Origin of the sequence: Pseudomonas sp. NPDC079086 (genome assembly GCF_044542155.1) — a bacterium.
Lineage (GTDB): Bacteria > Pseudomonadota > Gammaproteobacteria > Pseudomonadales > Pseudomonadaceae > Aquipseudomonas.
Map to the genome: position 1 here is coordinate 1,533,451 of NZ_JBITTY010000001.1, position 110,551 is coordinate 1,644,001.

General features: G+C 60.0%; 108 protein-coding genes, 1 other RNA gene, 1 pseudogene and 1 riboswitch (2 of these 111 running past the window's edge). Of the genes and pseudogenes, 68 read left to right on the forward strand and 42 right to left on the reverse strand.

Features of this window, described 5'->3' with window-relative positions; genetic code table 11:
- The 4 genes from coaE to pilB form a co-directional block, all read right to left on the reverse strand.
- A protein-coding gene (gene coaE, locus ACIGEK_RS07150) for a dephospho-CoA kinase (protein WP_397492617.1) crosses the window boundary here: on the reverse strand, window positions 1-488 show its 5' portion. 127 nt of this gene lie to the left of the window's left edge; the window shows 488 of its 615 coding nt (coding positions 1-488); its start codon is at window positions 486-488; the stop codon falls past the left edge of the window.
- Window positions 489-712: 224 nt separating this feature from the next.
- Window positions 713-1,582 carry a prepilin peptidase gene (locus ACIGEK_RS07155; protein WP_397492618.1) on the reverse strand — a complete coding sequence of 290 codons (870 nt, stop codon included), beginning with the start codon at window positions 1,580-1,582 and terminating at the stop codon, window positions 713-715.
- Complete coding sequence (locus ACIGEK_RS07160; RefSeq protein WP_397492619.1) at window positions 1,582-2,805, reverse strand: type II secretion system F family protein; 1,224 nt, start codon at window positions 2,803-2,805, stop codon at window positions 1,582-1,584. Before ACIGEK_RS07160 ends, ACIGEK_RS07155 begins: the two co-directional genes overlap by 1 nt.
- Before the next feature lie 3 nt (window positions 2,806-2,808).
- Window positions 2,809-4,515, reverse strand: a complete 1,707-nt coding sequence (gene pilB / locus ACIGEK_RS07165; protein WP_397492620.1) for a type IV-A pilus assembly ATPase PilB — start codon at window positions 4,513-4,515, stop codon at window positions 2,809-2,811.
- Between the two features lie 239 nt (window positions 4,516-4,754).
- On the opposite strand from pilB, the gene ACIGEK_RS07170 reads away from it, so the two are divergent.
- The 6 genes from ACIGEK_RS07170 to ACIGEK_RS07195 all read left to right on the forward strand — a co-directional run bounded on the left by ACIGEK_RS07170 (window position 4,755) and on the right by ACIGEK_RS07195 (window position 9,020).
- On the forward strand, window positions 4,755-4,940 hold the full coding sequence (locus ACIGEK_RS07170) for a type IV pilin protein (RefSeq protein ID WP_397492621.1): 186 nt from the start codon (window positions 4,755-4,757) through the stop codon (window positions 4,938-4,940).
- Window positions 4,941-4,958: 18 nt separating this feature from the next.
- Window positions 4,959-5,387 (forward strand): hypothetical protein, encoded by a 429-nt coding sequence (locus tag ACIGEK_RS07175; RefSeq protein ID WP_397492622.1) that lies wholly within the window; start codon window positions 4,959-4,961, stop codon window positions 5,385-5,387.
- Window positions 5,388-5,456: 69 nt separating this feature from the next.
- On the forward strand, window positions 5,457-6,257 hold the full coding sequence (locus ACIGEK_RS07180) for an ABC transporter permease (protein WP_397492623.1): 801 nt from the start codon (window positions 5,457-5,459) through the stop codon (window positions 6,255-6,257).
- Between the two features lie 17 nt (window positions 6,258-6,274).
- Window positions 6,275-7,090 carry a hypothetical protein gene (locus tag ACIGEK_RS07185; protein ID WP_397492624.1) on the forward strand — a complete coding sequence of 272 codons (816 nt, stop codon included), beginning with the start codon at window positions 6,275-6,277 and terminating at the stop codon, window positions 7,088-7,090.
- Entirely contained in the window at window positions 7,087-7,968 is an 882-nt protein-coding gene (locus ACIGEK_RS07190) for an ABC transporter ATP-binding protein (protein WP_397492625.1), read from the forward strand. Before ACIGEK_RS07185 ends, ACIGEK_RS07190 begins: the two co-directional genes overlap by 4 nt.
- A gap of 2 nt (window positions 7,969-7,970) precedes the next feature.
- Window positions 7,971-9,020, forward strand: a complete 1,050-nt coding sequence (locus tag ACIGEK_RS07195; RefSeq protein ID WP_397492626.1) for an acyltransferase family protein — start codon at window positions 7,971-7,973, stop codon at window positions 9,018-9,020.
- Between the two features lie 69 nt (window positions 9,021-9,089).
- Here the strand turns inward: ACIGEK_RS07195 and nadC are convergent, their stop codons facing one another.
- Window positions 9,090-9,938, reverse strand: a complete 849-nt coding sequence (gene nadC, locus ACIGEK_RS07200) for a carboxylating nicotinate-nucleotide diphosphorylase (RefSeq protein ID WP_397492627.1) — start codon at window positions 9,936-9,938, stop codon at window positions 9,090-9,092.
- Between the two features lie 365 nt (window positions 9,939-10,303).
- Between nadC and ACIGEK_RS07205 the strand changes: the two genes are divergently transcribed.
- The 3 genes from ACIGEK_RS07205 (at window position 10,304) to ampE (ending at window position 14,157) form a co-directional block, all read left to right on the forward strand.
- Window positions 10,304-12,619: a DUF1631 domain-containing protein gene (locus ACIGEK_RS07205; protein WP_397492628.1), complete on the forward strand. Its 2,316-nt coding sequence runs from the start codon at window positions 10,304-10,306 to the stop codon at window positions 12,617-12,619.
- 141 nt (window positions 12,620-12,760) lie between these two features.
- Complete coding sequence (gene ampD / locus ACIGEK_RS07210; RefSeq protein ID WP_397492629.1) at window positions 12,761-13,324, forward strand: 1,6-anhydro-N-acetylmuramyl-L-alanine amidase AmpD; 564 nt, start codon at window positions 12,761-12,763, stop codon at window positions 13,322-13,324.
- Entirely contained in the window at window positions 13,321-14,157 is an 837-nt protein-coding gene (gene ampE, locus ACIGEK_RS07215; RefSeq protein ID WP_397492630.1) for a regulatory signaling modulator protein AmpE, read from the forward strand. The genes ampD and ampE overlap by 4 nt, the downstream gene beginning before the upstream one ends.
- A gap of 2 nt (window positions 14,158-14,159) precedes the next feature.
- Here the strand turns inward: ampE and ACIGEK_RS07220 are convergent, their stop codons facing one another.
- Complete coding sequence (locus tag ACIGEK_RS07220) at window positions 14,160-15,053, reverse strand: ROK family protein (RefSeq protein ID WP_397492631.1); 894 nt, start codon at window positions 15,051-15,053, stop codon at window positions 14,160-14,162.
- A 1,188-nt stretch (window positions 15,054-16,241) separates the two neighbouring features.
- Here ACIGEK_RS07220 and ACIGEK_RS07225 point away from each other — a divergent pair.
- Both ACIGEK_RS07225 and ACIGEK_RS07230 read left to right on the forward strand, forming a co-directional pair.
- Window positions 16,242-16,445 (forward strand): annotated as a pseudogene (locus ACIGEK_RS07225) (HAMP domain-containing protein); the annotation flags it as partial.
- Window positions 16,446-16,598: 153 nt separating this feature from the next.
- Window positions 16,599-17,303, forward strand: coding sequence for a methyl-accepting chemotaxis protein (locus ACIGEK_RS07230; protein WP_397493097.1), 705 nt, complete (start codon window positions 16,599-16,601; stop codon window positions 17,301-17,303).
- A gap of 67 nt (window positions 17,304-17,370) precedes the next feature.
- Here the strand turns inward: ACIGEK_RS07230 and ACIGEK_RS07235 are convergent, their stop codons facing one another.
- Window positions 17,371-18,069 (reverse strand): response regulator, encoded by a 699-nt coding sequence (locus ACIGEK_RS07235; RefSeq protein ID WP_397492633.1) that lies wholly within the window; start codon window positions 18,067-18,069, stop codon window positions 17,371-17,373.
- On the reverse strand, window positions 18,044-21,442 hold the full coding sequence (locus ACIGEK_RS07240; RefSeq protein ID WP_397492634.1) for an ATP-binding protein: 3,399 nt from the start codon (window positions 21,440-21,442) through the stop codon (window positions 18,044-18,046). The genes ACIGEK_RS07235 and ACIGEK_RS07240 overlap by 26 nt, the downstream gene beginning before the upstream one ends.
- 279 nt (window positions 21,443-21,721) lie before the next feature.
- Between ACIGEK_RS07240 and urtA the strand changes: the two genes are divergently transcribed.
- From urtA to ACIGEK_RS07285, 9 genes are all read left to right on the forward strand, one after another.
- Window positions 21,722-22,954 carry an urea ABC transporter substrate-binding protein gene (gene urtA, locus ACIGEK_RS07245; RefSeq protein ID WP_397492635.1) on the forward strand — a complete coding sequence of 411 codons (1,233 nt, stop codon included), beginning with the start codon at window positions 21,722-21,724 and terminating at the stop codon, window positions 22,952-22,954.
- Window positions 22,955-23,055: 101 nt separating this feature from the next.
- Complete coding sequence (urtB, locus tag ACIGEK_RS07250; protein WP_397492636.1) at window positions 23,056-23,973, forward strand: urea ABC transporter permease subunit UrtB; 918 nt, start codon at window positions 23,056-23,058, stop codon at window positions 23,971-23,973.
- An 11-nt stretch (window positions 23,974-23,984) separates the two neighbouring features.
- A complete protein-coding gene (gene urtC, locus ACIGEK_RS07255; protein WP_397492637.1) occupies window positions 23,985-25,157 on the forward strand; it encodes an urea ABC transporter permease subunit UrtC in 1,173 nt (390 codons plus the stop codon).
- Window positions 25,154-25,915, forward strand: a complete 762-nt coding sequence (gene urtD, locus ACIGEK_RS07260; protein WP_397492638.1) for an urea ABC transporter ATP-binding protein UrtD — start codon at window positions 25,154-25,156, stop codon at window positions 25,913-25,915. The genes urtC and urtD overlap by 4 nt, the downstream gene beginning before the upstream one ends.
- A 99-nt stretch (window positions 25,916-26,014) precedes the next feature.
- On the forward strand, window positions 26,015-26,704 hold the full coding sequence (gene urtE / locus ACIGEK_RS07265) for an urea ABC transporter ATP-binding subunit UrtE (RefSeq protein ID WP_397492639.1): 690 nt from the start codon (window positions 26,015-26,017) through the stop codon (window positions 26,702-26,704).
- Window positions 26,705-26,949: 245 nt separating this feature from the next.
- Window positions 26,950-28,179, forward strand: a complete 1,230-nt coding sequence (gene fmdA, locus ACIGEK_RS07270; protein WP_397492640.1) for a formamidase — start codon at window positions 26,950-26,952, stop codon at window positions 28,177-28,179.
- A gap of 66 nt (window positions 28,180-28,245) precedes the next feature.
- Entirely contained in the window at window positions 28,246-28,593 is a 348-nt protein-coding gene (locus ACIGEK_RS07275) for a zinc ribbon domain-containing protein (RefSeq protein ID WP_397492641.1), read from the forward strand.
- Window positions 28,594-28,742: 149 nt separating this feature from the next.
- Window positions 28,743-29,786: an aliphatic amidase gene (locus ACIGEK_RS07280; protein ID WP_397492642.1), complete on the forward strand. Its 1,044-nt coding sequence runs from the start codon at window positions 28,743-28,745 to the stop codon at window positions 29,784-29,786.
- Between the two features lie 3 nt (window positions 29,787-29,789).
- Window positions 29,790-30,827: an AAA family ATPase gene (locus ACIGEK_RS07285; RefSeq protein WP_397492643.1), complete on the forward strand. Its 1,038-nt coding sequence runs from the start codon at window positions 29,790-29,792 to the stop codon at window positions 30,825-30,827.
- Here ACIGEK_RS07285 and ACIGEK_RS07290 read toward each other — a convergent pair whose 3' ends face one another.
- Together ACIGEK_RS07290 and ACIGEK_RS07295 are read right to left on the reverse strand one after the other, a co-directional pair.
- Window positions 30,828-31,607 carry a TatD family hydrolase gene (locus ACIGEK_RS07290; protein ID WP_397492644.1) on the reverse strand — a complete coding sequence of 260 codons (780 nt, stop codon included), beginning with the start codon at window positions 31,605-31,607 and terminating at the stop codon, window positions 30,828-30,830.
- Window positions 31,608-31,617: 10 nt separating this feature from the next.
- The gene (locus ACIGEK_RS07295) at window positions 31,618-31,935 is read right to left on the reverse strand and encodes a hypothetical protein (RefSeq protein ID WP_397492645.1); all 318 of its coding nucleotides are present in this window, start codon (window positions 31,933-31,935) and stop codon (window positions 31,618-31,620) included.
- A 95-nt stretch (window positions 31,936-32,030) separates the two neighbouring features.
- Here ACIGEK_RS07295 and ACIGEK_RS07300 point away from each other — a divergent pair, with 95 nt between their 5' ends.
- The gene (locus ACIGEK_RS07300; protein ID WP_397492646.1) at window positions 32,031-33,281 is read left to right on the forward strand and encodes a hypothetical protein; all 1,251 of its coding nucleotides are present in this window, start codon (window positions 32,031-32,033) and stop codon (window positions 33,279-33,281) included.
- 46 nt (window positions 33,282-33,327) lie between these two features.
- Here the strand turns inward: ACIGEK_RS07300 and ACIGEK_RS07305 are convergent, their stop codons facing one another.
- On the reverse strand, window positions 33,328-34,911 hold the full coding sequence (locus ACIGEK_RS07305; protein ID WP_397492647.1) for a peptide chain release factor 3: 1,584 nt from the start codon (window positions 34,909-34,911) through the stop codon (window positions 33,328-33,330).
- A 470-nt stretch (window positions 34,912-35,381) separates the two neighbouring features.
- On the opposite strand from ACIGEK_RS07305, the gene ACIGEK_RS07310 reads away from it, so the two are divergent.
- The 8 genes from ACIGEK_RS07310 to ACIGEK_RS07345 all read left to right on the forward strand — a co-directional run bounded on the left by ACIGEK_RS07310 (window position 35,382) and on the right by ACIGEK_RS07345 (window position 45,994).
- Window positions 35,382-36,545: a type III PLP-dependent enzyme gene (locus ACIGEK_RS07310; RefSeq protein ID WP_397492648.1), complete on the forward strand. Its 1,164-nt coding sequence runs from the start codon at window positions 35,382-35,384 to the stop codon at window positions 36,543-36,545.
- A gap of 199 nt (window positions 36,546-36,744) precedes the next feature.
- Entirely contained in the window at window positions 36,745-37,425 is a 681-nt protein-coding gene (locus ACIGEK_RS07315) for a Fe2+-dependent dioxygenase (RefSeq protein WP_397492649.1), read from the forward strand.
- A gap of 5 nt (window positions 37,426-37,430) precedes the next feature.
- Window positions 37,431-38,540: an alpha-hydroxy acid oxidase gene (locus ACIGEK_RS07320; RefSeq protein ID WP_397493098.1), complete on the forward strand. Its 1,110-nt coding sequence runs from the start codon at window positions 37,431-37,433 to the stop codon at window positions 38,538-38,540.
- A 93-nt stretch (window positions 38,541-38,633) separates the two neighbouring features.
- Window positions 38,634-40,850, forward strand: a complete 2,217-nt coding sequence (locus tag ACIGEK_RS07325; protein ID WP_397492650.1) for a TonB-dependent receptor — start codon at window positions 38,634-38,636, stop codon at window positions 40,848-40,850.
- A gap of 236 nt (window positions 40,851-41,086) precedes the next feature.
- Window positions 41,087-43,612, forward strand: a complete 2,526-nt coding sequence (locus ACIGEK_RS07330; RefSeq protein WP_397492651.1) for a PepSY domain-containing protein — start codon at window positions 41,087-41,089, stop codon at window positions 43,610-43,612.
- 65 nt (window positions 43,613-43,677) lie between these two features.
- Window positions 43,678-44,421: a 5-oxoprolinase subunit PxpA gene (locus ACIGEK_RS07335; RefSeq protein ID WP_397492652.1), complete on the forward strand. Its 744-nt coding sequence runs from the start codon at window positions 43,678-43,680 to the stop codon at window positions 44,419-44,421.
- Window positions 44,418-45,095, forward strand: coding sequence for a 5-oxoprolinase subunit PxpB (gene pxpB / locus ACIGEK_RS07340; protein WP_397492653.1), 678 nt, complete (start codon window positions 44,418-44,420; stop codon window positions 45,093-45,095). Before ACIGEK_RS07335 ends, pxpB begins: the two co-directional genes overlap by 4 nt.
- On the forward strand, window positions 45,092-45,994 hold the full coding sequence (locus tag ACIGEK_RS07345) for a biotin-dependent carboxyltransferase family protein (protein WP_397492654.1): 903 nt from the start codon (window positions 45,092-45,094) through the stop codon (window positions 45,992-45,994). The genes pxpB and ACIGEK_RS07345 overlap by 4 nt, the downstream gene beginning before the upstream one ends.
- On the opposite strand, the gene lnt is transcribed toward ACIGEK_RS07345, so the two are convergent.
- The 5 genes from lnt to miaB all read right to left on the reverse strand — a co-directional run bounded on the left by lnt (window position 45,991) and on the right by miaB (window position 51,389).
- Window positions 45,991-47,511 carry an apolipoprotein N-acyltransferase gene (gene lnt / locus ACIGEK_RS07350; protein WP_397492655.1) on the reverse strand — a complete coding sequence of 507 codons (1,521 nt, stop codon included), beginning with the start codon at window positions 47,509-47,511 and terminating at the stop codon, window positions 45,991-45,993. The two genes, ACIGEK_RS07345 and lnt, sit on opposite strands and share 4 nt — an antisense overlap.
- 100 nt (window positions 47,512-47,611) lie before the next feature.
- The gene (locus ACIGEK_RS07355; protein ID WP_397492656.1) at window positions 47,612-48,451 is read right to left on the reverse strand and encodes an HlyC/CorC family transporter; all 840 of its coding nucleotides are present in this window, start codon (window positions 48,449-48,451) and stop codon (window positions 47,612-47,614) included.
- A gap of 50 nt (window positions 48,452-48,501) precedes the next feature.
- Entirely contained in the window at window positions 48,502-48,960 is a 459-nt protein-coding gene (ybeY, locus tag ACIGEK_RS07360) for an rRNA maturation RNase YbeY (RefSeq protein ID WP_397492657.1), read from the reverse strand.
- Window positions 48,953-49,957 (reverse strand): PhoH family protein, encoded by a 1,005-nt coding sequence (locus ACIGEK_RS07365; RefSeq protein ID WP_397492658.1) that lies wholly within the window; start codon window positions 49,955-49,957, stop codon window positions 48,953-48,955. The genes ybeY and ACIGEK_RS07365 overlap by 8 nt, the downstream gene beginning before the upstream one ends.
- An 88-nt stretch (window positions 49,958-50,045) precedes the next feature.
- The gene (gene miaB, locus ACIGEK_RS07370) at window positions 50,046-51,389 is read right to left on the reverse strand and encodes a tRNA (N6-isopentenyl adenosine(37)-C2)-methylthiotransferase MiaB (RefSeq protein WP_397492659.1); all 1,344 of its coding nucleotides are present in this window, start codon (window positions 51,387-51,389) and stop codon (window positions 50,046-50,048) included.
- A gap of 135 nt (window positions 51,390-51,524) precedes the next feature.
- Here miaB and ACIGEK_RS07375 point away from each other — a divergent pair, with 135 nt between their 5' ends.
- Entirely contained in the window at window positions 51,525-51,848 is a 324-nt protein-coding gene (locus ACIGEK_RS07375) for a DUF1820 family protein (RefSeq protein ID WP_090249225.1), read from the forward strand.
- Between the two features lie 243 nt (window positions 51,849-52,091).
- Here ACIGEK_RS07375 and ACIGEK_RS07380 read toward each other — a convergent pair whose 3' ends face one another.
- The 5 genes from ACIGEK_RS07380 to ACIGEK_RS07400 form a co-directional block, all read right to left on the reverse strand.
- Window positions 52,092-52,643 (reverse strand): tetratricopeptide repeat protein, encoded by a 552-nt coding sequence (locus ACIGEK_RS07380; RefSeq protein WP_397492660.1) that lies wholly within the window; start codon window positions 52,641-52,643, stop codon window positions 52,092-52,094.
- Window positions 52,644-52,735: 92 nt separating this feature from the next.
- Window positions 52,736-53,392, reverse strand: a complete 657-nt coding sequence (locus tag ACIGEK_RS07385; RefSeq protein WP_397492661.1) for a hypothetical protein — start codon at window positions 53,390-53,392, stop codon at window positions 52,736-52,738.
- Complete coding sequence (gene hemL, locus ACIGEK_RS07390) at window positions 53,392-54,681, reverse strand: glutamate-1-semialdehyde 2,1-aminomutase (protein ID WP_397492662.1); 1,290 nt, start codon at window positions 54,679-54,681, stop codon at window positions 53,392-53,394. The genes ACIGEK_RS07385 and hemL overlap by 1 nt, the downstream gene beginning before the upstream one ends.
- Before the next feature lie 54 nt (window positions 54,682-54,735).
- Window positions 54,736-55,362 (reverse strand): thiamine phosphate synthase, encoded by a 627-nt coding sequence (gene thiE, locus ACIGEK_RS07395; protein WP_397492663.1) that lies wholly within the window; start codon window positions 55,360-55,362, stop codon window positions 54,736-54,738.
- A gap of 13 nt (window positions 55,363-55,375) precedes the next feature.
- Complete coding sequence (locus tag ACIGEK_RS07400; RefSeq protein WP_397492664.1) at window positions 55,376-56,170, reverse strand: hydroxymethylpyrimidine/phosphomethylpyrimidine kinase; 795 nt, start codon at window positions 56,168-56,170, stop codon at window positions 55,376-55,378.
- Between the two features lie 247 nt (window positions 56,171-56,417).
- Between ACIGEK_RS07400 and ACIGEK_RS07405 the strand changes: the two genes are divergently transcribed.
- The 4 genes from ACIGEK_RS07405 to ACIGEK_RS07420 all read left to right on the forward strand — a co-directional run bounded on the left by ACIGEK_RS07405 (window position 56,418) and on the right by ACIGEK_RS07420 (window position 62,267).
- On the forward strand, window positions 56,418-58,799 hold the full coding sequence (locus ACIGEK_RS07405; protein ID WP_397492665.1) for a 7TM diverse intracellular signaling domain-containing protein: 2,382 nt from the start codon (window positions 56,418-56,420) through the stop codon (window positions 58,797-58,799).
- A 119-nt stretch (window positions 58,800-58,918) separates the two neighbouring features.
- Window positions 58,919-59,572 (forward strand): TetR/AcrR family transcriptional regulator, encoded by a 654-nt coding sequence (locus tag ACIGEK_RS07410; protein WP_397492666.1) that lies wholly within the window; start codon window positions 58,919-58,921, stop codon window positions 59,570-59,572.
- Entirely contained in the window at window positions 59,569-61,221 is a 1,653-nt protein-coding gene (locus ACIGEK_RS07415; protein WP_397492667.1) for an acyl-CoA dehydrogenase family protein, read from the forward strand. The genes ACIGEK_RS07410 and ACIGEK_RS07415 overlap by 4 nt, the downstream gene beginning before the upstream one ends.
- Before the next feature lie 103 nt (window positions 61,222-61,324).
- Window positions 61,325-61,533, forward strand: a riboswitch (cobalamin riboswitch).
- A 53-nt stretch (window positions 61,534-61,586) separates the two neighbouring features.
- Window positions 61,587-62,267, forward strand: coding sequence for an energy-coupling factor ABC transporter permease (locus tag ACIGEK_RS07420; RefSeq protein ID WP_397492668.1), 681 nt, complete (start codon window positions 61,587-61,589; stop codon window positions 62,265-62,267).
- Window positions 62,268-62,271: 4 nt separating this feature from the next.
- Here the strand turns inward: ACIGEK_RS07420 and ACIGEK_RS07425 are convergent, their stop codons facing one another.
- Entirely contained in the window at window positions 62,272-63,015 is a 744-nt protein-coding gene (locus tag ACIGEK_RS07425) for a hypothetical protein (RefSeq protein WP_397492669.1), read from the reverse strand.
- Window positions 63,016-63,122: 107 nt separating this feature from the next.
- Between ACIGEK_RS07425 and ACIGEK_RS07430 the strand changes: the two genes are divergently transcribed.
- The 3 genes from ACIGEK_RS07430 (at window position 63,123) to ACIGEK_RS07440 (ending at window position 65,945) form a co-directional block, all read left to right on the forward strand.
- Window positions 63,123-63,449, forward strand: coding sequence for a DUF3703 domain-containing protein (locus ACIGEK_RS07430; RefSeq protein ID WP_397492670.1), 327 nt, complete (start codon window positions 63,123-63,125; stop codon window positions 63,447-63,449).
- An 83-nt stretch (window positions 63,450-63,532) separates the two neighbouring features.
- A complete protein-coding gene (gene amn / locus ACIGEK_RS07435) occupies window positions 63,533-65,008 on the forward strand; it encodes an AMP nucleosidase (protein ID WP_397492671.1) in 1,476 nt (491 codons plus the stop codon).
- Between the two features lie 109 nt (window positions 65,009-65,117).
- A complete protein-coding gene (locus ACIGEK_RS07440; protein WP_397492672.1) occupies window positions 65,118-65,945 on the forward strand; it encodes a hypothetical protein in 828 nt (275 codons plus the stop codon).
- An 8-nt stretch (window positions 65,946-65,953) separates the two neighbouring features.
- On the opposite strand, the gene ACIGEK_RS07445 is transcribed toward ACIGEK_RS07440, so the two are convergent.
- Window positions 65,954-66,838, reverse strand: a complete 885-nt coding sequence (locus ACIGEK_RS07445) for a LysR substrate-binding domain-containing protein (RefSeq protein ID WP_397492673.1) — start codon at window positions 66,836-66,838, stop codon at window positions 65,954-65,956.
- 134 nt (window positions 66,839-66,972) lie between these two features.
- On the opposite strand from ACIGEK_RS07445, the gene ACIGEK_RS07450 reads away from it, so the two are divergent.
- From ACIGEK_RS07450 to ACIGEK_RS07465, 4 genes are read left to right on the forward strand one after another with little or no spacing between them, the layout of a single operon-like run.
- Complete coding sequence (locus ACIGEK_RS07450) at window positions 66,973-68,031, forward strand: agmatine/peptidylarginine deiminase (RefSeq protein ID WP_397492674.1); 1,059 nt, start codon at window positions 66,973-66,975, stop codon at window positions 68,029-68,031.
- Window positions 68,031-68,945 carry an N-carbamoylputrescine amidase gene (aguB, locus tag ACIGEK_RS07455; protein WP_397492675.1) on the forward strand — a complete coding sequence of 305 codons (915 nt, stop codon included), beginning with the start codon at window positions 68,031-68,033 and terminating at the stop codon, window positions 68,943-68,945. Before ACIGEK_RS07450 ends, aguB begins: the two co-directional genes overlap by 1 nt.
- Window positions 68,942-70,045 carry an extracellular solute-binding protein gene (locus ACIGEK_RS07460; protein WP_397492676.1) on the forward strand — a complete coding sequence of 368 codons (1,104 nt, stop codon included), beginning with the start codon at window positions 68,942-68,944 and terminating at the stop codon, window positions 70,043-70,045. The genes aguB and ACIGEK_RS07460 overlap by 4 nt, the downstream gene beginning before the upstream one ends.
- 26 nt (window positions 70,046-70,071) lie before the next feature.
- Window positions 70,072-71,196 (forward strand): agmatine/peptidylarginine deiminase, encoded by a 1,125-nt coding sequence (locus ACIGEK_RS07465; RefSeq protein WP_397492677.1) that lies wholly within the window; start codon window positions 70,072-70,074, stop codon window positions 71,194-71,196.
- 9 nt (window positions 71,197-71,205) lie between these two features.
- Here ACIGEK_RS07465 and ACIGEK_RS07470 read toward each other — a convergent pair whose 3' ends face one another.
- Both ACIGEK_RS07470 and ACIGEK_RS07475 read right to left on the reverse strand, forming a co-directional pair.
- On the reverse strand, window positions 71,206-71,667 hold the full coding sequence (locus ACIGEK_RS07470) for a GNAT family N-acetyltransferase (protein ID WP_397492678.1): 462 nt from the start codon (window positions 71,665-71,667) through the stop codon (window positions 71,206-71,208).
- A gap of 59 nt (window positions 71,668-71,726) precedes the next feature.
- Entirely contained in the window at window positions 71,727-72,761 is a 1,035-nt protein-coding gene (locus ACIGEK_RS07475; protein WP_397492679.1) for an NAD(P)-dependent alcohol dehydrogenase, read from the reverse strand.
- Window positions 72,762-72,966: 205 nt separating this feature from the next.
- Between ACIGEK_RS07475 and ACIGEK_RS07480 the strand changes: the two genes are divergently transcribed.
- Window positions 72,967-73,536, forward strand: a complete 570-nt coding sequence (locus ACIGEK_RS07480) for a pseudouridine synthase (protein WP_397493099.1) — start codon at window positions 72,967-72,969, stop codon at window positions 73,534-73,536.
- On the opposite strand, the gene ACIGEK_RS07485 is transcribed toward ACIGEK_RS07480, so the two are convergent.
- The 5 genes from ACIGEK_RS07485 to ACIGEK_RS07505 form a co-directional block, all read right to left on the reverse strand.
- On the reverse strand, window positions 73,537-73,929 hold the full coding sequence (locus tag ACIGEK_RS07485) for a globin (RefSeq protein WP_160013211.1): 393 nt from the start codon (window positions 73,927-73,929) through the stop codon (window positions 73,537-73,539).
- 85 nt (window positions 73,930-74,014) lie between these two features.
- Complete coding sequence (locus ACIGEK_RS07490) at window positions 74,015-74,233, reverse strand: DUF2788 domain-containing protein (RefSeq protein ID WP_090381947.1); 219 nt, start codon at window positions 74,231-74,233, stop codon at window positions 74,015-74,017.
- A gap of 139 nt (window positions 74,234-74,372) precedes the next feature.
- A complete protein-coding gene (locus ACIGEK_RS07495) occupies window positions 74,373-74,852 on the reverse strand; it encodes an Lrp/AsnC family transcriptional regulator (protein ID WP_339522983.1) in 480 nt (159 codons plus the stop codon).
- Between the two features lie 395 nt (window positions 74,853-75,247).
- Window positions 75,248-76,114: a cation diffusion facilitator family transporter gene (locus ACIGEK_RS07500; protein WP_397493100.1), complete on the reverse strand. Its 867-nt coding sequence runs from the start codon at window positions 76,112-76,114 to the stop codon at window positions 75,248-75,250.
- Between the two features lie 114 nt (window positions 76,115-76,228).
- Window positions 76,229-76,648: a polyribonucleotide nucleotidyltransferase gene (locus ACIGEK_RS07505; protein ID WP_397492680.1), complete on the reverse strand. Its 420-nt coding sequence runs from the start codon at window positions 76,646-76,648 to the stop codon at window positions 76,229-76,231.
- A gap of 167 nt (window positions 76,649-76,815) precedes the next feature.
- Here ACIGEK_RS07505 and hrpB point away from each other — a divergent pair, with 167 nt between their 5' ends.
- Complete coding sequence (gene hrpB, locus ACIGEK_RS07510) at window positions 76,816-79,350, forward strand: ATP-dependent helicase HrpB (RefSeq protein WP_397492681.1); 2,535 nt, start codon at window positions 76,816-76,818, stop codon at window positions 79,348-79,350.
- A gap of 2 nt (window positions 79,351-79,352) precedes the next feature.
- Here the strand turns inward: hrpB and ACIGEK_RS07515 are convergent, their stop codons facing one another.
- Both ACIGEK_RS07515 and ACIGEK_RS07520 read right to left on the reverse strand, forming a co-directional pair.
- Window positions 79,353-80,096, reverse strand: a complete 744-nt coding sequence (locus ACIGEK_RS07515) for a substrate-binding periplasmic protein (protein WP_397492682.1) — start codon at window positions 80,094-80,096, stop codon at window positions 79,353-79,355.
- Window positions 80,097-80,205: 109 nt separating this feature from the next.
- Complete coding sequence (locus tag ACIGEK_RS07520) at window positions 80,206-81,297, reverse strand: endonuclease/exonuclease/phosphatase family protein (RefSeq protein WP_397492683.1); 1,092 nt, start codon at window positions 81,295-81,297, stop codon at window positions 80,206-80,208.
- Between the two features lie 101 nt (window positions 81,298-81,398).
- Between ACIGEK_RS07520 and ACIGEK_RS07525 the strand changes: the two genes are divergently transcribed.
- From ACIGEK_RS07525 to ACIGEK_RS07535, 3 genes are read left to right on the forward strand one after another with little or no spacing between them, the layout of a single operon-like run.
- A complete protein-coding gene (locus ACIGEK_RS07525; protein WP_397492684.1) occupies window positions 81,399-81,638 on the forward strand; it encodes a CDGSH iron-sulfur domain-containing protein in 240 nt (79 codons plus the stop codon).
- A gap of 35 nt (window positions 81,639-81,673) precedes the next feature.
- Window positions 81,674-82,519 carry an SDR family oxidoreductase gene (locus ACIGEK_RS07530; protein ID WP_397492685.1) on the forward strand — a complete coding sequence of 282 codons (846 nt, stop codon included), beginning with the start codon at window positions 81,674-81,676 and terminating at the stop codon, window positions 82,517-82,519.
- Window positions 82,519-83,265: a substrate-binding periplasmic protein gene (locus ACIGEK_RS07535; RefSeq protein ID WP_397492686.1), complete on the forward strand. Its 747-nt coding sequence runs from the start codon at window positions 82,519-82,521 to the stop codon at window positions 83,263-83,265. Before ACIGEK_RS07530 ends, ACIGEK_RS07535 begins: the two co-directional genes overlap by 1 nt.
- Before the next feature lie 19 nt (window positions 83,266-83,284).
- On the opposite strand, the gene ACIGEK_RS07540 is transcribed toward ACIGEK_RS07535, so the two are convergent.
- Genes ACIGEK_RS07540 through ACIGEK_RS07550 form a run of 3 tightly spaced genes read right to left on the reverse strand, consistent with a single transcriptional unit; the run spans window position 83,285 to window position 85,031 of the window.
- On the reverse strand, window positions 83,285-83,719 hold the full coding sequence (locus ACIGEK_RS07540) for a VOC family protein (RefSeq protein WP_397492687.1): 435 nt from the start codon (window positions 83,717-83,719) through the stop codon (window positions 83,285-83,287).
- Window positions 83,720-83,750: 31 nt separating this feature from the next.
- Window positions 83,751-84,413, reverse strand: coding sequence for a YciC family protein (locus tag ACIGEK_RS07545; RefSeq protein ID WP_397492688.1), 663 nt, complete (start codon window positions 84,411-84,413; stop codon window positions 83,751-83,753).
- Window positions 84,414-84,446: 33 nt separating this feature from the next.
- Window positions 84,447-85,031 (reverse strand): cysteine hydrolase family protein, encoded by a 585-nt coding sequence (locus ACIGEK_RS07550; protein WP_397492689.1) that lies wholly within the window; start codon window positions 85,029-85,031, stop codon window positions 84,447-84,449.
- A gap of 90 nt (window positions 85,032-85,121) precedes the next feature.
- Between ACIGEK_RS07550 and ACIGEK_RS07555 the strand changes: the two genes are divergently transcribed.
- The 3 genes from ACIGEK_RS07555 to ACIGEK_RS07565 all read left to right on the forward strand — a co-directional run bounded on the left by ACIGEK_RS07555 (window position 85,122) and on the right by ACIGEK_RS07565 (window position 86,513).
- Window positions 85,122-85,601, forward strand: coding sequence for an NYN domain-containing protein (locus ACIGEK_RS07555; protein WP_108489414.1), 480 nt, complete (start codon window positions 85,122-85,124; stop codon window positions 85,599-85,601).
- A 3-nt stretch (window positions 85,602-85,604) separates the two neighbouring features.
- Entirely contained in the window at window positions 85,605-86,231 is a 627-nt protein-coding gene (locus ACIGEK_RS07560; RefSeq protein ID WP_397492690.1) for a PolC-type DNA polymerase III, read from the forward strand.
- Window positions 86,232-86,336: 105 nt separating this feature from the next.
- Window positions 86,337-86,513 carry a DUF6435 family protein gene (locus ACIGEK_RS07565; RefSeq protein WP_397492691.1) on the forward strand — a complete coding sequence of 59 codons (177 nt, stop codon included), beginning with the start codon at window positions 86,337-86,339 and terminating at the stop codon, window positions 86,511-86,513.
- A 62-nt stretch (window positions 86,514-86,575) separates the two neighbouring features.
- On the opposite strand, the gene ACIGEK_RS07570 is transcribed toward ACIGEK_RS07565, so the two are convergent.
- Window positions 86,576-87,541 carry a hypothetical protein gene (locus tag ACIGEK_RS07570; protein WP_397492692.1) on the reverse strand — a complete coding sequence of 322 codons (966 nt, stop codon included), beginning with the start codon at window positions 87,539-87,541 and terminating at the stop codon, window positions 86,576-86,578.
- 125 nt (window positions 87,542-87,666) lie between these two features.
- The gene (locus tag ACIGEK_RS07575; RefSeq protein ID WP_397493101.1) at window positions 87,667-88,572 is read right to left on the reverse strand and encodes a GlxA family transcriptional regulator; all 906 of its coding nucleotides are present in this window, start codon (window positions 88,570-88,572) and stop codon (window positions 87,667-87,669) included.
- Window positions 88,573-88,812: 240 nt separating this feature from the next.
- Here ACIGEK_RS07575 and ACIGEK_RS07580 point away from each other — a divergent pair, with 240 nt between their 5' ends.
- On the forward strand, window positions 88,813-89,949 hold the full coding sequence (locus ACIGEK_RS07580) for an acyl-CoA dehydrogenase family protein (protein ID WP_397492693.1): 1,137 nt from the start codon (window positions 88,813-88,815) through the stop codon (window positions 89,947-89,949).
- A gap of 59 nt (window positions 89,950-90,008) precedes the next feature.
- On the opposite strand, the gene ACIGEK_RS07585 is transcribed toward ACIGEK_RS07580, so the two are convergent.
- Entirely contained in the window at window positions 90,009-91,046 is a 1,038-nt protein-coding gene (locus ACIGEK_RS07585) for an NADP(H)-dependent aldo-keto reductase (RefSeq protein ID WP_397492694.1), read from the reverse strand.
- A gap of 248 nt (window positions 91,047-91,294) precedes the next feature.
- Between ACIGEK_RS07585 and rplM the strand changes: the two genes are divergently transcribed.
- From rplM to ACIGEK_RS07620, 7 genes are all read left to right on the forward strand, one after another.
- Window positions 91,295-91,723: a 50S ribosomal protein L13 gene (gene rplM, locus ACIGEK_RS07590; RefSeq protein ID WP_090249152.1), complete on the forward strand. Its 429-nt coding sequence runs from the start codon at window positions 91,295-91,297 to the stop codon at window positions 91,721-91,723.
- 14 nt (window positions 91,724-91,737) lie between these two features.
- A complete protein-coding gene (rpsI, locus tag ACIGEK_RS07595; RefSeq protein ID WP_090249150.1) occupies window positions 91,738-92,130 on the forward strand; it encodes a 30S ribosomal protein S9 in 393 nt (130 codons plus the stop codon).
- A 256-nt stretch (window positions 92,131-92,386) separates the two neighbouring features.
- Window positions 92,387-92,980, forward strand: coding sequence for a ubiquinol-cytochrome c reductase iron-sulfur subunit (petA, locus tag ACIGEK_RS07600; RefSeq protein ID WP_397492695.1), 594 nt, complete (start codon window positions 92,387-92,389; stop codon window positions 92,978-92,980).
- Window positions 92,980-94,191, forward strand: a complete 1,212-nt coding sequence (locus ACIGEK_RS07605) for a cytochrome bc complex cytochrome b subunit (RefSeq protein WP_397493103.1) — start codon at window positions 92,980-92,982, stop codon at window positions 94,189-94,191. The genes petA and ACIGEK_RS07605 overlap by 1 nt, the downstream gene beginning before the upstream one ends.
- On the forward strand, window positions 94,191-94,973 hold the full coding sequence (locus tag ACIGEK_RS07610) for a cytochrome c1 (protein WP_397492696.1): 783 nt from the start codon (window positions 94,191-94,193) through the stop codon (window positions 94,971-94,973). The genes ACIGEK_RS07605 and ACIGEK_RS07610 overlap by 1 nt, the downstream gene beginning before the upstream one ends.
- A gap of 89 nt (window positions 94,974-95,062) precedes the next feature.
- Window positions 95,063-95,680 carry a glutathione S-transferase N-terminal domain-containing protein gene (locus tag ACIGEK_RS07615; protein WP_397492697.1) on the forward strand — a complete coding sequence of 206 codons (618 nt, stop codon included), beginning with the start codon at window positions 95,063-95,065 and terminating at the stop codon, window positions 95,678-95,680.
- A gap of 15 nt (window positions 95,681-95,695) precedes the next feature.
- Window positions 95,696-96,109, forward strand: a complete 414-nt coding sequence (locus ACIGEK_RS07620) for a ClpXP protease specificity-enhancing factor (protein WP_397492698.1) — start codon at window positions 95,696-95,698, stop codon at window positions 96,107-96,109.
- 56 nt (window positions 96,110-96,165) lie between these two features.
- Here the strand turns inward: ACIGEK_RS07620 and ACIGEK_RS07625 are convergent, their stop codons facing one another.
- The 4 genes from ACIGEK_RS07625 to ACIGEK_RS07640 are packed head-to-tail and all read right to left on the reverse strand — an operon-like array spanning window position 96,166 to window position 99,502.
- Window positions 96,166-96,699 (reverse strand): BON domain-containing protein, encoded by a 534-nt coding sequence (locus tag ACIGEK_RS07625; RefSeq protein ID WP_397492699.1) that lies wholly within the window; start codon window positions 96,697-96,699, stop codon window positions 96,166-96,168.
- Window positions 96,696-97,289, reverse strand: coding sequence for a phosphoheptose isomerase (locus tag ACIGEK_RS07630; RefSeq protein ID WP_397492700.1), 594 nt, complete (start codon window positions 97,287-97,289; stop codon window positions 96,696-96,698). The genes ACIGEK_RS07625 and ACIGEK_RS07630 overlap by 4 nt, the downstream gene beginning before the upstream one ends.
- A 30-nt stretch (window positions 97,290-97,319) precedes the next feature.
- On the reverse strand, window positions 97,320-97,694 hold the full coding sequence (locus tag ACIGEK_RS07635; RefSeq protein ID WP_397492701.1) for a YraN family protein: 375 nt from the start codon (window positions 97,692-97,694) through the stop codon (window positions 97,320-97,322).
- Complete coding sequence (locus ACIGEK_RS07640; protein WP_397492702.1) at window positions 97,691-99,502, reverse strand: penicillin-binding protein activator; 1,812 nt, start codon at window positions 99,500-99,502, stop codon at window positions 97,691-97,693. Before ACIGEK_RS07640 ends, ACIGEK_RS07635 begins: the two co-directional genes overlap by 4 nt.
- Before the next feature lie 155 nt (window positions 99,503-99,657).
- On the opposite strand from ACIGEK_RS07640, the gene rsmI reads away from it, so the two are divergent.
- The 11 genes from rsmI to ftsW form a co-directional block, all read left to right on the forward strand.
- The gene (gene rsmI / locus ACIGEK_RS07645) at window positions 99,658-100,500 is read left to right on the forward strand and encodes a 16S rRNA (cytidine(1402)-2'-O)-methyltransferase (RefSeq protein ID WP_397493104.1); all 843 of its coding nucleotides are present in this window, start codon (window positions 99,658-99,660) and stop codon (window positions 100,498-100,500) included.
- A 41-nt stretch (window positions 100,501-100,541) separates the two neighbouring features.
- Window positions 100,542-100,900, forward strand: an RNA gene (gene rnpB / locus ACIGEK_RS07650) — RNase P RNA component class A.
- A gap of 308 nt (window positions 100,901-101,208) precedes the next feature.
- A complete protein-coding gene (gene mraZ / locus ACIGEK_RS07655; RefSeq protein WP_274087513.1) occupies window positions 101,209-101,664 on the forward strand; it encodes a division/cell wall cluster transcriptional repressor MraZ in 456 nt (151 codons plus the stop codon).
- 2 nt (window positions 101,665-101,666) lie between these two features.
- On the forward strand, window positions 101,667-102,608 hold the full coding sequence (gene rsmH, locus ACIGEK_RS07660) for a 16S rRNA (cytosine(1402)-N(4))-methyltransferase RsmH (protein ID WP_397492703.1): 942 nt from the start codon (window positions 101,667-101,669) through the stop codon (window positions 102,606-102,608).
- Window positions 102,605-102,898 (forward strand): cell division protein FtsL, encoded by a 294-nt coding sequence (ftsL, locus tag ACIGEK_RS07665; RefSeq protein WP_397492704.1) that lies wholly within the window; start codon window positions 102,605-102,607, stop codon window positions 102,896-102,898. The genes rsmH and ftsL overlap by 4 nt, the downstream gene beginning before the upstream one ends.
- On the forward strand, window positions 102,895-104,634 hold the full coding sequence (locus tag ACIGEK_RS07670) for a peptidoglycan D,D-transpeptidase FtsI family protein (RefSeq protein ID WP_397492705.1): 1,740 nt from the start codon (window positions 102,895-102,897) through the stop codon (window positions 104,632-104,634). The genes ftsL and ACIGEK_RS07670 overlap by 4 nt, the downstream gene beginning before the upstream one ends.
- Window positions 104,634-106,112 carry a UDP-N-acetylmuramoyl-L-alanyl-D-glutamate--2,6-diaminopimelate ligase gene (locus ACIGEK_RS07675; protein WP_397492706.1) on the forward strand — a complete coding sequence of 493 codons (1,479 nt, stop codon included), beginning with the start codon at window positions 104,634-104,636 and terminating at the stop codon, window positions 106,110-106,112. The genes ACIGEK_RS07670 and ACIGEK_RS07675 overlap by 1 nt, the downstream gene beginning before the upstream one ends.
- Entirely contained in the window at window positions 106,105-107,475 is a 1,371-nt protein-coding gene (gene murF / locus ACIGEK_RS07680; protein WP_397492707.1) for a UDP-N-acetylmuramoyl-tripeptide--D-alanyl-D-alanine ligase, read from the forward strand. Before ACIGEK_RS07675 ends, murF begins: the two co-directional genes overlap by 8 nt.
- The gene (mraY, locus tag ACIGEK_RS07685) at window positions 107,475-108,557 is read left to right on the forward strand and encodes a phospho-N-acetylmuramoyl-pentapeptide-transferase (RefSeq protein WP_397492708.1); all 1,083 of its coding nucleotides are present in this window, start codon (window positions 107,475-107,477) and stop codon (window positions 108,555-108,557) included. Before murF ends, mraY begins: the two co-directional genes overlap by 1 nt.
- Window positions 108,558-108,564: 7 nt before the next feature.
- Window positions 108,565-109,911 (forward strand): UDP-N-acetylmuramoyl-L-alanine--D-glutamate ligase, encoded by a 1,347-nt coding sequence (gene murD / locus ACIGEK_RS07690; RefSeq protein ID WP_397492709.1) that lies wholly within the window; start codon window positions 108,565-108,567, stop codon window positions 109,909-109,911.
- Window positions 109,911-110,551, forward strand: partial view of a putative lipid II flippase FtsW gene (ftsW, locus tag ACIGEK_RS07695; RefSeq protein ID WP_397493105.1) — the 5' portion only. Its footprint extends 586 nt past the window's final position; 641 of the gene's 1,227 nt are visible here — the first part of the coding sequence; the start codon lies at window positions 109,911-109,913; its stop codon lies beyond the right edge, outside the window. Before murD ends, ftsW begins: the two co-directional genes overlap by 1 nt.

The following is a 110,551-nucleotide window of genomic DNA, read 5'->3' on the forward strand; positions in this document are numbered from 1 at the left end:
GCCTGGGCCTTGAGAATAGCCTGCACCTGCTCGCTAGAACTCTGATCGCGAGCCATGGTGCGCTGCACTTGCAGCTGCTCGGGGGCGTCCACCACCAGTATGCGCTGGGTTAGCTTGTGCTGGCCTGACTCGACCAGCAATGGCGAAACCAGAATTGCATAGGGTGATTCTGCACGCGCCAGGTACTGGATGATTTCCTGGCCGATCAGCGGATGCAGCAGGGCTTCAAGCCAGCGCCGCTCATTGGCGTCGGCAAAAACCAGGCTGCGCAATGCTGCGCGATTAAGCTGGCCGTCGGCCTGCAACACATCGCTGCCGAAGTGCTCGGCTATCTTGGTCAGCGCCGGCTTGCCAGGCTCAACCACCCAGCGTGCCGCATGATCAGCGTCGACCAGATGCACGCCAAGATCGATAAAGTGCTGGGCCACAGCGCTCTTGCCGCTGCCAATGCCGCCGGTAAGGCCGAGAATCCAGGGTTTTGTCGTCAAGGTGCGCGCTCGTGTCGGTCATCCAGGGGCGCGATTGTAGTGCAGCTGCTTGGGTGCTGGCGAACGGTAGGAGCTAGCCATGCCTGCGAAAGATATGGGCGATTCTGCAGGCTAGCTGTATGGCCACGAAAACCGCAGCCCGGGTGCAATCCGGGCTGCGTAACAGGTGTGTGAGGGGGCTTTAGCCGCGACGGCTTGTGAGCCATTTGCTGCCGGCGGCTTGATTAAAACCCGGCAATCTGCAGGTAGCAGGTGGTGATTTGCTCACCCCAAAGCAAGGCAATCCAGCCGGCAATCGCTAGATAGGGGCCGAAGGGGATCGGCGTGCTGGTTTCAGCATTACGCAAGCGCAGCATGATCAAGCCCAGTACCGCGCCCACCAGAGATGACAGCAATATCGTCAGCGGCAAGACCTGCCAACCACCCCAGGCGCCGAGCATAGCCAGCAGCTTGAAGTCGCCATAGCCCATGCCTTCCTTACCGGTTACCAGCTTAAACAGCCAGTACACTGACCATAGGCTCAAGTAACCGGCAATCGCACCCCAGAGCGCATCTTCCAAGCTGATAAACAGACCAAAGCTATTGGCAATCAAACCAAGCCACAGCAGCGGTAACACTAACGAGTCCGGCAGCAGCTGGTGATCAACATCAATCAGGCTCATAGCCAGCAGGCCCCAGGTCAACAGCAACATGCCGCCAGCCTGCCAGGTAAAACCGAAGTGCCAGGCAATAAAAGCCGATAACAAGCCGCAAGCCAACTCAACCAGCGGGTAGCGCATGCTGATCGGGGCTTTACAGCTTGAGCATTTCCCCCGCAGAAACAGGTAGCTGATAACCGGAATATTTTCCCAAGGCTTTATTTCATGGGAGCAGTGCGGGCAGCTTGAGTTGGGCAGCAAAAGATTGAATGCTGGTGTACTGGTGTCGGCAGGCACAAGCAAAATTTCTTTTGCTTGTGCCTGCCACTCGCGTTGCATCATCACCGGGAGTCGATACACCACTACATTCAGAAAACTACCAATTAGTAACCCTAGCAGTAGCGCTGCTGCGGTAAGAAGAACGGTGTTGGTGGCTATGACATATAAGTTGAGCATTAACCTATCACGCCGCCCAGACTGAAAATTGGCAGGTACATGGCAATGATCAGACCGCCAACCAGAATGCCGAGAACAGCCATGATTAATGGTTCGAGCAGTGTGGTGAGGTTATCCACCGCGTTATCGACTTCAGCCTCATAGTAGGTGGCAACCTTGTCCAGCATAGCGTCAAGGGAGCCAGACTCCTCGCCAATTGCGGCCATCTGCACTGCCATCGCAGGGAAAATCCCAGTGTTGCGCATAGCGAAGTTTAGTTGCATGCCGCTCGATACATCTTGTTTGATTTTATTTACCGCTGTGCGGAACACTACGTTGCCAGTTGCACCGGCTACGGAGTCTAGTGCCTCTACAAGGGGTACGCCGGCCGAGAAGGTTGTCGCTAGGGTGCGGCCAAAGCGTGCGACTGTGGCTTTGAAAAGAATACTGCCGATAATTGGTAGTTTCAGTTTTAGTTTGTCAGTTGCATCACGGAATTTTTCGCTTTTGCGGTGGGCTGTTTTTAATAAGAATGCAGCACCAAAAGATGCGCCGAGTATCAGAAACCACCATGCCTGGAGAAACTCAGACATGTTAATTACCATCATGGTGAACGCCGGTAGTTCTGCCCCAAAACCAGCAAACACACCCTGAAATGTCGGTACCACCTTGATGAGAAGAATGGCTGTAACGATCAAGGCGACAAGAATTACCGCGATAGGGTAAGTCATTGCTTTTTTGATTTTAGCCTTGAGTGCCTCGGTTTTTTCTTTGTAGGTTGCTACGCGGTCAAGCAGCATTTCCAAAGCGCCGGATTGCTCGCCTGCATCCACTAAGTTGCAATACAGGTCGTCAAAGTGGTCGGGGAATTTGCGCAATGAGTTGGCAAGGCTGTTGCCTCCGGACACTTCTTGCTTCACGTTGCCGATTAGTGTGCGCATATTGGGGTTTTCAAACCCCTCGCCAATAATGTCAAACGACTGCAGCAATGGTACGCCAGCACCCATCATCGTGGCCATTTGCCGCGTGAATAGCGCGATGTCCATCGGCTTGATTTTTTTGCCGGCACCACCAAACAGTGATTTTGGTTTCTTTTTTACTTTATTGGCTGCAATGCCTTGTGCCCGCAGCTGAGATTTCACCAATGCAGCCGAGGTGCTATTCACTTCCCCTTTGAGCGTATTGCCTTTCTTGTCTTTGCCTTCCCACTGAAAAGTGCTGGGCTGCGTAGCTTTGGTCGCCATGGGTTAGTCCTTAGTGACGCGGTTCACTTCTTCAAGGCTAGTGACGCCCTGCATGGCCTTCAGCAGGGCTGAGGTGCGAAGGTCATTAAAGCCGTCTTTACGCATCTGGATAGAGATATCAATCGAGTTGCCTTCTTCCATGATAATCCGTTGCAGTGAAGGCGTGTTTTTAACTACTTCATAAATACCGACACGGCCTTTGTAACCACCGTTGCAACTGTCGCAGCCTACGGGGCTGTAAATCTTGAATTTTCCAATTTGGTCTTCCGGGAAGCCTTCCTCTATCAAGGTTTCCCGCGGGACCTGTACTTCCTTCTTACAATGACTGCACAGCTTGCGCGCCAGACGCTGGGCAATGATCAGGTTGACCGACGTGGCAATGTTGAAGGACGGCACCCCCATGTTGCGCAGGCGGGTCAGGGTTTCGGCGGCGCTGTTGGTGTGCAATGTTGACATCACCATGTGGCCGGTCTGGGCGGCCTTGACGGCAATCGAGGCGGTATCTAGGTCGCGAATCTCGCCGACCATGATGATGTCAGGGTCTTGGCGTAGGAATGACTTCAGTGCAGCGGTAAAGTCCATGCCTTGCTTGGGGTTAACGTTGACCTGGTTGATGCCCTCCAGATTGATCTCAACCGGGTCTTCAGCTGTAGAGATATTAACGTCGACGGTATTGAGGATGTTCAGGCCTGTGTACAGGGATACGGTTTTGCCGGAGCCGGTAGGGCCGGTTACCAGGATCATGCCCTGCGGTTGCTTGAGTGCGGCCATATAGAGTTCTTTCTGGGCTTCTTCGTACCCGAGTGCGTCGATGCCCATTTGTGCGCTGGCGGAGTCAAGAATCCGCATTACGATCTTCTCGCCCCACAGGGTTGGGCATGTACTAACGCGAAAGTCGATGGATTTGGTTTTTGAAATGCGCATCTTGATCCGCCCATCCTGCGGCTTGCGGCGCTCGGAAATATCCAGGCCTGCCATTACCTTGAGGCGGGCTGAGATGCGTGGTGCGAGCTGGATAGGCGGGCGAGCAATTTCCTGGAGGATGCCGTCTGTACGAAAGCGTACACGGTAGGTTTTCTCATACGGTTCAAAGTGCAGGTCAGATGAGCCGCTTTTGATGGCATCCAGCAGCATCTTATTGACAAAGCGAACCACGGGGGCGTCGTCGCCATCGCCTCCTGCGGCATTGTCATCCTTGCCTTCCGCTTCAGTCTCGAACTCCAGCCCTTCGTCGAGGTCGATGTCGCCCATGCCGGTTATGGCTTTGCTGCCATTGTCGAAGTACTGATCGATTGCGGCGTCTAGGCGGTCGTCTTCGACCATGATCATCTCGGTGTTCAAGCCCGTGCTGAACTGAATATCGGTGATCGCTTGTTGTTGGGTGGGGTCCGAGATGCCAATAAATAGCTTGTTGCCGCGTTTCCATAGGGGCACGACGCGGTGCTTGCGGGCGAGTTTTTCGCTGATCAGCTCTTTAGGTTGGGCTTCGCGGTCAAGTGAGGCGAGGTCCAAATGCGGTACGCCAAACTGTTCTGCCGCCTGTGCGGCGATTTGCCGGCTATTGGCCAGCTTGTTCTGTACCAAGTAGGTGACCAAAGGGATGTTATTGCGCTGGGCTTGCTGTGAGGCTTTGACGGCGGTGGGTTCGTCGATAATTTCAGCAAGTACCAGCTGGCGAATCAGGCCGGTCAGAACGGGGGCGTCAGTCATAAAGGTCACATCGAGAGCGGTAAAGTATCCACAACTTATAAACGAGAAGCGGCGGCCCTGCCACTGCGTGCGAATGGAGTGACAAAAAACGTCGCTTTTTACCGTAAATTCTTGCGGGTTGTCAGCGGGCTTTGTCTAAGGTGCCGTGGCTTGCGCTGGTGTGGAGTTGGCACGCTATTTGATGTGTTTCATGCACGAGCCAACAGGCTACGTTAACTGTGCATTTCTAGGAGATCACCATGAAGTCGAACAAGAGCCAAAAGGGTTTTACCCTGATCGAGCTGATGATCGTTATCGCGATCATCGGTATTCTCGCTGCTGTTGCCATCCCTCAGTTTCAGGATTATCAAGCCAAGGGCTATGACAAGTCGGCTCAGTCCGATGCGCGCAACATCCTGACCGGCGCCATCGCCAATTCCAACTAAGTCAAGGGGACTGAGATCATGAAAAAAATTATTGCTGCTTCCTTGTTCGCAGGTGCGTTTGTCTCTGTTGGTGCTTTTGCAGCTGCAACGGACGTTCAGTTGACAGCCGATGCTTATGTAAGCGTAGGTAGTACGTCTACTGATATTAACCTGGCTCGTCAGTTCAATATTTTGGCAGTTGATTCCCGTCAGGGCTTTGTCAAAAACGACTTTGAGTCTACGTTGTCTGCCAACGTAGTTGCGGGCGCGCTTGATAATGCGGCTAACAACCGTTTTGGTGTTGAGGCTGGCTCCAATAAAGGCTATGTCGCATTCACGGGCTCTTCTGTTGGTGGCAGCGTTAGTCAGTGCGGCGACCCTGTTAAAAAAGGTACAACTGACTTAGCTGCGTCTTTAATAGACGGAAGCAAGATGGATCTGAACGAGCCAAACGGTTGCAAGCCTTAAGTCGTTGCTATAGGTGTTTTGTTTAACGGCCCCCCATATATTTGGGGGGTTTTTTATGGGTAATTGAAGATGCTTGAATTAACAGCCTTGGGCGTGCGGGCTGGTGTGCGGGGGCAGGGATTTCGCATCCTGCTGCTGATCACGTTGGCACTTTTGGGTGTTGCATTCCTGGCCGGCAACTTTTCCGGTAGGCAACCCTTGACGGTAGCCTTGGATGTAGGGCTAAGCGGGTTGCGTTTTGTATTGTTACTAATGGCGTTGCTCTGGGTGCAAGACTTGCTGGCACGGGATATAGAACGAAAGACTATTTATTTTTTGCTGGCCTACCCGATTACCCGCAGTCAGTTTTTATTTTCGCGTTTTTTTGCCATCGCTTTTTTAAGCGCAGGCGCACTGTTTTTTGTGGGATATGCGTTATGGATGGTGTTGTTTTTCTTCGGCTCTAACCATCCGCAATTACAACCACCGGCCTTAGGTATGCCCTATTTGGCGGCGCTGCTGGGGATATTGCTTGACTTGCTGGTGGTGGTCGCAGTTGCCATTTTTCTGGCCAGTATTTCCACTACGCCGTATTTGCCATTACTGCTGGGATTTGCTTTCGCGCTGGCTGCTCGCGGTCTTGGACCGACCATTAGCCACTTGCGGAGTGCACGTTCTGATCCCTTGCATGAGGCTCTGTTCAGTCCAGTGTTGGAGCATGCGTATGCATGGTTGCCTGATTTGTCGCGGTTGGACTGGCGGGCTCTAACTCTGTACGGCTTGACACCGGACTTCACTGCTATGGCGCTGGCTGCGCTTAATGCCGCTGCTTACGTCGCGTTATTGTTGGCACTGGCGGCGGTGGTCTTTCAGCGGCGCAACTTCACATGAGGCTATGGCGCCCATTAATGGCTGCAGTTTTATGTTGGGGGGTTTTTGCCTATAGCGGTCTGCGCTTACATGACCATCAACGCTTGGATCAGCGCCTGGAGGTGCTGCGCGTGCGTCTGCCGTTGTTGGTGCAGTTGCTGTATTCGGGTGGTGACTCGTATCTGGCGGCAAATCTTAATGTGTTTCGCAGTGTGGTGGTGGATACGGCTGTAACAGAGCGCGAGACCTACCGTATTCAGGGGCAGTTGCAGGCGGATGCTGCGCGTTTTAACCCCCTGCATGAGGATAATTATTATCTGGCTGCGGCAATTCTGCCGTGGAACGGTCAGGTTGAAGCCGGTCAGGAGGTTCTGCTCAAGGCTGCCCAGGCGCGCACTTGGGATATGTGGCCGGCTTTTTATTACGCTTTTAATGCCATGTATTTTGAGCGGGATATGCTAACGGCTGGGGAGTGGGCGGAGATTGCCGCGCAGCGGGACGCGAAGAACGCGCCGGCACTACGCAGCATGGCGGCAGCCTGGTATGAGCGGCAGAATGACTCGGCGGTGGCGTTGGATGTATTGCGCAATATGTATGCGCAAAGCACCGACAAGGACTTTCGCCTGCTGCTTCAGGCGCGTATTGCGCGCCTGGAGGGTTTGCTGGCACTGCGCGTGGCCTTGGCGGATTACCGGCAACAACATCAAGGCAAACTGCCTACTGCCTGGGAGCAGCTGATTGGCTATGGTGGGCTTAAGGTTTTCCCTGAAGACCCGCTGGGTAAGGGTTATACGCTGGACGCCAGCGGCGAGTTGCAGGTGGCCGACCATATCGACATACGGAAGCAAGAATGAATCTGGTTGAAGTAGCGGGCTTGATCAAGCGATTCAAGCTAAAGGGGCGGGAAGTCAAAGCCCTTGATGATGTGAGCTTTACGGTAGCGCCTGGCGAGTCTGTGGGGTTTATCGGCCAGAACGGTGCGGGTAAGAGTACGACGATCAAGATCCTATTCGGCGCTATTCGTGCCGATGCGGGCAATGCCTTGTTGATGGGGCGTGCGGCTGAGGATCCGCGCTCGCGCGCAGGTGTGGGTTATGTGCCAGAAAACCCTTATCTATATGAGCAGCTGACGCCGCGTGAAGTCCTGTCGGCAGGTTTGCGTCTGCACGGCATTCGTGGGGTGGAGAACACGCGTCGTACTGCCCTCTGGCTGGATAAGCTGGGTATCGCCTATGCGGCGGATAAGCGTATTCGCAATCTGTCCAAGGGCATGACTCAGCGCACTGCGCTGGCTCACGCGTTCGCCATTCAGCCAGAACTGTTGGTGCTGGATGAGCCGATGTCCGGGCTTGACCCCGTGGGGCGTCGGCAGGTTGCGGATTTGATGCAGGAGTATCGCCAGCAAGGTGGCACTCTGTTTTTCTCCACACATATCCTGCATGACGTAGAGCGTCTGGCGGATCGTTTTGTGATGATCCATAAGGGTGAAATTGTCGCTCAGCAGTCGATGGCGGAAATGTTGGCCAGTCAGAGCATGCTGGTAGTGCGTTATCACGGAGAGGCAGCGCTTGAGGGCTTCCGACCGGACGCTCAGCAGATATGGAAAGGGTTGTGCCCACGCGCGGATCTGCCCGCGTTGCTGCAGCGCTTACAGGATAGCAGTGCGGTGCTGATCGATGCTCAGCCGCAAAGTACCCTGGAAAATGTTTTCGAAGGCTTGGTGCTCAAATAAGCGTGCAAGCTCCCGCTGCTGAGATCCAGATTGTCGTCGCTCCGCGGCTTGATTACGTGCCTGCACTTGATGGTCTGCGTGCCTTAGCGATTGCATTGGTGATGTTGTTTCACGCAGGGGTGCCGCTTCTGCCTGGGGCAAACCTGGGTGTAGACATTTTTATCGTATTAAGCGGCTATCTGATTGGCCGGCTATTGTTGGCTGAGTTCAGAGCTCATGCTGCTATCGACTTGCGTCGTTTCTACCGCCGTCGCCTATGGCGGTTGATGCCGCCGTTGTTATTGTTACTGGCGCTCTATGCAGTGTTGGCTCCTCATATCTGGCCGGACTATTACTTTCATCTGCGCGATGGGGGCGAGCTGTTGCTTTATCTGGCGGATATTGCGCTGGTATTCGGTGATGGCCCGCAATACTTGTTGCACGCATGGTCGCTGGGTATTGAAGAGCGCTTTTATCTGCTGTTCCCAGTGCTGCTTTTATTCCTATTACGCATTAGCAATTACAATCGCCTCTGGTTGTTTTTTCTGCTGCTGGCGTCGTTGGTTACCTTATGGCGTTTTTACTGGGTTCAGTCGAATAGCTACGAGGTAGCAATGTACTTCCGCTTCGATATGCGACTCAGTGGTTTATTGTTGGGGGTTATGGTGGCTTGGTTGCCAGCCGCTTGGTTGCCGGGCATGGGGCGTGTTGGGCGTTTAATGCTGCCACTCATGTTTGGGGTTCTATTGTTGCTGGTGCTGCCGGAACATGGGCAGCAGTGGCGTTTGGCGTATGGCTTGACGGTTGTGGAGTTGCTAACAGCGCTGGCTATTATCTGGGTGGTGCAACAGCCGGGCTCGCTGCTGGCCAAACTGTTGAGTACTCCGGCCTTGGTTTATGTTGGCAAGATTTCTTACGGTCTCTACCTGTTCCATTACCCGATCATGCAGTACCTCAAAGCCCTCTATTCGTGGCCTGCAGTTGCGGTGGGCGGAATAATTCTAGCTGGGGTTTTGGCTGTTCTCAGTTGGCATCTGCTGGAGATGCCGCTGAGTCGCTGGCGTAAACGGTAGGTTGCTCTGAGTAGGTTCTTTTAGTCGCGCGCTTTAGCAGGGGTATGGCTTATGCGGCAAATTCGGGAGTTATAAAGCTAGCCGCATCGATAAATCTACCGCCTTAATATCCTTTGTCAGTGTGCCAATCGACACATAATCCACTCCGGTCTCGGCAATCGCTCGCAAGGTGTTTTCGTTTATCCCGCCGGATGCCTCGAGTTTTGCGCGGCCTGCGGTGAGGCTTACAGCTTCGCGCATTTCATCCAGGCTTAGCTCATCAAGCATGATGATGTCGGCGCATGCATCCAGTGCCTGGCGCAGCTCTTCCAAACTCTCCACTTCAACCTCCACCGGCTTGCCAGGGGCTATCTTGTGCGCGGCTGCTACGGCCTGGGCGATGCCGCCGCAGGCGGCGATATGGTTTTCCTTAATAAGGAATGCGTCATACAGGCCGATGCGGTGGTTGTGGCAGCCGCCTTGGGTCACGGCGTATTTCTGTGCCAGGCGCAGGCCAGGTAAGGTTTTGCGGGTGTCGAGCAGTTTGACGGCAGTGCCTTGCACCAGGTCGGCATAGTGCTGGCAGCGGGTGGCTACGGCGGAGAGCGTCTGCAGAAAGTTCAGGGCGCTGCGCTCGCCGCTGAGCAGGGCGCGGGCGGGGCCCTCCAGTTCAAACAGTACGTGATTGGGTTCGGCGCGCTGGCCGTCTTGGACATGCCAGTGCACGGCCACCCGTGGGTCGAGTTGGCGAAATACTGCGTCGACCCACGCGGTGCCGCAGATGACTGCGGACTCGCGGGTGATGACCGTGGCGTGTGCCAGGCGTTCGGCGGGGATTAGTTGGGCGGTGATGTCGCCGCTGCCGATATCCTCTGCCAGTGCGCGGCGCACGTTGGCCTCGATTTCGTTGGCGAGGTCGGCGAGGATAAGGTTGGGCATGATGGGCTCCAGTCAGCAGAATGCGCCGATTATAGGGATTGATGGCTGTTTGCGCAGTGTTTGCGGCTGTTCTCTGGCGGCGGTGGGGCTATGCTGATGGAGGTTCTTCGTTAGCTGTGAGCAGCCGCTATGCCTACAAGCGTTGCGTTGATCGCGCGCAGGTAACCGTTGGGAAGCTGCTGCGCTGCATCTGTGACGCGGGTCATGTCTGAAGGAAAAGTCCGCTTGGTATGCGCGCGCGCATCCCTATAATGGCTTTACTTTTTAGAATTGTTGACGCCAGGCCTTTGACGTTACGGATGACGCTCAGTTGATCGCTGTGCAGATCGGTTCGCCCAAGAGGGGCAGTCTGCAGGAGACTCGCAATGAAGACTGATGCGAATGTGGTTCACCTGAGCAAGGTGGTCCCTGAGCAATCGCCCACTTCGCCGGTAGGAAGACTGCCTGTGGCGCTGACAAATGTGCGTGACAAAGCGGCGCAACAGCTGAAAACGGCGTTGCAGGCGCTGTTCGACAATGCGGACGATACGCTGTTCGAGATGGCCGACCGTGCCACTAGCAACGCCGAGCAGAATGCGTTCTTCGAGGCGATGCGCGATCTGCGCTTGAAGCGTAAAAATATTGAGCGTGGCTTTTTGCAGAAGGTCTTCGAGGCCTTCGCCACCCTGAATCAATATGAAATCGGCAAGCCTGCGCCCTTGGATGCGGTGTCGTTTGACACTCTGTCGCTAGTGCAAAACGACGCGCTAGAAGAGTCGGTGGCGCTGGATTCGATGGTTGCCAAGGTCATGAGCCGAGATGCCACTGCCCTTGGTCACCTGACTACGCGCTTCAACGCCATGGTCAGCAAGAAGCTGGATGACAAGACCAACCCAGTCGGTCCTGCCAGTCTTTGCGAATTCTTCCTCGATGCTTGCAGCAACCTGGGCGTCGAGATCCGGGTCAAGCTGATCATCCTCAAGTTGTTTGAGAAGTACGTACTCAGTGACCTCGACCAACTGTATGCCGAGGCTAATCAGGCATTGATTGCGGCAGGGGTTTTGCCGGAGCTTAAATCTGCGCCAGCGCGGCGTAATCCTTCGCGCGCCAGTGCGCCGGCTGGCGGGGGCCGTCAGGACGCATCACCTGAGCTGTCGGCGGAGTTTGCCGATGAGGGCGTGCAGGAAGTGTTCGGCGCGCTGCAGGAGCTGCTTTCCCAGGCTCGTGGCACGCTGGCGCCACGGCGTAATCGCCCGGCTGATGCCATGCCGATCTCCAGCAATGACCTGATGCGCTTGCTCTCGCACATGCAGCAGCGCGCTCCGGCGCAGGTCAGTGATGATTTTGACCTGCGTGAGCAGCTTGAAGGCTTGCTGACCCGCGCCAGTGCCAAAGCCGGCAAGGCGCGGGTGGTCGGTGAGGTTGATGAGGACGTCATCAACCTAGTGTCGATGCTGTTCGAATTTATTCTCGACGACCGCACCTTGCCGGATTCGCTTAAAGCGTTGATTGGCCGCCTGCAGATCCCGATGCTGAAAGTAGCGGTGATCGACAAGACCTTCTTCAGTCGTGGCAGCCATCCGGCTCGCCGCTTGCTCAATGAAATTGCCTCTGCCGCCTTGGGTTGGGGGGAGCAGGACGATGCGCAGCGCGACAGCCTGTATCAGAAGATCGAGCAGGTTGTGCAACGCCTGCTCAATGACTTTGTCGATGACCCGGTTATTTTCTCCGAGCTGTTGGCAGAGTTCCTGGCCTTTACCGGCGATGAGCGTCGGCGCAGTGAGTTGCTTGAGCAACGTACCCGTGATGCCGAAGAGGGCAGTGCCAAGGCTGCATTGGCGCGGCGTGAAGTCGAGCAGGCGCTGAATGAGCGGTTGCTCGGCAAGACCCTGCCGGAAGTGGTTGTACGCTTGCTGCAGGAAGCCTGGAGCAAGGTATTGATGCTGACCTGTTTAAAGCACGGCGTTGAGTCGGCTGAATGGCAGGCGGCGCTGGTGACCATGGATGATCTGGTTTGGAGTGTAGAGCTGCACGAAGAGCCGGAAGCGCGCATGCGTCTGCTTGAGATGGTGCCTGGATTGCTCAAGGCGCTGCGTGAAGGCATGGCCGGTGCTGCGTTTGATCCGTTCTCCACCGGTGAGTTTTTCAGCCAGCTGGAAGCGTTGCATGTGCAGGCCTTCCAGCGCTTCAAGCGCAGCCTGCCGGAAGAAAATCCACAGAGTGGTGTACCACCGCTTGCTGAAATCGATGAAGAGCAGCGCGCGGCTCTGGCTGAAGCCGGTATCGAGTTGCCATTGCTGGATCTGCCGGCGGCGGAGGCGGTTGAAGAGCCGGCGATGGTCGAGGTAGTCGAAGAAATCATTCTATTGGCGCCTGGCGAACTGCGTGCCGCCGAGCCGGAAGCCAGCCTGCCGGATGACGATGAGTCGCTACTGCAGGTCGATAACCTGAGGGTCGGTAGCTGGGTCGAGTTTCAGGAAGATGAAGAGCACAAGCTGCGTTGCAAGTTGGCGGCGGTGATCAAGCCAACCGGCAAGTACATCTTCGTCAATCGTACCGGTATGAAGGTGCTTGAGAAAACCCGTATGGGCCTGGCCGTAGAGTTCCGCCGCAGTGCCATTCGCCTGCTCGATGACGCGCTACTGTTTGATCGGGCGCTGGAGTCGGTGATCGGCAACCTGCGCAAGCTCAAGGGTACATGATCGACTTGCTTTGATGCGTTATCACAACGCCGCCGGGGTATTGCCCAGGCGGCGTTTTTGCATCTGCGTCTGTGCCCGGCTATTCGCCCTTGGCCTTGAGCAAGTGCTGCACTAGAGTGGTGGCTTGTTCAAGGAGCCTTTATGCAGCTGGACCCTTCCAGTGGCTGGTGCGATGGCATCCAGCACTGCCCATCGCCGAACTTCAATCAGCGGCCGCTGGGCGAAATTTCTCTGCTGGTGATCCATAACATCAGCTTGCCGCCCGGACAGTTCGGCACGGGTAAGGTGCAGACGTTTTTTCAGAATCGTCTGGATGCGAGCGAACATCCTTATTTCGCCAGCATTGCCAGCCTGCAGGTGTCCGCTCATTTCTTTATCGAACGTGATGGCGCCGTTACGCAATTCGTCTCCTGTAATGAGCGCGCCTGGCATGCCGGGGTGTCGCGGTTTGCCGAGCGGGAAAACTGTAATGATTTTTCCTTAGGTATCGAGCTTGAAGGCACGGATGATTTGCCGTTCACGGCAGCGCAGTATGCTGCGCTGATTGAGTTGACCCGGCAGCTGCAGGCGGTTTACCCGGTTATCACCCAGGAGCGCATCTGCGGGCATAGTGATATTGCGCCGGGCCGGAAGACCGATCCCGGCCCGGCATTTGACTGGCAGCGTGTGCGCATGGCATTGCAGCAAGACAAGGAGCTGACATGAATTTTCTGGTGCTACTGCTGGTGTTGTGGGTCGAGAAGTTCTCGTCCTGGCGTAAGCCCATTCAACACGATGGCCCATGGTTGCGGTTATTGACGGCAACTGAGGGCAAACCGCAGTGGGTTCAGCGGCCTTGGCTGGTGCTGGCTGTGCTGGTGCTGCTGCCGTTGTTCGCTTTGGGTTTGATTCTGCTGGTGCTGAAGCCAGTGGCTTATGGTTGGCTGGCGTTGCCGGTGCATCTGTTGGTGGTGATCTACAGCCTGGGGCGTGGAGATTTGCTGGCGGCGCTTGGGCCGTTTCGCGACAGCTGGCGCCGTGAAGATGCCGAGGCGGCGTATCTGGTGGCGCGGCGTGATCTGGCACTGGAGGCGGATGAAGAGGGCGAGTTGCTACAGCGCGTGCAGGGTCATCTGGTTTGGCAGGCCTACCAGAGCTTCTTTGCGGTGATCTTCTGGTATGCGCTGCTGGGGCCATTGGCGGCGCTGGCGTATCGACTCGTTGCCCTGGCCAGCGAGCATGCCACTGTGCCGGCCATACGTGAGGCTGCCGTTCAGGTGCGTCATGGCTTCGACTGGTTACCGGTGCGTGTACTGGCCGCCAGTTTTGCCTTGGTCGGCAACTTTGCCGGTGTCAGTCGGACCTTGCTGCATGAGCTGCTCAGCTGGGATATCAGCGCGGCGCAATTGGTGATCATTACTGCGCGGGCTGCTGGCGAGACGCCAGAGCCGGTGATTGGTGAGGTCGGTGTCAGCAGCCTGGACGGGCTGTGGCAGCTGTTGGTCCGTGCCGCGGTGTTCTGGTACGCGGTGTTCGCCCTATGGACCTTGGTTATTTAAGGTTATTCATTCCACAGCCATGCCGCGCCACGTACACCGCTTGAGTCGCCGTGGCGAGCCTGCAACAGGCGCGTGTTGACCTGATCGGAAAACACATAGCGCGGCAGCAGTGGCATTACCTGGGAGTAGAGCGCGGTGCTGTTGGACATGCCGCCGCCCAGTACGATCACATGCGGGTCAATCAGATTGATCACTGACGCCAGGCCGCGCGCCAGTTGGTCGCAATAGCGGTCAACGGCCTGTTGCGCATCAGCATCGCCAGCCTCTGCGGCGCTCACCAGGGCGCTCGCTTCTAGGCCAAGATTGCTACGTGCCGCCCAGCCCGGGCCGCTGAGAAAGGTCTCGATACAATCATCCAGACCGCAATAACAGCGTCGGCTCGGACCATCTTCACTGCGCCGCCAAGGCAGCGGATTGTGCCCCCATTCGCCGGCAATGGCATTCGGGCCGCTAAGCAGTTGCTGGCGTACGACCAGGCCGCCGCCAACGCCGGTACCCAGGATTACTCCGAAAACACTCATGGCACCTTCGCCTGCGCCATCGCAGGCTTCTGATAGGGCAAAGCAGTCCGCATCATTGGCCAGGCGCACTGGGCGCTGTAAGCGCTGCTCAAGGTCGGCCTGCAGATCCTCGCCGATCAGACACTGCGAGTTGGCATTCTTGATCCGCCCATGGTCAGGGGAGCGTGTGCCGGGGATGCCGACACCGACGCTGCCGCGGCTGCCCAGTTCGCGCTCGCAATCTTCAACTAAGCTGGCAATCAGGGCGACGGTTTTCTGGTAATCGCCCTGCGGCGTTGGGGCGCGGCGGCGCAGGACTTGCTGGCCGTTTTCCAAGGCGATTATTTCGACTTTGCTGCCACCCAGATCAATACCGAGCTTCAGTGATGTGCGCATCATTAACCTTAAGTTACAGAGGTTGGAGTCGATAAGAGGTATACATGACGTCATGCTCGGCCGTTATTTTGTGACATGCATCACGTAAATCTGCCCATATTTACACCGTTGATACAAATGCCACAGGTCGAGCAGCAAGGGACATACAAGCTGCCGTTTGAGATTCTGCACGGCCGTTTTGTAACCGTACACCACAATAATTAGAACTGGAGACGTCCTGTGAAGACCGTGTTGTATCCGGCCATCGCGCTCATGAATCGCCTCAGCTTCGGCATGAAGTTCAGCCTGATCAGTGTTCTGTTCTTTCTGCCCATGCTGGTCACCAACTTCTATCTGGTGCGTGACTCCTATCGGCAGTTCATTAGCACCCAGGCGGCTCTCGAGAGCATTGATCTGCTCGGTGAAAGCCTGACGCTACGGCGTAATCTCGAAGACTTTGTCGACCTTACCGAGGTCAACGCGATGATCGGTCAATCCGGTCAGGCGGGTGATCTTGAGGCGCGCCTGGTCAAGCTGCAAGGCGGCATCGGCGAGACGTTGCAGGGCATGGCAGCAGTTGTACGTGAGCCAGAGCAGATCGAGGAATTCAACAGCAAGCGCGATCAACTGATTGCCGAGCTGGCTGCTGTGCAGTCCGAGAGCTCACTGCAGGGCAAAATCGCCCTGGCCGAGAAACTGCTCGGCAGCTCTCAAGTATTTATCAAGCTGGTCGCTGCTCAAGCCGGCTTGAGCCAGGACCGTCAGGGCGCCGTACGGCAGATGGTCGAGCTGGTCACCGTGGATACGCCAAAGGTTACGGCCGCGCTTAGCGAAGGTCGTGCGGTGGGCGCTTACTCCCTGGCTCAGGGCTTTCTCAACTCGTCTGCCAGCACCACGTTTGACGAACTGCTGCTGGAGCTGGAAAAGCTGCATGCTGAGTACGGCCTGAATCTGCAGGCATCGCTCAACAGCAGTGCGCAGGCCCGCACTGAGTTGGCCAGCCAAGCCGCGAGCAGCCTGGAAACCCTGAAAACTATTGCGGTGCTGTTTGAAGACAAGGTGGTCATCGCCGATTCGCTGGATACGCCTTGGTCGCAGTTTTACGCGGACGTCAGCGGCGCAATGGAGCAGACCTACCAGCTGAATGATGCGGTGCTGGTGTTCCTCGACAAGCAGTTGCAGGTGCGTCTGGAGGAGAATCGGACACAGATGGTATTGCTGGTAGCGGCCCTGCTGGTGGTGTTCCTGCTGATCGTATACCTGTACGGCGGCTTCTACGTTTCGATACGTACCACGCTGAAAAAACTCGGCCAGGTGATGAACCAGGTTGCGGCGGGCGATATGACCGTTAGCTTCAAGGCGCAGAGCCAGGATGAGTTGGGCGAGCTGGGCCAGGTGTTCAATGAGACGGTCAGCAAAATACATGAGCTGATTCAGCGCGTAGGGCAGACGGTTATTGAGGTCGAGCGCCAGGCTGACCGGGTACAGCATGTCTCGGGTGAAAGTAATCAGGCCGTGGCGGGGCAGCGCGCCCAGATTGACCTGATTGCTACTGCCATGAACGAGATGTCGGCGACCGCGCAAGAGGTTGCCCAGAGTGCGGCGGCGGCTGTTGGCAGCGCACAGAGCGTGAATGATGAAACCGTCAGTGGCCGTGTGCTGGTTGAGTCTCAGGTTGGCAGCATCCAGCGACTGTCTGGGGAGATTGATCAGTCAGTTGCGGTGATCAACAAATTGGCCAGTGACAGCGCCTCGATCAGCCAGGTGCTGGACGTGATCAAGGGCATTGCTGAACAGACCAACTTGCTGGCGCTGAATGCTGCCATTGAGGCAGCGCGTGCCGGAGAGCAGGGTCGTGGATTTGCTGTAGTGGCCGATGAAGTGCGCAACCTGGCCAAGCGTACCCAGCAGTCCACCGAAGAGATCGAGTCAATGATCGCCAAGCTGCAGGGCGGTGTCGGTGCGGCAGTCAAGGCGATGAATGCCAGCCATCAGATGGCGAATACCACCGTCAGCGAGTCCGGCAAGGTGCAGCAGGCGTTGGAGAATATCCTCGGTGCGGTCGGCATGATCGTTGACCAGAACCAGCAGATCGCCACCGCTGCCGAAGAGCAGACCGCCGTAGCGCAGGATATCGATCAGAACATCGTAGAGATCAGCCAGGCCGGCGAGCGTACCGCCGAAGGTGCCAGCCAGACCGAGCAGGCCAGCCGCGAGCTGTCCGGGCTGGTAGCGCGTTTGAAACAGTTGATTAGTGCATTCCGCGTCTGATCAGCAACTCGTTTGGAAAAAGCCCGCCACCTTGGCGGGCTTTTTTATGCTCGGCAGTCAGCGTGGCTCAGGCGCGCTCGGCCATCGCCGAGAGGGCCACGGAGGTAGCGGCTGTGCGGGTTTCCACGCCGAGCTTCACGTACACGTGCTCCAGATGTTTGTTCACCGTGCGCGGGCTGAGGCCGAGGATGTCGCCGATGTCGCGGTTGGTCTTGCCGCAGGCCACCCAGCGCAGCACTTCTACTTCGCGTTCGGTGAGCTGAAAGCGCGCCGAGAGGGTGGCATAGGCTGGTTCGTCGTTGAGCGTCAGCGGCTGCGCCTGGCTGGCCGCTCGCGCCGTTTGCAGGATGCGCGCGGTGCGCAGGTGCGAGGCGACGCGGGCGAGCACTTCCTCGGTATTGATCGGCTTGGTCACGTAGTCGATGCCGCCGGCGGCGAAGCCTTTGACCACGTGTTCGCTGTCGGTCAATGCGGTCATAAACAGCACCGGAATATCGGCGGTGGCGGCATCAGCCTTGATCCGCTGGCAGGTCTCGAAACCATCCAGCCCCGGCATCATCGCGTCGAGCAGAATCAGGTCGGGACGCCGGCGCTGGATGCGGCTCAGTGCGCTCAGACCATCCAGCGCCACCAGCACCATATAACCCACTTCATCTAGGGCATCGGAGAGCAGCGCCAGGTTGTCCGGCGTGTCGTCGACGATCAGGATCACCCCGCGCTCTGCTGCGCTGGAGTGCTGCTCAGATGGATTGGTCAGCGCGTTCATGCTCGGCCTCCTTGAGTTGGCGGTTGAATTCGTCCAGGCGGTAGCTTTTCACCAGGGCACGTAATGGCGCGGTGAAGCGGGTGCTGGCGGGTGTCAGCCGATCAATGGCGTCGAGTTTCTCCAGAATGCCGCGGATATAGCCCATGGCGCCGAGCTCGCGCAGTGCCTCGAGGTCTTCGGCATTGGGACGTACGCTGCTTTCTAGCATCGGCGTTGGCCGTGGTGCGGTGCGCCGCAACCATTGCAGATCAAGTTGTTTTTGAATGCGTTCGAGCAGCTCTGGGGTGTGCACGGGCTTGGCCAGGTAGTCGTTACAGGCGGCGGTGACACTGCGTTCGCGGTCATCAGCGAAGGCGTTTGCGGAGATCACGATGATCGGCGCCTGGGACATGGCATTGCGACGGATCAACCGGCTGGTTTCCCAGCCGTCCATCTGTGGCATCGACAGGTCCATCAGGATCAGATCGGGGTGCAGCAGGGCGGCTTGGCGAATCGCTTCCTGGCCGCTCGCGGCCTGGGCGATGTTGAAACCCAGTGGTTCGAGCATGCCGGCCAGCACGCGGCGGTGCTCGATATGGTCATCCACCACCAGCACCAGGCGGCGCGGGCCTTGGTAGCCAATGATGTCGTGCTCCACATGCACCACGGCTTGCGGCACGCGCACCTCGGAGAGGAACAGGCGCACTTGGAAGCTGGTGCCCTGATCCGGCACGCTCTTGACGGAGAGTTCTCCGCCCATCAGTGAGGTGAGCATGCGGGTGATGGTTAGGCCGAGACCGACGCCGTTGTCCTGGCGCATCAGGTCGCCGCGCTCGAACGGCTGGAAAATTCGCTCGATCTGCTCAGGGTCGATGCCGATACCGGTGTCAACGATCTCGAAGCTGGCGGTTTCGCGCAGGTAGCTGACACGTAAGCAGACTTCGCCGCTGTCAGTGAAACGCACGGCATTGCCAAGCAGGTTGATCAGGATCTGCCGCACGCGCTTCTCATCACCGCGCACCACCGCCGGCATGCGCCCGCTGGTTTCTAGGCGAAAGCGCAGGCCCTTTTCTTCAGCCTGAGGGGTGAACATGCGTTCGAGCTGATGGATAAAGTCGGGGAAGGGGATTTCCGTCAATTCCAGGTTGAGTTTCCCCGCCTCGATTTTGGCCACATCGAGCAGACCATCGATCAGCGACAGCAGGTGTGAGCCGCTGCGGAAAATGGTGGCCAGGGCGTCATGGTGCTGCCCCGGCATGCCGGCGTCACGCTGCAGAATCTGCGTATAACCGAGGATGCTGTTAAGCGGCGTGCGCAGCTCATGAGACAGCCCGGTGACGTAGCGGCTCTTCGCCGCGTTGGCCGCTTCGCTGGCTTCCTTGGCTTTCTGCAGCGCTTCATCGGTTTTGCGGTGGGCTTCGATTTCCTGCATCAGCAGCTGGGTCTGGCGATCGGATTCCTCCTGGGCCACGCGACGGCTTTCGCGGGTCAGCACCACCCACCAGGCAAGGATCGCGGCAAACAGCGAGAGGGTCAGGAAGGCCTTGAGAAAGGCTAGATAGAGCGCCTCCCGAGCTTCCGGTGATTGTGCAACCAAACCTTGGGATACCTGGCCGTAGATCAGCGCGAGGGCGCCGAACAACAGCGCCACCAGTACCGTCAGCAGACCGAGGTATTGCGCCAGGCGGCTGTGTAGGCGCGGGATCGAGACGCGTGGGAATAACCAGCGGATAAAATCATCGAGCTGCTCGGACAGCCGTGCCCGTGGTTTGCAGGCGTCGCCGCAGCGCGCGTCGAGTGAGCAACACAGCGAGCAGATGGGCGTGCTGTAGGCCGGGCAGAAGGCCATGTCTTCGCTTTCAAAGGCGTTGCTGCACAGTCCGCATTGCACAGTGGTGGTCACGCCAAGCGGGTAGAGCAGCAGTGGATCGCTGCTGCGGGCGAGGTAATAACGGCCGCCGGTGAGCCAGGCAATCAGTGGGGCGAAGAGCATGGCCGAGCCCAGCGCGACAATCGGTGAGGCCGCCTGCGGCAGTTGGCCGAAGACACCGCCGTGGGCCAGGATCGACAGCAGAGATGCGATCAGCATGGCGCCAACACCGACCGGGTTGATGTCGTAGAGGTGCGCGCGCTTGAACTCGATGTGCTTGGGCGACAGCCCCAGCGGCTTGTTGATCACCAGATCAGCGACCACCGCGCCGATCCAGGCGATGGCGATATTGGCGTACAGACCGAGCACTTCTTCGATGGCCTGAAACACCCCAAGCTCCATCAGCATCAGCGCGATGGCCACGTTGAACACCAACCACACCACGCGGCCTGGGTGGCTGTGGGTGACGCGGGCAAAAAAGTTCGACCAGGCCAGGGAGCCGGCGTAGGCGTTGGTCAGGTTGATCTTGATCTGGCTGACGATAACAAACAGCACCATAGCCGCCAGCGCCCACTCGGGTGAGCTGAACACGTAGTTGAACGCCACCAAATACATCTGCGTCGGTTCGGCGGCGCGGTCCATGGGGATTTCATGCTGCAGGGCGAGAAAGGCAAGGAAGGCGCCGGCGAGCATTTTCAGCGCGCCGGGGATGATCCAGCCCGGCCCGGCCATCAGCAGCGCCGCCCACCAGCGCTTGCGGTTGCGCCGGGTCTTTTCCGGCAAGAAGCGCAGGTAGTCGACCTGCTCACCAATCTGCGTCACCAAGGCCAGGCCCACGGTGCACGCCGCGCCGAAGTACAGCAGATTGAACGCACCGCCTTCACCCTCGCGGCCGGCGAAGGTGGTCCAGTCGCTGAATGCCTCGGGGTTTTTGCCGATGACGAACACGTAGGGCAGCAACAGCAGAAACAGCCACAGCGGCTGGCTCCACATCTGCAAGCGGTTGATCAAGGTGATGCCGTAGGCCACCAGCGGGATGACGATCACTGAACAAATCACATAGGCCAGCGCCAGTGGGATGTTGAAGTACAACTCCAGGGCCAGGGCCATGATCGCCGCCTCAAGGGCGAAGAACAGAAAGGTGAAACTGGCGTAGATCAGCGAGGTGATGGTTGAGCCGATATAGCCGAAGCCCGCGCCACGGGTCAGCAGGTCCATGTCCACACCGTAGCGGGCGGCGTAGTAGCTGATCGGCAGGCCGGTGAGGAAAATAACCAGCGCCACCGCCAGTACGGCCCACAGCGTATTGGTGAAGCCGTAGCTCAGCGCCAGGGCGCCGCCAATGGCCTCCAGCGCGAGGAACGACACCGCGCCCAAAGCGGTGTTGGCGATGCGCAGCTCGGACCACTTGCGAAACGACTTGGGGGTAAACCTTAGCGCGTAGTCCTCCATGGTCTCGTCGGCGACCCAGCTGTTGTAGTCGCGGCGGATCTTGACGATGCGCTGGGTGCCAGTCGGTTGCACGGAGGACGCTCCTGGGCGTGGTTAATACAGATGTTTGAATTTGCAACATCCATGCCCTGCGTCCGCAGCGCCTGTCCTTGCGCGCGCGAGCTTTTATCTGCCTGCAGCTTGGGCGCGATCTTGCACTGCTTTGGGGCGTCGGGCTGTACGTCAGATGACGTATGCCGTTACGTCAACCTGCGTATACCGCCTCGGGAGGTGAGCAACGATGCTGGTGGCGAACCGAACTGGTACCCGCAAGGCGAGCCAGGGAGGAAAACCACCCAGAGGAGCATGACCATGGATTCACCGACTCGCTTTCTCCCTCGTCGGCTAGCGTTGGGTGCTGCGGCACTCTCGTTGCTGGCGGCCAGTGTGTTCAGCCAGATGGCTTTGGCTGATGACGTCAACACTACCGGCTTGGCCATTACCGATACCGAAGTAACGGTCGGCCAGCTGCACTCGGCCACCGGCACCATGGCCATTTCCGAAACCGGTTCGATCCAGGCCGAGCGTCTGGCCATTGAGCAGATCAACGCCAGCGGCGGCATCCTCGGTCGGCAGATCAAGATCATTCAGGAAGACGGCGCCTCCGACTGGCCAACCTTCGCGGAAAAAGCCAAGAAACTGCTGGTTGGCGATAAGGTTGCCGCGGTGTTCGGCTGCTGGACTTCAGCCTCGCGTAAAGCCGTGCTGCCGGTGTTCGAGAAGGAAAACGGCCTGCTGTACTACCCAACCTTCTATGAAGGGTTGGAGCAGTCGAAGAACGTTATCTACACCGGCCAGGAAGCCACCCAGCAGATTCTTGCCGGCCTCGACTGGATCGCCAAAGAAAAGGGCGCCAAGACCTTTTACCTGATCGGCTCGGATTACATCTGGCCGCGCACCTCGATGAAGATCGCCCGTAAGCACATCGAAAACGTGCTTGGCGGCACCGTGGTGGGCGAAGAGTACTACCCGCTGGGCAACACCCAGTTCGGCTCGCTTATCAACAAGGTCAAGCTGAAGAAGCCTGATGTGGTCTTCGCGGCAGTCGTGGGCGGCTCCAACGTGGCCTTCTACAAGCAGATGAAAGCGGCTGGTGTGAACAGTGCCAAGCAAACCCTGCTGACCCTCTCCGTGACTGAAGACGAGCTGCTCGGCATTGGCGGCGAGAACATGGAAGGTTTCTACGCCTCCATGAAGTACTTCCAGAGCCTGGATAACCCGAACAACGCCGCGTTCGTCGAAGCCTTCAAAGCCAAGTTCGGCCAAGACTCGGTCATCGGTGACGTGACCCAGGCCGCCTACCTCGGCCCATGGTTGTGGAAAGCCGCAGTTGAGAAAGCTGGCAGCTTCGACGTCGACAAAGTGGCAGCAGCCTCGCCGGGCATCGAGCTGACCACTGCGCCTGAAGGCTACGTCAAGGTGCACGAGAACCATCACCTGTGGAGCAAGACCCGCATTGGCCAAGTGCAGAAAGATGGCCAGTTCAAGGTGGTCTTCGAGTCCGACCTGATCGAGCCAAACCCATTCCCTAAAGGCTACCAGTAACAGCGGTTTAGGCCGGAGCCGGCCGCAGGCGTACCCATCAGGGCACGTCTGCAGCCCATCCGGCCTGAGCTTTTTCTTTCTTCCAGCAGGAGACCATCATCATGGAATGGCTATCGGAATTTGGTGCCATCGCGGCCATGCAGGGCTTCAACGGCTTGTCCGTTTTCTGCGTACTGCTGCTGATGGCCCTGGGGCTGGCGATCATTTTCGGCCAGATGGGCGTGATCAACATGGCCCACGGTGAGTTCCTCACCATCGGCGCGTACACCACCTATGTGGTGTCGATGCTGACCGAGCAATACGCGCCGTTTTTCGGCCCTTACTATTTTTTTCTCGCCATCGTGCTGTCGTTTTTTATCGCCGGTGCGATTGGCTGGCTCGTCGAGTGGGCGATGATCAGCAAGCTGTATCAGCGCCCGCTGGATACCTTGCTGGCCACCTGGGGGCTGTCGCTGGTGATGCAGCAGGCCTTTCGTTCGATCTTCGGCGCGCGTGAAGTCAGCGCCACCCTGCCGGAGTGGCTGATGGGTTCGTGGAACCCGACTGAGGCCATTGATATTCCGCGTAACGGCCTGTTCGTCATGGGCCTGACTGTGCTGATGACCGCCATGATCTTCATCATGCTCTACCGCTCGCGCTGGGGTTTGCAGGTGCGTGCCACTGTCCAGAACCGGCTGATGAGCCGCGCTGTAGGGATCAATACCAAAAAGGTCGACCGCATGACCTTCGCCCTTGGTTGCGGTGTCGCCGGTGTCGCAGGCGCAGCCTTCACCACCATCGGCTCAACCGGGCCAACTGCCGGTTCGCTGTACATCGTCGACACCTTCCTGGTGGTGGTCTTCGGCGGTGCGTCGAGCCTGCTCGGCACCATTGCTTCGGCCTTCAGCATTGCTCAGGCGCAGTCGCTGATGGAGTTCTTTATGAGCGGTTCGATGGCCAAGGTGTTCACCCTGTCTGCGGTGATCCTGATTCTGATGCTGCGTCCGCAAGGGCTGTTCTCCATCAAAGTGCGCAAATAAGGAGCCGTCCCATGAATCCGACACTCGATAAGTTTCTCGGCGGCAAGCAGGGCGCGATTGGCCTTGCGGTGCTGGCCACGTTGATCCTGGTGGTGTTTCCGCTGGCGCTTGATGCCTTTCGCCTGAACATGGTCGGCAAGTACCTGACCTACGCCTTCGTCGCCGTCGGCTTGGTGCTCTGTTGGGGCTACGGCGGCATTCTCAGCCTCGGCCAGGGCATGTTCTTCGGCCTTGGCGGTTACTGCATGGCGATGTTTCTCAAGCTTGAAGCCAGCGACCCGGAAAGCACCAAGATCCAATCCACCCCCGGTATTCCGGACTTTATGGACTGGAACCAGATCACCGAACTGCCGATGCTCTGGCAGCCGTTCCACAGCTTCGGCTTCACCTTGCTGGCGGTGATTGGGGTACCGGTGATTCTCGCGCTGGTGATCGGCATGGCGATGTTCAAACGCCGTGTGGGGGATGTGTATTTCTCCATCGTCACCCAGGCGATTGCGCTGATTCTCACCGTGCTGATCATCGGCCAGCAGGGCCTGACCGGCGGGGTTAACGGCATCACGGACCTGAAGACCCTACTGGGTTGGGATATCCGCGACGACAGCTCGAAGATGATCCTCTACTTCATCAATGCCTTCCTGTTGTTCGGCTGCATCCTGCTGGGTCGCTTCATCCTCGCGTCCAAGTTGGGGCGGCTGCTGATGGCCATGCGCGACAAGGAAGAGCGCGTGCGTTTCTCCGGCTACGACGTGGCCAGTTTCAAGATATTCGTGTTCTGTGTGGCGGCGGCGTTTTCCGCGATTGGCGGGGCGATGTTCGCCTTGCAGGTGGGCTTTATGTCGCCCAGCTTCGTCGGCATCGTGCCGTCGATCGAGATGGTGATTTTCGCCGCCGTCGGTGGGCGCATGTCGCTACTCGGTGCGGTATATGGCGCGCTGCTGGTCAACTTCGGCAAGACCTATTTTTCCGAAACCTTCCCCGAGCTGTGGCTGTACCTAATGGGCGGCCTGTTTATCGCCGTGGTCATGTACTTCCCCAATGGCATCGCCGGTCTGTGGGAAAGCCACGGGCGCAAATGGCTGGGCAAACTCAGCGGCAAACCTGCGCCGCTTGCCGCCCCCGTGCCGCTACCTGAAGCGCCTGCTACCAGCAGCCAACCCCGTGAACTGGAGACCACACCATGAGTCAGCCAAGTGCATTTCAGATGCCCAAGCCAGTTCTGGCCATTGAGGGCCTGACGGTGTCGTTCGATGGTTTCAAAGCGGTGGATGACCTCAACCTGTATATCGACCGCAACGAAGTGCGCGTGGTGATCGGCCCCAACGGCGCCGGTAAAACTACGGTGCTGGATTTGATCTGCGGTAAGACCCGCGCCACCGCCGGCAGCATCCAGTTCGAGAACCGCGAGCTGACCAAGATGCGTGAGTTCGACATTGTCCGTGCCGGCGTTGGGCGCAAGTTTCAGAACCCCTCGATCTACGAAAACCTCACGGTGTTCGAGAATCTGGAAATGTCCTATCCCAAGGGCCGCAAGGTATGGGGTGCGCTGTTCTTCAAACGCACGGCGGAGGTGATCGAACGGGTTGAGCAGATCGCCGCCGAGATCATGCTCACCGACAACCTCTACCTGCAGGCCGACCTGCTGTCCCACGGGCAAAAGCAGTGGCTGGAGATCGGCATGCTGCTGATGCAGGACCCGGCGCTGTTGATGCTCGACGAGCCGGTGGCTGGCATGAGTGTCAGTGAGCGGGCGCAGACCGCCGAGCTGCTCAACCGCATCAGCAAGGGGCGCTCGGTGCTGGTTATCGAGCACGACATGGAGTTCGTCAAAAGCATTGCGCACAAGGTCACTGTGTTGCACCAGGGCAAGGTCCTGGCCGAGGGCAGCATGGACGCGGTGCAGAGCAACCCGAAAGTGATTGAGGTGTATCTGGGGCACTGAGCCCTGTTTGTAGGGTGGGAATCGCTGCAGGAATTTCCACCGCTGCGGCGGGCAGCGAAGCGTTGTCCGCCCTACCGGAACCGTATTGGAGTGACGCTTATGTTCCAGATCAGCAATCTCGCCTCCGGCTACGGCCAGAGCCAGATCCTTCACGACCTCAACCTGAATGTGCAGAAGCGCGAGATCGTCGCGGTGATGGGCCGCAATGGCATGGGCAAGACCACCCTGTTCAAGAGCCTGATGGGTGTACTGCCGCAGTGGGGTGGGCAGATCAGCGTAGATGGTCGTGATATCTCCAAGCTGGAAACCCACGAGCGGGTGGAAAGCGGCATCGCCTATGTGCCGCAGGGGCGGATGATTTTCCCCAGCATGACCGTGCTGGAAAATATCCAGACCGGTCTGCCAGCCTCGGCCAAGGGCAAGGTGCCGGAGGATTTGTATGCGCTGTTCCCGGTTCTGCAGGACATGCGCCATCGCAAGGGCGGCAACCTGTCTGGCGGCCAGCAACAGCAGTTGGCCATCGCCCGCGCGCTGGCGACCAACCCCAAGGTCTTGCTGCTCGATGAGCCGACCGAGGGCATTCAGCCGTCGATCATCAAGGACATCGCCCGCACCCTGAAGGAGATCCGCAACCTGCGTGACCTGACCATCGTGGTGTCGGAGCAGGTGCTGTCGTTCACCCTGGAAATTGCCGACCGCTTCCTGGTGATTGAGAAGGGCAAGTTCGTGGTTGAGGAAACCCGTGACAAGGTGGATGAGGCGACCATCAGCCGCTACTTGTCAGTCTGATTCCTACCTTTGCTCACCCCCCGCGCACTTGTGTTCGAGGGGCTGAGAGCCGCTTTACGGCTGGCGTGTTCTCCATGCGCTGGCCGCTTTTTCGTGCCTCTTAAAAATCGCCTTAACGCCTTGCTGATAGGGGTTTTGCGCATACGTCATCCGACGTATTTGCGGTTTGTCCTGGCCGTTGAAAACTAGCTGCGTACCCCGGCGCGACAGCGCCATGCCTCCCTCAATGGCTCAGGAGCTTTGTCATGACCGAAACGCTGATCAAGGTCGACCTTAATCAACCTGCCACCGAAAATGAGCAGATCCACAACCGCTGGCACCCAGATATTCCGATGGCCTGTTGGGTCAAACCAGGTGACGACTTCATCCTCGAAACCTACGACTGGACCGCCGGCGCGATCAAGAACAATGACGATGCCAGCGACGTGCGCGATGTGGATCTGTCCACCGTGCACTACCTATCCGGCCCAGTCGGTGTGCACGGCGCGCAGCCGGGCGATCTGCTGGTGGTCGACCTACTCGACATCGGCGCGATGCCGGACTCGCAGTGGGGCTTCAACGGCTTTTTCTCGCGGCAGAATGGTGGTGGTTTTCTCACTGACCACTTCCCGATGGCGCAGAAGGCGATCTGGGACTTCAAGGGCATGTTCACCAGCAGCCGGCACATTCCCGGGGTGAACTTCGCCGGTTTGATCCACCCGGGGCTGATCGGCTGCCTGCCTGATCACAAGATGCTCGCCGAGTGGAACAAGCGTGAGCAGGAGCTGATCGACACCGACCCGCACCGCGTCCCGGCCTTGGCCAACCCGCCGATGGCGCCGACCGCGCACATGGGCAAGATGAAGGGCGAGGCCCGCGATCTGGCTGCACTGACCGGCGCGCGCACCGTGCCGCCGCGTGAGCATGGCGGTAACTGCGACATCAAGGATTTGTCGCGTGGCTCGAAGATCTTCTTCCCGGTCTACGTTGACGGCGCTGGCCTCTCGGTAGGTGACCTGCACTTCAGCCAGGGCGACGGTGAAATCACCTTCTGCGGCGCCATCGAAATGGCCGGCTGGGTGCACATGAAGGTCGAGTTGATCAAAGGCGGTATGGCCAAGTACGGGATCAAGAATCCGGTGTTCAAGCCAAGCCCGATCACCCCGAACTACAAGAACTACCTGATCTTCGAAGGCATCTCGGTGGACGAGGCCGGCAAGCAGCATTACCTGGACGTCAACATCGCCTACAAACAGGCTTGTCTGAATGCCATCAACTACCTGACCAAGTTCGGTTACTCGCCAGCTCAGGGTTATGCGCTGCTCGGTTCGGCGCCGGTGCAGGGGCATATCAGTGGCATCGTCGACGTGCCCAACGCCTGCGCAACCCTGTGGCTGCCGACGGAAATCTTCGACTTCGACATCAACCCCAACGCCAATGGCCCGACCAAGTTCCTCGACGGCAGCATCGACTTGCCTATCGCCCCGGATAAGTAAGCCGACTTACCCCTCTCTCCTCTGCGGGAGAGGGGCAGCTGTGTCTTTGCTGATTAGGAGCCTGCCATGCCGATTTACGAATACGACTGCGCCACCTGTGGCGACTTTACCCAGCTGCGGCCCATGGCTGAGCGCGACCAGCCCTGCGGTTGCCCTTGGTGCGGTGGCGACAGTGTACGGGTGATCCTCAGTGCCCCGCGCTTGTCGACCATGTCCGGCAGCCAGCGTGCGGCCATTGCGACCAACGAGCGCAGCGCCAATGCTCCGCAAACGGTCGAGGAATACGCGCAAAGCCGCAAGCACCCGAAAGGTTGTGGTTGCTGCACACCCAACAAACCGCTGGCACCGACCAAGGCCAATCCGCATGCACTGAAAACCAAACCCAGCGCCCGGCCCTGGATGATCAGTCACTGAGTCCGTAGCCCGGGTTGCATCCAGGTTACGACCTGAGGCGGTTGAGCTTTTGTAGGGTGGACAACGCTCTGCTTGTCCACCGTTGCCATTTCCGTGGTGGAAAACGCTGCGCGGTTTTCCACCCTACGTAACAAGTTGAGGATTTCTTTATGCGTCACGGCGATATTTCCAGCAGCCCGGACACCGTCGGCGTCGCCGTCGTCAATTACAAGATGCCGCGCCTGCACAGCAAGGCCGAAGTGCTCGACAACGCGCGCAAAATTGCCGAGATGATCAAGGGCATGAAACTCGGCCTGCCGGGCATGGACCTGGTGGTGTTCCCCGAGTACAGCACCATGGGCATCATGTACGACAAGGACGAGATGATGGCCACCGCCGCGACCATCCCCGGCGAGGAAACGGCGATTTTCTCCGCCGCCTGCCGTGAGGCCAAAACCTGGGGCATTTTCTCGCTCACCGGCGAGCGCCACGAGGAGCACCCGCACAAGGCACCGTACAACACCCTCATCCTGATCAACGACCAGGGTGAGATCGTGCAGAAGTACCGCAAATGCATCCCCTGGTGCCCCATCGAGGGCTGGTACCCGGGCGACCGTACCTATGTGTCCGAAGGCCCGAAAGGCATGAAGATCAGCCTGATCATCTGCGACGACGGCAACTACCCGGAAATCTGGCGCGACTGTGCGATGAAGGGCGCCGAGCTGATCGTGCGCTGCCAGGGCTACATGTACCCGGCTAAGGAACAGCAGGTGTTGATGTCCAAGACCATGGCCTGGGCCAATAACTGCTACGTGGCGGTGGCTAACGCTGCGGGATTCGATGGCGTGTATTCCTACTTTGGCCACTCGGCGATTATTGGCTTCGACGGCCGTACCCTGGGTGAGTGTGGTGAGGAGGAAATGGGTATCCAGTACGCCCAGCTGTCCGTCTCGCAGATCCGCGATGCGCGGGCCAACGACCAGTCGCAGAATCACCTGTTCAAGCTGCTCCATCGGGGCTACACCGGCGTGTACAACTCCGGCGATGGCGACAAGGGCGTTGCCGATTGTCCATTCGATTTTTACCGCACTTGGGTTATGGACGCGCAGAAAGCCCAGGCGGATGTGGAGAAATTGACCCGTTCAACCATCGGTGTGGCGGACTGTCCGGTCGGCGAGTTGCCGCATCCGGGTAAGGAACGGACGGCGGGTTAAGCCATGCCCTTTGCCAACGACCTGATTGAGCACAATCGCGAGCGGCTGGCTGAGTCGGGCGCGGTGTTTGGTTTGCAGTCACGCTTTGTCTTCGAGCCCGTCCGGGTAATGGAGCTGCTGCGCGCGCGGATCATTGGTCAGGATGCCGTGCTGGCGCAGATCGAAGCCATGCTCAAGGTGATTAAGGTGGATATCGCCGAGGGCGAGCGGCCGTTGACGGTGAACCTGTTTATGGGCCCCACCGGCGTCGGCAAAACCGAGATCGTGCGTTTGCTGGCGCAGGCGCTTCATGGCCGGCCGGATGCGTACTGTCGCATCGACATGCACACCCTGGCTCAAGAGCATTACGCGGCCGCACTGGCCGGTGCGCCGCCGGGTTATGTCGGCAGCAAGGAGGGTACGACGTTGTTTGATGCAGAGGCGATTCAGGGCAGCTACAGCCGCCCCGGTATCGTCCTGTTCGACGAGCTGGAAAAGGCCAGTAAGGAGGTGTTGCGCAGCCTGCTCGGCATTCTCGAACACGGTCAGCTGACCCTGGCTGCCGGCACGCGCACCCTCGACTTTCGTAACAGCATGATCTTTATGACCAGCAACATCGGCGCGCGCGAGGTCAGTGATTACCGTGCGCGATATACGCGTGGTTGGCGGCGTTGGCTGGGCCTCAAGCCGCCAGCGGATAATCAGCTGGTTGAGCGCGCTTTGCATCGGCACTTCGAGCCGGAGTTCCTCAATCGAATTGATCGCATCCTTGGTTTTCAGCACATCGAGGAGGAGTGGCTAGAGGCCTTGCTGGAGATCGAACTGAGCAAGCTCAACCAGCGCCTGATCAAGCAAGGGCGGGTGCTGTTGCTGGACGAGTCGGCGCTGGACTGGCTTTGCCGTGAGCATGATGTGCGTTTCGGTGCCCGAGCCATGGGGCGCAGGTTGCGCACCGAACTTGAGCCGGCAATTGCCGATTGCCTGCTGGCTGACCCGAGCATTACTCGGTTGCTGGCACGGGTCGAAGGTGGGCAGCTGCGGGTGGTGGCGGATGCCCCTTAGTTAGTTCCAGCCAAACAATTGGGCAGCATTTTGGCTGCTGGCGCTAGCCAGCACGTCGCTGCTGATGCCGCGTAATTCGGCCAGGGCTGCACAGATATCAGGTAAATGCTCCGGACTGTTGCGCTGATTGGGATGCATCGCCGGCGCCATGTCCGGTGAGTCGGTTTCCAGCACGATCGCCTCCAATGGCAGCTGCGCCACCACCCTGCGCAGGCGCAGCGCTTGCGGCCAGGTCGGCGCGCCACCGAGGCCAAGTTTGAAACCCAGCTTGAGGTATTCGCGCGCTTCCTCGTAGCTGCCGGCGAAGGCGTGGATGATGCCGCCACGCGCAGGCTTGAGGCGTTTGAGGGTGGCGATTGTCGCAGCGTGGGCGCGGCGTACATGCAGCAGGGCGGGCAGCTCGAATTCGATGGCCAGCTTGAGCTGTGCTTCAAACAGCTGTTGCTGCCGTTGGCGATCCAGCTGTTCGAGAAAGTAGTCCAGGCCAAACTCACCCACGGCGCAGAGCTTGGGGTGGCCGGCGCAGCGGGCTAGCCAGTCGAGCAGTTCATGCAGGTGCGCAGGCTGATGTTCATCGAGATACACCGGATGCAGGCCGAAGGCGGCGTACAGGCCATCTTCAGCCAGCGCCAGATTCCACACGCGCTGCCAGTTAGCCTGATGCACGCCAAGCACCACTAAACGCTCGACCCCAGCTGTGCGACAACGCGCGAGTAGTTCGTCGCGATCGGCATCGAAGTCGGGAAAATCCAGGTGGGTGTGGGTGTCGATCAAGCGCATGGCATCAGGGCTAGCAGCGGTTGCCGGAGAGGTTCAGTCGACGCGCTTCTTCGTCACTCACACATTTGCTGTCGGAGCCTTGCACGATACGTGGTGACTTATCGCGAATGCTGCTGGTGAAGCTGTCGACAAAGCGTTGTGCTTTGCTCTGATCGTCAAATTGTCGCGCTGAGCTTTGGTTCGAGGTGTAGCTGCCATTACTGGCTGCAAAGCATTGCGAATAGCCCTCGCAAGTCAATTCCACGTACCAATAAGATTGGCGGATTTCTACGCCGGCGAGGCTGTGTGTGGCGAGCAGGCAGAGGAGGGTGAAGATCGGTGTGCGCATAACGTTACTCCCTGTAAGTTAGGGCACTAGCCTAAGCCAGCAGAGTGGTTCAGGGAAGCAAACAGCGCTTGCTTGGCCTTGCTTGGGGTTGCAGCATGCGGCTCATCGGATCACGCGGGTTGCTGCACATGATGTTTAGCCTCAATAACATGCTGCTGGTGGGCGCAGCGCTGCTGTTGGCCTGCTTGCTCTTTCAGCCGCGCTTGATGGCTACGCCCGGATGGCGAGCAACCGTAACGCCGTTAGCGTCGATTATCGGCTCTGGCTTCCTGGTGGCTGGGCCGATTCTCGCGCACGCTGTTGGCCCTTTGACCTGGTTGGCGATGTTGGCTTTATGCGGCTTGAGTTACTGGTTTGGTGCGGCCATTCGCTACAACATTCGTTATGTTGAGCCGAGCCTGGCTGATCATCCACCGCGCTATCAGGTTGGCTTGGAGCGGATTTCTGAGCTGGCATTGGCGCTGGCGTATTTTGTTTCAGTGGCCTACTACCTCAATCTCTTCGCTGCGTTTGGCATGCGCATGGGCGATCTAGTTGAGCCTATGTGGACGCGGGTAGTGGCCACCGTCGTGATCGCCAGTATTGGCCTGCTCGGTGCGCTGCGCGGCTTGGCCGGGCTGGAGCGGCTAGAGGTAATGGTGGTGGCCTTGAAGCTGGCGCTGATCGGCGGGCTGGTGGTGATGCTGGCGCAGGTCAACCTGTCGGCGCTGCTGGACGGCTCATTCAACTGGGCGGGGCAAGCGCATCTGCAGGGTATGCAGCAGCTCGAAGTGTTGTTGGGGCTGGTGATTCTGGTGCAGGGTTTTGAAACCTCGCGCTATCTCGGCAGCCAATACGACGCCACTACCCGTATTCGCAGCATGCGTTGGGCGCAGTGGATCGCCTGCGCAATCTATCTGGCGTTCTTGTTGTTGATTACCAGCTTGTTCAACGGGCAGTTGCCACCCGAGGGCGGTGAGACGGCGATCATCGACTTGCTGCGGCCGCTGGGGCTGTTGGTTGCGCCGCTGCTGATTCTCACCGCGCTGGCGTCGCAGTTATCCGCTGCGGTCGCCGATATGAATGGTGCCGGCGGGCTGCTGGCGGAGTCATCGAAGCGGCGTTTGCCAGTACGCGTAGGCAACCTGATTACTGCCTTGGTGGCGATTGCGATCACCTGGACGGCGAATATCTACGAGATCATCACCTATGCCTCGAAGATGTTTGTCATCTATTACGGCTTGCAAGCATTGCAGGCAGCATTGGCAGCATGGCGACGTGGCCAGCGTTGGCACGCGGCGGGGTTTGCGGCGGGGGTGGTGGTGGCGCTGGCGATTATCGTGCTAGCTAAGCCGGTAGCTGCTTAGCCGAGAGCAGCCCAGCGGCGAGAGCTGATCTCGCCGCTGGTGCGCTTTAGTGGTGCTCGCGGGTGGCGCGGAATTTCACGTCGGGCCAGCGCTCTTCCATCAACGCCAGGTTGACCCGGGTTGGCGCAAGGTAGGTGAGGTGGCCGCCGCCATCCAGCGCCAGGTTTTCCACCGCCTTGTTGCTGAACTCCTCCAGCTTCTTCTTATCGCTGCAATCGATCCAGCGCGCCGACCACACGGTAATCGGCTCGTAGGCACACTCGACCTTGTATTCCTCTTTCAGGCGGCTGGCGACCACATCGAACTGCAGCACGCCGACCGCGCCGAGGATGATGTCGTTGCTGCGCTCGGGGAAGAACACCTGGGTTGCGCCTTCTTCGGCCAACTGTTGCAAGCCCTGACGCAGTTGCTTGGATTTCAGCGGGTCTTTCAGGCGTACGCGGCGGAACAGCTCGGGTGCGAAGTGCGGGATACCGGTAAAGCCCAGCGCTTCACCTTCGGTGAAGGTGTCGCCGATCTGAATGGTGCCGTGGTTGTGCAGGCCGATGATGTCGCCGGCATAGGCTTCCACAAGCATTTCACGCTCGCTGGAGAAGAAGGTCAGGGCGTCGCCGATGCGTACGTCCTTGCCGGTGCGCACATGGCGCATCTTCATGCCCTGGCTGTATTTACCCGAGCAGATGCGCATAAAGGCAATGCGATCGCGGTGCTTGGGGTCCATGTTCGCCTGGATTTTGAAAATAAAACCGCTGAACTTCTCTTCCACCGGCTCTACGGTGCGCTCATTGGCAACCCGAGCCAGTGGCCGGGGAGCCCAGTCGACCACGGCATCGAGTACATGATCGACGCCGAAGTTGCCCAGCGCGGTACCGAAGAACACCGGGGTCAGCTGGCCATTCATGAATTCGTCTTGATCGAATTCATGGCAGGCGCCCTGAACCAGTTCCAGCTGGTCGATAAAACGCTCGTACTCATCACCCAGGTGGGCGCGGGCTTCGTCGGAGTCCAGGTGCTGGATGATTTTGGTTTCAGTACGTTCGTGGCCGTGGCCGGCGGTGTAGACAATGATGTAGTCGTCTTTGAGGTGGTACACACCCTTGAAGTCGCGGTAGCAGCCAATCGGCCAGGTGATCGGCGCGGCTTTGATCTTGAGGACGGCTTCGATCTCGTCGAGCAGCTCAATCGGGTCGCGGATGTCGCGGTCGAGCTTGTTGACGAAGCTGACAATCGGCGTGTCGCGCAGACGGCACACGTCCATCAGGGCGATGGTGCGTGGCTCAACACCCTTACCGCCGTCGAGCACCATCAGCGCGCTGTCCACTGCAGTCAGGGTGCGGTAGGTGTCTTCCGAGAAGTCTTCGTGGCCGGGGGTGTCGAGCAGGTTGATCATGTGATCGCGGTAGGGGAACTGCATTACCGAGGTGGTGATGGAGATGCCGCGCTGCTTTTCCATTTCCATCCAGTCGGACGTGGCATGGCGGTCGGACTTACGCGACTTCACCGTGCCCGCGACCGAAATCGCTTTACCCATCAGCAGCAGCTTCTCGGTAATCGTGGTTTTACCGGCGTCGGGGTGGGAAATGATCGCGAACGTACGACGTTTCGCGACTTCGGTGGCCTGGATGGTCATTGTGCGGGAACCCATCGACTGAATAGTCGGTCTGTCAAAAAAGGCGGCGATTATAACGGTAAACGCCGCTCAGCGCGGCGACCTGTAGTCAGGCGAGCAAACCGCGATTTTTCTACGCTTTGTGCGGCATTCCTGACGTTTTGTTTTGAATATAAAACGATCAATCAATAAGACGACAAAGAGGGTCAAAAGCACGGCATTTTTGATTGATCTCAGCTTCCCATGGCCCTAAAGTTCGCGCCCGAACGTCCATGCTGGCAACGATCCATCCGGCTCAAGTACTGACGACGAGAGACCTTGCGGTACTCGGCGACATGCCTTGGGAAGTAGGCGAACCAAAGTGGGGAAACTGATCAGACGTTCTGCTTGTGCGTTCATCCGCCAAGCCTCCCTCATGTTGGGACTGTCTGCTTATGCAGCATTTGCCTAACTAAAATGTTCTAACTGGTTCAGCCAACTGGAGTCCGAGTATGCCGATCAAGGTCGAAGATTATTACGCACCCGCCACTTTTCAACGCATGAAGGCGTTTGCCGATACCCAGGAAACCCCGTTTGTGGTGATCGATACCGCGATCATCAGCCAGGCCTACGACGACCTGCGCGCCGGTTTCGAATTCGCCAGCATCTACTACGCGGTCAAGGCCAACCCGGCAGTCGAGATCATCGACCTGCTCAAGAACAAAGGCTCCAGCTTCGACATCGCCTCCATCTATGAGTTGGATAAGGTGTTGAGCCGTGGCGTAACCGCCGATCGCATCAGCTACGGCAACACCATCAAGAAATCCAAGGACATCCGCTACTTCTACGAGAAGGGCGTGCGTTTGTTCTCTACCGACTCCGAAGCTGACCTGCGCAACATCGCCAAGGCGGCTCCGGGTTCGAAAGTTTATGTGCGCATCCTCACCGAAGGTTCGACCACCGCGGATTGGCCGTTGTCGCGCAAGTTCGGCTGTCAGACTGACATGGCTATGGACCTGCTGATTCTCGCTCGCGACCTGGGCCTGGTGCCGTATGGCATCTCCTTCCACGTCGGCTCGCAGCAGCGTGATATTTCCGTATGGGATGCGGCGATCGCCAAGGTCAAAGTGATCTTCGAGCGTCTGAAAGAAGAAGACGGCATCACCCTCAAACTGATCAACATGGGCGGCGGTTTCCCGGCCAACTACATCACCCGCACCAACAGCCTGGAAACCTATGCCGAGGAAATCATCCGCTTCCTCAAGGAAGACTTCGGTGACGATCTGCCGGAAATCATTCTGGAGCCGGGCCGTTCGCTGATCGCCAATGCCGGCGTTCTGGTCAGTGAAGTGGTACTGGTAGCGCGCAAGTCGCGTACTGCGGTTGAGCGCTGGGTGTATGTCGACGTAGGCCTGTTCAGCGGCTTGATCGAAACCATGGGTGAAGCCATCAAGTTTCCGATCTACACCGAGAAGAAAGGTGAGATGGAGGAAGTGGTGATTGCCGGCCCGACCTGTGACAGCGCCGACATCATGTATGAAAACTACAAGTACGGCCTGCCGCTCAACCTGGCGATCGGCGACCGTCTGTATTGGCTGTCTACCGGTGCCTACACCACCAGCTACAGCGCCGTGGAGTTCAACGGCTTCCCGCCGCTGAAGTCGTTCTACCTGTAACGTCTAAGCGTTACTGCTGGCCCAGCAAGGCGCTCGTGCAAACGAGCGCCTTGTTTGTTTCTGCGGGAAAAATCTATTGCACCGCTGGCCTTGATCAAGGGCCGTGCGTGCGGTGCTGTCATAGTACGTCCAAGCTATTTAGAATCATTCGCAACTGTTTGGTGGTGGGCGCTTAGACCGGCCGTGAGGAGAGCGAGTCATGATGTTGAGTATTGCCGATGTGCTGACGCCCGAGCAGGTGGGTGAATGCCGTCAGGCCTTTGAGCAGGCCAGTTGGCAGGATGGCCGATCGACGGCAGGGCACCAAGCGATCAAGGCCAAGAGCAATCAGCAATTGCTGCAGGATGATCCGTTAGCGCTGCAGATTGGCGACTTTATTGTGCAGCGCCTGGGCGCCCACCCGCAGTTCGTCTCGGCCGCCTTGCCGCTGAAGGTGTTGCCGCCGCGTTTCAATCGTTACAGCGGTGGCGGCACCTATGGCAACCATATCGATAATTCGATTTTCAGCGTGCCGGGCACCTCGCAGCGGGTGCGTAGCGACCTGTCGGCCACGCTGTTTTTCAGTGATCCGGACGAGTATGACGGTGGTGAACTGGTGGTTGAGGACAGCTACGGCAGCCACAGCGTCAAGCTACCGGCCGGGCATCTGGTGTTGTATCCAGGTAGCAGTCTGCACCGGGTCAACCCGGTAACCCGTGGCACGCGCTATGCGGCGTTCTTCTGGATTCAGAGCCTGGTGCGCGATGACACCCAGCGTAGCCTGTTGCTGGAGTTGGACCGGGCGGTGCAGGCGCTAACCCATGAGGTGCCGGAAAGTGCCGAGCTGGCGCGTTTGACCGGGGTGTATCACAACCTGTTGCGCCAGTGGGCCAATACATGAGTGACATGCCGTTGCCGAAATTGACCCAGATCCCGCCGCACATCGCTGCCGTGGCGGACTATGAGCCTCTGGCCCGCGAACGTATGAGCGCCCAGGCCTGGGCCTATATTGCCGGCGGTGCGGCTGATGAACTAACCCTGGCTGAGAATCAGGCGGCGTTTCAGCGCATTCGTTTGCGCACGCGGGTGCTGGCCGACCTGAGCGGCGGCAACACCTATCTGCAGCTGTTCGGCCAGACGTTCGCTCACCCGATCTTCCTCGCGCCGGTGGCGTATCAACGCTTGGCTCATACCGATGGCGAGCTGGCCACGGTGCTTGCGGCCTCGGCGGTGCAGGCTGGTATGGTGCTTAGCACTCAGGCCAGCGTATCGCTCGACGCGGTGGCCGAGCAGGCACATAGCCCGCTGTGGTTTCAGTTGTATATCCAGCCGGATCGGGCCTTTACCAAGGCGCTGGTTCAGCGTGCCGAAGCAGCGGGTTATCAGGCGTTGGTGCTGACGGTGGATGCGCCGGTCAATGGCGCGCGTAACCGCGAGCAGCGCGCGGGTTTCTACCTGCCCGAGGGTATCGAGGCGGTCAATCTGCACGGCATGCAGCCGCTACGCGAGAGTGCGCCCCCCAGCGGTGGCCTGTTGCTCGGCGGCGCGTTACTGGCGGCTGCGCCTGGCTGGGCGGATGTGCAATGGCTGCGCTCACTGACGCATCTGCCGATCCTGCTCAAGGGCGTGATGACTGCCGAAGATGCTCAGCGTGCGGTGGCCGAAGGTGTTGATGGCATCATCGTGTCCAACCATGGCGGGCGCACCCTGGACGGCCAGCCGGCGACCATTGAGGTGCTCGCGGAAATCGCTGCCGCTGTGCAAGGGCGCCTGCCGCTGTTGCTCGATGGTGGTATTCGCCGCGGTACAGATGTATTCAAGGCCCTGGCCCTGGGCGCCGATGCTGTGCTGATCGGGCGACCTTATGTGTATGGCCTGGCCGCCGCTGGGGCGAGCGGGGTGGCGCATGTGGTGCAGCTACTGCGTGCCGAGTTGGAGGTGGCTATGGCGCTGACCGGGTGTGCGGATCTGGCTAGTATTGGCAGTGATCGGTTGCTGGAAAAGAGTGTGCGTTAAACGGAACTAAACGCGAATATAAATGCAAATACCTATTGCATGATAACGATTATCAAATAGAATCACGCCTCGTTTTGTTCTGGGGTGGTTCTCATGGGTATCGGTAAAAAAACTGGCAATCTGCCGCAGCGTCGTCTTCTGGCTACGGCGGTCGGTCTGGCTGTCGCGTCTTGGGCGAGCGCAGGTATGGCCGCTGAACAAGCGCCGCAAAAGGCCAAGACGCCAGTTGAGTTGGGCAGCGTAACGGTCCAGGGCCAGCTGGTCGAAGGCTACAAGACTGAAACGTCCTCGTCGGCCAAGTACGCTGTGCCATTGCTAGATACCCCGCAGACCATCACCGTGGTGCCGCAGGCGCTGCTTCGCGAGCAGCAGGCACTGAGCATGAAGCAGGTGCTGGCCAACGTATCCGGCATCACCTTCAACGCCGGTGAGGGCGGTGGTGGTTCCGGGGACAGCATCAACATCCGCGGCTTCAGCGCCAACGCCAACATGCAGATCGACGGCCTGCGCGACAGCTCGCAGAACAACCGTACCGACACCTTCAATATCGAAGCCGTAGAGGTCATCAAGGGCCCCAATTCGGTATTCGGCGGCTCCGGCACTACAGGCGGTAGCATCAACCAGGTCAGCAAGCAGCCACGTCAGCGCGACTTCACCGAGATCGGTGCAAGCCTGGGTACTGACAGCTACCGGCGCCTGACCCTGGACACCAACCAGACCCTTGACGGTGTAGGCACTGGTAGTGCGTTCCGTCTCAATCTGATGGCTCATGAGAATGATGTGCCGGGTCGTGAGCAGATCGACCGTGAGCGTTGGGGTATTGCGCCTTCGCTGTTGCTGGGTTTGAGCGATTCAACGCGCCTGACCCTGAGCTACCTGCATCAGCAAGATGACAACCTACCGGACTACGGCGTGCCGGCCTTCGATGGCAAGCGCCTGGCTGGTGTTGATCGCGATGCCTACTTCGGCTGGAAGAACGTCGACAAGGAAGAGATTCGGACTGATGCCTTCACGGTCAAGGTAGAGCACGACTTCAGCGATAGCCTGCGTCTGCAGAACCTCAGCCGCTACAGCCGCGTTGAGCGTGACACGGTGATTTCTGCATCCCACGTAAACCTGACGGGTGTCTCTGCTGGTCGCTACCGTCCAGCCGGTCCGCAGGGTTATGGCCGTGATGTGACCAGCGAAATGTGGATCAACCAGACCAACCTGACGGCTTACTTCGATACTTTCGGCCTGGGGCATACCCTGGTCACCGGTGTTGAGGTATCGCGTGAGGATTATTACCGCAATACCTACAACTACGGTCTGAACTTCACCAGTAAGGATTACGACCTGGGTAATCCTCCGGGTCATTACGATGGGCCTACCAGCAAGACCCGTACTGCCGAGACGTCGACCGAACTCGAGAATCAGGCAATTTATGCATTCGACACCATTGCGCTGAATGAGCAATGGGATTTGAGCCTTGGCCTGCGTTATGACTGGGTCAAAGGGGATGCGAAGAACGTCGCCTTGCCAGCTGGAGCCGTGACTCGCGTGGACTCGCGTGACAAGGAGCTAAGTGGTCGTGCCGGGGTGGTGTACAAGCCCACCGAGAATGGTCGTATCTACCTGGCCTACGGCACCTCCTTTAACCCAGCGGCTGAAGCGCTGGCCTCGACGGGTTCGTTGAACGCCGCTGCAGCAGAACTGGATCCGGAAGAGAACGAAACCTGGGAGCTGGGTACCAAGTGGGAACTGCTCAACAGCCGTCTGCAACTCGATGCAGCACTGTTCCGCGTGGAGAAGAGCAATGCCCGTGAAACCATGGCCGATGGCTCTACCCAGCTGGCCGGTGAGCAGCGTGTGCAGGGTGTCGAGCTTGGGGTGACTGGTCGTATTACCGATCAGTGGAACGTGTACGCCAATTACACCATCCTCGACAGTGAAACCCTCAAAGCTGCAGATACTGCTGCCGGCATCGCCCGCGAAGGTCAGGCGCTGGGTAATACGCCGCCACGCTCGTTCAACCTATGGACCACCTACGAGCTGCCAGCCGGCTGGCGCGTGGGCTATGGCGCGCGTTATGCCAGCGAGCGCAACGTGACCTCCAGTGATAACGCCAAGTTGGATGCTTACTGGGTGCATAACGCCATGCTCGGCTACAAGGTCAACAACGAACTCGACCTGCAGCTGAACATGAACAACCTGTTCGATAAGGATTATGTGCAGAACGTACGGCAGAACGTGGGTCTCAATACCCGCTCTTCGGCCATTGAGTATGGCGATGCGCGTTCGGCAGTGTTGTCTGCCACCTACCGCTTCTAGCCGCAATGCGTTACAGGCAGGTGGCAAAAGCCACCTGCCTGATGGTCGATATAACCCTGCTCATGTGTGTGCAGGGTTTTTTCGTTTGGCCCGGGCGCAGTAAGTAAAGAGTGGGTAAAGGTCTGCGTACTGCTGTTACGTGAAATTAATTATCAAATAGAATTTATTCTTCTTTGTCGGGTTGCCGGTTTGCGAGCAACAACTGCCTGTGTTTAACGTTTGTGGTTGAGTTTCCCGTGTTAAAGAAAATTCTGTTCCAGCTGCATTGGCTGTTCGGTATTACTGCCGGCTTGGTGTTGGCCCTGATGGGCGTGACCGGTGCGGCCTATTCGTTCCAGGACGAATTGATGCGCGCCCTCAACCCTGATGTGCTGCGGGTTGAAGTACGCGATAGCGGTGTGCTGTCGCCAGACGTGTTGGTGCCTAAAATCGAGGCCGCCAGCCAGCAGCGTGTAGTAGGGCTGTGGCTGGAAGTGCAGGGGGAGCGTGCCGCGCGGGTGTTTTTCGCGCCGCCGCCGGGCGAGCGCCGGGGGCCGTCGCGCTACTTCGACGCCTACAGCGGCGAGCTGCTCGGTAAGCCACGTGGCCAGGGCTTCTTCGATTTGATGCTGAAGCTGCACCGCTTCCTCGCCATGGGCGAGTACGGCAAGCAGATCACGGCAGCTTGTACCTTGATTCTGCTGTTCTTCTGTCTGTCGGGCTTGTACTTGCGCTGGCCGCGCCAAGCCGCAAGCTGGCGCGCCTGGCTGACCCTGGACTGGGCACGCAAGGGCCGCAGCTTTAATTGGGATCTGCACGCGGTGGCCGGCACCTGGTGCCTGGCGCTGTACCTGTTGGCCGCGCTTACGGGGTTGTATTGGTCGTACGACTGGTACCGTGAAGGCGTCACTGCGTTGCTCAGTGATCAATCTGGTGGCCAGCAGCGTGGCGGCAAGCGCGGTCCGCCGCCAGCCGGGGAGCTACCGCCAGTGAATTACCAAGCCGTATGGGATGGCCTGCAGCGTGCTGCCGGTAGCCAGTTGAGCAGCTACAACCTACGCCTGCCGACTGCTCCTGGGCAGCCGGTGACGGTATTTTATCTGCGCGACGATGCCCCGCATGAGCGCGCGTTCAACCAGCTGGCGCTCGATCCGTTGAGCGGCGAACCCGGTCGGCATAAACGCTATGACCAACAGACGTTTGGTGATCAGCTACTCACCAGTGTCTATGCCCTGCATGTGGGCAGCTACTTTGGCCTGACTGGGCGGATTTTAATGATGTTGGCCAGCTTGGCGATGCCGTTGTTCGCCATCACCGGTTGGTTGTTGTACCTCGATCGTCGGCGCAAAAAACGCGCGATGCTGAGCGCGCGTGGTCTGTTGCAGCCGAATGCGCCGCAAGCAGGCGGTTGGCTGATCGGTTTTGCCAGCCAGAGTGGTTTTGCCGAGCAGCTTGCCTGGAGCAGTGCGGGGCAACTGCAGGCCGCGGGGCTGGCGGTGAGCGTGCAGCCGCTGGCTAAACTGACCGAGCCGATGTTGCGCGAGGCCCGTAACGCGCTGTTTGTCGTCAGCACCTTTGGCGATGGCGAAGCGCCGGATAGTGCGCGCGCGTTCGAGCGCAAGCTACTCGGTCAGGCGCTTGGGCTGGAGCATTTGCGCTATGCGATGCTCGCCTTGGGGGATCGGCAGTACCAGCACTTCTGCGGCTTCGCCCAGCGTGTGCAGGGCTGGTTGGCCCAGCAGGGTGCACAGAGCCTGTTTGATTCAGTGCAGGTGGATGCTGCCGACGCGGCTGCGCTGACCAGTTGGCAGCGTCAAATCGCTGAAGTAACCGGCGCCAAGGCTCAGTATCAAGCAGAAGTACCCTACGGCCTGTGGGCGTTGAATCGCCGTGAGCTGCTCAACCCAGGCAGCCAGGGTGCGCCGACTTATCTACTTGGGCTGCGCGCGGAGCGGGCTGCTGAGTGGGCCGCTGGCGATATTCTTGAAGTGTTGCCGCGTCACGCCGACGCCACGGTGCAGGCCTGGTTGCAGGTGCATGCGCTGGATGGCGGGCAAATGGTCAGCCTAGATGGTTTGTCGCAATCGTTGCAGCAGGCCTTGGCAGGCAAACAACTACCCGAGCGATTCACTCATCTGGTCGGTTTGCATGCGCAGGCGGTGCTGGGCGCGCTGGTGCCGTTGGCTGCGCGTGAATACTCAATCGCTTCGCTGCCCAGCGATGGCGAGCTAGAGCTGATCGTGCGCCAGGAGCGGCATGCCGACGGTTCGCTGGGGCTTGGCTCCGGCTGGTTGACCGCAGGTGCTGCACTGCATGGCCAACTGCTGGCGCGGGTGCGGCGTAACAGCGGCTTCCATGCGCCAGAAGATGAGCGGCCGGTGATTCTGATCGGCAATGGCACCGGCCTGGCAGGGCTGCGCAGTCTGCTTAAAGCGCGGATTGTGGCAGGGCATCGGCAAAACTGGTTGCTGTTTGGCGAGCGCAATGCGGCTTACGACTTTTACTGTCGAGCAGAGTTGCAAGGTTGGCTGGTCAGCGGAGAGTTGGCGCGACTGGACCTGGCCTTCTCTCGTGATCAGCTGGCGAAGGTCTATGTGCAAGATTGTCTGCGTGAATCTGCCGAAACATTGTCGGCATGGTTAGCACAAGGCGCTGCCATTTATGTGTGCGGTAGCCTGGCGGGTATGGCTGCCGGGGTTGATGCGGTGTTGCATGAGTTGCTGGGCGAGGCCGGGGTTAATGCGTTGCTGGAAGAGGGCCGTTATCGTCGCGATGTGTATTAAGTTCGCGCAGTACTGTGGTTTTTGCAGGCTTCCCGTCGCGGTGCTGCGCCACTAAGCTGGTGGCTATGAAAACGATCCTGCTGAATTGCGACATGGGTGAAAGCTTCGGCGTGTGGAATATGGGTGATGACGCCCATGCCATGCCGCTGGTTGATCAGGCCAACCTGGCTTGTGGCTTTCATGCGTCCGATCCGATGACCATGCAGTGCACCGTTGCCCTGGCCGTGCAGCATGGGGTGAGTATTGGTGCGCACCCGGCCTATCCGGATTTGCTCGGCTTCGGCCGCCGGCATATCGCCTGCTCGCCGGAGGAGGTTACCGCGCTGGTGCTCTATCAGCTCGGCGCGCTGGATGCCTTCTGCCGTGCTGCAGGCACTCAGGTGGCCTACGTCAAACCGCATGGCGCGTTGTACAACGAGCTGGTACGCGACGATGCGCTGTTCAATGCGGTGCTTGAGGCCTGCGCCAGTTACCGCAAGGGTTTGCCGCTGATGGTGCTGGCGCTGGTTGACAACAGCCGCGAGCTGCGCCTGGCCGATGCCGCCGATGTGCCGCTGATGTTCGAGGCCTTTGCCGACCGCGCTTACCTGGCCGATGGTCAGTTGGCGCCAAGGCGTTTGAGCGGTGCGGTGCACCATGATCCGCAGCGGATCTTGCAGCAGGCCCTGGCGATTGCCCGCGGTGAGCCGTTTGCCGATATCGATGGCAAGCCGCTGCAGCTGCGCGCTGACAGCCTGTGCGTGCATGGCGATAACGCCGACTCCCTGGCCGTACTGCGGCGTTTGCGGGCCAGCCTGGATGCCCTATGATCCGCCTCGAGCCCGCCGGTGCCGAAGCCCTGTTGCTGGTGCTGGCCGAGCAGCCGGATGCGCAGCTGCCGCAACGGATCGCCATGTTGGCCGAGTGCATTCGTGGCGAGTTGGGTGGAGTGCTGACCGATCTAGTGCCGGGCTGGACCAGCCTGCTGCTGCACTACGACCTGATGCGTACCGATCACCTGGAACTGGCCGAGCGGCTCAAGCCGCTGCTGGAGCGTTGGCTTGCCGAGCCGTTTGTCGCGCAGGCCGGGCGGCTGCATGAAATCCCCATTTTGTATAACGGTGAAGACCTCGCCGAGGTCGCGCGTCTGTGTCAGCTCATTGTCGCTCAGGTGATCGAGCTGCATGCCGCGACCGAGTACCGCGTTGGAGCGATTGGTTTTGCCCCAGGTTTTGCCTACCTCGGTGAGCTGGACGCACGCCTGGCGTTGCCGCGCCGCGCCACCCCGCGTATCGCCGTGCCGGCCGGTAGCCTGGCGATTGCCGAGCGGCAGACGGCGATCTACCCGCATAGATCGCCCGGTGGTTGGCACCTGATCGGCCGTTGCCCCTGGTCGCTGTTCGATGCCGCTAGAACGCCGCCATGCCCGCTGGCGCTGGGTGATCGGGTTCGTTTTCGCAGCATTGATGAGCGCGACTTTATCCGCGAGGGCGGTCAGCTATGAGCGGCTTGCGGGTGCTCAAGCCTGGGCCGCAGAGCCTGCTGCAGGATGCTGGGCGACTGGGCTGGCAACACCTTGGCGTATCGCCAGCCGGACCGCTGGATTGGCATGGCGCGGCCTGGGCCAATCATCTGCTGAGCAACCCCTGGGGCACACCGCTGCTGGAAATCGCCCTGGGCGGCGTCGAGTTGCAGGCCGAGGTCGACACCTGGGTGGCGGTATGCGGCGCCCAGGTGCCGTTGAGCCTGGATGATCAGCCGCAGCCCTTGTGGACGCGTTTGCCGCTGCGCAAAGGCCAACTGCTGCGTCTGGGCTTTGCCCGCAGTGGTCAGCGCGCTTACTTGGCTGTGGCTGGCGGATTTATTGCGGCGCAGGTGCTGGGCAGCGTCAGCGTGCAGCTGCGCGAAGGGCTGGGGCAGGCGTTGCAGGCCGGGGATCTACTGGCTTGCCAACCTGCGCACTTCACCCGCAGCGCCAGCGTGCCCTGGCCCTACCTGCCGGATTACCGCTGCAAGCCTTTACTGCGGGTTATTACCGGTGGCGATGCGGCGAGTTTTGAGGAGGACCAGTTGCAGGGCTTTTTCGCCCAGACCTGGCAGCTCAGCCCACACTCCGACCGCATGGGTGCGCGGCTGCTCGGCGAGGCCGTGCAGCCGCCCGTGCGGCAGTGGTCATTGGGGGTTGGTCGGGGTGCGATTCAGGTACCGCCGGATGGCCAGCCGATCATCCTGCAGGCCGACCACCAGAGCATGGGTGGTTACCCGCTGCTCGGTTGGCTGCATCCGCTCGATCAGGGGCGCCTGGCGCAATGCCCGGCGCGCCATCCGCTGCGCTTCACCCCGGTCAGCATCGGCGACGCGCAGGCTGAGCTGCGCGAGTTCTACCGGTTCTTTCGCCGTTAAAGGGTCTTGGCCATTCGGCTGGCCAGCAACGCCCAGGCAAACAGCCCCAGACAGATAATCAGCATGGGCCAACCTCGCCACTGCAGATAAGGCGTGAGCCCTTGCATCGGTTGCACTTGACCGTAGAGCACCGCCTGTTCGAACTGCGGCAGTTGCGTGGTGATTTGGCCTTGCGGGTCGATCAGCGCGGTGACGCCGTTGTTGGTCGCGCGGATCATCCAGCGGCCGGCTTCCAGGGCGCGCATCTGCGCCATCTGTAAGTGCTGCAGCGGGCCGATGGAGCGGCCGAACCAGGTGTCGTTGCTGATGGTCAGCAGCAGGTCGCTCTGCGCCGCCAGGCCGGCGGAAAACTCCGGGTAGACCACTTCGTAGCAGATAAACGCGGCAATCGCATGGCCCTTGGCCTGCAGCAGGCTCTGCTCGGCGGAACCACGGGCGAAGTCGGACATCGGCAGGTCGAAGAAGGCGATCAGCCCGCGCAGCAGGTCCTGCAACGGCACGTATTCACCAAACGGCACCAGTTTCTGCTTGAGGTAATCGCCGCTGCCCTGGCCGACCACGCTGATGCCGTTGTAGTAGCGCTGCTCGCCGCGCTCATTACTCTGGCGAATCGGCACGCCGGTGATCAACGCGGCATTTCGCTCATTGGCGAAGCGATTGACCATGCCCAGGTAACCCTGAGCGCGGTCCTTGAGCACCGGGATTGCAGTTTCCGGCCAGACGATCAGGTCGGTCGGTTTGGCGCTGAAGGTCATATCGCGGTAAAGCGCGAGCTGAGCGTTGAGCTGCTCGGGGTCCCATTTCATGTTCTGTTCGATATTGCCCTGCATGGCCGACACGCTCAGCGGTTCGCCCAATGGCTGGGTCCAGGCGTGATTTTTGAGGGCGATGCCGGCGATCCACGGTGCGACTAACAGCACCACGCCGATGGCGAGAAACGCCTTGCGCGTGCGCAGTTGCGCCAGGTTGACCAGCAACGCCGCACTCAACGCCAGGGCAAACGACAGCAGCCACACGCCGCCCACCGGAGCCAGGCCGGCCAGCGGGCCGTCGAGCTGGCTGTAGCCGGCATACAACCAGGGGAAGCCGGTGAGAAACCAGCTGCGGAAGGCTTCTTGCGCCAGCCACAGTGCGGCGAAGGCCAGAGCATCGGCCAGCGGCGCTTCAACCCGGCGTAGCCAGCGCGTCCAGACCCAGGCGCTAAGAGCGAACAGCAGACCCAGGCCGCCAACAAACAGCAGGGTCAGAAATACCGCCAGGGGCGGTGAGGCCGCGCCGTAATCGTGGATGCTCACATACACCCAGCTGGTGCCAGCGGCGAACAGGCCAAAGCCATAACTCCAGCCACGCAGCACCGCCTGACGCGGCGTGAGGTCGCGCAGGCCGAGGTAGAACAGGGCGATGGAGAGAATGGCCAGCGGCCACAGGCCATAAGGCGCCAGCGCCAGGGGCGTGATAGCGCCAGCGAGCAGCGCGATCAGGTTGCCGGGCCAGCCAGGTCGGGTTATCCAGTGCATTGCTTGCAGGTCCTTGGATTGAGGTGGCGCAAGGGTAAAGCGGCAGAGCAGGCGGGGGAAGTGTTGCGAGCTGGCCACCGTTTCAGGTGGCCAGCGTATGTCAGTTGCTAACCGGGCTCAGGCGCAGCAGATGGATGCGGCGGCTGTCGGCGTTGAGTACGCGGAAGCGGAATTCGCCGATCTGGGTGACTTCGTTGCGCTTGGGCAGATGGCCGAAGGCGCTCATCACCAGGCCGCCGACGGTGTCGAATTCGTCATCGGAGAACTCGGTATCGAAGGCTTCGTTGAAGTTTTCAATTGGTGTCAGCGCCTTGACCAGGAAATCGCCGCTGGGCAGCGGTTTGACGTAGCTGTCTTCTTCGACGTCATGCTCGTCTTCGATATCGCCGACGATCTGCTCAAGCACGTCTTCGATGGTCACCAGGCCAGCAACGCCGCCGTATTCATCGATCACCACGGCCATGTGGTTGTGGTTGGCGCGGAACTCACGCAGCAGCACGTTAAGGCGCTTGGACTCGGGCACGAAGGTGGCCGGGCGCAGCAGGTCCTTGATATTGAAATTGGGCTGTTCGCCCGAGAGGATCAGCGGCAGCAGATCCTTGGCCAGGAGGATGCCGACGACGTCATCAAGGCTCTCACCGACCACGGGGTAGCGCGAGTGCGCCGCTTCGATGATCGAGGGCAGAAATTCCTTGGGCGTCTGGTTGGCCTTGATGCTCATCATTTGTGAGCGCGGCACCATAATGTCGCGAACCTGCAGGTCAGCGACCTGAATTGCACCTTCAACGATGGCCAGTGCTTCGCTGTCGAGCAGCTTGTTCTGATGCGCTTCGCGCAGCACTTCCAGCAATTCCTTGCGGTTTTTCGGCTCATGAGCAAAAGCCTGGGTCAGTCTGTTAAACCAGGACTTCTGCTCGTTGCTCGATCGGTCTTCGCTCATGGTGGTTACTCAGGAACCTTTTGTAATTTCAGTTGGGTTGTAGGGGGCATTTATTCGTGGTCGGCGTAAGGGTCGGGGTGCCCCAACTCAGCCAGCAATTCTCGTTCCATCGCTTCCATCTCTTCGGCTTCTTCATCCTCGATGTGGTCGTAGCCGAGTAGGTGCAAGCAGCCGTGGATCACCAGGTGCGCCCAATGCGCTTCGCTGGTTTTCGCCTGTTCCTGGGCTTCGCGCTCAACCACCGGCACGCAGATCACCAGATCACCGAGTAGCGGAATATCAAGCATCTCGTCCGGCACATCGGCAGGGAAGGATAGTACGTTGGTGGCGTAATCCTTATGTCGCCAGGTGTGATTGAGCTCGCGGCCCTCAGCTTCATCGACCAGGCGAATGGTCAGCTCGGAGTCGGCACTGCGCTGGCGCAGGGCAAGCTCGCACCAGGTGCGGAACTGCGCCTCGCTCGGTAGGGTCGCGGCGTCGCTGGCGATCTGCAGGTCAAGCTCAAGCATTGCGCTCATCCTGCTCGTCATCCAGCTTGCCGTGCATGCGGTTGTCGTAGCGCTCGTAGGCTTCGACAATGCGCTGCACCAGTGGGTGGCGCACCACGTCCTTGGGCTTGAAGTGGGTAAAGCTGATGCCCGGGACGTCACGCAGCACGTCGATCACGTGGGTCAGGCCGCTCTTGGTACCGCGCGGCAGGTCGACCTGGGTGATATCACCGGTGATCACTGCGGTGGAGCCGAAGCCGATGCGGGTGAGGAACATCTTCATCTGTTCCAGGGTGGTGTTCTGGCTTTCGTCGAGGATGATAAAGCTGTTGTTCAGCGTGCGGCCGCGCATATAGGCCAGTGGCGCGACTTCAATCACCTGTTTCTCAATCAGCTTGGCCACCTGTTCAAAGCCGAGCATCTCGTACAGCGCGTCGTAGAGCGGGCGCAGGTAGGGGTCGATCTTCTGCGACAGGTCGCCTGGGAGGAAACCGAGCTTCTCGCCGGCTTCGACCGCCGGGCGTACCAGCAGGATGCGGCGAATCTGTTCGCGCTCCAGGGCATCCACGGCACAGGCCACGGCCAGATACGTTTTGCCGGTACCGGCCGGGCCGACGCCAAAGTTGATGTCGTGGTCGAGAATGGCTTTGACGTAGCGCTGTTGATTAGCGCCGCGCGGGCGAATCATGCCCTTGCGGGTGCGCAGGGCGACGCTGGCTTCGACGGTTGGATTGCTCATTTCCTCGATGCCGGACTCCTGCAGAAACAGGTGCACCAGGTCGGGCGACAGTTCGGTGTTTTCGGCTTCGCGGTACAAGCGGCGCAGCAACTGCTCGGCAGCGCGGGTCTGACCCGCAGTGCCAACCAGTTCGAACTGGTTGCCGCGGTTGCGCAATTCAATGCTCAGGCGCTGTTCGATCAGGCGCAGGTGCTCATCAAATTGGCCGCACAGGTTAGCGAAGCGGCGAGCCTCAAAGGGTTCAAGGATAAAACGGAGTGGTTCTATGGGTGCGTTCAAGGTCGTGTGATGGCCGCCAGTCGGCTGGGGTAGTGAAACGAAGAATAGCGCTAGCGGCCGCGAGGGGGAAGCTCGGGCCGCTGCGGCTTTAGTTGCAGACGGTTTCGCTCAGTAGCGTGCCGCGCAGCGAGTTGGGCATGGCTTCGTCGATATGCACGTCGACAAACTGGCCGATCAGGCGCGGATTGTCGCTACGGAAGTTGACCACCCGATTGCTCTCGGTACGGCCCTGGAGCATGCCGGGGTCCTTCTTCGAGTAATCGTTGACCAGAATGCGCTGCACGGTGCCGGCCATCCGTCGGCTGTTCTCGAAGCCCTGCTGGGTGATGCGGTGTTGCAGCAGTGCCAGGCGCTGTTTTTTCAGTTCCAGCGGGGTGTCGTCTGGCAGGTCCGCCGCTGGGGTGCCGGGGCGCGCGCTGTAGACGAAGGAGTAGCAGAAGTCGAAACCGACATCCTCGACCAGCTTCATGGTCTGCTCGAAGTCCTTCTCGGTTTCACCAGGGAAGCCGACGATAAAGTCCGAGCTGATCAGAATGTCCGGTACGGCGGCGCGCAGCTTGCGGATGCGCGACTTGTATTCCAGTGCGGTGTGGTTGCGCTTCATCGCCGCGAGAATCCGGTCGGAGCCCGATTGCACCGGTAGGTGCAGGTATTTCACCAACTCGGGGATCTCGGCGTGGGCCTGGATCAGCGCGTCGGAGAATTCCAGCGGATGGCTGGTGGTGTAGCGAATGCGGTCGATGCCATCGATGGCCGCCACGGCGTAGAGCAGCTCGGCGAAGTCGGCAATCTGCCCATTCTGGGTGGCGCCACGGTAGCCGTTGACGTTCTGCCCGAGCAGGGTGATTTCACGCACGCCGTGTTCGGCCAGGTGGATGATCTCGCCGAGCACATCGGTCATGGGCCTGCTGACTTCTTCGCCACGGGTGTAGGGCACCACGCAGAAGGTGCAGTACTTGCTGCAGCCTTCCATCACCGAGACGTAGGCGCTGGGGCCATCGACGCGTGGTTCGGGCAGACGGTCGAATTTCTCGATTTCGGGGAAGCTGATGTCGACCTGGGCGATCTTGGTGGTGCGCGCGGCGTCGATCATTTCCGGCAGGCGGTGCAGGGTCTGCGGGCCGAAGACCACGTCGACGTAGGGCGCGCGATCACGAATCGCTGCGCCTTCCTGGCTGGCCACACAGCCGCCGACGCCGATCACCAGGTCGGGGTTGGCAATCTTCAGCTTTTGCCAACGGCCGAGTTGCGAGAACACCTTGTCCTGGGCTTTTTCACGGATCGAGCAGGTGTTGAGCAGGATGATGTCAGCGTCTGCTGCCTTCTCGGTGACTTCCAGGGCTTGATGTTCGCCCAGCAGGTCAATCATGCGCGAGCTGTCGTACTCGTTCATCTGGCAACCGTGGGTTTCGATATAAAGCTTCTTGGTCATGCGCGCTCAAAAAGGGTGATTCGAAGAACCGAGCATTATAGAGGCCGAAGGCTCGGGTTCCTAGCGTTGGCTGCTAGGCGGCTATGCTATGATCCGCGCCCTTTCAATTAATCCTTCGGTACGAACTGCATAGCCATGAGCAAGCGCGAGCCCATCTACAAGGTGATTTTCCTCAATCAGGGTCAGGTGTACGAGATGTACGCCAAGCAGATCTTTCAAAGCGATCTGTGGGGCTTTCTGGAAGTGGAGGAGTTCGTCTTCGGCGAGCGCACCCAGGTGGTGGTCGATCCCAGCGAGGAAAAGCTCAAGGCGCAGTTTGACGGTGTGGTGCGCAGCTTTATCCCCATGCACGCGATCATCCGCATCGACGAAGTCGAGCGCCTGGGCACTCCGAAGATCAGCGAAGCCAAGGGCGGCGGTAATGTTATGCCGTTCCCAATGCCGATGCCGGATAAGTAAGAACCTGCATACGATCTGCTGTGCGTCGGCCCTGCTGCGTTAAAAACAGCCTCGGCAAGCCGCTTGCGGCAACGCGCTTTAGCGCGACCCGAAGGGCGAGTGAAACGAGTAATGCTCATGTACAAAAGTACACTCCGCTTCCTCGCCTGCTTGACCAGCCGTAGGCTGTTACTAACGTAGCGCCTTGCAGTGCTCTAGCTCGCGAGATCTTAAGCAGCGTCTACGCGTGTTAGATGTGTTGAATCAGGGCAGTGGTGCGAACGGCGAGGTGAGGGTGTCGGCGTTTTGCAACTCCAGCAGGTAGTTGCGGAAAATCTGCCCCAGCACCTGGCTGGCGATTTCCAGTTCATCGCGCGGCATCTGTGCGGCGATCAGGTCAGCGCTGTCCATGGCTTCGTCCGAGCCGTTTACCGCCGCCATTTTCAGCACGATATAGGCCTGCACAGCGTTTGCCTGCACGCCTTCGCCTCGGAAGAACATCATGCCCAAGCGGTACTGCGATTGCGCATGGCCTTGCAGCGAAGCCTGTTCGAACCATTTCAGCGCCTGGCTGAGATCGCGTTCGACCCGCTTGCCGTCGTAAAAAAACTCGCCCAGCTCGAACTCCGCCTGCAGGTCGCCATTCAGCGCGGCTTGCTCGCAGGCCTCGAGGGCGGCGGGCAGTTCTTCGGGGGCGGTGTTGAGTGAGCAGCTGCCAAGCGCAGGGATCAGCAAGGAGTTGCCGCTCGCAGAGGCGAGCAGTGGCAGCAGGAGCAACAGGCAGCCCAGGGACAGGGTGCGGCCGGTGCGTTTCATGAAAATCCATTTACCTCGGGGTGCACAACAGGCGATGTACCTGGCCGCCGGAACGCGGCAGCCATCACATTATGAAATAAGCCGCGGGGTTCTTACAAAGTCTTTACCGGGTTTTCTTCTGTATGGCCCAGTTTTGCACTAGCCGGCAGGCTAAGCAGCAGCCAGGCAAGCAGTGGATAGGCCAGTGTCAGCAGGGCGTGGAACAGGTCAACCCGGCGTAACGAACCGATAAAGCCCTGGGTGCCGACGGCCAATCCGGCCAGCAGAAACAGTCCGACCACCGCAATCGCCGCAGCCAGTGGCGCGCGCCTGGGCCATTGCATGGCGCCGGCATAGACAATCAGCAGCAGGGTCGCCAGATTCAGCAGTAGGCGGTAATCCTCCAGCTGGTTCATCTGGCGGAACAATTCGAAGAATGCACACAGCCCCAGCAGGATGCGACCCCAGTTGGCGCGGCTCCATTGCCAGCCGCGTCCTAGCGCCAGCGCTGCTGCTCCCAGCAGCGGTAAGCCGAGGAAGCCGCTGGCCTGGCTTAGCCATAGGTGCGCAGCTTGCGCGTTGGGGTCTATACCAAAGCGAATTACCCCGACGGCAGCCGCAGCGGCCGGCAGCAGAAACCCCAGAAGGGCGCAGAACAGCGCCGGCTGATCAGCCTCGCCATAGTGCTTGCGGGCTTTGCCGATGGCGATTGCGCAAGCCAGGCAGGCCAGTGCCAGGACAGCGTCACTAAAGGCGGTGCTGTACTGCATCAGGCTTTCTTCATCTCGGCGAAGGCACGCTCAGCGGCGTCCAGAGTGATTTTCAGCTCAGCATCGCCATGGGCGATGGAGGTGAAGCCGGCCTCGAAGGCACTCGGGGCCAGGTACACGCCGCCGTCCAGCATCAGGTGGAAGAAGCGCTTGAAGCGTTCGACATCGCTGGCCATCACATCGTCAAAGGTGACGATATCGTCGGCGCCGCTGAAATACAGGCCGAACATGCCGCCTGCCTGGGTGGTGACGAACGGAATACCGGCCGCATCGGCACGGTCCTGTAGGCCTTGCAGCATACGGCTGGTGTAGCCAGTCAGCTCGGCGTGGAAGCCAGGACGTTTGATCAGGCGCAAAGTAGTCAGGCCGGCGGCCATGGCCAGCGGGTTACCCGACAGGGTGCCGGCCTGGTACACCGGGCCGAGCGGGGCGATGCAGTGCATGATTTCGCGCTTGCCGCCGAAGCAGCCAACGGGCATGCCGCCACCGATGATCTTGCCGAAGGTGGTCAGGTCCGGGGTTACACCGTAATACGCCTGAGCGCCGCCAAGGGCAACGCGGAAACCGGTCATTACTTCGTCGAAGATCAGCACCACGCCGTGCTTGTCGCACTGCTCGCGCAGGCCTTGCAGGTAGCCCGGTGCCGGCGGTACGCAGTTCATATTGCCGGCTACCGGCTCGACGATGATACAGGCGACGGTCGAGCCGACCTCGCGGAGCATCTGCTCGACGGCGGCCAGGTCGTTGAATGGCAGGGTCAGGGTGTGTTTGGCGAAGTCCGCCGGTACGCCAGCGGAGCTGGGAACGCCCTGGGTCAACAGGCCAGAGCCGGCTTTGACCAGCAGGCTGTCAGAGTGGCCGTGGTAGCAGCCTTCGAACTTGATGATGTTGTCGCGGCCAGTGTAGCCACGGGCCAGACGGATGGCGCTCATGGTCGCTTCGGTGCCGGAGCTGACCATGCGCACCATTTCCATCGACGGCACCAGGCTGCATACCAGGTCGGCCATCTCGGTTTCCATGGCGGTCGGTGCGCCATAGGACAAACCGTGCTGCAGTTGATTGCGCACCGCGTCGAGTACTTCCGGGTGGCTGTGGCCGAGGATCATCGGGCCCCAGGAGCCGACATAGTCGACGTAGCGCTTGTCATCTTCATCGGTGACGTAGGCGCCTTCGGCATGCTTGAAGAACAGCGGCGTGCCGCCGACACTTTTGAACGCGCGCACCGGAGAGTTAACGCCGCCAGGGATGTGCTTTTGCGCGTTGGCGAAGAGGGTTTCAGAACGGGACATGGCAGGGCCTCTCAAGCTGGGAGTCGGGGCGAGCCGTGTCGCCCCTGAAAACGATTAGTTAGAAATAAACAGGGCACTAAAGGCGCGGGCGCGGCGCTCGACTTCGGCGGCCGAGTCGGCGCCGAACAGGCCGTGCACCACTGCAACCATGCTGGCGCCGTGGGCGATCAGCGTGGGGGCGTTGTCCAGGGTCACGCCGCCGATGGCGACAATCGGCAGGTTGATCTTGGCTTTCGCCGCAGCCAGCAACTCGACGTCAGCTGACGGAGCGCCAGGTTTGGTGGTGGAGTTAAAGAAACGACCAAAGGCGACATAGCTGGCGCCTTCCTTGGCTGCAGCCTCGGCCAGCTCGAGCTGGGCGTGGCAGGTGCCGCCGATGATCGCTTTGCGTCCGAGCAGTGCGCGGGCGACGGACAGCGAACCATCGCCTTGGCCCAGGTGCAGGCCTACACCCAAGCGGGCGGCCAGTTCGGCGTCGTCATTGATGATCAGTGCTGCGCCATAGCGGTTGCACAGCTCGCGCAGGGCCTCGGCTTCGCGCAGGCGGCGTGCGTCATCGCTGGATTTGTCGCGGTATTGCAGCAGCCTCGCGCCGCCTTTGAGTGCGGCTTCGACGTAAGGCAGCAGTTTGCCCTTGAGCAGCTCGCTGTCGGTGATGGCATATAGGCCACGCAGTTTCATCTGAGGCGCTCCATCAGCAAAAGTCTAGGGGCAGGCGGCGTGGGATGTACTGGCCATGGCCCGGCTGTTCAGCGTCGCGCAGGGTGCGCCAGGTGTAGTCGAGGGCAAATTGCACAGCGCTGACCAGTTCCTGGCCTAGGGCCAGGCGGCCGGCGAGGGTGCTGGCCAGGGTGCAGCCAGAGCCATGGTAGCTGCCGGGCAGACGCTGGCAGGTAAAGGTGTGGCGGCTACCGTCACGTGAATACAGGCGATTGTGCACTTCGTGTTCATCGCCATGGCCGCCGGTGATCAGCAGGTGCCTGATATAGGGCAGCAGCTTCTCTGCACATTCGTCGGCGCTGCCATCAGGCAGTTCGGCGAGGATGCGCGCTTCTGGCAGATTTGGCGTGGCGATGGTCGACACGGCAAACAGGCGCTCGCGCATGGCGTAGCCAACTTCGTCCTTGCCCAGTGCGCCGCCTCCGCCGGCGCGCAGCACCGGGTCGCAGACCAGCGGGATACCCGGCAAACGTTGCATGATTTCCAGTACGGTTTCGACCATCTCGACCGAGCCAAGCATGCCCAGCTTGACGGCTTCTACGGGTAGATCGTTGATCACCGCATTGGCCTGGGCCAAGACCCAGTCGCGGTCGAGCACGCGAAAGTCGGAAACGTTGACAGTGTCCTGAACGGTCAGCGCGGTCACGGTGGGAGCAGCGTGACAGCCTTGGGCGAGCAGGGCTTCGATATCGGCTTGCAGGCCGGCACCACCACTTGGGTCATGACCGGACAGGCACAGCACTACGGGGCGAGAGGTAGGCATTTTCATGGTGCGCGAGCTTACCACCAAACCACGGCTTGCAGACCCCGAAACGCCAGGAAAGCCCGCCTGGCGGACGATCTGTCGCACGCGCATACCGTGCTGCAGCCTGTGTTAGTTAAGGTGAAAAACCCCAGGCAGTTCAGGTTTTTCCTGGGCCTCTGGCGCAAATGCCTATGCTAGAGTGCTGAGCTTCTGAATACACCGTTCCTGCAGCGCTGTTTAATGCACTGTTGGCATACTTTGGCTGAGCTGCATGCACTACATCCTTCTCTGTTTCTTCATGCTGGTGCCAGGGTTGGCCGGGGCATTGGTTTTTGACGAAAACACCCGCAGCCTGCCGCTCGGCAAGGCCATGTCGGTATTTGAGGATGTTCGCGGCGATGCCAGCATCGAGGACATCACCTCGCCTGCCCTGCAGGCCAGTTTCCGTCAGCACGACAAAGGTGTACTGAACGCCGGTTATTCGCGCTCGGTGTTCTGGCTGCGCCTGGATCTGGAATATCGTCCGCAACAGGCCACAGGTGCGCAGCCCTGGTTACTCGAGCTGGCTTATCCGCCGCTTGATCATGTGCAGCTGTTCCTGCCCAATGCACAGGGGCGTTATCAGCTGAGTCAGCACACTGGCGATGCCTTGCCGTTCTCCAGTCGCGAAATCAAACAGCACAATTATGTGTTTGAGCTGAGGTTGCCGCCGGCGCAACCGCAAAGCGTATACCTGCGCCTGGAAAGCCAGGGCTCGATTCAGGCACCGCTGACCCTGTGGGCACCGAATGCCTATCTGGAAGAGCAGCCGGCACGCATCTACGTGTTGGGTATCATCTACGGCGTGCTGCTGGTGATGTTGATCTACAACCTGTTTATCTTCCTCAGCGTCCGCGACACCAGCTACCTGTATTACATCCTTTATATAGCCTCGTTCGGCTTCTATCAGCTGTCGGTTAACGGCGCGGCTATCGAATATTTCTGGCCCAACAGCCCCTGGTGGGCGAACGCTGCCACGCCGTTCCTGATTGGTGCGGCGGCGCTGTTCGGCTGTCAGTTCGCCCGCAGCTTCCTGCATACCGCCGAGCACAGTCCTTGGGTCGATCGTGCGTTGTTGCTGATGATGGCCTCCGGCGTGCTGGTGATGACCCTGGCACTGACGGCCAGTTACGCCCTGTCGCTGCGCTTGGCCACCTACCTGGCGCTGGGCTTTACCGTGGTGATCTTCAGCGCGGGCATCCTCGCCTGGATGCGCGGTATGCGCGTGGCGCGCTATTTCATCATCGCCTGGACTGCATTTCTCGCCGGCGGAATGATCAATACGCTGATGGTGTTGGGCTACCTGCCGAACATGTTCCTCACCATGTACGCCAGCCAGATCGGTTCGGCGCTGGAAGTAGGCCTGCTCTCGCTGGCACTGGCCGACCGCATCAACGCAATGAAGGAAGAGCGCACGCGCATCCTGCAGGAGGCCGGGCTCAAGCTCGAAGCCTTCAACCAGGAACTGGCCAACAGCAACCGCCTTAAGGATGAGTTCCTTGCCACCGTCACCCACGAGCTGCGCACACCAATGAATGGGGTGATCGGTTCGCTGGAGCTGATGCAGATGCTTGAGATCGACGGTGAACTGGCGCACTACCAGCGCACGGCCGCCAGCTCTGCCCGCGACATGATGCGCATGGTCAATGACATTCTTGCCCTCACCGAACTGCAAGCGGGCCGCCTGTATCCACGGCGCGAGCCATTCAGCCTGCGCGGTCTGTTCGATGGCCTGCGTGCGCAGTACGCGCCGCGCGCCGAAGAAAAGGGTCTGCGCTTTATTCTGGAACTGGACGACAGCCTGCCGGATACCTTGGAAGGCGACGCCAGCAAACTGCTGCAGAGCCTCAATTGCCTGCTGGATAACGCCATCAAGTTCACCTTGCATGGCGAGGTGCGGGTAAGGGTCAGTCGTGGCGGCACGGCCAGCGATATTTTGCCGCTACGCATCGAGGTGATCGACAGCGGCGTGGGCTTCGCGGTGCCGGCCGACGCTAAGCTGTATCAGCGCTTCCAGCAGCTGGATGGTTCGATGACCCGCGAGTACGGCGGCCTGGGTATTGGCCTGGCAATCTGCCGGCAACTGGTCGACCTGCTCGGCGGCGACCTCAGCCATGAATCCCAGCCAGGGCAGGGCAGCTGTTTCCGCCTGGAGCTGCCGCTGGCCTTGCCCGTGCAGATGACCACTCCGGCCGCAGTGGTGCTGCGCGCCACCGGCCCGGCGCTGCGCGCGCCTGAGCAGTGCACGGTATTGATCGTCGAAGATAACGCGATCAATCAGCTTGTGACCCGCGGCATGTTGCTCAAGCTGGGATATCAGGTGCGTACCGCTGACAACGGTGCCGAAGCGTTGGAAGTGTTGCGCAGCGCGACCGTTGACGCGGTGCTGCTGGATTGCCAGATGCCGGTCATGGATGGTTTCGCCACCTGCCGCGCGCTGCGCAACCTGCCTGGCTGTCAGCTGCTGCCGGTGCTGGCGATTACCGCCCACAGCCACAGCGGCGACCGCGAGCGCTGCCTGGCCGCTGGGATGAGCGACTACCTGGCCAAACCGGTGAAGTTCGAGCAGCTGCGTAATCTGTTGCATGACTGGGTGCTCTGCCGCGAGTCCTGATCCCTTAGGTGGCATGCGCCAACGGCTGGCCAATATGCCCGCTGTTGTGCCCGGAATCGCCCTTTAGCCAAACTCTGAATCCTGATTCACTTGATCAATAGTGAATCAGGATTCAGACCATGGCTTATCGCACCACTGCACTGCGTATCGATCGCGATCAAGCCCTGCGCGAGCGCATTATCGACGCCGCGCTTGCACGGGTTGCCGAGGGCGGTTTTGCGGCGTTGACCATGCAAGCGCTGGCCGAGGATGTTGGCATCGCCACTGGCAGCCTGTATCGCCACTTCAGCAGCAAGGGAAGCCTGGCAGCCGAGGTGTTTGCCGTGGCCAGCCAGCGTGAAGTCGATGCGTTGGCCGCCACCATGCGCGGAACCGGTCGTCCGGAGCAACGCCTGGGCGCAGGGCTTGAGCGCTTTGCGGCGCGGGCCTGGGACAGCCGTCGTTTGGCCTTTGCCCTGATCGCCGAGCCGGTTGATTCGGAAGTCGACGAGCAGCGCCTGTTCTACCGCGAAGCCTACGCGGAGCTGTTCGTTGAGTTGTTGCAGGAAGGCGCCGCGCTCGGCGTATTCCGCGTGCAGCAGATCAACCTGGTTGCTGCCTGCTTGGTTGGCGCCATCGCCGAAGCGCTGGTCGGCCCTTTGTCGCCGCCAGCGCGTGCGGCCCGCGAAGCCGGTTACCCCGCCCCCAGCCTGGCTGAAGTCAGCCAGGCCTTAGTCACCTTTTGTCTACGCGTCGTGGGCGCCCCATTGCCTGAAGAGGAGCCTCAGCCATGAACGCCAGCCAACACGCCGAAACCCATGAAGTGTTCAATCAAGTGCCGTCGCTGGATGGCGCCAATCTGTACCGCGTCGACCTGCCGCTGCAAGAGTGGACCAAGCGTTTTGGCGGTGGCTGGGCCGAGCAGCGTCTGGATGTATATGGCGGTCTGGCCGGCGGTGAGCTGATGGTCGCTGGTTTTCTCGCTAACGAAAATAAGCCGGTGTTTAAGAGCCATGACCGTTATGGTCATCGTGCTGATTTGGTTGAGTTTCACCCGGCCTACCACCAGTTGATGAGCGCCGCTATCGAACACGGCCTGCCGTCCATGCCCTGGACTGACCCGCGTGCCGGTGCCCAGGTGGCACGTGCCGCGATGAGCTACCTGCACAGCCAGGCCGAAGCCGGTAGCGGCTGCCCGCTGACCATGACCTTCGCCAGCGTGCCCGCACTCAAGCTACAGGCCGATGTGGCCGAGAAGTGGTTGCCAAAAATCCTCTCGACCCAATACGACCCGCGCAACCTGCCGATAGAGCAGAAAACCGGGGCGACCATCGGCATGGCCATGACCGAGAAGCAGGGCGGTACTGATGTGCGCGCCAACACCACGCGGGCTTATCCGGTTGGCCTGGGTGGCCCGGGTCAGGCCTATGAGCTGGTTGGCCATAAGTGGTTCTGCTCGGCGCCGATGTGCGATGCCTTTCTGACCCTGGCGTATACCGCTAAGGGGCTGACCTGCTTTCTACTGCCACGCCATCGTCCGGATGGTTCGCGTAACGAGTTCTATATCCAGCGCCTGAAAAACAAGCTGGGCAACTGGTCGAACGCCTCCAGCGAAGTGGAGTTCCGCGGCGCGCTGGCCTGGATGGTCGGCGAGGAAGGCCGCGGCGTGCCAACCATTATCGAGATGGTCGCGCTGACCCGCTTCGACTGCATGATCGGCTCCAGCGCGCTGATGCGTCAGGCGCTGACCCAGGCCGCGCACCACTGTGCCCATCGCCAGGTGGGCGGCCGCGTGCTTAGCGAACAGCCGTTGATGCAGAACGTACTGGCTGACCTGGCCCTGGAAAGTGAGGCGGCGCTAGCGTTGACCATGCGTATGGGCAAGGCGCTGGATAATCCGCACGACGAGCAGGAAGACAAGTTCGCTCGGCTCGTCACCGCTGTGGGCAAATACTGGATCTGCAAACGGGCGCCGGCCATGATCAACGAGGCCGCCGAATGCATGGGCGGCGCCGGTTATGTCGAGGAAACCATCCTGCCGCGCCTGTACCGCGAAGCACCGGTCAATTCCACCTGGGAAGGTTCGGGCAACGTGCAATGCCTGGACGTGTTGCGTGCCCTGTCTAAGGAACCAGGTGTGCTTGATGCGCTGTTCCATGAGCTGGGCGACGGCCACGGTGATGCAAGGCTCAAGGCGCATGTTGCCAAGTTGCAGGCGGATTTCCGCGACACCGCCGATATCCAGTACCGCGCTCGCCAACTCACCGAAGACGTGGCTTTGGCGCTGCAAGCCAAGTTGCTGCTGGAAGCCGGTAATGCGGCGGTGTCTGATGCCTTTATCGCCAGCCGCCTGGGCGGCCAGGGTGGTCGTGTCTACGGCACCTTGCCGCGCGGAGTGGAAGTTGAGGCGTTGTTGGCGCGCAGCACGCCGCACCTGGTGTGAGGTGTATGCCCGTCTAGCAAGGGCTTTTGCGCGAATTGCAGTGTTCTGCTTTACCTTGAGCCCGGTCCTCTGCGCCGGGCTATGTCATTTCTGCGTGCGGCCGGGTAAGGTGGCCGCCGATGGTTCCGCAGCGTGTTACGCGAGCGGATGAAAAGGGAACATGGTGGGTACTGCTACACGTACCGAAGCCATGGCTGCCCCCGCAACTGTAAGCGGCGAGCGACGCCCACATGCCACTGACCGCAAGGTTGGGAAGGCGGGCGAAGTAGTAAACCGTGAGCCAGGAGACCTGCCATCGAAGCCGGGCACGATGCCCAATCCCTCAATCCAGATCATCGCGCGGTGGGCGCGGTACAGGAATCTCTATGCACATCGAACCAGAAGTCGTTACTGGCGCCAAACTCTTCCTCAGTTATGCAACCGCAGCGGGTGCCTTTGGCCTCACGGCCAAGCTTGCCCTCGACAGCGTACGCAGCAACGGCGGCATTGCTGCCCTGACCTTACGTAGCCTGCTGACCACTGCGTTGGTGTTTTGCTTCTTCGAGGTCTTTCCGCATCAGGCGGTTGGCGTTTCCGAAGTACACCTGATCCTCGGCTCAACTCTGCTGCTGCTGTTTGGCGCCGGGGCAACGGCTATCGGTCTGGCGCTTGGCCTGTTGCTGCAGGGGCTATTGTTCGCTCAGTTCGACTTGCCGCAGTACGGCATGAACGTGACCACGCTGCTGGTACCGCTGTGGGGTATCAGCCTGCTGGCCAAGCGCCTGATTGCGCCGGGCACCGCGTATGTGGACCTCTCCTACAAGCAGGCGCTGGCGCTGTCGACGGCTTATCAGGGTGGCATCGTTGCCTGGGTCGGTTTCTGGGCGGTCTACGGTAACGGCTTCTCCGGCGAGAACCTGGCTGCCGTCGGTAGCTTCGGTTTGGCCTATATGAGCGTGATCCTGATCGAGCCACTGGTCGATCTGGGTGTGCTGGCCGCCGCCAAGGCGCTGTCCGCCTATAGCCGTGGGCCGTTGTTCAACGCGCGGCTGCACCAGCCTGCCTGATTGATCACCGGCGGCGCTGCCAGATCAGCTTGCCGGTATTGCTCTCAGTGACCAGGTACTGGTCACTGAAGCGATAGTAGGCGGCAGGCTGATAGTCACTGCGGCCTTGCATCTGCACCTCCAGCAAGCCGTTGTTGCTCTGCCAGCGCCCGCTGTATTGCAGCTCGCCAGGGCTGTCGTAGTTCCAGTCTGAGCCGCCTGCCACGCTGCGCGTCCATTGCGAAACGCTGCCGTCATCACTCAGTTGCAGAATCATCTGGGTGGTCATCGACGCGAAATTGGCGCCGCCGCTGTTGATGATTTTCTCGTGTATCCAGGTTCCGATCAGCGCTGGGTCGCGTGTTGCACTGCTGCTTGGGCGGCTACTTTGCGTGGCCGCTGCAGCGCTAATGTTTTGCCGGTGGAACAGCGCCTTGCGTTCCAGGGTTGCTCCGGTAGTCGGATTGCGCGCGGCGATATGGGTGTTGAGCACGCCATTGGCGTAGGTGGCATTCATATTGGCGATCAACTGCCCGGATTGCGGTTCGCTGATCTGCGCGCTGAGCAGTTGGCCGTCAAAGCTGCCGCTGATCTGCAGGCGCAACGTGCCGCCCTCGATATATTCCCCGCTGACTTGCTGGCCTTGACTGCGCAGGTGCATTTCGGCTGGCTGGCCGTCCAGCGTAGTCAGGTAGTGGCCGTCCAGGGTGTCGGCCAGCAGAAAACTGGGTAATAGGCACAGCACAAGTGTGAGCAGGGCGCGCGGCATGCGTTTTCCTCAGGAACTGGGGTTGTTGAAGATTAGCTGTTGTTGCTTGACCTGGGGGCGGCCTCGCACTTGCAGACTGACTGTGCAGCTTAACGAGGAGCGTTGCCATGACCCGTGAACACGCCTTTTGGCAAGAATACCAACTGGCCCGCGCCCAGTGCGGCTTTGATCCAGCCGCCGAGCTACACCATCTGGAGCGAGCGCATATTCTCGGTCAGCGTTATTTCAACGAGCACTTGCGCAGTCATTTGTGGATGCTTGCATGGGCTTGGCGCCAGCGTGACTGGGCCGAAGGGCTGGCGCAGTTGCTGCGCATTCCCGGTAGCCTAGGCTCGTTGTTAGGCCTATTACCCTCGGGGAATCCGGGTACGCGTCGCGTCGGTCCGCTGACCCCTCAGGATATTCCTGAGGATCTGCAAGCGCTGCTCAAGTAGCCAGCACAGGCAACACCGCGCTATCGCAAACGCGGCGGATCAGGGCAAGATAGAGCCATTACGTTCAGCCAGGAAGGTGCCTTGTGAACCCTTGCTCCGATGACTTTATTGTCGCCAAAACCGCTGAAGAAGCGGTGGATCGTCTGGCCGCTCTGCACCTGCAGGCGACCACCGCTCTCAGTCAGGCGCTCAAGCGCTACCTGAAAGAGCGCATCAAGCCAGATGCCGCCCAGCAGTGCCAGTTCCGTTACCCAGAGCTGCGCCTGATCTATCTGTGTCAGGGCGAAGTGCCGACCACTGTGCGTGCTTATGCCAAGGTGCAGGTGCCGGGCACTTACAGCATCACCGTCACGCACCCTGCGGCGTTTCGTAAGTACCTGCTGGAGCAGCTGCGTCCGCTGATGAGCGACTTCACCGTGCGGGTTGAAGTGGGCATCAGTCAGCAGAACATCCCTTACCCCTATGTGGTTGAGCAGGGCGACGAGCTGGCTGGCTCCGGTGTGACCGCCGCCGAACTGGCGCGGGTGTTCCCCAGCACCGACCTCTCCGCTGCCACCGATGGCACTGCTGATGGTTTGTATGACTGGGAAAACACCGACCCGCTGCCGCTGGCGCTGTTCGATGCGGCGCGGGTGGATTTTTCCCTGCGCCGTCTGGTGCATTACACCGGCAGCGACTGGCGACATGTGCAGCCGTGGATTCTGCTGACCAACTACCACCGTTATGTCGACCAGTTTATTCGCCATGGTTTGGATATGCTGGTGGGCGAGTCGCGCTTCACCCGCATGGTGCTACCGGGCAATGTAGTCATCGAGCGTGGCATGGCCGAAGGCGAGATGCAGGCAATCATCGAGACGGTGGTTTGGCACCGTTATCAGATGCCTGCCTATCACCTGCAGAGTGATAAGGAGGGTGACGGCATTACCCTGGTCAATATTGGCGTCGGCCCGTCCAACGCCAAGAACATCACCGACCACCTGGCCGTGCTGCGTCCGCATTGCTGGCTGATGATTGGCCACTGCGGCGGCCTGCGCCAATCGCAGACCATCGGCGACTATGTACTGGCCCACGCCTACATGCGTCGCGACGGCATTCTCGACCGTGTATTGCCGCCGAATATCCCGCTACCGGCCCTGGCCGAGGTGCAGCAGGCGTTGCAGGAGGCTGCCAAACAGGTCACTGGTGAACAGGGCGATGAGCTGAAAAAGCGCTTGCGTACCGGTACCGTGCTGACCTACGACGACCGTAACTGGGAGCTGCGCTGGGCTCAGGAACGGCCGCTGATCAACCTGTCGCGCGCCGTGGCGGTGGATATGGAAAGCGGCACCATCGCCGCGCAAGGCTATCGCCTGCGGGTGCCCTACGGCACGCTGCTGTGTGTATCGGACAAGCCGCTGCACAGCGAAATCAAGCTGCCGGGGGCGGCGGGAGCGTTCTACGAACGCGCCGTCACCCAGCACCTGCACATTGGCATCACCGCTCTCGACCTGTTGCGCAACCAGCTCAACTCGTTGCACTCACGCAAGCTGCGCAGCTTCGACGAACCGCCGTTCCGTTAGTCGGGGCGATTTTGTGGCCCACCGCACAGGATTAGGCGGCTGGGCTGCGAATGGTCGCGCAGAGGGTTAGGCTGTGCGACCTGCAAACATGACAAGGAGTGTTGTATTCATGGATCGAGCCCAGGTTTTACTCGAAGGCTTGTGGGAACCTTTCAGTTTTCTTCCCCTATTTGGCTACAGCTGTCTCGGTCTGCTACTCGGTGCTGTCGCCGGGCTGCTGCTGACCTTGCAATTGCAGCGCCGAGGCTGGCTGGCGCGGCGCAACCGCTGGCATCACTGGCTACTCAAACTGTACTTTCTGCTGTTACCCGTTAGCGGCGCCTTTCTCGGCGTGCAGGCGGGGTTGCTGTATGGCGGCCAGCAACAGGTTCATCGCCATCTGGACAGTTATGCGCCGCTGGTACAAGGCGTGGCGGATGGTATCTGGCAGGACTTCTCCACTTACTTGCAGGCTCAAGATCAACAGGTCATGACGCGCGAACTGCAGAGCACCAGTGTGCAGGCCGTACTTAATCATATGGCTGCCCAGTACCTGCAAGCGCAGCTTCTGGCCCGTGCGCCGCAGTTGGAGGAGGCCTCGTTGAGCGAGCGCATCGGCCTCCAGCTATTCGACTACTTACAGGCCAGCCTGCTGAGCGCAGCGGTGCGCGATACGGCAGTAGAGCAGGCCAATAAATACACTGGGGTGGACCGCCAGGTGGTGTTCGATGTACTCGATGCGCGGGTTGAGCAATTGTTCCAGGCTGACTTCCTGTTGGGCCTGCTCAAGCGCCAGCTAGCTCAGGTGCTCAAGCCGTTTTACCTAACGCTACTCGCGTTGTTGGGGTTGTTGCTTGCCATGATCGGCGCCGAACTGTGGCTGTCGCGCAGGCTGCGGCAATGGCCCCAAGGGTTCGTTGAGGTTCAAGCAGCACCGGGTACATTGCCGGCTCAGTAGTGCTGGGTTTATCGCGGTCTCGGCGCGCCGTGTGCCTTGTGGTGCAGCGCGCTTTCCAGCCACTGACAGAAGCTACGGGTCAGTGGCTCGTGTTCGCTGTCACGGTGGATCAGCCAGGCCCAATTAGCGCCGCGAATGGTCTGTTCCACCAGCGGTTGTAATGCTCCGCTGTTGCGCGCCTGTTCGGCCAGCAACTGGCTGACCAGGGCAATCCCAAGCCCCTGGCAAGCGGCATCCAGCAGCAGGCCCAGATCCGAGAAGTTCAGGCCTTGGCTCTGTTGGCCGACATCCGCACCGCCCTGGACCTGCCAGTGACTCCAATCCATCTCCCTTTCGCCGTGCAATGTCGTGCGCTCGGCTGCTGCCTGGCTTAACAAGCTGGGGTGGCACGCAGGGTAGAGGCGATCTTCCAGTAATACACGAAAGCTGCACTCGGCCTGAGCACTGAGGTCGTCACGCACGGCGATATCAATGGTTTGGGTGGCCATGTCCGGGGTTTCATCGGTGGTTAGCAGCCACAGATCAACCTCAGGATGCAGGCGATGAAACTCACCCAGGCGCGGCACCAGCCAGTGGCGAGCGAAGGCTGGCGTGGTGTTGACCACCAGTTGGTTGGGCTTGCGGTATTGCTCCAGGCGGCGGATGCCCACCGCCAGCTGCTGTAGCAGTGACTGGGTGGTGCTGAGCAGGTCATGTCCGGCATCGGTGAGCGCCACACTGCGCCCGCTCCTGAAGAACAGCGGCTGTTCGAGAAAGCTTTCCAGGCTGCGGATCTGTTGGCTGATTGCCGACTGGGTGAGGTGTAGCTCTTCGGCGGCTTTGTGGAAACTGCCCAGGCGGGCGGCGGCTTCGAAGCCGCGTAGGGCGTTCAGGGGAGGCCAGTGCTTGAGCATGATTGATAAGTTCTGCTAATCAAAAGTGTGCAAAATCTATCGTTAGTCGCGTGATTTTTACAGGCCTAGCATACAAGTCATCACCGCTTTTGCGGTTTTCAGTGATAACAAAGTCTTAACTGAAAGGTATTTGTATGCAGCATGAAGCAGTCGCGCAGAACGCTTGGATGATGCCCGCGGAGTGGGCGCCGCACGCCGCCACCTGGATGGTCTGGCCACATAATCGGGCGTTGTGGGAGTCGACCTGGGGCGTGACCCTGGCCGAGGTGCAGGTCGATTTCGCGCGGGTGGTCAATGCCATTGCTCGTTTCGAACCGGTGAAGCTGGTGGTCGACCCGTCGGCCATCGAGCGCGCCCGAGAGCTGTGTGGGGCCAATATCGAGCTGATTGTGCTGGCGGTCAACGACAGCTGGTGCCGCGACTCCGGTCCGAGTTTCATCTGCCACCCGCAATTGGGTCTGGCTGGGGTCAGCTGGCGCTTCAACGCCTGGGGCGGCAAGTCCGATCACGACCTCGACGAAGGGCTTGCCCGACGTGTCCTCAATGGTCTCGGCCTGGAGTGCTTTGGCACCTCGCTAAGCAACGAGGGCGGCGCGATCCATGTCGATGGTGACGGCACACTGATTACCACTGAGTCGGTACTGCTAAACCCCAATCGCAATCCGGGCATGAGCAAAGCCGAGATGGAAGGTATTTTCGCCCGTTTGCTCGGAGTGAAGAAAACCATCTGGCTGCCAGGCGACCCGGACTATGTCACTGGCGACATGACCGACGGCCACATCGATGGCGTATGTGCCTTCGCCAAACCAGGTGCGCTGCTGGTAGATGCGACCCGTGATCAGTCTTCGCTGTATGCCGAAGTGGTGCGCGAGAATCGACGGGCTCTGGAACTGGCCACTGACGCCCGGGGGCGCAGATTCGAGATGCTTGAGCTGTTCGAGGCCACCGCTGCGGTGGACACCGAGGCTGAGGTGTTCTGCGCCTCGTACACCAACTTCTACATCTGTAATGGCGCGATCATCATGCCGGCCTACGGCATTGCTGCTGACGATGAAGCGGCGGCGACACTGCGCATGGCATTCCCAGGTCGCGAAGTGGTGCCGGTGCAGATCAATCAGCTGGCCCATGGCGGTGGCGGCGTGCATTGCATCACCCAGCAGCAGCCGGCCTGGCCGCTGCCAGGGGTGAAGTGATGAGCACACTGACGGTTGCCACCACCCAGTTCGCCTGTAGCTGGAACCTTGAGCACAACCTTGATCAAGCCGAGCAGCTGGTACGCGAAGCAGCGGCCAAGGGGGCTCAGTTGATCCTGCTGCAGGAGCTGTTCGCCACACCGTACTTCTGCATCGAGCAGGACCATAAACATTTGGCGCTGGCCGAGGAGTTTGGCCAGAGCCGCGTGCTCAAGCGCTTCGCGGCCCTGGCCAAGGAGCTGGGCGTGGTGCTGCCGCTGTCCTGGTTCGAGAAAGCCGGCAACGCCTACTTCAACTCGCTGAGCGTGGCCGATGCCGATGGGCGCCTGCTTGGCGTGTACCGCAAGACCCACATTCCCAACGCTATCGGCTATCAGGAGAAGGAATACTTCAGCCCTGGCGACACCGGTTTCCGGGTTTGGGATACCGCCTATGGGCGCATCGGCGTAGCCATTTGCTGGGATCAGTGGTTTCCAGAAACTGCACGCTGCCTGGCTTTGCAGGGTGCCGAGGTGCTGTTGTTTCCCACTGCCATTGGCTCTGAACCGGGCGCCGCAGCGCTGGATTCGCGTGACCACTGGCAGCTCACGCAGCGCGGCCATGCTGCCGCCAACATCCTGCCGGTGGTAGCCGCCAACCGTGTCGGCCATGAAATGGCTAGCACGGATCCGGCCCTACAGATGAGCTTCTACGGCTCGTCCTTTATCACCGACCACAAGGGCAAGTTGCTCGCTGAGGCCGACCGTGACAGTAGCGGCGTATTGGTGCGCGAGCTGGATCTGGCGGTCATGCGTGAGGAGCGCCTGACCTGGGGCATCTACCGGGATCGCCGCCCAGAAATGTATGGGTCGCTGCTGGGGCTGGATGGCAGCAACACCCATGTGCATTGGCATGATCGAGGAGTTCGGCTATGACCCTTAGCAAACCGCTGTTGCTCGCCTCTCTGGGCCTTGCGCTTGGCTGCGCCCAGGCGCACGCCGAGGATGAGGCCAAGATTCTGCGTCTGTACAACTGGGCGGATTATTTCGCCGAAGACACGCTGACCAATTTCACCGAGGAAACCGGGATCCGGGTGATCTACGACGTGATGGAGGGCAGCGAGACGCTAGAGGCCAAGATGATGTCGGGCAATAGTGGCTACGACCTGATCTTCCCGGGTGATACCGTGGCCGAGCGCCTCATGCGCGCGGGTGCGCTGCAAAAACTGGTGCCAGAGAAGCTTGAATACCTGGCTGATATCGAGCCAGGGCTGCGCAACCTGCAGACCCAGTATCCCTATTCGCGGCACGCTACAGTGCCGTACACCTGGGGCAGCATCGGCATCACCTACAACGCAGCAGTGATCAACAAGCGCCTGGTCAATGCGCCGGTAAACAGTCTCGATCTGCTGTTCAAACCGGAACTTGCGGCCAAGTTTGCCGATTGCGGTATTTCCATGATCGACTCACCGGACGAAGTGCTGGCCGTGGTGCTCAACTACCTAGGCCGTTCGCCACGCAGCGCTGAGGCTGCTGACCTCAAGGCCGCCAGTGAGCTACTGGCGTCGATCAAACCCTATATCCGCAAGTTCCAGTCGCAGCCAGTTACTGATCTGATCAATGGTGATCTGTGTCTGTCGCTTGGCTACAGCGGTGATGTCACCCAGGCCCAGCGCACGGCCAGCGCTGCTGGAAAATCGATGGACTTCCAGTACCGCATTCCGCGTGAAGGCACCACGGTGTGGATGGACACCATGGCCATTCCGGTGGATGCCCGTCACCCAGAGTACGCCTACGCCTTTATCAACTTCGTCATGCGTCCGGCGAACATGGCAGCAATCAGTAACTTCACTGGCTATCCGACGTCCAGTGCCAAGGCCAGGCCGCTGGTCGATGCGGACATGCGTAACAACCCGGATATCTACGTTGATGAAGTCGCTTATGCGCGACTAATCCCCGGCAAGGACATCCCGCAGCGCGACATGCGTGCGCGCATGCGGGCGTGGACCACTTTTAAAACCACCGCCAGTAACTGAACCACCCATTTCCGAGGGGCACGCATATGTCGACACGTCGTGATTTCATCAAACACCTGAGCCTGGTCGCCAGCCTGGGCGCGGCTGCATCTCTAGGCCTGGGTGTGAACGCCCCCCGGGTTCGTGCTGCGCTGGGCAACAGTTGGTACATGCCAGATGAGCATGGCCCGCAAGAACGGGTATTTCTGGCCTTCGCTGCTTCGGCGTCGATCTGGGATGATTGGGCCACAGCAGTGAACAACACCGTGGCCCTACTGGCCAAGACCATTGCCGAATATCAGCCGGTAACCGTGTTGTGCCGTGCTAATCAGCTGGGGCTGGCCAAGCAGAAATGCGGTACCCGCAACGTCACGTTCCTGACCATGCCGCTGGATGACATCTGGGTGCGTGACTACGGTGGTTGTTTTGTGGTTGACGGGCAGGGTGGGCGCGGTCTGGTCGACTTCAATTTCAATGGCTGGGGCAACAAGCAGACGGCCAGCCGGGATACCGAGGTGGCCGACATCCTGAGCGATGAGGGGTATGCCGCCTATATCAGCAGCATGCTCACGGGCGAGGGTGGCGGTATTGAGGTGGATGGCCATGGTACGGCGATCTTGACTGAAAGCTGCTGGGTCAACCGTAATCGTAATCCAGGCATGAGTAAGCTGCAGATCGAGACCGAGCTGAAGGCCAACCTCGGCTTGCGCAAGATCATCTGGCTGCCAGGCATCAAGGGCAAGGACATCACCGATGCCCACGTCGACTTCTATGCACGCTTCGTCGAGCCCGGAGTGGTCATCGCCAACCTGGACAATGATCCCGCGTCCTACGACTACGCCGTGACGCGCACGCATCTGGATATTCTCAAAGCGGCCACGGATGCCGATGGGCGCACGCTGACCGTGCACACCCTGCCGCCACCCCTGAAACCGCGTAGCCACCTGTACAGCAGAAATAACCCGGACTTTGCCCCCGGCTACATCAACTATCTACCGATCAATGGCGCGGTGATTGCCCCGCAGTTCGGCGACGCGGCGGCGGATAAGTACTGCAAAAATCTGCTGACCCGGCTTTATCCAGGGCGCGACATTGTGCAGGTGAATATCGATCCGATTGCCGGCGGCGGTGGTGGTATTCACTGTGTGACCAAGAACATGCCGCGCCTGTGATGTATTGGCTCAGGCAGGGCATTCCACGGCTGGGTCGCGGCGCAGGTGCAGAATCGGAAAGGGCCGTCCGCCGCCATCTAGCGGTGAGCGGCTTTCTACCTCGAAACCCTGGCTCAGGTAGAAACCCAGCGCCTTGGGGTTTTGTTCATTGACGTCGACCTGGGTTGCGCCGAGGCGCGTCACCGCATCACTGAGCAGAGCGCGACCAATGCCCGTGCCGTGGTTCTGTGGATCAACGAAGAGCATCTCAACCTTGCCCTCGGCATGGCCGAGAAAACCGCTGATCTTGCCATCCTCGCCACGGATGCAACTGAGCTGACCCTGAGGAAAATACTGCTCGACCAGTAAGGGCTTGAGCAGCTGAATGTCGTGCTCTTCGAGAAAATCATGGGTCGCGCGTACTGCCGCCTCCCACACTTCAAGCAGGCGCGGGAAGTCGGTGGCACTGGGTGTTTCGATCTGGTGTGGCATGTGTGGCTCATGATGCGATGAAAAAAGGGGCAAATCATGCGACTGATTTGCCCCTCCTGTCACTTGCTTGCGTCGAGTACCACGCGGTAACGCGCTTTACCCGCGCGCAGGTGGTCGATGGCCTCGTTGACCTTGCTCATGGGGAAGTGTTCGACCTGCGGCAGGATCTGATGGCGGGCGCAGAACTCGAGCATTTTCACCATATTGGCGGGCGAGCCGACCGGGGAGCCGGACATGCTCTTCTGCTTCGGAATCAGGTTGAACACATGCACCGGGATCGCGCTCGGTACGATGCCGACAAAGTGCAGGCGACCTTTGCCGCGCAGGGTGCCGAGCATGGCGTTCCAGTCCAGGTCCGCGCTGGCGGTGACCAGCAGGAAGTCCAGGCTGGCGGCAATGGCTTTCAGCGCAGCGCTGTCGGTCGATGCCACCACCTTGTGTGCGCCCAAGCGCTTGGCTTCGTCCTGTTTACTCAGCGATGAGGTGAAGGCGGTAACTTCGCAGCCCCAGGCATTGAGAAAGCCCAGCGCCAGGTGACCGAGGCCGCCGATGCCGACCACGCCGACTTTATCGGTGGGTTTTACGTCGAAATCCAGCAGCGGGCTGAACACTGTGGAACCGGCGCAGAACAGCGGGCCGACCAAGGCTGGGTCGAGACCGTCCGGCAGCGGTACGGCCCAGGCCCAGTGGCCGCGCAGGCGGTCGGCGAAACCGCCGTTGCTGCCAACAATCGTCGGCTTCACCGTGCCGCAGAGTTGGTGCGCACCTTCCATGCACGAGCTGCAATGCATGCAGCTGCCCTTGTACCAGCCGATGCCCACCCGCTGGCCGAGCTTGAGGCCACGCGCCTGCGGGCCGAGGCGCACCACAGTACCGACCACTTCATGGCCGGGGATAAAGGGATAGCGCGCATTGCCCCATTCGTTGTCGATCATCGACTGGTCGGAGTGGCAGATGCCGCAGTATTCCACCGCCACTTCCACCTCTTCGGCGCCCAGCGGGCCGGGGTCATAACTGTGCGGTTCGAGGGGCGCGCCGGGGGCTTTGGCAGCCCAGCCGGTAAAGGTTTCGACGATGGATTCGGGTGAACTCATAACAATGGCCTCGGGAGGGGGAACGCAACTTTGCCAGCATAGTCCAGCTACGCTGGCCAAGGCTTTGAGGATCACTCAGCCTGATAGTCCAACCTTGGCCTCGGTTACACTGGCCGCTTCGTAACCTGTTGCTGGATCACCTATGTCACGCCCACCTCGCCCTGCGTCCTCTCGTCCGCACAGCGGCAAACCTGCCGTGCGCCGCGTGGCCAAGGCGCCACCTGCCGAGCCACGGTTGTTGGTGCTGAACAAGCCCTTCGACGTGCTGACCCAGTTCAACGACGAGCAGGGCCGCGCCACCCTCAAGGACTTTGTCGATGTGCCCGGCGTCTATCCGGCTGGCCGGCTGGATCGTGATAGCGAAGGCTTGCTGCTGCTGACCAACGACGGTGGCCTGCAGGCACGCATCGCCGATCCCAAGCACAAGCTGGCGAAAACCTATTGGGTACAAGTCGAGGGTGAACCGAGCGAAGCGCAGTTGCAGCAGCTGCGTGAGGGCGTGCAATTGAATGACGGCCCGACCCTGCCGGCTGAAGCGCGTCTGTTAGATGAGCCGCAGTTGTGGGATCGCAACCCGCCGGTACGCTTTCGCAAAAGCATCCCGACGGCCTGGCTGGAACTGGTGATTCGTGAGGGCCGCAACCGTCAGGTGCGGCGTATGACAGCGGCGGTTGGCCTGCCGACGCTGCGCCTGGTGCGGGTGCGTATCGGCCCGTTCAGTCTGGATGATTTGCAGCCGGGGCAGTGGCGTGAAGTGCCACCTCGGCTGGCCTGATCAGTAGCCGGCTTTGATAACGGCGATGCCTTTATCCAGCACTTCATTCCAGGCGCTGCGGGTTTCGTTGCAGTACTGCTGGTCATGCTCGCCGATGGTCTGCAGCAGTGCTTGCTGCCACAGCACATACAGCTCAGGGCGAATGTCCATGGCGGCGCGGGAGTGGCTGCAGCCCAGGGCGCGCAACTTGGTGTCAGGCATGCCGCGCGCATGCATCACCAGGTTGAGAATGCCCTGGCGCAAGAGCAGCTTTTGCCCGTTCATCTCGGTATTGGCGAACTTCTCGCGCACCTCGGGTGAGCTGGCTAGGAAGTGCTGGTAGAAATTGTCGAAGAAATCAGGGCTGGCGCAGCAGCGGCCATAGCTCTGCATCACCCGGTCGGTGGGGGACATGAATACTCCTGGGGAACGGCGGAAAGCCGCATTCTAGCGCGGTTGGATGCGGCTGGGCGTGCAGTAGTCGGCGCGGGCAGCTTTATCAGCCGTGGATGCCGCGACTTACTTCGATGATGTAAGTGATGATCGGCTTGGCCAGGAAGGCGAACAAACACAGGCCCAGGCCGAGGAACAGGATCGCCGTACCCAGGCGGCCGGCTTTGGAGGTTTTTGCCAGGTCCCAGATGATGAAGAACATAAACACCATCAGCCCGCCGACCAGTGCGTACATCATCAGCGATTCGAACTGTTCGGTTTCCATTCGGGCCTCGTGAACCTGCAGGTGCTCGGCTGGGTGCCGAAAATCGATGCGTAGGTGGGCGCGGTGACGCTCGCCAGAGGGGCGCGATTATACGCGCCGTGGGCGGCCCTGCCAGCCGCGCATGACGAGGGTGCGGCGATCAGCCGCGCAGGTGCTGCAACGGCAGCTGGGTGCTGGAGAGAATCTGCTGCAGGACGAAGCTGGAGCGCACGCTGGAAACCCCCTCGATACGGGTCAGGGTGCCCAGCAGTAGCTGCTGGTAGTGATCCATATCCGGCACCACCACCTTGAGTTGATAGTCCGCGTCCATCCCGGTGACCAGGCAGCATTCGAGCACTTGCGGGCATTTGCGGATTTCTTCCTGAAAATGCTCGAAGCGTTCCGGGGTGTGCTTGTCCATGCCGATCAGCACGTAGGCGGTCAGCGTTAGGCCGAGCTGCTTGCGGTCGAGCAGGGCGACCTGGCCGAGGATATAGCCGTCATCTTCAAGCTGTTTGACTCGGCGCGAACAGGGCGAGGGTGACAGGCCGATGCGTTCGGCCAGGTCCTGGTTAGACAGGGTCGCGTCGCGCTGCAATTCGGCGAGGATATTCAGGTCGTAACGATCAAGTCTGTTCATCTTTGTCGTGCTTTCGTTATTTGATTGTTATGAATGATGCGCTTGTGGTGATTAATTGCGCAAGTGGTAGGCATATCAGCAATATTCGCAATCTTTCACTGCCTCGACGGGCGTAAGCTTTACCTCAACTTCAAGGCCCGGACGACACGTCCAGCCGCCTCGCCCAATCAGGTGAGCGGTCGCCGCCGATCCCACCGGATCGTCACGGCTCCCGGGTCCGCACTGCTCAACCAGGCAGGCGAAGAAAAGGCGTTACCATCGCCACAATGACGGACACGCAAAAAAGGGGAAGGCCTGCAGGCCTTCCCCTTTTTTGTGTCCGCCATCCTTGGCGGACCTTCGCAGCACGACGTCAAAATTGCTCCAGGCAGTTTTTTGTTGCCTGCTAGTTGCTTTTACGAGGCCGTCGCCGGTTTCACCACGTTGCTGGGGTCGGCATGCACCAGTACTTCGGCGCGGGGGAACTCGCTGCGGATCGCCGCTTCAACCTGATCACACAGACTGTGCGCCTGCTGCAGGCTTAGCTCACCCGGCAGTTCCACGTGTAGCTGCACGAACCAGTGAGTACCGGACAGCCGTGTGCGCAAGTCATGCACACCCAGCACGCCTGGTACGGCGCAGGCCAGGCTGTACATCTGCGTGCTGATCTGCGGGTCGAGCTCCTTGTCCATCAGCATGGTAGCGGCTTCGCGGACGATAGTGATGGCGCTCCAGAAGATATACAGCGCAATGCCGATGCCGAAGATCGCGTCCAGTTGTGGCCAGCCATAACTGGCCAGCAGCAACGCCACGAGGATGCTGCTGTTAAGCAGTAAGTCCGAACGGTAGTGCAGCGAGTCGGCGCGAATCGCCGTGGAGCCGGTCAGCCGCACCACATAGCCCTGGAACAGCAGCAGTGCGATGGTTACCGCCAGCGACAGTAGCATCACTGCGATGCCCAGGGCCGGTGCGCCAATTGGCTCGGGGTTGAGCAAGCGGTCGATGGCGTGGCTGCCCACCAGTAGCGCGCTGGCACCGATAAATAGCGCCTGGCCCAGTCCTGCCAGGGCTTCTGCCTTGCCATGACCGTAGCGGTGATCCTCATCGGCCGGGCGCAGAGCATAGTGCACGGCGATCAGATTGAGCAGCGAGGCGGCGCCATCGAGCAGCGAGTCGGTCAGCCCCGCCAGCAGGCTGACCGAACCGCTGAGCCACCAGGCGATGGCTTTAGCCAGCGCCAGAGTGAGGGCAGCCGCCAGCGCGGCGAAGGTCGCCAGGCGCATCAAACGGGCGTGTTGCGGCAGTATGTTCACGGGTTATCCAGAAGGTGCCTGTAAAAGGGCGGAGCCTGCTTTTAACGCAGCAGGGCCGACGCGCAGCTGATCGTCGGCAAGTTACTAGGCTGCTGGGCGCAGGCCATAGGCCGCCAGCTGCTCGACACTGCCGCTGTGCTGAATCAGACGCGGGTCATCCAGTGGCAGGCTGTGGCCCGTCTGCACTTCGATCAGCGCCTTGAGCTTGGCTGCGTCGATATTGCCGTCAGCATCCACCACATTCTGCAGCTCTTGTGGGTCAACCTGCGAGGTCAAACCGCCGGGCAGGTAGATCGCGCCGGTGGCGAAGTCGATACCAAAGGCGATCAGTCCCGGAATCACATAGAAAAGGATGCCGATAGCGTTGAGGCCGGCCACCATGGGGTCGATGCGGCCTTCGATCTGGCCGCGGCGATCCGGGAAGAACAAGGTGCCGCAGGCGGTCAGTTGAGTGAGCAGCGCGGCGACGATAAGGCCACCGATAACGCGGGTTTGGGTGCGCATTGAACATCTCCATGGAAAAAGTGGCGCAACTATACCAATGCCTGTATTGCAATGCCGCTGCATCAGACGCCACAGCTGCATTTCGTACGCGGCGATGGCTATAACTGAGACAGCACCAATACCCTACAGGTTCGCCGTTATAATCGTGCGCCTTGAATGGAGCCCGCATGAATTCCCTGCCAATCGATGTGCTGCTGCCTGAGCTGTGCCAGGCCCTTGCTCTGCGTGATGAAGCGGTGCTGGAAGCGCCTCCCGGTGCTGGCAAAACCACGCGGGTGCCACTGGCGTTGCTAACGCAGCCCTGGCTGGCCGGGCAGAGCATCATCATGCTCGAGCCACGGCGCCTGGCGGCGAGAGCGGCGGCCGAGCGACTGGCCAGCGAGTTGGGCGAGGCGGTGGGGGAAACCGTTGGCTATCGTATTCGCCTGGACAGCAAGGTCGGACCGCGTACCCGTATCGAAGTGGTCACCGAAGGCATCCTGGCTCGGCGGCTGCAGGACGACCCGGCGCTGGAAGGCGTTGGCGTGGTCATCTTTGACGAATTTCACGAGCGCAGTTTGGACGCTGATCTGGCTTTGGCGTTGTGCCTGAATGGCCGTGCGATGTTCCGTGGCGCGGACTCCGGCGAGCTGCCGCTGAAGGTGTTGCTGATGTCAGCGACCCTGGAAGGCGAGCGGCTGGCGGGGCTGCTCGGCGATGCGCCGGTGCTGCGCAGCGAAGGCCGAATGTTTCCGGTGGATATCCGCTGGGGCGCGCCCTGGCAGACGGGCGAGTGGCTTGAGCCGAAAGTGCTGCAGTGCCTGTTGCAGGCGCTGGCTGATGAGTCGGGCAGCCTGCTGGTGTTTCTGCCGGGGCAGGCGGAGATTCGCCGAGTCAATGAACAGCTGGCCGAATCCCTGGCCGGGCGTCGCGACATTCTGCTCTGCCCGCTGCATGGCGAACTGGACCTCAGCGCCCAGCGCGCCGCAATCGAACCCGCACCGCCGGGCCTGCGCAAGGTGGTGCTGGCGACCAATATCGCCGAAACCAGCCTGACCATCGATGGCGTGCGTGTGGTGATTGATGCCGGCCTGGCGCGGGTGCCGCGTTTTGACCCGAATAGCGGCATGACCCGTCTGGATACCCAGCGTATCTCACGTGCTTCTGCCACCCAGCGCAGCGGTCGTGCCGGGCGCTTGCAGCCGGGCGTCTGCTATCGTCTGTGGTCGCAGGCGCAGCATGAGCAATTGGCGGCCTACGGCACGGCGGAAATGCTCCAGGCCGATCTCGCCGGTCTGGCCCTGCAGTTGGTGCGTTGGGGCGTGCAGCCGGCCGAGCTGGTTTGGCTCGATCCGCCGCCGGCAGCCGCCTATGCCCAGGCTTTGGAGCTGCTGGCGCGACTGGGCGCGGTGGATGCTCAGGGCAAATTGACCGCTCACGGCCAGGCCATGGCCGAACTGCCGACTCATCCGCGTATCGCCCACCTACTGCTGCGTGGTCAGGAGCTGGGCTTGGGTGCACTCGCTTGCGATCTGGCAGCCTTGCTCGGCGAACGCGATATTCTGCGTGGCTCGGGGGCTGATCTGCACAGCCGGTTGGCCCTGCTGGCGGGTGAGTCACGCGGCGCGCGCGGCAGCCAGGGCGGGGTGCAACGTGCCCGGCAACTGGCCCGGCAGTTTCAGGGTTATCTCAAGCGCCGACCCAGTGCGCAGGCCGTCAGTGATCCCGAACATCCGCGCTGGCTGGGCGCCTTGCTGGCGTTTGCCTACCCGGACCGTATCGCCCAGCAGCGCCGTGCCGGGGGCGCTGAATATCGCCTGGCCAACGGCAGGGCGGCGCTATTTGCCGAGGTTGATGGGCTGATGAAGCACAGCTGGCTGGTGGTGGCTGACCTAGGCAGCCGCCAGGGCCAGCGCGAAGAGCGCATCTACCTGGCCGCCGAGTTGGAGCCGCAGTTGTTTGAGGGCGTGCTGGCCGAGCAGGTCAGCAACTTGGAAGTACTGGATTGGGATGAGCGCGAAGGCGCTCTGCGCGCAGAACGCCAGCGCAAGGTCGGTGAGCTGGTGTTGTCGCGTGAGGCGCTGACTGGGCTGGATGCGCAACAGCGCAGTCGCGCCATGCTCGGCCTGGTGCGGCGTAAGGGCCTGGCGCTGCTGCCCTGGACGCCGGAGTTACGCCAGTGGCAGGCGCGGGTGGCGTTGCTGCGCACGCTGGACCTGGCCAGCAAAGATGCCAGCGAGTGGCCGGATGTCAGTGACGATGCCTTGCTGACGACCCTGGAAGCCTGGCTGCAGCCCTATCTGGATAACATCACCCGGCTCAGTCATTTCGCCAACCTGGATTTACCCAGCCTGCTGCTCAACCTGCTGCCCTGGCCGCTGCCGCAGCGTTTGGATGAACTGGCGCCGCGCAGCGTGCAGGTGCCGTCCGGTTCGCGCATCAGTCTGGATTACAGCGAACAGCCGCCGGTGTTGGCGGTGCGCTTGCAGGAGTTGTTCGGCTTGGCCGATACGCCGCGCATTGCCGGCGGTCGTCAGGTGGTCAAGCTGCACCTGCTGTCGCCAGCGCGGCGGCCGGTGCAGGTTACTCAGGATTTGGCCAACTTCTGGCGCAGTACCTACGCCGAAGTAAAGAAAGACCTAAAGGGGAGGTACCCCAAGCATTATTGGCCGGATGATCCGCTTATCGCCGAGCCTACCGCGCGTGCTAAGCCGCGCAAGTAGGTTCAGGGCAGGTGTAGATCTTCGCCAGCCGCCTGTAGCTCGGCATAGGCCCGATCCAATGCATCACGCAGGGCTTCGGCGCCGGGCGCTTTACTGGATACGATCAACTTCAGCGGGATGCGCTGCAGTTCCACATACGGCAACTCGGACATGCCCAAGCGTTTGCGCGCCTGCTCCACCGGGGTCTGATAGTCGAGGAGGAAATCGCCGCGACGGCGCTGGAGCATTTCCAATGCGGCGGTGTGGGTGCCGGTGCGGTGTTGCTCAACAGCCAGCTGCGGGTCGTTGAGCATTGTGTTGACCGGCTGCCAGTAGGTGTAGCCGCTGATCATGATCACTCCACGGCCCTTGAGGTCGTCGGGTAGACGCGGCATCAGGGTGTCGCGGCGAAAATACAGGTTGAGCACGATCTCGCCCAGTTTGGTGTGCGTTTCCAGGGTGTGCTCGCGCAGTTCGATTTTGCCCGGTGCGCCAGGCCAGACTTGTACGCTGCCATCCTGTAAGGCGTTGTACAGACGCGCGCTGGGGTAGGAGCGCAGCTTGGCGCGATAGCCGGCGTGTTCCAGCAGGCGCTTGCTCAGCTGCAGGATGGCGCCTTTGGGGCGGCCCCGACTGTCGGTGTAGGAATACGGTGGGAATTCGTAATAACCGATCTGCACCAATGGTCGTGAATCATCGGTGAGAGCAGCGAGGCTGGAGCTGCAGTACAGGGCTGCAGCCAGTGCAAGGCAGAGAAATCGTGGCATCAAATGGGTACGTACTGCGGCTATCTGCCGTCTTTTCGTTATAAAAGTGTCACATTTGGCGAGAATGGCTAACTGCCAGCAACTTTGTCCAGTGGCTTGCTGAAAAAGCTTAGTCCAGCGTCGGCAGCAATAGGCGGGCGAGCACCGGCAGATGGTCGGAAATCCCTAGGCTGTCGTGCTGGCGTACCTGGCTGTCGAGTAGCGTCAGCTGTGGGCTGTGGAACAGGTAGTCGAGTGTGCGATCCGGGCCGGGCACTGTCGGGTCGTTGGGGTAATGGGTGTACCAGCGCGCCTGGTCGATGCCGTTGGCTTGCTCCAGGCTCGGCACCATCGGGTAGCGCTCGGCCAGTTGTTGCAGCTCACTATCCGGGCTGTACCAGCTGCGCTGGTTCTCGGGCAGGCGCTGGTATTGGCCAGGCGGCAGCAGGTTGAAGTCTCCGCCGATAACCCAGGGCGTGCCGTCGGCCTGGAGCTGATCAAGCAGGCTTCTGGTCATGGCCACCTGACGCTGCATGGTGTCATTGCCCTGGGCGAAGGCATCCAGGTGGGTATTGATGGCGACCAGATCGCCGCCGCCACGTACCGGCAGATGGCTGACCAGCAGGGCACGCTTAAGGTTGAACTGGCGACTGACCGGGTCGGCGGGCATCAGCGGCAGCTGCAGGCGTTCGGCGCGGGATATCTGGAAGCGACTGAGGGTGCCCAGCTGCATGCCGACGCTGCCGAGAATCTGCGGGTGCGGCACAAATGCGGCCCTCCAGTAATAGGCCTGGCTACTGCACGGGTAGAGGTCGCTCAGGCGCTCGTGCAGCAGCGCCAGCTGGTTCTGGTAGTCCGTGGCTTTGGCGCCGTTGTGCAGCTCCTGCAGCAGAACGATATCGGGCTGCTCGTCCCGCAGAATGCGCACCACTTCATCCAGGGTAAACGCCAGGTCTTCTGCGCTGGGGCGTTGGTCGGGGCCGTTGCCGTCCGCCAGGTCGTACCAGAACACATAGCGTTTGCCGGCCAGGTATTGAATGTTCCAGGTCATCACTTTCAAGGCCTGACCCGGTTGCAGTTGCGGCGCATTGGTCTGGCAACTCACCGGGGCGGCTTCGCGGGCGGCCGGGTGCCAGGTCAGGCTGTAGATCAGCGCGGCCAGCACGCAGAACAGGCTGGCCAGGCTGAGCAAGCAGAGGCGCAGAAGTCGGGGCAGGGGCATAAACAGGGTCGCCGGCGGGTGAACTATGCTGAGGAAGCATACCGGAGATGCGTGGCGCTGCCGATTCTGCAGCGCCTTGCTCGGGTGCCTCAGGAGGTCATATGAATAGCCCAACGATTGCCCAGCGCAGCCCCTATGCGGTTGCGGTCACGGCCGGCAGCGATTACTTCTGGTGCCGCTGCGGGCGCAGCGCTGCGCAGCCGTTCTGCGACGGTAAGCATAAAGGTAGCGATTTTACCCCGCTGAAATACCACGCGGACGAGGACGCTACTCTGTACTTTTGTGGCTGCAAGCACACGCAGACGTCGCCTTGTTGCGATGGCAGCCATAACAGGTTGTAGTAACGGCTTTGTAGTAACTGGGTCGGGGACAGGTTATGTACCGCAAGGTGTTCGCCAACAAGGTATTCGACCGCAAGGTTGTGGTGATTACGGGCGGCTGTGCCGGCATCGGCCGGGCGCTGGCCATGCGTTTGGCGCAGGCGGGCGCGCGCCTGGTGATCTTTGATCTGCAGCAGCAGGCGCTCGACAGCCTGGTGCAGCACCTGGCCGACCATCACAACGCCGAGGCCCTTGGCGTGCTCTGCGATGTCGCCGATGCTGCGGCGGTGGAGCGGGCGATGGCGCTGACCGTCGAGCGTTTCGGTGGCATTGATGTGTTGGTCAACAATGCTGGGATTACCCATCGCAGTAGTTTTGCCGACACCGAGCTGGCGGTATTTCAGCGGATTATGGCGGTCAACTATTTTGGCGCACTGCACTGCACCAAGGCCGCACTGCCCAGCCTGATCGCCCGCAGTGGACAGATTATTGTGCTCAGCTCGCTGTCAGGCTTCGCCCCGCTGCTTTACCGCAGCGCCTACAACTCCAGCAAACATGCCCTGCATGGTCTGTTTGAAACCTTGCGTTATGAGCTGAAAGGCTCCGGGGTCAATGTGATGCTGGTGTGCCCCGGTTTTACCGCCACCGACCTGCGCAAGAATGCCCTGGTTGGCGATGGTTCGGTGGCCGCGCAACCGCCGTTGGCTATGGGCAAAGTCGCTTCGCCGCAGGACGTCGCCGAGGCGATTTACCACGGCGCGTTGAAACGCCGTCGGCTGCTGGTGCTGTCGAATGTTGACTGGCGCGCGCGCGTGCTGGCGCGGTTCTTCCCACGGCTGTTTGAGCGGGTGCTGCTACCGCGCCTATCCGGCTTGAAGCCGCAGCGTGCAGGGCGCTTCTGATGCATCGTGCATGGCTGGGCCTGCTGCTGTTGCTCGGCGTGCCGCTGCAGGCCGAGGAGCCGCCCGCGCTGTTGGTCATGACTGATATCTGGCCGCCTTTTCGTATGCAGACGGGCGATGGCGCGCTGAGCGGCCTGGATATCGACTTACTCGATCAGCTCAGTCAGCGCACCGGGCTGCGCTTCGAGGTGCAGCGTGCGCCTTGGGCGCGTGGTCTGGCGGCGCTGCAGAGTGGCAAAGCCGATTTGATGACCGGCCTGGCGAAAACCCCCGAGCGGGAAGGTTATATCGATTATCTGCCGCAGCCCTATTACGCCTGTGCGCCGCGTTTCTATGCGACCCCCGCGCAGGCCAAGGCGCTGCAGAGCTATAGCCAGTTGGCCAGTCTGACCATTGGTCATGTGCTGGAGTCGGCGTACTTCGAGCCGTTTGATTCGGATCAGCAGCTGCGCAAAACCGCGGTCAACACGGAGAGCCAGCTGCTGGAAATGCTGGTGCGCGGCCGCCTGCAAACGGTGATTGGTACCGATTGCCAGGTCGACTATGAATTACGCGACGCGCGCTGGAATGGCCGTATCGCCAAGGCCGCGTTTCAGCCCGAGGCGCGTACCGATTTGTACATCGGATTCTCCCGCCAGCGCGGCTTGCAGGTGCAGTACCAAAAAGTGAATCAGGCCCTGGCGCAGATGCAGGCCGAGGGTTGGATCGCCAAGGCAGCGCAGCGCTATCAGTCCGCTGCGCCTTGAGCTCAAGCGCCTTTAGGCATCAATGCTCGTGCGGCTCGATATACACCTCGTAGACCATTTCCAAATCCCAGAACGCCGCTTCGATCTTGTGCCCGTCGAGGTCGCGGACAAAGCAGCCGTAGTAGGGCTCGCCATATTCAGCGCGTGGTCCAGGGGCGCCTTCATCGCTAGCGCCGGCTTCCAGGGCAGCATGATAGAAGTCATGTACCGCCGCCCTGTTCGATGCAACAAAGCCAAAGTGACTGCCATTGCCAATACTCGCCGGCTTGCCGTTGATCGGCGTTTGTACCCAGAACTCCGGGTATTCGCGGCCATAGGCGACTGCGCCAGGGTGGGCGAGTACGCGTTTGCAGCCGAGGGTAGCGAGGACCTGGTCGTAGAAGGCCGTGGCCTTGTCGAACTGATTGGTGCCGATGGAGATATGCGAAAGGATGCTGGGGTTGGCGTCAGCCATGGGCCTGTCCTCCTTGGGGTGTCGCTGGCGTTCACTCGACTTCGGGCTGGGCGCTGCGCAGCATAAATAGACGAAACAGCACTACGCTTGAGAATAGTTGTAAAAAGCGGCTTGCGCAGTCCAGCAGCAAACTGGCCAGGGCGTTATCAGTGAAGGCTTCGCTGGATTGACTCCAACCGTCGAGCAGCCACAGCGGCAGCATCACAATCAGGGTGCAACCGAGCATGGGCCAAAAGTAACCGCTGCTCAGTTGGAAGCTCTCGTGCAGCGCCTTCATCGGGCTCAGACCGCGCAACACCAGCAGGTATTCGGCAAACGCCAGTTTGACCATCAGCCAGATTCCCGGCAGAACGAATAGCGATGCGCCGAGCAGAATCGCCAGGGTATTGAGGCCCGCCAATAGGGCAAAGCTTGGCCACAGCCGCAGGCTGGCGGCCAGCAGGTCGCGAGCGCGCGGCTGCAGACCTTGGCTGCGTGCATCGAGAAACAGGATCAGCGCGGCGCTGTACAACGGGTAGAACAGCAAGCCGGCGAGCAGGCGCCAGAGGGTGGCGGATTCGGCGGCCACCATGCTGGTGACCTGCTGCAGCAGCAAGCCTTCGAGCACAATCAGCGGCAGGCACAGGCGGGCAATCGCCGTCAGGTTGTGGCTGAAGAAATACCAGGAGTCACGCAATACGGAGAGCATATTCATTGGGTAGGTCTTACTCGAATTCAGGCTCGCACTCTAGCTGATCCCAGTTGCCGTACCCAGTAACGTACCAAGCAGAACTGTGCTGCTTAACACCTCGGCATATTCATCGCGCAAGTTAGCCATGGCCATGGCATGCACCTCATCGGCACTGCGCAGTTGCCCGTGATAGTCAGTTTTGTCGAAGGTGTAGCAAGCATCCGCCACCACTTGCGTGATAAAGCCCAGATTGCTGGCGCTGCGTGCGGTGGCTTCGACCGAATTCTCACTGGCTACCCCGACAATCACCACGCGACGAATGTTGCGGGCATGTAGCCAGCGCTCGAGGCCGCTGTGGGTAAAGGCGTCGGTCACGTTCTTTTCGAAGACCTGCTCGGTAGCCCGTGGCGCCAGTGCGGGCTGGAATAACGTACCACTTTGCCCAGGTGCAAACACCGAGTCGGCCTGACGGGAAATATGGCGGATATGCACCAGCGGCAGGCCCGCACTGCGCCAGTATTCCAGAAGCTGAGCGATGCAGGCTTCTGCACCAGGGTTGTTGCGCGGCGTGCTGACGCGCTGGATGCCTTGCTGCATATCGATGATCAGCAGTGCGGGTGTCTCGTTCGGGTGTGGATGCATTTCGACCGTCCTTGGCTGTGGGCTGGCATACTGCGCGCTGACTTTAACCTGAGGGCTTTCTGCCCGTCAGCCGCATGATGAGGATTACCGGTGAAGAAGATCGCCGTATTCGCCGATGTACAGAACCTCTACTACACCGTGCGCCAGGCCTATGGTTGTCATTTCAACTACGCCGCGTTGTGGGCTGACATCAGCCAGCATGGGCAGATTGTCGAAGCCTATGCCTACGCTATTGATCGCGGTGATCAGAAGCAGCAGCAGTTTCAGCAGATCCTGCGCAACCTCGGTTTCACCGTAAAACTCAAACCCTTTATCCAGCGCAGCGATGGCTCGGCCAAGGGCGATTGGGATGTCGGTATCACCATCGACATCATGGATGCCGCGCCGCGTGTCGATGAGGTGGTGCTGGCCTCTGGTGACGGTGACTTCGACCTGCTGCTGGACAAGATCCGCGGCAGTTATGGCGTCGAAGCGGTGGCCTATGGCGTGCCGGGGCTGACCGCGCAATCGCTGGTGCGTGCGGCCAGCCGCTACGTGCCGATCGACGGCGCACTGCTGTTGAGAAATTGATTGATGCTTGCCGATTCCATTGCCGTACTCGATTTTGAAACCACCGGTATGTCGCCGGCCCAGCAGGCCCGCGCGACCGAGATCGGCGTAGTGATTGTCGAGGGCGGGCAGATCGTCGCCCGCTACCAGAGTCTGATGAACAGCGGTGCCTGGGTGCCGCCGTTTATTGAGCAACTCACCGGTATCAGCAACGCCATGCTGCGCACCGCACCGCCGGCTGCGCAGGTGATGCAGGAAGTGGCGGAGTTTGTCGGCGACCGTCCGCTGCTGGCGCATAACGCCAGCTTCGACCAGAAGTTCTGGGATGCTGAGCTGGCGCTGATCCGCCGTCGTCGCGTGCAGCCGTTTGCCTGTTCGCTGCTGCTGTCACGCCGCCTCTTACCGATGGCACCCAGTCATAAACTGGGCAATCTCAATCGTTGGGCAGGGTTGCCGGACACTGGTAAGGCGCACCGCGCCTTGGCCGATGCGGAGATGGCGGCCAACCTGACCTGCTTTATGGCGGCGCTACTGCGTGAGCGCCATGGCATCGCTGATATTTCCCATGAGCTGCTGTGCAACCTGCAGCGGGTGCCTGCGGCGAAGATGTCGCTGGCGTTGCAGAAGATCCGCGATCACGCCTTCGGTTGAAGGCGCTTTATCAGCTTGTTACATCTGTGTCGCAAGTATGGTGCGTGTCTGAATTAAGCTGGGCGTGCACCTATCCGGGGCTCTTTGTCGACAGAGGCACACAGCATGTTCGGTTTGTTTAAAAGCGATCCCGCAAAAAAGTTGCGTAAGCAATACAGTGCCAAGCTGGAAGAGGCCATGCTCGCTCAACGCAATGGCGATATCCGCAGCTATGCCACGCTGAGCGAAGAGGCGCAGGCGCTGTGGGCCCAGCTTGAGCCGCTGGAGCGCGACAAGCCCTGAAGAGGTTTGCGGGGATATAAAAAAGGCTGCCATTAGGCAGCCTTTTGCATTTTTGCGTGCGTTCAGTTGTGCGCCAGCTTCTGCTCGTACTGGGCGAGCATTTTCTGCGCGTGGGCCACTTCCAGGGCTTCCATGGCGTTGATCGGTTTGATCGCCACGGCCCGCTTGAGGTGCTGCAGGGCCTTGGCCTGTTCGTCGTCGCCGTATACATAGGTCAGGGCGTTGGCGTATTCGTAGTGGCCGATGGGCAGATTGTCCTGGGCTTTGAAGCTACGACTGAAGTACGTCTCCATATTGTCGGCACTGACCCCGTAGGTCATGCGCCCGACCAGCTTGCCGACCTTGCGGATCACTCCAGCCTCATAGCCGCCGTATAGCGCCAGGGCGAACGGCTGTTGAGGATGCTTGGCCAACAGGGCTTTCAGCTCTTCAGGGATCTGCGAGGTGTAGCCGCGCTTGAGCACCACCGGCACTGACAGTTCTTCTCCGAGGCGTGCCTTGGCGTACACCCGGCCGAATTGGGCCACGGTGTCGGCCTGTACCAGTTCGCCGGCCTGGTCGGTGTAGCTGATCACTTCTTCTAGCAACTTGTGCTTCTCGGTCTGGTCTGGCACCAGAAACATGGCGTAGACCACCTGGGCAAACATCGCCGGAACCTGTCCGCCAACGCCCAGGGCCAGGCCCTGTTGCTTCGCTTCGGCGAAATCGCCGCGGAACATCAACCGCCAGACGTCCTGCAGTTTTGCTGCGTAGGCTTCGGCTTCCTCCGGCTTGCCGGTAAAACCTGTATTAGCGAGCACGGTTTTTTCCAGTGCCTGGGGATGGCTGGTGGCCATGGTCACCACCCAGTCGGCGTCAGGGAACGGGTAGTCGGCGCCAAAGCCGCGGGTCAGTTGCGGCCAGGCTTGGCGTAGCTTGTCGCCCGAGTAGTCGTAGGCGCTTTGGTCGTAAGGGAAAGGTTTCCAGTTGTCAGCGGCGACAGCGCTGAAACTGCAGGCGGCAAGTAAGGCAATAAGGGTGCGGCGCATGGCGATGACCTGATTGTTGTTGTAGTTGGAATACGCCGATCATAGAGCGCTGCCACCTGTGTCCCACCCATCCAAGGATGAGTTGCACAGGTTTTCAGTTCGCCTGGGGCGCGCCACTGCCGACCTTAAGCATGGTTGTCCTTGTGCTGGAACTGCCGGCGGTACTGGTTGGGTGACAGTTCCGTGTGCTGACGGAACAAACGGGCGAAAAAGCTGGCATCGTCGTAACCGACTTCGTAGCTGATGGTCTTGATGCTTTTGCGGGTGGCGCTGAGTAGCCCCTTGGCGGTTTCGATACGCAGACGTTGCAGGTAGTGCAGCGGCTTGTCACCGGTGGCGGTCTGGAAGCGGCGCATAAAGTTGCGGATGCTCATGCCGTGTTCGCGGGCGACATCCTCGAAGCGGAACTTGTCGGCAAAGTGATCTTCCAGCCATTGCTGGATCTGCAGGATGGTCATGTCGTGGTGCAGCTTCTGCCCGCCAAAGCCGATGCGGCCGGGTGCGTAGTTGCGCTGCACTTCATAGAGGATGTCGCGGGCCACTCCCTGGGCCACGCTGGCACCGCAGTAGCGTTCGATCAGGTAGATATAAAGGTCGCAGGCCGAAGTGACACCGCCCGCGCAATACAGGTTGTCGGCATCGGATAGGTGCTTTTCCTGATTGAGCAGCACCTTGGGAAAGCGTTCGGCAAACTCGCTGAAGAAGCGCCAGTAGGTGGTCGCCTCCTTGCCATCAAGCAGGCCGGCCTGGGCCATCCAGAACACTCCAGTGGCTTCGCCGCAGATCGCGCTGCCGGCGGCGTGACGCTGTTTCAGCCAACTGAGCACTTGTGGGTGGCGCTGGCACAGGGCGTCGAAGTCATCCCAGAACGCGGGCAGGATGATCACGTCGGCATCTTCCAGGGCGCCGTCGACTGGGATCAATACATCGCTGAAGCTGCGCACCGGCTGGCCGTCGGGGCTAACCAGGTGAATTTCGAAGGTTGGCGTCAGGCCTAAGCCCTGCTGTTTGCCGTAGCGCAGGCTGGCCATATGGAAGAAATCCTTGGCCTGCATCAGCGTTGAGGCGAACACGCCTTCGGTGGCAAGAATGCTGACGCGGTGCAGCGGCGCTGGTGACTGAATAGGCATAGATATTGTTCTTATTAAGGCTAAGTGGTCATGAGCTGGCTGGATCGTCTTATTTTTTGGCGCTTGTGTCCAGTGTAACCAAGCGTTTGCTTGGCTAAAGTCGAGGCCACTTTAAAACCGCTCTATCAAGCAGGTGTTGCCATGATCCCCAGAACGATTTTCAGCTCCGAACACGAGCAGTTTCGCGACAGCGTGCGCAAGTTTCTTGAGCAGGAAGCCGTGCCTTTCCATCACCAGTGGGAGAAGGATGGGCATATCGATCGCGCGCTGTGGAATAAGGCGGGGGAGGCCGGCATGCTCTGTTCGCATATCCCGGAAGAATACGGCGGCATGGCTGCGGATTTCCTCTATAGCACCGTGGTGATCGAGGAAGTGGGTCGTCTGGGCCTGACCGGCATCGGTTTCTCCCTGCACTCGGATATCGTTGCGCCTTACATCCTGCATTACGGCAGCGAAGCGCAGAAACAGCATTACTTGCCCAAGCTGGTGAGCGGCGAGATGGTCACCGCTATCGCCATGACCGAACCGGGCGCCGGTTCCGACCTGCAGGGCGTAAAAACCACTGCCGTGCTGGATGGTGATGAATACGTGATCAACGGCTCGAAGACCTTTATCACCAACGGCTTTCTCGCTGACCTGGTGATCGTGGTGGCCAAGACTGACCCGAAAGCGGGCGCTAAGGGCACCAGCCTGTTTCTCGTCGAAGCCAATACGCCGGGTTTCTCCAAAGGCAAGCGCCTGGAGAAAGTAGGCATGAAGGCCCAGGACACCTCCGAGCTGTTCTTCCAGGACGTGCGCGTACCCAAGGAAAACTTGCTGGGCCAGGCAGGCATGGGCTTCGCCTATCTGATGCAGGAGCTGCCGCAGGAGCGTCTGACTGTCGGTATTGGCGCGCTGTCTTCTGCCGAGGCTGCGCTGCAGTGGACGCTAGAGTACACCCGCGAGCGCAAGGCGTTCGGCAAGGCGATTGGCGACTTCCAGAACACCCGTTTCAAACTGGCGGAAATGGCCACGGAAATTCAAATCGGTCGGGTGTTTGTCGATCGCTGCCTGGAGCTGCACCTGCAGGGCAAGCTGGATGTGCCGACCGCGGCGATGCTCAAGTACTGGGGCACCGACTTGCAGTGCAAGGTGCTGGATGAGTGCGTGCAGCTGCACGGCGGCTACGGCTATATGTGGGAATACCCGGTGGCGCGCGCCTGGGCCGATGCGCGTGTGCAGCGCATTTATGCGGGTACCAACGAGATCATGAAAGAAATCATCGCCCGTTCGCTGTAATCATTTGCGGAATAAAACAAGCCCGGCAATTGCCGGGCTTTTTTGTGCCGCTGTAACGGTCAGGGCGCTGGGTTGGGTTGGGCTTTGTGAATCGCTTCGATACCAGCCAGTACCTCGGCGGAGAGTTTCAGCTCGCTACTGGCCAAATTGCTGTCCAGCTGCTCCAAGTTGGTCGCGCCGATGATGTTGCTGGTGACGAACGGTTGCGCGGTGACAAAGGCTAGCGCCATCTGCGCTGGGTCCAGGCAATGCTCGTGCGCCAGGGCGACATAGCGTGTGCAGGCGCTTTCCGATTCCGGGTTGGTGTAGCGGGTAAAGCGGCTGAACAAGCTGATCCGGGCATCGGCAGGGCGTGCGCCGCCCTCGTACTTGCCGCTGAGCATGCCGAAGGCCAGGGGCGAGTACGCCAGTAGGCCGCATTGTTCGCGGATGGCAATTTCCGCCAGGCCTACTTCGAAGCTACGGTTGAGCAGGTTGTAAGGGTTCTGGATGGAAACGCTGCGCGGCCAGCCGCGTTGTTCGGCCAGCTGCAGGAACTTCATCGTGCCCCACGGCGTTTCGTTAGACAGACCAATATGGCGGATCTTGCCGGCTTTGACCTGCTCATCGAGGGCCTCCAGGGTTTCTTCTATAGGTGTGAAGTCGTTGTCTTGGTGGCGGTAGCCAAGTTGGCCGAAGTAGTTGGTCGGGCGTTCCGGCCAGTGCAGCTGATACAGGTCGATCCAGTCGGTCTGCAAGCGTTTGAGGCTGGCATCCAGTGCGGCAACGATGTGTGCGCGGTTGTGCTTGAGCTGACCGTCGCGGATATAACCTATGCCATTGCCGGGGCCGGCGATCTTGCTCGCCAATACCCAGTCAGCGCGATCACCGCGCTGTTTGAAGTAGTCGCCGATGATCTGCTCGGTCTTGCTGTAGGTCTCGGCGCGCGGCGGGACTGGGTACATCTCGGCAGTGTCTATGAAGTTCACCCCATAAACCTTGGCGCGTTCGATCTGGGCAATGCCCTCGCTGGCGCTGTTCTGTTCGCCCCAGGTCATAGTGCCGAGGCACAGGCTGCTGACCTTTAGGTCGGTGCGGCCAAGTTGGCGGTAATCCATTGCAGGCTCCTTAAGATACCGGTTGGCATAATCGTGTTGATATTCTCAGCGCAATCTGCATAATTGCGCACCTCTTTCTGCAGTGGAAGTGATGCGCCGCCTGCCGAAGAATCTTGCCGTATTACGGTCGCGCTGACCCGAGCCCCCGATAGCGCCTGTTTTCGGCTGCCTTTGACCTTGTCAAAGTACGCACTATTCAGTAAGATCCGCCGTCTTATTTATCAGGGCGGCCCCTGAGGCTATAAAGAATGAAAACTTTTACTGCTAAACCGGAAACAGTTAAGCGCGACTGGTTTGTCGTCGACGCTGCAGGTCAGACCCTGGGTCGTCTGGCTACCGAAGTTGCAAGCCGTCTGCGTGGCAAGCACAAGCCTGAATACACTCCGCACGTTGATACCGGCGACTACATCGTCATCATCAACGCTGAGCAGATTCGCGTTACCGGTGCCAAGACCACTGACAAGATGTACTACTCCCACTCCGGTTTCCCGGGCGGCATTAAGTCGATCAACTTCGAAAAGCTGATCGCTAAAGCCCCTGAGCGCGTGATCGAGACCGCGGTTAAAGGCATGCTGCCGAAGAACCCGCTGGGTCGCGACATGTATCGTAAGCTGAAAGTGTATGCGGGCGCTGCTCACCCCCACACTGCTCAGCAGCCCCAAGAACTGAAGTTTTAACGGAATAGTTCATTATGTCGGCGACTCAAAATTACGGCACTGGCCGTCGCAAGACTGCAACCGCTCGCGTTTTCCTGCGTGCTGGTACTGGCAAGATCTCCATCAACAACCGTACTCTTGACGGTTTCTTCGGTCGCGAAACTGCCCGCATGGTAGTTCGTCAGCCGCTGGAACTGGTTGAGATGACCGAGAAGTTCGATATCTTCGTTACCGTTATCGGTGGCGGCGTAAGTGGTCAGGCTGGCGCAATCCGCCACGGCATCACCCGCGCCCTGATGGACTACGACGAAGCTCTGCGTCCTGCGCTGCGTAAAGCTGGCTTCGTGACTCGCGATGCCCGTGAAGTTGAACGTAAGAAGGTTGGTCTGCGTAAAGCGCGTAAGCGTCCGCAGTACTCCAAGCGTTAATTCGCTACCTGCGTTCCCAGAAACGCCCAGTTTCCTTTCGGAGCTGGGCGTTTTTTGTGGGCGATTATTTGCTCTGCGGCATCATGCCGCATCCGTGGATGCCCTGATTTGTAAGGGGTTGCGTCCGCTCTGTCTGGGTAATTACCTTGTCAGTAGAGGGGCTTTTCTTTACCATTTGGCAAATTTTTTGCGCGACTCGATTTTTACCTAGTATAGGCCTGACCAACAGGCCATAAAGCTGATGGGAGACGACTGAATGAGCAATGACGGCGTGAATGCAGGCCGGCGTCGCTTTCTGGTAGCGGCCACCTCTGTGGTGGGCGCTGCAGGAGCGGTGGGTGCCGCGGTCCCGTTCGTAGGGTCCTGGTTCCCAAGCGCCAAGGCTAAAGCTGCCGGAGCACCTGTAAAGGTGAACGTCAGCAAAATTGAGCCGGGCCAGCAGATGGTTGCTGAGTGGCGGGGGCAGCCGGTGTTTATCGTGCGCCGTACTGAGGAGATTCTCGGTAACCTGGTGAAAATCGAAGGCCAGCTCGCAGATTTCGACTCCAAGGCTTCTGTACAGCCAAGCTATGTCGATCCGAAAACCCGTTCGATCAAGCCGGAAGTGTTGTTGCTGGTAGGGTTGTGCACTCACCTGGGTTGCGCGCCTTCCTTCCGTCCCGAAGTTGCGCCTGCTGATTTGGGTGCAGAGTGGGTGGGTGGTTATTTCTGCCCGTGCCACGGCTCGCGTTATGACCTCGCAGGTCGCGTGTACAAGTCCCAGCCCGCACCCTTGAACCTGCCAGTGCCGCCGCACACGTACGAGACGGATGATGTGATCATCATCGGTGTGGATCAGGAGCAAGCATGATGAGTAAATTCATGGAATGGGTCGATGCACGCTTCCCTGCGACCAAGATGTGGGAAGACCATCTCTCCAAGTACTACGCACCAAAGAACTTCAACTTCTTCTATTTCTTCGGCTCCCTGGCGCTGCTGGTTTTAGTTAACCAGATCGTTACCGGTGTCTGGCTGACGATGAGCTACACCCCGTCGGCCGAAGAGGCGTTTGCCTCGGTCGAGTACATCATGCGTGATGTGGAGTACGGCTGGATTCTGCGCTACATGCACTCCACTGGTGCTTCGGCGTTCTTCGTGGTGGTCTACCTGCATATGTTCCGCGGTCTGCTCTATGGCTCTTATCAGAAGCCGCGTGAGCTGGTGTGGATCTTCGGCATGCTAATCTATCTGATGCTGATGGCTGAAGCCTTTATGGGCTACCTGCTGCCATGGGGCCAGATGTCGTACTGGGGTGCCCAGGTAATCATTTCGCTGTTCGGTGCCATTCCGGTGATCGGTGCGGATCTGACTCAGTGGATTCGTGGTGACTACCTGATTTCGGGTATTACCCTGAACCGCTTCTTCGCCCTGCACGTGGTTGCCCTGCCGATCGTGATTCTCGGTCTGGTAGTGCTGCACATCCTGGCGCTGCACGAAGTTGGTTCGAACAACCCTGATGGCGTTGATATCAAGAAAAAGAAAGATGAGAACGGTATCCCGCTCGACGGCATTGCTTTCCACCCGTACTACACGGTGAAAGACATTGTTGGTGTTGTGGTGTTCCTGTTTATCTTCTGCTTCGTTATCTTCTTCTTCCCGGAAATGGGTGGTTATTTCCTCGAGAAGCCAAACTTCGAAGTCGCTAACTCGTTCAAGACGCCAGCGCACATTGCCCCTGTTTGGTACTTCACTCCGTTCTACGCGATTTTGCGTGCGGTGCCGGACAAGTTGCTGGGTGTAATTGCCATGGGTGCGGCTATCGCCGTGTTGTTTGTGTTGCCATGGTTGGACCGTAGCCCGGTTAAATCGATGCGTTACAAAGGCTGGATGAGCAAGATCTGGCTGCTGGTGTTCTGCGTGTCTTTCGTGATTCTTGGTGTTCTCGGGGTTCTGGCTCCGACTCCGGGTCGTACGCTGTTGTCGCAGGTGTGTACCTTCCTGTACTTCGCGTATTTCATCCTGATGCCGTTCTACACCAGGATGGAAAAAACCAAACCGGTTCCGGAAAGGGTGACGGGCTGATGAAAAAGCATTTTGCAGCACTGATTATTGCGCTCCTGCCAGGTCTTGGCTTTGCCGCTGGTGCTCTTGAGCACCCGCTAGATAAGGTCGATATTGATCTGACCGATAAAGCCGCTATGCAGGATGGTGCGCGTACCTTTGCTAACTATTGCATGGGCTGCCATAGCGCCAAGTTCCAGCGTTACGAGCGCGTAGCAAATGACTTGGGTATTCCGCATGAGGTTATGCTGAATAATCTGGTTTTTAATGACGCCAAGATCGGCGACCACATGAAGATCGGCATGCAGCCATCTGATGCCAAGGCTTGGTTCGGTGCAGCTCCGCCTGACCTGACTCTGGTTGCTCGTGTGCGTGGTAATGACTGGCTATACACCTACCTGCGTACCTTCTATGAAGATACCGCGCGTCCGCTGGGTGCCAACAATATGGTGTTCCCGAACGTGGGCATGCCGAACGTGTTGGTCGGCCTGCAGGGGCGTCAGTACATGGGTTGTAAGCAGGTGCAAGTGGTTGAGGACGGCAAGAAGCTGTTCGATCCATTGACCGGTACGCCGATTACTCATGAGGCTTGCGATCAGTTGGTGGTTGAGCCTAAGACTGGCCAGCTGAATGCTGAAGAGTTCGATGAGAAGATCAAAAACCTGGTCACCTTCCTCGCCTACTCGGCCAATCCAGTCAAATTGCAAAGTCAGCGTATCGGTACCTACGTTCTGCTGTATCTTGCCTTCTTCTTCGTGTTCGCCTATCTGCTCAAGCGCGAATACTGGAAGGATGTGCATTAATTCTTTGCATCTCCGCTGTTGACCTGCGCGCCCCTTTGGGCGCGCAGGTCTTTCTGCTTCACATAACTTTATAAGCGAGGAGGACCGCCATGGGCGTGACCAATCGGTTGGCCTGTTACTCCGACCCCGCCGACCACTATTCCCACCGCGTACGTATTGTGCTCGCCGAGAAGGGTGTCAGCGCCGAAATCATCAGTGTCGAAAAGGGCCGTTATCCGGCCAGGCTGCTGGAGGTCAACCCCTACGCCAGCCTGCCGACCCTGGTGGATCGCGATTTGGCTCTGTATGAGTCGACTGTAGTGATGGAATACCTGGATGAGCGTTACCCGCATCCGCCGTTATTGCCGGTGTATCCGGTAGCCCGTGCCAATAGCCGTTTGCTGATTCATCGCATTCAGCGTGACTGGTGCGCGCAGGTGGACCTGATTCTAGACTCGCGTAGTAAAGAGCCGGCACGTGCCCTGGCGCGCAAGGAGCTGCGTGAGAGCCTGACGGGCGTATCACCGCTATTTGCCGACAAGGCATATTTCCTCAGTGAGGAATTGAGCCTGGTGGACTGTTGCCTGCTGCCGATTCTTTGGCGTTTGCCGATTCTGGGGATAGAGTTGCCAAAACCGGCCAAGCCGCTGCTGGACTACATGGAGCGTCAGTTTGCTCGTGAAGCGTTCCAGACCAGTCTGTCGCCTGTCGAACGTGATATGCGTTAACCCGAGGAGGTAGTGATGAAGTCGAGTCGTCCTTATCTGGTTCGTGCACTTTATGAGTGGATCGTGGACAACGACTGCACCCCGCACCTGCTGGTCGACGCCGAGTTTAACGGTGTACAGGTGCCTGCCGGGTTTGCCAGTGATGGGCAGATCGTGCTGAATGTCTCGCCTACTGCGGTTCGTCATCTGCATATGGATAACGAGGCGGTGAGCTTCGAAGGGCGTTTTGCGGGTGTGCCGCAAAGCCTGTATATCCCCGCGGCTGCCGTGCTGGCGATCTACGCGCGGGAGAATGGCCAGGGCATGGTGTTTGAGGCGGAGTCGCCGATGCTCGATGGTGGCGAGATCGAAGAGCCGGATGAGCAGAGTCCTCCGGATGATGAGCCGCCGCGTCCCAGCGGTCGGCCCAGTCTGAAAGTGGTCAAGTAAACATAAAAAAGGCGATCCTAGGATCGCCTTTTTATTTACTGCGTTTGATCATTCGATCAGTTGGTGTACTGGAACAGTTTCACCACTTTCTGCACGCCGGACACGCTTTGCGCCAGATTGGTAGCGTGGGTGGCCTCGGCTTGCGAGACCAGGCCAAGCATGAAAACGATGCCGTTCTCGGTAACTACCTTGATGCGCGTGCCAGGCACGCTGCTGTCGGCGAGCATCTGGGTTTTGATGCGGCTGGTCAGTAGTGAGTCATTGCTGCGCACCAGCAGCGAGGTGGGCTGCAGGACCTGCAGTTCGTTGTGCACCTTGCTGACGTTGTTGACCTTGCGCGCAGCCTGTTCAGCCATGGCTTTGAGGTCGTTGCGCGGGGTTTGTCCAGCAAGCAGTACCACGCCGTTGTAGCTGGTGACGACGATGTGTGATGTCGGGCTGGTCAGGTCGATATGTGCGCGGGCCACGCTGGAGCTGACCTCGGGGGCAATGAACTGGTCGTCGATCTTGTTGCCGACACTGCGGTTGCCGCAACCGGTTAGGGCGAGGGTCAGTGCCAGAGCGGCAAGGATCAGTGGTGAACGGGTCATTCTTCACTCCCAAACAGTTGGCTATCGATCAGGTCGCACAGGCAGTGGATGGCCAGTAGGTGGACTTCCTGGATGCGTGCAGTGACTTTCGAGGGTACGCGGATTTCTACGTCTTCCGGCAGCAGCAGTGAGGCCATGCCGCCGCCATCGCGGCCGGTAAGGGCAACCACGGTCATCTCGCGGTCGTGGGCCGCCTGGATGGCTTGGATCACATTGGCCGAGTTGCCGCTGGTGGAAATAGCCAGCAGCACGTCGCCGGGCTGACCGAGCGCGCGAATCTGTTTGGAGAAGATCTCGTTGTAGCTGTAGTCGTTGGCAATCGAAGTAATGGTCGAGCTGTCGGTGGTCAGGGCGATGGCCGGCAGGCTCGGGCGCTCGCGCTCGAAGCGGTTGAGCAGCTCGGAGGAGAAGTGCTGGGCGTCGCCGGCTGAGCCGCCATTGCCGCAGGTGAGGATCTTGCCTTCGCTGAGCAGTGCCTGAACCATGGCCTGGCTGCCTTGCTCGATAAAGGGGATGAGCACTTCCATGGCCTGCTGCTTGGTTTCAATGCTGTCTTGGAACAGATGGCGAATACGGGCTTGCATGTCCATTAGGGATATAACCTTCAGTGTGGCTTCTGTTCAGGTATCAAAGGCGTTTTGAATCCAGTCCAGTTGCGCGGGGGCTTGGCTGTCGGCGTTTATGGCAATCACATCAAAACGGCATGGGTACTTGGCCCAGCGTGATTCTTGTTGCAGGAAGTGCTGAGCGGCGCGGCTAAGTTTCTCACGTTTGCGTGCGTCCACGCTCTCTGCAGCGCCGCCCCAGGCGCTATAGCGCCGATAGCGAACTTCTACGAATACTACTGTATCGGCGTCGAGCATGACCAGATCGAGCTCGCCGAGGCGGCAGCGCCAGTTCTGTGCCAGCAGGCGTAGGCCGTGCTTTTCGAGATGCTGCCGTGCCAGGGCTTCGGCAGCATCTCCACGTTGTTGCGTGCTAATGCGCTCGCTCAATTGATGCTGTCGGGCAGCGGCTGGACCTGGCCGTCACGGAACTCGGCCCAAGGCAGTTGCCGCTCGAAGCGCTGGCCTGGGTTCATGCTCAGATTGCCCGACAAGCCTTGCAGGCGGGTGTCGGGCAGGGCTTTGAACTGGTTCAGGCGCGGTGCTAGTTGGAAGGCATCTGCACCCATGGCGTAGAGGCGGCCGAGACTGCCTCCGGCTTGCGGCCATTGTGTGCTGGCTTGCTGGCGCAGCGGATCGTTTACGTTTAGCAGCCAGGGGGTTTCGCAGAACATGATGCCATTTAGGTCGATGTACTGCGCCTGGTTGTAGATGCCGGTAAACAGGTGCGAAGTGGCATAAACGGGTACATCGCCCGCGTACTGGAAGGCCAAGGTCGGTTTGATCTGCTGGGCCTGCTGCGGGGTGGCGGCGAGGAAGATAAAGTCGACATCACGGCGGCGCGACGGAGCGGCGGCAACCGAGCTGCCCAGAGTGTTTTGCAGGCGTTTGCTGCGGGCTTCGCTCTCGCGCAGTTGGAACAGATCGGCAATCTGCCGTGCCAGTTCGACCGGCTGATCAACATGCTCTGCGGCGATCAAGGTGCCGCCCTGGGCTTGCCAGCTCTGGCGGAACGCAGCAAGTACGCGGTCGCCCCATTCACCGTTGGGCACCAGCGCTACTGCGCGACGCATGCCGTCGGCCCAAGCCCGACGAGCGACTTCGCGGGCTTCGTCCTCGGCTGCGAGGCCGAACTGGAACAGCTGTGCTGGGCCTTCCTGGCTGCCTTCGCTGTAGTTCAGGGCCAGCGTGGTGATGGGCAGCTGTTCGTGGCTGCTTAACTGACTGACCAGGTTCTTCTCCAGGGGGCCGATCACTAGCTGCACGCCACTGGCTTGGGCCTGGGTGTAGAAAGCGTCCATGGAGCCGATGCGCGAGCTATCGAAAATCTGAATGTTCGGCGGGTTCTGCCCGGCTTGTTGTGCCTGATAGTGGGCGGCCAGGAAGCCATCACGCAGGGCGCGGGCCACGCTGGCCAGCTGGCCATCCTGTGGCAGTAGCAGGGCAACCTCAGTCAGCGGTTGGCTGGAAAGCTTCTTAAGCTCGACCAGCGCTTGTGGCAGTTGTTGTGCGGCAGGGTGCTGCGGGTTGGCCACAACCCAGGCATCGATAGCGCGTTGCTGCTGTTCCAGAGTGCCGGCGCTCTTGGAGGCGCGGGCTAACGCCAGCCAACCGTCGAGATCGGCATCGCCACTGGCTTGCAGTTCGCTCGCGGGCAGGCTGGAAACCAGCGTCCAGATGGCTTCATGGTTTTGCGAGGCGCTAGCACTGCTGAGCAGTGGGGCGATGTACGCGCGTTCGCGGGCGGCAGCTAGGGTTTGCCCGGCGGCTTGCAGGGCGTTAGCGCGCACTAGCTGGCTGCGTACCTGCTGTTCAACTGGTAGCTCGCCGAGGCGTTCCATGCTCGGGTGGCTGAGGGCGCGCAGAGCGGCCTTGGGTTTGTTGCGGCTCATCTCCAGTTCGGCGCGCAGGGTGCTGGCGTAGATCTGCTGGGCCGGCTTCAGGCTTTCCAGCTGCACCTGCTCAAGAATGCTGCTGGCGCGAGCCAAATCCTTCTGCTTATAGGCCAGGTCAGTCGCTGAGAGGCGCAGCGCTGCGGCTTGTTCGGTCGGGCTTTCGGCTGCTTGCTGCAGCAGTTGTTCGATGCTGGCTTGTGGCGTGCGCGGCAGCTCGCCCAGAGTCGAGGAGGACTGGCTTGCGCAAGCGGCGAGCAGGCCGGCAAGGCAAAGGATAAAAAGGGGGCGCAGGCAGGCGATCATGTAAGCGTTCCTGATACTTGATCAAATTGAGCGTCGAATTGTACCCAAGCCCGCCGGGTGACGCGATGTCGAAGGTTGGAAACGGGCTACAATGCGCGCTTTGCTGATTTTGAGAGGCCTGTGCTGTGACCACTTCCGCTGCTGCGAATTCGCCTTTGGGCAGTCTTTATGTGGTTGCTACGCCCATTGGCAACCTTGATGACATCAGTGCGCGAGCGCTAACCATCCTGCGCAGCGTTGCCCTGATCGCGGCAGAGGACACCCGTCATTCCGCGCGGCTGATGCAGCATTTTGGCATCGGCACGCCATTGGCGGCCTGTCATGAGCACAACGAGCGCGATCAGGGTGGGCGCTTTCTCGCGCGGCTGCTGGCGGGTGACGATGTGGCGCTGATCTCCGATGCCGGTACGCCGCTGATTTCTGATCCGGGTTATCACCTGGTGCGCCAGGCGCGCGCTGCGGGCGTTGCCGTGGTGCCCGTGCCAGGGGCTTGCGCATTGATTGCTGCGCTGTCTGCTGCGGGCTTGCCGTCGGATCGCTTTATCTTTGAGGGATTTCTGCCCGCTAAGGCGGCAGGGCGTCGCGCGCGCCTTGAGCAGGTAAAGGAAGAGCCGCGCACGCTGATCTTCTATGAGGCGCCGCATCGCATCCTCGAATGCCTGCAGGATATGCAGTCGGTGTTTGGCGATGAGCGCCCGGCGTTGCTGGCGCGTGAGCTGACCAAGACCTTCGAGACGCTCAAGGGCATGCCGCTGGCCGAGCTGGCGGCCTGGGTAGCTTCTGACAGTAATCAGCAGCGCGGCGAATGTGTCGTACTGGTTGCAGGTTGGCAGGCGCCGGAGGGCGAGGAGGCCGTAAGCGCCGAAGCGATGCGCGTGTTGAATCTGCTCTTAGCGGAAATGCCGCTGAAACGCGCGGCAGCGCTGGCGGCGGAGATCACTGGGGTGCGCAAAAACTTGCTCTATCAGGTGGCCCTGGAGCAGCAGAAAGACGTTTAAACCTTGTTCTATAGGGCGCGGGCCGTTAACCTTGCCCGCGGAGAGTCGATCGGACAGTCGCTGCCGTGTTGCGTTCTGCGTAATGCGGGGGAGGAAAGTCCGGGCTCCATAGGGCGGAGTGCCAGGTAACGCCTGGGAGGCGTGAGCCTACGGAAAGTGCCACAGAAAATAACCGCCTAAGCGCTTCGGTGCCGGTAAGGGTGAAAAGGTGCGGTAAGAGCGCACCGCGCGACTGGTAACAGTTCGTGGCTAGGCAAACCCCACTCGGAGCAAGACCAAATAGGGTTCCATTGGCGTGGCCCGCGCTGGAACCGGGTAGGTTGCTAAAGGCGTGCAGTGATGTACGTCGTAGAGGAATGACTGTCCTCGACAGAACCCGGCTTACAGATCGACTCTCCACCTCCCTCATTTATCCGCTTCACTGTTTCGCCTCCTTTCTAAGACCGAAAAAATCTTACTCTTAACAAACTACTTTAACTTCGCGGTTCAACGCGCTGCATGTGCTCATTTTTATATCCGTTTCTTCGCGTTATTTCTCCGTTTTGCCCCTCTCAAAGTTCGCTAAATCGCCGTTCTATAAGGATTTTTCCCGCCAAGCGTGCCTTGACGGTGGGGGGCGTGCGTTCCTATAGTGTGCGCGAGTGGTAGGAAGTGGCACAAAGTGGGTTTCTTAGGCATGGATAGCTAATAAAAAGGGGTAGCGCGATCGTGTTTCGCGGAGCAAACGCCATCAGTCTCGACGCCAAAGGGCGACTCGCGATGCCAAGTCGGTATCGGGACGAGCTTGTGTCGCGTTGCGCTGGCCAGCTTATCGTCACGATTGATGCCATCGACCCCTGCCTCTGCGTCTATCCACTGTCCGAGTGGGAGCTGATTGAAGCCAAGCTCCGCGAACTCGCCTCCTTCCGTGAAGAAAACCGCCGCCTGCAGCGTTTGCTGATCGGTAATGCCGTTGACCTTGAGCTGGACGCTAGCGGTCGTTTCCTAGTGCCGCCGCGTTTGCGCGAATACGCCAAGCTGGACAAGCGCGTGATGCTGGTCGGTCAACTCAATAAATTCCAACTGTGGGATGAAGATGCCTGGAATGCCGTGGCCGATGCCGATCTGGCCGCGATCAAACAGCCAGGTGCTCTGTCCGACGACCTACGTGACCTGATCCTGTGAGCATGACCAGCAATTTCCGCCATATCACCGTGCTACTCGACGAGGCTGTTGAAGGGCTGGCTGTGCGCGCCGATGGTTGCTATATGGATGGCACCTTCGGGCGCGGCGGGCATAGCCGGCTGATTCTGGAAAAGCTCGGGCCAGACGGTCGCTTGCTAGGGTTTGATAAAGATCCCCTGGCAATTGCGACGGGAAATGCGCTGGCGGCCGAAGACGGCCGCTTTGTCGTTGTGCAGCGCAGCTTTGCCGAGCTGGGCGACGAGCTGGCACAGCGCGCTCTGGGCGGCCAAGTCAGCGGCATTCTGCTCGATCTGGGTGTGTCTTCGCCGCAGCTTGATGACGCCGAGCGCGGCTTCAGCTTTATGAATGACGGCCCGCTGGATATGCGCATGAACCCGGATGCGGGTGTCAGCGCCGCAGATTTTATTGCCAACGCTGCCGAAGAAGAAATTGCCCGGGTGTTCAAGGAATACGGCGAAGAGCGTTTTGCCAAGCGCATGGCCCGGGCCGTAGTGCTGCGCCGCGCCGAACAGCCGTTTACCCGCACTGCTGACCTGGCTCAGGTGCTGACCGTGGCCAATCCTGCCTGGGAAAAAGGCAAGAACCCGGCAACACGCGCCTTCCAGGGCTTGCGCATCTATATCAACAACGAACTGGGTGATCTGGAAAGCGGTCTTGATGCGGCGCTGGAAAACCTCGCAGTGGGCGGGCGCCTGGTGGTGATCAGCTTCCACTCGCTGGAAGACCGCATCGTCAAACTCTTTATGCGCAAGCATGCCAAGGGTGAGATGGATAAGTTGCCACGCGACCTGCCGATCATCCCGAAAGCCTTCGAGCCACGCTTGAAGCTGATCGGTAAGCCGGTGTTCGCCTCCGAGGGCGAGCTTGCGGCCAACCCGCGTTCGCGCAGTGCGGTGATGCGCATTGCGGAGAAAGTGCGATGAGCGCGCTTTACGCCAAGCCATTGCCAGGTGGCAGCTTATTCATGCTGCTGCTGTTTCTGGCTGTGTTGGTGTCTGCGATTGGGGTGTCTTACAGCGCCCACTGGAATCGCCAACTGCTTAATGACCTGTATGCCGAGCTCAGTGTGCGCGACAAGGCTCAGGCCGAGTGGGGTCGGCTGATCCTCGAGCAAAGCACCTGGACCGCGCATAACCGCATTGAAACCCTGGCCACCGAACGCCTGAGTATGCGTATCCCGGATGCCGCTGAAGTGCGCATGGTGGCGCCATGATGGGGCTTGAAGGCGCGCTCTATCCCTGGCGCTTCCGCCTGGTGCTGCTGTTGCTGGCACTGATGGTCGGTGCGATTGCCTGGCGTATTGTCGACCTTCAGGTGTTCGATCAAAGCTTCCTACAGGCCCATGGCGATGCGCGCAGCGTGCGGCATATCCCGATTCCTGCGCACCGCGGACTGATCACTGACCGTAATGGCGAGCCGTTGGCCGTCAGCACCCCAGTGACCACCTTGTGGGCAAATGGTAAGGAACTGCAGAGCGGCAAGGCTAAGTGGGATGAGCTGGCTGCTGCTCTGGGGCAGGACGCCAAAACATTTTCTGCACGTTTGGCTGCGGCCCACGAGCGCGAATTTATGTACCTGGTGCGCGGGCTGACGCCTGAGCAGGGCAGGCGCATTCTCGATATGAAAGTGCCGGGCGTATATGGCATTGAAGAGTTTCGTCGTTTCTACCCGGCAGGCGAGGTCGCCGCCCATGTGGTGGGCTTTACCGATATTGATGACCGCGGCCGTGAAGGGATGGAGTTGGCTTTTGATGATTGGCTGGCCGGTGTTCCCGGCAAGCGGCAAGTGCTCAAGGATAGGCGCGGCCGGCTGATCAAAGATGTCCAGGTGGCACAGAATGCCAAGGCCGGTAAGGCCTTGGCATTGTCGATTGACCTGCGTCTGCAATACCTCGCCCACCGTGAGCTGCGTAATGCGCTGCTCGAGTTCGGCGCCAAGGCCGGTAGCTTGGTCATGGTTGATGTGCGCACCGGTGAAGTCTTGGCAATGGTCAATCAGCCGACCTACAACCCGAATAATCGCCGTAATCTGCAGCCCGCAGCGATGCGTAACCGGGCGATGATTGATGTGTTCGAGCCTGGCTCGACGATGAAGCCGTTCTCCATGAGCGCTGCGCTGGAAAGTGGCCGTTGGAAGTCGTCGGACACGGTCGATGTCTATCCGGGCACCTTGCAGATTGGGAAGTACACCATTCGTGACGTGTCGCGCAGCAGTGGACCGCTTAGCCTTACCGATATTTTGATCAAGTCGAGCAACGTCGGCATGAGCAAAATTGCATTTGATATCGGTGGTCAGTCGATTTACGAAGTCATGCAGCAAGTTGGTCTGGGCCAGGATACTGGGCTCGGTTTTCCGGGTGAGCGCGTTGGCAACCTGCCGAACTACCGCGAATGGCGCAAGGCCGAAACGGCCACATTGTCCTATGGCTATGGCTTGTCAGTCACTGCAGTACAGCTTGCCCATGCCTATTCCGTACTCGCCAATAATGGCCGCAGCACAAATCTTTCACTGGCGCGTGTTGACCGTAAACCGGACTCCGTTCAGGTGATTCCGGAAAACATTGCGGTGGTCATCCAGGGCATGTTGCAGCAGGTCATTGAAGCGCCGGGTGGCGTTTATCGCGCCAAAGTGCCGGGCTACCACGTCGCGGGCAAGAGTGGCACTGCGCGCAAGGTTTCAGTGGGTAGTCGTGGCTACCGAGACAATGCGTATCGCTCGCTTTTTGCAGGTTTTGGTCCCGTCAGTGACCCGCGTATTGCGGTGGCCATTGTGATCGATGAGCCAAGCCAGGGTGGTTATTACGGTGGCCTGGTCTCTGCCCCGGTGTTTGGCAAGGTCATGGCCGGTGCGCTGCGTCTGATGAACATCGCCCCGGATAACCTGCCGCCAGCTGAGCCGGTAAAAGTTGAAACCGCAGCCGTTGATCCCCTTAAAGGAGGGCGCATCTGATGCCTATGCCCCTTAATCAGTTGCTGCCGGAAGCCGCCAGTTCGACTCTGATTCGTGAATTGACTCTGGATAGCCGCAAAGTGCGTCCGGGTGACCTGTTTCTGGCTGTGCCAGGCACCCAGCAGGACGGTCGCGTGCACATAGCCGATGCCGTTGCCCGTGGCGCCGCCGCCGTGGCCTATGAGGCCGAAGGCGCAGCCGTGATGACCGCGCACAGCGCCGAACTGGTCGCGCTCAAAGGCTTGGCTAATCAGCTTTCGGCCATCGCTGGGCGCTTCTATGGCGAGCCTAGCCGTGGCCTGCACCTGATTGGTATCACTGGTACCAATGGTAAAACCAGCGTCAGCCAGCTACTGGCTCAGGCATTGGATCTGCTTGGCGAGCGCTGCGGCATCGTCGGCACCTTGGGCAATGGCTTCTACGGCGCGTTAGAGCAGGGCCGTCACACCACGCCTGATCCCATCGGCGTGCAGGCGACCCTGGCTGACATGAAGAACGCCGGTGCCCGCGCCGTGGCAATGGAAGTCTCCTCCCACGGTCTGCATCAGGGCCGCGTGGCTGCCTTGGCGTTTGATGTGGCGGTGCTGACCAATCTGTCCCGTGATCATCTGGATTATCACGGTTCGATGCAGGCCTACGCCGAGGCGAAAGCCGCGCTGTTCGCCTGGTCGGGTCTGCGTTGCCGCGTACTCAACCTGGACGACGCTTTTGGTCGTGAACTGGCCGCTGCAGAGCACGAGTCGCGCCTGATCAGCTACAGCCTGATTGATGCTGATGCTTACCTGTATTGCCGCGACGCGCAGTTCGACGAGCAGGGCGTGCGCGCCACGCTGGTGACTCCGCGTGGTGAAGGCAGCCTGCGTAGCTCGCTGCTTGGTCGCTTCAACCTGAGCAACCTGCTGGCAGTGGTCGGCACTCTGCTTGGCCTGGATTATCCGCTGGATGAAATTCTCAAGGTGCTGCCGCAGCTGCAGGGTCCAATTGGCCGTATGCAGCGCCTGGGTGGTGCCACTTCGGGGCGAGCCAAGCAGCCGCTGGTCGTGGTGGATTACGCACACACCCCTGATGCCTTGGAAAAAGTTCTCGAAGCCCTGCGTCCGCATGTTAAAGGTCGCCTGCGGTGCCTGTTCGGCTGCGGCGGTGATCGCGACAGTGGCAAGCGCCCACTGATGGCTGCAGTGGTTGAGCGCCTGGCCGATGCGGTGCTGGTGACCGATGACAACCCGCGCACGGAAACCCCTGCGCAGATTTTCAGCGACATCCGCGCTGGCTTCACTAGTCCGGAGTCAGTGCAGTTCGTTCATGGCCGTGGCCAGGCGATTGCCCAGCTGATTGCCGCTGCCAGTGCCGATGATGTGTTGGTGTTGGCCGGAAAGGGCCATGAGGACTATCAGGAAATCAACGGCGTGCGTCAGCCGTTCTCCGATCTGGTCGAAGCGGCTAACGCTTTGGCGGCATGGGAGGTGGCGCATGCTTAAGGCACTGCGGTTGAGCGAAGTGGCTGCACCATTGGCTGCCCGGGTGATCGGTGCGGACGTGGCATTCAGCGCCGTCAGCAGCGATAGCCGGGCGATTGCCGCTGGCCAGCTGTTTGTCGCCCTGGCCGGCCCGCGCTTTGATGGTCATGACTACTTGGCTGAAGTCGCTGGCAAAGGTGCAGTGGCTGCACTGGTTGAGCGTGAGGTGGTTGACGCACCATTGCCGCAACTGCTGGTCGCCGATACCCGTTTAGCTCTCGGTCAGCTGGGCGCCCTCAATCGCCAGGCGTTCAACGCGCCCGTGGTGGCGATTACCGGTTCCAGCGGCAAGACCACTGTGAAGGAAATGCTTGCCAGTATTCTGCGTGAAGGCCTGCAAGGTCCGGTGCTGGCGACTCGTGGCAACCTGAATAATGATCTCGGCGCGCCGCTGACCCTGCTGGAATTGGCGCCTGAGCATGTCGCCGCAGTGATCGAGCTGGGCGCCAACCATGTCGGAGAGATCGCCTACACCGTCGGCCTGACTCAGCCGCAGGTGGCCATCATCAACAATGCCGGTACTGCCCATGTTGGCGAGTTCGGCGGCCCGGAAAAAATTGTTGAGGCCAAAGGCGAAATTCTCGAAGGCCTGAGCGACAGCGGCGTGGCCGTGCTCAACCTCGACGACAGCGCCTTTGCCACCTGGCAGCAGCGTGCCGAAGGCCGTGCAATCAGCAGTTTCGCCCTGCGCAATGCTGCCGCTGACGTCTACGCCAGCGAGCTGGCGCGCGACGCCCGTGGCTGCTCAGCTTTTACTCTGCATTGCGCCGACGGTCAGGCACGTATTCAGCTCAACCTGCTCGGCGAGCATAACGTCGCCAATGCCCTGGCCGCCGCTGCTGCTGCCCTGGCGTTGGGGCTTGCCCCAGCAGCGATCAAAGCCGGGCTGGAAAGCCTGCGGCCGGTCAAAGGCCGTGCCGTTGCGCAGATTGCGCCGAACGGCCTGCGCGTGATCGACGACAGCTACAACGCCAACCCGACATCCGTCTGCGCCGCTATCGATATCCTGGCCGGTTTCCCTGGCCGTCGCGTGCTGGTGCTGGGTGATATCGGCGAGCTGGGTGCGTGGGCCGAGCAGGGTCATCGCCAGGTCGGCAGTTATGCGCGCAGTAAGGTTGATGCGGTATATGCCGTTGGCCCGCTGATGGCTCACGCAATTGAAGAATTCGGCGCAAATGGCCGGCATTTCGCCGACCAAGCCAGCCTGGTCGACGCGCTTCGCGCTGAGCATGGCGACACTACCCTTCTAATTAAAGGCTCACGCAGCGCGGCGATGGAAAAAGTCGTTGCGGCGCTGTGTGGCACATCCGGGGAGATTCACTAATGCTGCTGCTGCTGGCGGAATACCTGCAACAGTTCCACAAGGGTTTCGCAGTGTTTCAGTACCTGACACTGCGCGGCATCCTCGGCGTGCTCACTGCGCTGGCGCTGTCGTTGTGGCTCGGCCCCTGGATGATCCGCACCCTGCAGATCCGCCAGATCGGCCAGTCGGTGCGCAACGACGGCCCGCAGTCGCACCTGTCGAAAAAGGGCACGCCAACCATGGGCGGCGCGCTGATTCTCTCGGCCATCGCCGTCAGCACCCTGCTCTGGGCTGACCTGTCCAACCGTTACGTATGGACCGTGCTGGCCGTGACCTTGCTGTTCGGCGCCATCGGCTGGGTCGATGACTACCGCAAGGTGATCGAGAAGAACTCCAAGGGCCTGCCAAGCCGCTGGAAATACTTCTGGCAGTCGGTGTTCGGCCTGGGCGCAGCGTTCTTCCTTTATATGACTGCGCAAAGCCCGGTGGAAACCACCCTGATTCTGCCGATGCTCAAGGATTTCAGCCTGGAGCTGGGCTTGGGCTTCGTGGTGCTGACCTACTTTGTGATCGTCGGCTCTAGCAACGCGGTCAACTTGACTGACGGTCTCGACGGCCTGGCCATTCTGCCCACCGTGATGGTTGGCGGCGCGCTGGGGATCTTCTGCTACCTGTCGGGTAACGTGAAGTTCGCCGAATACCTGTTTATTCCCTACGTGCCGGGTGCGGGTGAGCTGATCGTGTTCTGCGCCGCCCTGGTCGGTGCTGGCCTTGGTTTTCTCTGGTTTAACACCTACCCGGCGCAAGTATTTATGGGCGATGTCGGCGCGTTGGCGCTGGGCGCGGCCCTGGGCACCATCGCGGTGATCGTTCGCCAGGAAGTGGTGCTGTTCATCATGGGCGGCATCTTCGTGGTGGAAACCCTGTCGGTGATCATTCAGGTTGCCAGCTTCAAGCTGACCGGCAAGCGCGTGTTCCGCATGGCGCCGATCCATCACCACTTTGAACTGAAAGGCTGGCCCGAGCCGCGCGTAATCGTGCGCTTCTGGATCATCACCGTGATTCTGGTGCTGATCGGCCTTGCCACCCTGAAACTGCGTTGAGGAACCCATGACCCTGATCGCTTCTGACCACTTCCGCATCGTTGTCGGCCTCGGCAAGAGCGGCATGTCCCTGGTGCGCTTCCTCGCGCGTCAGGGCCTGCCGTTTGCTGTGGTCGACACCCGTGCCAACCCGCCGGAGCTCGCCACCTTGCGCGAGCAATTCCCGCAGGTGGAAGTGCGTTGTGGCGAGCTGGATGTGGAGTTCCTCTGCCGCGCCAGCGAGTTGCTGGTCAGCCCGGGTCTGGCCATCGCCACCCCGGCGCTGCAGGCTGCCGCTGCGCGCGGGGTCAAGCTGTCAGGTGATATCGACCTGTTCGCCCGTTATGCCAAGGCACCGATCGTGGCGATCACCGGTTCCAACGCCAAAAGCACGGTGACCACCCTGGTCGGAGAGATGGCCGCCGCTGCGGGCAAGAAGGTCGCCGTCGGTGGCAACCTCGGTACCCCGGCGCTGGATCTACTTGATGACGCGGTCGAGTTGTATGTCATGGAGCTGTCGAGCTTCCAGCTGGAAACCACCGATCAGCTCAACGCTGAAGTGGCGACCTGCCTGAACATCAGCGAAGACCATATGGATCGCTACGCCGATCTGCCGGCTTATCACCTGGCCAAGCACCGCATCTTCCGTGGCGCACGGCAGGTGGTGGTGAACCGCGATGACGCGTTGTCGCGTCCGCTGGTGGCTGATCAACTGCCGTGCTGGTACTTCGGCCTGGGCAAGCCGGATTTCAAGCGCTTCGGTCTGCTCGAAGAAAATGGTGAGAAATCCCTGGCGTACCAGTTCGCTGCGCTGCTGCCGGTGCGTGAGCTGAAAATCCGTGGCGCGCACAACCAGTCCAATGCCCTGGCGGCCTTGGCCCTTGGGCATGCTGTGGGCCTGCCGTTTGAGCCGATGTTGGCCACCCTCAAGCAGTTCGCTGGTCTGCCGCATCGCTGCCAATGGGTTGGCGAGCACAATGCTGTGAGCTACTACGACGATTCCAAGGCCACCAACGTCGGTGCCGCACTGGCTGCCATCGAAGGCCTGGGTGCGGATATCGCCGGCAAGCTGGTGCTGATTGCCGGTGGCGATGGCAAGGGCGCGGATTTCTCGGCGCTGAAAGCGCCGGTCGGCAAGTTCTGCCGTGCCGTGGTGTTGCTTGGTCGCGATGCCGAGCTGCTGGCTGAGGCGCTGGGCGACGCTGCCCAGCTGATCCGAGTCAAGACCCTGGATGAGGCTGTACAGTGCGCTGCCGAACTGGCAGAGGCGGGCGATGCTGTGCTGCTGTCGCCGGCTTGCGCCAGCCTGGACATGTTCAAGAATTTCGAAGAGCGCGGGCGTCTGTTCGCCCAGGCCGTGGAGGGTTTGCAATGATGCTTGCCCGCCTGCTCGCCGCCCCTTCGCCGCTGCATACCCGTCGCGGTATCGATCTGGACTTCCCGCTGCTGGCTGGCTGCCTGGCGCTGCTCGGCCTGGGCCTGGTGATGATTGCTTCGGCCTCTTCGGAAGTGGCGGCGGTGCAGTCGGGCAACCCGCTGTATCACATGATTCGTCACCTGATTTATCTGGCCATTGGCCTCGGCGCTGCGCTGGCTACGCTGCTGGTGCCGATGGCGCTGTGGCAGCGCTACAGCGGCATGCTGCTGCTGGCGGCGGTCGTGCTGCTGATTCTGGTATTGCTGCCGGGCATTGGTCGTGAGATCAACGGAGCCAAGCGCTGGATCGGCTTGGGCATTTTCAACCTGCAGCCGTCTGAGCTGGCCAAGCTGTTTAGCGTGATGTTTATCGCCGCCTACCTGGTGCGTCGCCAAGAAGAGGTTCGCGAGAAGCTCACCGGCTTTATCAAACCGATGCTGGTGCTGGGCCCGATTGCCGCGCTGTTGCTAGCCGAGCCGGATTTCGGCGCCACTGTGGTACTGGTTGGCGCGGCCATCGCCATGCTGTTCCTCGGCGGCGTCAACCTGCTGCGCTTTATTCCGCTGGCGGCCTGCGTGCTCGGTCTGGGTGTGCTGGT

Excerpts from the sequence above, each read along its gene's own strand:
- ACIGEK_RS07155 (WP_397492618.1), bottom strand. The coding sequence starts at position 1,582 with ATGCTCAACTTATATGTCATAGCCACCAACACCGTTCTTCTTACCGCA.
- ACIGEK_RS07160 (WP_397492619.1), bottom strand. The coding sequence starts at position 2,805 with ATGGCGACCAAAGCTACGCAGCCCAGCACTTTTCAGTGGGAAGGCAAA.
- pilB (WP_397492620.1), bottom strand. The coding sequence starts at position 4,515 with ATGACTGACGCCCCCGTTCTGACCGGCCTGATTCGCCAGCTGGTACTT.
- ACIGEK_RS07170 (WP_397492621.1), top strand. The coding sequence starts at position 4,755 with ATGAAGTCGAACAAGAGCCAAAAGGGTTTTACCCTGATCGAGCTGATG.
- ACIGEK_RS07175 (WP_397492622.1), top strand. The coding sequence starts at position 4,959 with ATGAAAAAAATTATTGCTGCTTCCTTGTTCGCAGGTGCGTTTGTCTCT.
- ACIGEK_RS07180 (WP_397492623.1), top strand. The coding sequence starts at position 5,457 with ATGCTTGAATTAACAGCCTTGGGCGTGCGGGCTGGTGTGCGGGGGCAG.
- ACIGEK_RS07185 (WP_397492624.1), top strand. The coding sequence starts at position 6,275 with ATGGCTGCAGTTTTATGTTGGGGGGTTTTTGCCTATAGCGGTCTGCGC.
- ACIGEK_RS07190 (WP_397492625.1), top strand. The coding sequence starts at position 7,087 with ATGAATCTGGTTGAAGTAGCGGGCTTGATCAAGCGATTCAAGCTAAAG.
- nadC (WP_397492627.1), bottom strand. The coding sequence starts at position 9,938 with ATGCCCAACCTTATCCTCGCCGACCTCGCCAACGAAATCGAGGCCAAC.
- ACIGEK_RS07205 (WP_397492628.1), top strand. The coding sequence starts at position 10,304 with ATGAAGACTGATGCGAATGTGGTTCACCTGAGCAAGGTGGTCCCTGAG.
- ampD (WP_397492629.1), top strand. The coding sequence starts at position 12,761 with ATGCAGCTGGACCCTTCCAGTGGCTGGTGCGATGGCATCCAGCACTGC.
- ampE (WP_397492630.1), top strand. The coding sequence starts at position 13,321 with ATGAATTTTCTGGTGCTACTGCTGGTGTTGTGGGTCGAGAAGTTCTCG.
- ACIGEK_RS07220 (WP_397492631.1), bottom strand. The coding sequence starts at position 15,053 with ATGCGCACATCACTGAAGCTCGGTATTGATCTGGGTGGCAGCAAAGTC.
- ACIGEK_RS07230 (WP_397493097.1), top strand. The coding sequence starts at position 16,599 with ATGTCGGCGACCGCGCAAGAGGTTGCCCAGAGTGCGGCGGCGGCTGTT.
- ACIGEK_RS07235 (WP_397492633.1), bottom strand. The coding sequence starts at position 18,069 with ATGAACGCGCTGACCAATCCATCTGAGCAGCACTCCAGCGCAGCAGAG.
- urtA (WP_397492635.1), top strand. The coding sequence starts at position 21,722 with ATGGATTCACCGACTCGCTTTCTCCCTCGTCGGCTAGCGTTGGGTGCT.
- urtB (WP_397492636.1), top strand. The coding sequence starts at position 23,056 with ATGGAATGGCTATCGGAATTTGGTGCCATCGCGGCCATGCAGGGCTTC.
- urtC (WP_397492637.1), top strand. The coding sequence starts at position 23,985 with ATGAATCCGACACTCGATAAGTTTCTCGGCGGCAAGCAGGGCGCGATT.
- urtD (WP_397492638.1), top strand. The coding sequence starts at position 25,154 with ATGAGTCAGCCAAGTGCATTTCAGATGCCCAAGCCAGTTCTGGCCATT.
- urtE (WP_397492639.1), top strand. The coding sequence starts at position 26,015 with ATGTTCCAGATCAGCAATCTCGCCTCCGGCTACGGCCAGAGCCAGATC.
- fmdA (WP_397492640.1), top strand. The coding sequence starts at position 26,950 with ATGACCGAAACGCTGATCAAGGTCGACCTTAATCAACCTGCCACCGAA.
- ACIGEK_RS07275 (WP_397492641.1), top strand. The coding sequence starts at position 28,246 with ATGCCGATTTACGAATACGACTGCGCCACCTGTGGCGACTTTACCCAG.
- ACIGEK_RS07280 (WP_397492642.1), top strand. The coding sequence starts at position 28,743 with ATGCGTCACGGCGATATTTCCAGCAGCCCGGACACCGTCGGCGTCGCC.
- ACIGEK_RS07285 (WP_397492643.1), top strand. The coding sequence starts at position 29,790 with ATGCCCTTTGCCAACGACCTGATTGAGCACAATCGCGAGCGGCTGGCT.
- ACIGEK_RS07290 (WP_397492644.1), bottom strand. The coding sequence starts at position 31,607 with ATGCGCTTGATCGACACCCACACCCACCTGGATTTTCCCGACTTCGAT.
- ACIGEK_RS07295 (WP_397492645.1), bottom strand. The coding sequence starts at position 31,935 with ATGCGCACACCGATCTTCACCCTCCTCTGCCTGCTCGCCACACACAGC.
- ACIGEK_RS07300 (WP_397492646.1), top strand. The coding sequence starts at position 32,031 with ATGCGGCTCATCGGATCACGCGGGTTGCTGCACATGATGTTTAGCCTC.
- ACIGEK_RS07305 (WP_397492647.1), bottom strand. The coding sequence starts at position 34,911 with ATGACCATCCAGGCCACCGAAGTCGCGAAACGTCGTACGTTCGCGATC.
- ACIGEK_RS07310 (WP_397492648.1), top strand. The coding sequence starts at position 35,382 with ATGCCGATCAAGGTCGAAGATTATTACGCACCCGCCACTTTTCAACGC.
- ACIGEK_RS07315 (WP_397492649.1), top strand. The coding sequence starts at position 36,745 with ATGATGTTGAGTATTGCCGATGTGCTGACGCCCGAGCAGGTGGGTGAA.
- ACIGEK_RS07320 (WP_397493098.1), top strand. The coding sequence starts at position 37,431 with ATGCCGTTGCCGAAATTGACCCAGATCCCGCCGCACATCGCTGCCGTG.
- ACIGEK_RS07325 (WP_397492650.1), top strand. The coding sequence starts at position 38,634 with ATGGGTATCGGTAAAAAAACTGGCAATCTGCCGCAGCGTCGTCTTCTG.
- ACIGEK_RS07335 (WP_397492652.1), top strand. The coding sequence starts at position 43,678 with ATGAAAACGATCCTGCTGAATTGCGACATGGGTGAAAGCTTCGGCGTG.
- pxpB (WP_397492653.1), top strand. The coding sequence starts at position 44,418 with ATGATCCGCCTCGAGCCCGCCGGTGCCGAAGCCCTGTTGCTGGTGCTG.
- ACIGEK_RS07345 (WP_397492654.1), top strand. The coding sequence starts at position 45,092 with ATGAGCGGCTTGCGGGTGCTCAAGCCTGGGCCGCAGAGCCTGCTGCAG.
- lnt (WP_397492655.1), bottom strand. The coding sequence starts at position 47,511 with ATGCACTGGATAACCCGACCTGGCTGGCCCGGCAACCTGATCGCGCTG.
- ACIGEK_RS07355 (WP_397492656.1), bottom strand. The coding sequence starts at position 48,451 with ATGAGCGAAGACCGATCGAGCAACGAGCAGAAGTCCTGGTTTAACAGA.
- ybeY (WP_397492657.1), bottom strand. The coding sequence starts at position 48,960 with ATGCTTGAGCTTGACCTGCAGATCGCCAGCGACGCCGCGACCCTACCG.
- miaB (WP_397492659.1), bottom strand. The coding sequence starts at position 51,389 with ATGACCAAGAAGCTTTATATCGAAACCCACGGTTGCCAGATGAACGAG.
- ACIGEK_RS07375 (WP_090249225.1), top strand. The coding sequence starts at position 51,525 with ATGAGCAAGCGCGAGCCCATCTACAAGGTGATTTTCCTCAATCAGGGT.
- ACIGEK_RS07380 (WP_397492660.1), bottom strand. The coding sequence starts at position 52,643 with ATGAAACGCACCGGCCGCACCCTGTCCCTGGGCTGCCTGTTGCTCCTG.
- ACIGEK_RS07385 (WP_397492661.1), bottom strand. The coding sequence starts at position 53,392 with ATGCAGTACAGCACCGCCTTTAGTGACGCTGTCCTGGCACTGGCCTGC.
- hemL (WP_397492662.1), bottom strand. The coding sequence starts at position 54,681 with ATGTCCCGTTCTGAAACCCTCTTCGCCAACGCGCAAAAGCACATCCCT.
- thiE (WP_397492663.1), bottom strand. The coding sequence starts at position 55,362 with ATGAAACTGCGTGGCCTATATGCCATCACCGACAGCGAGCTGCTCAAG.
- ACIGEK_RS07400 (WP_397492664.1), bottom strand. The coding sequence starts at position 56,170 with ATGAAAATGCCTACCTCTCGCCCCGTAGTGCTGTGCCTGTCCGGTCAT.
- ACIGEK_RS07405 (WP_397492665.1), top strand. The coding sequence starts at position 56,418 with ATGCACTACATCCTTCTCTGTTTCTTCATGCTGGTGCCAGGGTTGGCC.
- ACIGEK_RS07410 (WP_397492666.1), top strand. The coding sequence starts at position 58,919 with ATGGCTTATCGCACCACTGCACTGCGTATCGATCGCGATCAAGCCCTG.
- ACIGEK_RS07415 (WP_397492667.1), top strand. The coding sequence starts at position 59,569 with ATGAACGCCAGCCAACACGCCGAAACCCATGAAGTGTTCAATCAAGTG.
- ACIGEK_RS07420 (WP_397492668.1), top strand. The coding sequence starts at position 61,587 with ATGCACATCGAACCAGAAGTCGTTACTGGCGCCAAACTCTTCCTCAGT.
- ACIGEK_RS07425 (WP_397492669.1), bottom strand. The coding sequence starts at position 63,015 with ATGCCGCGCGCCCTGCTCACACTTGTGCTGTGCCTATTACCCAGTTTT.
- ACIGEK_RS07430 (WP_397492670.1), top strand. The coding sequence starts at position 63,123 with ATGACCCGTGAACACGCCTTTTGGCAAGAATACCAACTGGCCCGCGCC.
- ACIGEK_RS07440 (WP_397492672.1), top strand. The coding sequence starts at position 65,118 with ATGGATCGAGCCCAGGTTTTACTCGAAGGCTTGTGGGAACCTTTCAGT.
- ACIGEK_RS07445 (WP_397492673.1), bottom strand. The coding sequence starts at position 66,838 with ATGCTCAAGCACTGGCCTCCCCTGAACGCCCTACGCGGCTTCGAAGCC.
- ACIGEK_RS07450 (WP_397492674.1), top strand. The coding sequence starts at position 66,973 with ATGCAGCATGAAGCAGTCGCGCAGAACGCTTGGATGATGCCCGCGGAG.
- aguB (WP_397492675.1), top strand. The coding sequence starts at position 68,031 with ATGAGCACACTGACGGTTGCCACCACCCAGTTCGCCTGTAGCTGGAAC.
- ACIGEK_RS07460 (WP_397492676.1), top strand. The coding sequence starts at position 68,942 with ATGACCCTTAGCAAACCGCTGTTGCTCGCCTCTCTGGGCCTTGCGCTT.
- ACIGEK_RS07465 (WP_397492677.1), top strand. The coding sequence starts at position 70,072 with ATGTCGACACGTCGTGATTTCATCAAACACCTGAGCCTGGTCGCCAGC.
- ACIGEK_RS07470 (WP_397492678.1), bottom strand. The coding sequence starts at position 71,667 with ATGCCACACCAGATCGAAACACCCAGTGCCACCGACTTCCCGCGCCTG.
- ACIGEK_RS07475 (WP_397492679.1), bottom strand. The coding sequence starts at position 72,761 with ATGAGTTCACCCGAATCCATCGTCGAAACCTTTACCGGCTGGGCTGCC.
- ACIGEK_RS07485 (WP_160013211.1), bottom strand. The coding sequence starts at position 73,929 with ATGTCCCCCACCGACCGGGTGATGCAGAGCTATGGCCGCTGCTGCGCC.
- ACIGEK_RS07490 (WP_090381947.1), bottom strand. The coding sequence starts at position 74,233 with ATGGAAACCGAACAGTTCGAATCGCTGATGATGTACGCACTGGTCGGC.
- ACIGEK_RS07495 (WP_339522983.1), bottom strand. The coding sequence starts at position 74,852 with ATGAACAGACTTGATCGTTACGACCTGAATATCCTCGCCGAATTGCAG.
- ACIGEK_RS07500 (WP_397493100.1), bottom strand. The coding sequence starts at position 76,114 with ATGCGCCTGGCGACCTTCGCCGCGCTGGCGGCTGCCCTCACTCTGGCG.
- ACIGEK_RS07505 (WP_397492680.1), bottom strand. The coding sequence starts at position 76,648 with ATGCGCACCCAAACCCGCGTTATCGGTGGCCTTATCGTCGCCGCGCTG.
- hrpB (WP_397492681.1), top strand. The coding sequence starts at position 76,816 with ATGAATTCCCTGCCAATCGATGTGCTGCTGCCTGAGCTGTGCCAGGCC.
- ACIGEK_RS07515 (WP_397492682.1), bottom strand. The coding sequence starts at position 80,096 with ATGCCACGATTTCTCTGCCTTGCACTGGCTGCAGCCCTGTACTGCAGC.
- ACIGEK_RS07520 (WP_397492683.1), bottom strand. The coding sequence starts at position 81,297 with ATGCCCCTGCCCCGACTTCTGCGCCTCTGCTTGCTCAGCCTGGCCAGC.
- ACIGEK_RS07525 (WP_397492684.1), top strand. The coding sequence starts at position 81,399 with ATGAATAGCCCAACGATTGCCCAGCGCAGCCCCTATGCGGTTGCGGTC.
- ACIGEK_RS07530 (WP_397492685.1), top strand. The coding sequence starts at position 81,674 with ATGTACCGCAAGGTGTTCGCCAACAAGGTATTCGACCGCAAGGTTGTG.
- ACIGEK_RS07535 (WP_397492686.1), top strand. The coding sequence starts at position 82,519 with ATGCATCGTGCATGGCTGGGCCTGCTGCTGTTGCTCGGCGTGCCGCTG.
- ACIGEK_RS07540 (WP_397492687.1), bottom strand. The coding sequence starts at position 83,719 with ATGGCTGACGCCAACCCCAGCATCCTTTCGCATATCTCCATCGGCACC.
- ACIGEK_RS07545 (WP_397492688.1), bottom strand. The coding sequence starts at position 84,413 with ATGAATATGCTCTCCGTATTGCGTGACTCCTGGTATTTCTTCAGCCAC.
- ACIGEK_RS07550 (WP_397492689.1), bottom strand. The coding sequence starts at position 85,031 with ATGCATCCACACCCGAACGAGACACCCGCACTGCTGATCATCGATATG.
- ACIGEK_RS07560 (WP_397492690.1), top strand. The coding sequence starts at position 85,605 with ATGCTTGCCGATTCCATTGCCGTACTCGATTTTGAAACCACCGGTATG.
- ACIGEK_RS07565 (WP_397492691.1), top strand. The coding sequence starts at position 86,337 with ATGTTCGGTTTGTTTAAAAGCGATCCCGCAAAAAAGTTGCGTAAGCAA.
- ACIGEK_RS07570 (WP_397492692.1), bottom strand. The coding sequence starts at position 87,541 with ATGCGCCGCACCCTTATTGCCTTACTTGCCGCCTGCAGTTTCAGCGCT.
- ACIGEK_RS07575 (WP_397493101.1), bottom strand. The coding sequence starts at position 88,572 with ATGGCCAGCCTGCGCTACGGCAAACAGCAGGGCTTAGGCCTGACGCCA.
- ACIGEK_RS07580 (WP_397492693.1), top strand. The coding sequence starts at position 88,813 with ATGATCCCCAGAACGATTTTCAGCTCCGAACACGAGCAGTTTCGCGAC.
- ACIGEK_RS07585 (WP_397492694.1), bottom strand. The coding sequence starts at position 91,046 with ATGGATTACCGCCAACTTGGCCGCACCGACCTAAAGGTCAGCAGCCTG.
- rplM (WP_090249152.1), top strand. The coding sequence starts at position 91,295 with ATGAAAACTTTTACTGCTAAACCGGAAACAGTTAAGCGCGACTGGTTT.
- rpsI (WP_090249150.1), top strand. The coding sequence starts at position 91,738 with ATGTCGGCGACTCAAAATTACGGCACTGGCCGTCGCAAGACTGCAACC.
- petA (WP_397492695.1), top strand. The coding sequence starts at position 92,387 with ATGAGCAATGACGGCGTGAATGCAGGCCGGCGTCGCTTTCTGGTAGCG.
- ACIGEK_RS07605 (WP_397493103.1), top strand. The coding sequence starts at position 92,980 with ATGAGTAAATTCATGGAATGGGTCGATGCACGCTTCCCTGCGACCAAG.
- ACIGEK_RS07610 (WP_397492696.1), top strand. The coding sequence starts at position 94,191 with ATGAAAAAGCATTTTGCAGCACTGATTATTGCGCTCCTGCCAGGTCTT.
- ACIGEK_RS07615 (WP_397492697.1), top strand. The coding sequence starts at position 95,063 with ATGGGCGTGACCAATCGGTTGGCCTGTTACTCCGACCCCGCCGACCAC.
- ACIGEK_RS07620 (WP_397492698.1), top strand. The coding sequence starts at position 95,696 with ATGAAGTCGAGTCGTCCTTATCTGGTTCGTGCACTTTATGAGTGGATC.
- ACIGEK_RS07625 (WP_397492699.1), bottom strand. The coding sequence starts at position 96,699 with ATGACCCGTTCACCACTGATCCTTGCCGCTCTGGCACTGACCCTCGCC.
- ACIGEK_RS07630 (WP_397492700.1), bottom strand. The coding sequence starts at position 97,289 with ATGGACATGCAAGCCCGTATTCGCCATCTGTTCCAAGACAGCATTGAA.
- ACIGEK_RS07640 (WP_397492702.1), bottom strand. The coding sequence starts at position 99,502 with ATGATCGCCTGCCTGCGCCCCCTTTTTATCCTTTGCCTTGCCGGCCTG.
- rsmH (WP_397492703.1), top strand. The coding sequence starts at position 101,667 with ATGACCAGCAATTTCCGCCATATCACCGTGCTACTCGACGAGGCTGTT.
- ftsL (WP_397492704.1), top strand. The coding sequence starts at position 102,605 with ATGAGCGCGCTTTACGCCAAGCCATTGCCAGGTGGCAGCTTATTCATG.
- ACIGEK_RS07670 (WP_397492705.1), top strand. The coding sequence starts at position 102,895 with ATGATGGGGCTTGAAGGCGCGCTCTATCCCTGGCGCTTCCGCCTGGTG.
- ACIGEK_RS07675 (WP_397492706.1), top strand. The coding sequence starts at position 104,634 with ATGCCTATGCCCCTTAATCAGTTGCTGCCGGAAGCCGCCAGTTCGACT.
- murF (WP_397492707.1), top strand. The coding sequence starts at position 106,105 with ATGCTTAAGGCACTGCGGTTGAGCGAAGTGGCTGCACCATTGGCTGCC.
- mraY (WP_397492708.1), top strand. The coding sequence starts at position 107,475 with ATGCTGCTGCTGCTGGCGGAATACCTGCAACAGTTCCACAAGGGTTTC.
- murD (WP_397492709.1), top strand. The coding sequence starts at position 108,565 with ATGACCCTGATCGCTTCTGACCACTTCCGCATCGTTGTCGGCCTCGGC.